This is a genomic window from Actinomycetospora sp. 2LY8.5 (genome assembly GCF_057180585.1).
This window is the reverse complement of record NZ_JBXUHE010000005.1, coordinates 113,252-226,277: the sequence shown is the minus strand read 5'-3', so window position 1 is coordinate 226,277 and position 113,026 is coordinate 113,252. Positions and strand designations below refer to the sequence as shown.

At 74.1% G+C, this 113,026-nt stretch carries 107 protein-coding genes, 5 tRNA genes, 1 other RNA gene, 3 pseudogenes and 1 riboswitch (2 of these 117 cut by a window edge); of the genes and pseudogenes, 55 read left to right on the top strand and 61 right to left on the bottom strand.

Translation table 11 applies throughout. The features are described 5' to 3' along the window. Positions 1-547: the 3' end of a 2-isopropylmalate synthase gene (gene leuA, locus AC2A1K_RS09545; RefSeq protein ID WP_483896075.1), read on the top strand. Its footprint begins 1,265 nt before the window's first position; 547 of the gene's 1,812 nt are visible here — the last part of the coding sequence; its start codon lies off the left edge, out of view; it ends in the stop codon at positions 545-547. 225 nt (positions 548-772) lie between these two features. On the opposite strand, the gene AC2A1K_RS09540 is transcribed toward leuA, so the two are convergent. Both AC2A1K_RS09540 and AC2A1K_RS09535 read right to left on the bottom strand, forming a co-directional pair. After that, positions 773-943: a DUF397 domain-containing protein gene (locus AC2A1K_RS09540; protein WP_483896074.1), complete on the bottom strand. Its 171-nt coding sequence runs from the start codon at positions 941-943 to the stop codon at positions 773-775. A gap of 82 nt (positions 944-1,025) precedes the next feature. After that, a complete protein-coding gene (locus tag AC2A1K_RS09535; protein WP_483896073.1) occupies positions 1,026-1,955 on the bottom strand; it encodes a helix-turn-helix domain-containing protein in 930 nt (309 codons plus the stop codon). Between the two features lie 207 nt (positions 1,956-2,162). Between AC2A1K_RS09535 and AC2A1K_RS09530 the strand changes: the two genes are divergently transcribed. Next, entirely contained in the window at positions 2,163-2,351 is a 189-nt protein-coding gene (locus AC2A1K_RS09530) for a hypothetical protein (RefSeq protein WP_483896072.1), read from the top strand. Between the two features lie 3 nt (positions 2,352-2,354). On the opposite strand, the gene recR is transcribed toward AC2A1K_RS09530, so the two are convergent. Together recR and AC2A1K_RS09520 are read right to left on the bottom strand one after the other, a co-directional pair. Further along, on the bottom strand, positions 2,355-2,978 hold the full coding sequence (gene recR / locus AC2A1K_RS09525; RefSeq protein WP_483896071.1) for a recombination mediator RecR: 624 nt from the start codon (positions 2,976-2,978) through the stop codon (positions 2,355-2,357). Positions 2,979-3,005: 27 nt separating this feature from the next. Next, positions 3,006-3,326 (bottom strand): YbaB/EbfC family nucleoid-associated protein, encoded by a 321-nt coding sequence (locus tag AC2A1K_RS09520; RefSeq protein ID WP_337704887.1) that lies wholly within the window; start codon positions 3,324-3,326, stop codon positions 3,006-3,008. A gap of 98 nt (positions 3,327-3,424) precedes the next feature. Between AC2A1K_RS09520 and AC2A1K_RS09515 the strand changes: the two genes are divergently transcribed. From AC2A1K_RS09515 to AC2A1K_RS09505, 3 genes are all read left to right on the top strand, one after another. Beyond that, the gene (locus tag AC2A1K_RS09515) at positions 3,425-5,275 is read left to right on the top strand and encodes a S9 family peptidase (RefSeq protein WP_483896070.1); all 1,851 of its coding nucleotides are present in this window, start codon (positions 3,425-3,427) and stop codon (positions 5,273-5,275) included. A 109-nt stretch (positions 5,276-5,384) separates the two neighbouring features. Continuing rightward, entirely contained in the window at positions 5,385-6,506 is a 1,122-nt protein-coding gene (locus AC2A1K_RS09510) for an MGDG synthase family glycosyltransferase (protein WP_483896069.1), read from the top strand. Between the two features lie 3 nt (positions 6,507-6,509). Further along, positions 6,510-7,352, top strand: coding sequence for a DMT family protein (locus tag AC2A1K_RS09505; protein ID WP_483896068.1), 843 nt, complete (start codon positions 6,510-6,512; stop codon positions 7,350-7,352). Positions 7,353-7,355: 3 nt separating this feature from the next. On the opposite strand, the gene AC2A1K_RS09500 is transcribed toward AC2A1K_RS09505, so the two are convergent. Continuing rightward, the gene (locus AC2A1K_RS09500; RefSeq protein WP_483896067.1) at positions 7,356-9,458 is read right to left on the bottom strand and encodes a DNA polymerase III subunit gamma and tau; all 2,103 of its coding nucleotides are present in this window, start codon (positions 9,456-9,458) and stop codon (positions 7,356-7,358) included. 51 nt (positions 9,459-9,509) lie between these two features. Further along, positions 9,510-9,604: signal recognition particle sRNA small type (ffs, locus tag AC2A1K_RS09495), an RNA gene on the bottom strand. A gap of 85 nt (positions 9,605-9,689) precedes the next feature. Between ffs and AC2A1K_RS09490 the strand changes: the two genes are divergently transcribed. Next, positions 9,690-9,774 (top strand) — tRNA-Ser (locus tag AC2A1K_RS09490). Positions 9,775-9,889: 115 nt separating this feature from the next. Here AC2A1K_RS09490 and AC2A1K_RS09485 read toward each other — a convergent pair. Continuing rightward, a complete protein-coding gene (locus AC2A1K_RS09485; protein WP_483896066.1) occupies positions 9,890-10,528 on the bottom strand; it encodes a LysE family translocator in 639 nt (212 codons plus the stop codon). Positions 10,529-10,930: 402 nt separating this feature from the next. On the opposite strand from AC2A1K_RS09485, the gene AC2A1K_RS09480 reads away from it, so the two are divergent. The 3 genes from AC2A1K_RS09480 to AC2A1K_RS09470 are packed head-to-tail and all read left to right on the top strand — an operon-like array spanning position 10,931 to position 13,926. Further along, positions 10,931-11,743, top strand: a complete 813-nt coding sequence (locus AC2A1K_RS09480) for an LmeA family phospholipid-binding protein (protein ID WP_483896065.1) — start codon at positions 10,931-10,933, stop codon at positions 11,741-11,743. Positions 11,744-11,769: 26 nt separating this feature from the next. Continuing rightward, positions 11,770-12,765, top strand: a complete 996-nt coding sequence (locus tag AC2A1K_RS09475; RefSeq protein WP_483896064.1) for a Gfo/Idh/MocA family protein — start codon at positions 11,770-11,772, stop codon at positions 12,763-12,765. 51 nt (positions 12,766-12,816) lie between these two features. Continuing rightward, positions 12,817-13,926 (top strand): ROK family transcriptional regulator, encoded by a 1,110-nt coding sequence (locus AC2A1K_RS09470; RefSeq protein WP_483896063.1) that lies wholly within the window; start codon positions 12,817-12,819, stop codon positions 13,924-13,926. 50 nt (positions 13,927-13,976) lie between these two features. Here AC2A1K_RS09470 and AC2A1K_RS09465 read toward each other — a convergent pair whose 3' ends face one another. Continuing rightward, complete coding sequence (locus AC2A1K_RS09465; protein WP_483896062.1) at positions 13,977-14,906, bottom strand: TIGR03619 family F420-dependent LLM class oxidoreductase; 930 nt, start codon at positions 14,904-14,906, stop codon at positions 13,977-13,979. Next, entirely contained in the window at positions 14,873-16,159 is a 1,287-nt protein-coding gene (locus tag AC2A1K_RS09460; RefSeq protein WP_483896061.1) for a Gfo/Idh/MocA family protein, read from the bottom strand. The genes AC2A1K_RS09465 and AC2A1K_RS09460 overlap by 34 nt, the downstream gene beginning before the upstream one ends. 265 nt (positions 16,160-16,424) lie before the next feature. Between AC2A1K_RS09460 and tatA the strand changes: the two genes are divergently transcribed. Genes tatA through tatB form a run of 3 tightly spaced genes read left to right on the top strand, consistent with a single transcriptional unit; the run spans position 16,425 to position 17,958 of the window. Next, the gene (gene tatA, locus AC2A1K_RS09455; protein ID WP_483896060.1) at positions 16,425-16,727 is read left to right on the top strand and encodes a Sec-independent protein translocase subunit TatA; all 303 of its coding nucleotides are present in this window, start codon (positions 16,425-16,427) and stop codon (positions 16,725-16,727) included. Positions 16,728-16,729: 2 nt separating this feature from the next. Continuing rightward, positions 16,730-17,617, top strand: coding sequence for a twin-arginine translocase subunit TatC (gene tatC / locus AC2A1K_RS09450; RefSeq protein WP_483896059.1), 888 nt, complete (start codon positions 16,730-16,732; stop codon positions 17,615-17,617). A 29-nt stretch (positions 17,618-17,646) separates the two neighbouring features. Then, a complete protein-coding gene (tatB, locus tag AC2A1K_RS09445) occupies positions 17,647-17,958 on the top strand; it encodes a Sec-independent protein translocase protein TatB (protein WP_483896058.1) in 312 nt (103 codons plus the stop codon). A gap of 15 nt (positions 17,959-17,973) precedes the next feature. Here tatB and AC2A1K_RS09440 read toward each other — a convergent pair whose 3' ends face one another. Next, entirely contained in the window at positions 17,974-18,753 is a 780-nt protein-coding gene (locus tag AC2A1K_RS09440; RefSeq protein ID WP_483896057.1) for a hypothetical protein, read from the bottom strand. A 221-nt stretch (positions 18,754-18,974) separates the two neighbouring features. On the opposite strand from AC2A1K_RS09440, the gene AC2A1K_RS09435 reads away from it, so the two are divergent. Next, a complete protein-coding gene (locus AC2A1K_RS09435) occupies positions 18,975-19,271 on the top strand; it encodes a hypothetical protein (RefSeq protein WP_483896056.1) in 297 nt (98 codons plus the stop codon). A gap of 63 nt (positions 19,272-19,334) precedes the next feature. Here AC2A1K_RS09435 and AC2A1K_RS09430 read toward each other — a convergent pair whose 3' ends face one another. From AC2A1K_RS09430 to AC2A1K_RS09415, 4 genes are all read right to left on the bottom strand, one after another. Further along, complete coding sequence (locus tag AC2A1K_RS09430) at positions 19,335-21,107, bottom strand: ATP-dependent DNA ligase (protein WP_483896055.1); 1,773 nt, start codon at positions 21,105-21,107, stop codon at positions 19,335-19,337. A 184-nt stretch (positions 21,108-21,291) separates the two neighbouring features. Next, the gene (locus tag AC2A1K_RS09425; protein ID WP_483896054.1) at positions 21,292-22,128 is read right to left on the bottom strand and encodes a hypothetical protein; all 837 of its coding nucleotides are present in this window, start codon (positions 22,126-22,128) and stop codon (positions 21,292-21,294) included. Beyond that, positions 22,125-22,757, bottom strand: a complete 633-nt coding sequence (locus AC2A1K_RS09420; RefSeq protein WP_483896053.1) for an RNA polymerase sigma factor — start codon at positions 22,755-22,757, stop codon at positions 22,125-22,127. Before AC2A1K_RS09420 ends, AC2A1K_RS09425 begins: the two co-directional genes overlap by 4 nt. A 95-nt stretch (positions 22,758-22,852) precedes the next feature. Then, complete coding sequence (locus AC2A1K_RS09415) at positions 22,853-23,095, bottom strand: hypothetical protein (protein WP_483896052.1); 243 nt, start codon at positions 23,093-23,095, stop codon at positions 22,853-22,855. A gap of 150 nt (positions 23,096-23,245) precedes the next feature. Here AC2A1K_RS09415 and AC2A1K_RS09410 point away from each other — a divergent pair, with 150 nt between their 5' ends. Further along, entirely contained in the window at positions 23,246-24,316 is a 1,071-nt protein-coding gene (locus AC2A1K_RS09410) for a LacI family DNA-binding transcriptional regulator (RefSeq protein WP_483896051.1), read from the top strand. A 106-nt stretch (positions 24,317-24,422) separates the two neighbouring features. Then, positions 24,423-25,601 carry a pre-mycofactocin synthase MftD gene (mftD, locus tag AC2A1K_RS09405; protein WP_483896050.1) on the top strand — a complete coding sequence of 393 codons (1,179 nt, stop codon included), beginning with the start codon at positions 24,423-24,425 and terminating at the stop codon, positions 25,599-25,601. Between the two features lie 84 nt (positions 25,602-25,685). On the opposite strand, the gene AC2A1K_RS09400 is transcribed toward mftD, so the two are convergent. The 3 genes from AC2A1K_RS09400 to AC2A1K_RS09390 all read right to left on the bottom strand — a co-directional run bounded on the left by AC2A1K_RS09400 (position 25,686) and on the right by AC2A1K_RS09390 (position 26,796). After that, positions 25,686-25,771, bottom strand: a tRNA-Ser gene (locus AC2A1K_RS09400). Positions 25,772-25,781: 10 nt separating this feature from the next. Next, positions 25,782-26,357, bottom strand: coding sequence for a nucleoside deaminase (locus AC2A1K_RS09395; protein ID WP_483896049.1), 576 nt, complete (start codon positions 26,355-26,357; stop codon positions 25,782-25,784). After that, complete coding sequence (locus tag AC2A1K_RS09390) at positions 26,257-26,796, bottom strand: tRNA adenosine deaminase-associated protein (protein WP_483896048.1); 540 nt, start codon at positions 26,794-26,796, stop codon at positions 26,257-26,259. The genes AC2A1K_RS09395 and AC2A1K_RS09390 overlap by 101 nt, the downstream gene beginning before the upstream one ends. Before the next feature lie 164 nt (positions 26,797-26,960). Between AC2A1K_RS09390 and AC2A1K_RS09385 the strand changes: the two genes are divergently transcribed. The 3 genes from AC2A1K_RS09385 to AC2A1K_RS09375 are packed head-to-tail and all read left to right on the top strand — an operon-like array spanning position 26,961 to position 29,527. After that, positions 26,961-28,214 carry a M20 metallopeptidase family protein gene (locus AC2A1K_RS09385; RefSeq protein ID WP_483896047.1) on the top strand — a complete coding sequence of 418 codons (1,254 nt, stop codon included), beginning with the start codon at positions 26,961-26,963 and terminating at the stop codon, positions 28,212-28,214. Positions 28,215-28,269: 55 nt separating this feature from the next. After that, positions 28,270-29,292 (top strand): prephenate dehydrogenase, encoded by a 1,023-nt coding sequence (locus AC2A1K_RS09380; protein ID WP_483896046.1) that lies wholly within the window; start codon positions 28,270-28,272, stop codon positions 29,290-29,292. Between the two features lie 25 nt (positions 29,293-29,317). After that, a complete protein-coding gene (locus AC2A1K_RS09375; RefSeq protein WP_483896165.1) occupies positions 29,318-29,527 on the top strand; it encodes a hypothetical protein in 210 nt (69 codons plus the stop codon). Positions 29,528-29,729: 202 nt separating this feature from the next. Here the strand turns inward: AC2A1K_RS09375 and AC2A1K_RS09370 are convergent, their stop codons facing one another. Then, positions 29,730-30,437, bottom strand: coding sequence for an ATP-dependent DNA ligase (locus AC2A1K_RS09370; protein WP_483896164.1), 708 nt, complete (start codon positions 30,435-30,437; stop codon positions 29,730-29,732). A 149-nt stretch (positions 30,438-30,586) separates the two neighbouring features. On the opposite strand from AC2A1K_RS09370, the gene ku reads away from it, so the two are divergent. Next, on the top strand, positions 30,587-31,654 hold the full coding sequence (ku, locus tag AC2A1K_RS09365) for a non-homologous end joining protein Ku (RefSeq protein WP_483896045.1): 1,068 nt from the start codon (positions 30,587-30,589) through the stop codon (positions 31,652-31,654). A 23-nt stretch (positions 31,655-31,677) separates the two neighbouring features. On the opposite strand, the gene AC2A1K_RS09360 is transcribed toward ku, so the two are convergent. Further along, positions 31,678-31,902 carry a copper ion binding protein gene (locus AC2A1K_RS09360; RefSeq protein ID WP_483896044.1) on the bottom strand — a complete coding sequence of 75 codons (225 nt, stop codon included), beginning with the start codon at positions 31,900-31,902 and terminating at the stop codon, positions 31,678-31,680. Between the two features lie 129 nt (positions 31,903-32,031). Between AC2A1K_RS09360 and AC2A1K_RS09355 the strand changes: the two are divergent. Both AC2A1K_RS09355 and AC2A1K_RS09350 read left to right on the top strand, forming a co-directional pair. Beyond that, positions 32,032-32,385 (top strand): annotated as a pseudogene (locus AC2A1K_RS09355) (DJ-1/PfpI family protein); the annotation flags it as partial. 95 nt (positions 32,386-32,480) lie between these two features. Continuing rightward, entirely contained in the window at positions 32,481-33,584 is a 1,104-nt protein-coding gene (locus AC2A1K_RS09350) for a YncE family protein (protein ID WP_483896043.1), read from the top strand. Here AC2A1K_RS09350 and AC2A1K_RS09345 read toward each other — a convergent pair whose 3' ends face one another. Further along, entirely contained in the window at positions 33,585-34,769 is a 1,185-nt protein-coding gene (locus tag AC2A1K_RS09345) for an LCP family protein (protein WP_483896042.1), read from the bottom strand. It abuts the gene before it with no gap. 366 nt (positions 34,770-35,135) lie between these two features. Beyond that, a complete protein-coding gene (locus AC2A1K_RS09340; protein ID WP_483896041.1) occupies positions 35,136-35,828 on the bottom strand; it encodes a TetR/AcrR family transcriptional regulator in 693 nt (230 codons plus the stop codon). 75 nt (positions 35,829-35,903) lie between these two features. Between AC2A1K_RS09340 and AC2A1K_RS09335 the strand changes: the two genes are divergently transcribed. The 5 genes from AC2A1K_RS09335 to AC2A1K_RS09315 all read left to right on the top strand — a co-directional run bounded on the left by AC2A1K_RS09335 (position 35,904) and on the right by AC2A1K_RS09315 (position 41,897). After that, positions 35,904-37,445: a flavin-containing monooxygenase gene (locus AC2A1K_RS09335; RefSeq protein WP_483896040.1), complete on the top strand. Its 1,542-nt coding sequence runs from the start codon at positions 35,904-35,906 to the stop codon at positions 37,443-37,445. 27 nt (positions 37,446-37,472) lie between these two features. Next, positions 37,473-38,369 (top strand): SDR family oxidoreductase, encoded by an 897-nt coding sequence (locus AC2A1K_RS09330; protein ID WP_483896039.1) that lies wholly within the window; start codon positions 37,473-37,475, stop codon positions 38,367-38,369. Between the two features lie 110 nt (positions 38,370-38,479). Further along, a complete protein-coding gene (locus tag AC2A1K_RS09325) occupies positions 38,480-39,709 on the top strand; it encodes a cytochrome P450 family protein (RefSeq protein ID WP_483896038.1) in 1,230 nt (409 codons plus the stop codon). A 21-nt stretch (positions 39,710-39,730) separates the two neighbouring features. After that, the gene (locus tag AC2A1K_RS09320) at positions 39,731-40,885 is read left to right on the top strand and encodes an Hsp70 family protein (protein ID WP_483896037.1); all 1,155 of its coding nucleotides are present in this window, start codon (positions 39,731-39,733) and stop codon (positions 40,883-40,885) included. Between the two features lie 154 nt (positions 40,886-41,039). Beyond that, entirely contained in the window at positions 41,040-41,897 is an 858-nt protein-coding gene (locus AC2A1K_RS09315) for an endonuclease/exonuclease/phosphatase family protein (protein ID WP_483896036.1), read from the top strand. Here the strand turns inward: AC2A1K_RS09315 and cobA are convergent. The 8 genes from cobA to AC2A1K_RS09275 form a co-directional block, all read right to left on the bottom strand. Further along, positions 41,890-43,101, bottom strand: a complete 1,212-nt coding sequence (gene cobA, locus AC2A1K_RS09310) for a uroporphyrinogen-III C-methyltransferase (protein ID WP_483896035.1) — start codon at positions 43,099-43,101, stop codon at positions 41,890-41,892. The genes AC2A1K_RS09315 and cobA overlap by 8 nt on opposite strands. Next, positions 43,098-44,867, bottom strand: coding sequence for a nicotinate-nucleotide--dimethylbenzimidazole phosphoribosyltransferase (cobT, locus tag AC2A1K_RS09305; RefSeq protein ID WP_483896034.1), 1,770 nt, complete (start codon positions 44,865-44,867; stop codon positions 43,098-43,100). Before cobT ends, cobA begins: the two co-directional genes overlap by 4 nt. After that, a complete protein-coding gene (gene cobC / locus AC2A1K_RS09300) occupies positions 44,864-45,886 on the bottom strand; it encodes an Rv2231c family histidinol phosphate aminotransferase CobC (RefSeq protein WP_483896033.1) in 1,023 nt (340 codons plus the stop codon). The genes cobT and cobC overlap by 4 nt, the downstream gene beginning before the upstream one ends. Then, positions 45,883-46,242, bottom strand: a complete 360-nt coding sequence (locus tag AC2A1K_RS09295) for a hypothetical protein (RefSeq protein ID WP_483896032.1) — start codon at positions 46,240-46,242, stop codon at positions 45,883-45,885. Before AC2A1K_RS09295 ends, cobC begins: the two co-directional genes overlap by 4 nt. A gap of 62 nt (positions 46,243-46,304) precedes the next feature. Next, positions 46,305-46,428: riboswitch (cobalamin riboswitch) on the bottom strand. A 137-nt stretch (positions 46,429-46,565) separates the two neighbouring features. Next, a complete protein-coding gene (locus AC2A1K_RS09290) occupies positions 46,566-47,192 on the bottom strand; it encodes a response regulator transcription factor (protein WP_483896031.1) in 627 nt (208 codons plus the stop codon). A gap of 11 nt (positions 47,193-47,203) precedes the next feature. Next, positions 47,204-48,151, bottom strand: a complete 948-nt coding sequence (locus AC2A1K_RS09285) for an asparaginase (RefSeq protein WP_483896030.1) — start codon at positions 48,149-48,151, stop codon at positions 47,204-47,206. Positions 48,152-48,186: 35 nt separating this feature from the next. Then, positions 48,187-48,756 (bottom strand): cyclodeaminase/cyclohydrolase family protein, encoded by a 570-nt coding sequence (locus tag AC2A1K_RS09280; RefSeq protein WP_483896029.1) that lies wholly within the window; start codon positions 48,754-48,756, stop codon positions 48,187-48,189. Positions 48,757-48,823: 67 nt separating this feature from the next. Continuing rightward, a complete protein-coding gene (locus AC2A1K_RS09275; RefSeq protein WP_483896028.1) occupies positions 48,824-50,521 on the bottom strand; it encodes a formate--tetrahydrofolate ligase in 1,698 nt (565 codons plus the stop codon). Positions 50,522-50,677: 156 nt separating this feature from the next. On the opposite strand from AC2A1K_RS09275, the gene AC2A1K_RS09270 reads away from it, so the two are divergent. Together AC2A1K_RS09270 and AC2A1K_RS09265 are read left to right on the top strand one after the other, a co-directional pair. Then, positions 50,678-51,463, top strand: coding sequence for a cutinase family protein (locus AC2A1K_RS09270; protein WP_483896027.1), 786 nt, complete (start codon positions 50,678-50,680; stop codon positions 51,461-51,463). Positions 51,464-51,516: 53 nt separating this feature from the next. Further along, positions 51,517-52,464 carry an AEC family transporter gene (locus tag AC2A1K_RS09265; RefSeq protein WP_483896026.1) on the top strand — a complete coding sequence of 316 codons (948 nt, stop codon included), beginning with the start codon at positions 51,517-51,519 and terminating at the stop codon, positions 52,462-52,464. Positions 52,465-52,469: 5 nt separating this feature from the next. On the opposite strand, the gene AC2A1K_RS09260 is transcribed toward AC2A1K_RS09265, so the two are convergent. After that, positions 52,470-52,703 (bottom strand): hypothetical protein, encoded by a 234-nt coding sequence (locus tag AC2A1K_RS09260; RefSeq protein WP_483896025.1) that lies wholly within the window; start codon positions 52,701-52,703, stop codon positions 52,470-52,472. Positions 52,704-52,789: 86 nt separating this feature from the next. Between AC2A1K_RS09260 and mobA the strand changes: the two genes are divergently transcribed. The 3 genes from mobA to AC2A1K_RS09245 are packed head-to-tail and all read left to right on the top strand — an operon-like array spanning position 52,790 to position 54,304. Then, positions 52,790-53,434, top strand: a complete 645-nt coding sequence (gene mobA, locus AC2A1K_RS09255) for a molybdenum cofactor guanylyltransferase (RefSeq protein ID WP_483896024.1) — start codon at positions 52,790-52,792, stop codon at positions 53,432-53,434. Between the two features lie 10 nt (positions 53,435-53,444). After that, positions 53,445-53,870, top strand: coding sequence for a PPOX class F420-dependent oxidoreductase (locus AC2A1K_RS09250; protein ID WP_483896023.1), 426 nt, complete (start codon positions 53,445-53,447; stop codon positions 53,868-53,870). Further along, positions 53,867-54,304 (top strand): cupin domain-containing protein, encoded by a 438-nt coding sequence (locus AC2A1K_RS09245; RefSeq protein ID WP_483896022.1) that lies wholly within the window; start codon positions 53,867-53,869, stop codon positions 54,302-54,304. The genes AC2A1K_RS09250 and AC2A1K_RS09245 overlap by 4 nt, the downstream gene beginning before the upstream one ends. Here AC2A1K_RS09245 and AC2A1K_RS09240 read toward each other — a convergent pair. Next, positions 54,301-56,883, bottom strand: a complete 2,583-nt coding sequence (locus AC2A1K_RS09240) for a transglycosylase domain-containing protein (RefSeq protein WP_483896021.1) — start codon at positions 56,881-56,883, stop codon at positions 54,301-54,303. The genes AC2A1K_RS09245 and AC2A1K_RS09240 overlap by 4 nt on opposite strands. A 7-nt stretch (positions 56,884-56,890) precedes the next feature. Between AC2A1K_RS09240 and AC2A1K_RS09235 the strand changes: the two genes are divergently transcribed. Together AC2A1K_RS09235 and AC2A1K_RS09230 are read left to right on the top strand one after the other, a co-directional pair. Beyond that, complete coding sequence (locus AC2A1K_RS09235) at positions 56,891-58,057, top strand: hypothetical protein (protein ID WP_483896020.1); 1,167 nt, start codon at positions 56,891-56,893, stop codon at positions 58,055-58,057. 509 nt (positions 58,058-58,566) lie between these two features. Then, positions 58,567-58,896: a hypothetical protein gene (locus AC2A1K_RS09230; protein ID WP_483896019.1), complete on the top strand. Its 330-nt coding sequence runs from the start codon at positions 58,567-58,569 to the stop codon at positions 58,894-58,896. Between the two features lie 7 nt (positions 58,897-58,903). On the opposite strand, the gene AC2A1K_RS09225 is transcribed toward AC2A1K_RS09230, so the two are convergent. From AC2A1K_RS09225 to AC2A1K_RS09205, 5 genes are all read right to left on the bottom strand, one after another. After that, the gene (locus AC2A1K_RS09225) at positions 58,904-59,662 is read right to left on the bottom strand and encodes an SDR family NAD(P)-dependent oxidoreductase (protein WP_483896018.1); all 759 of its coding nucleotides are present in this window, start codon (positions 59,660-59,662) and stop codon (positions 58,904-58,906) included. 11 nt (positions 59,663-59,673) lie between these two features. Next, complete coding sequence (locus AC2A1K_RS09220) at positions 59,674-60,684, bottom strand: acetamidase/formamidase family protein (protein ID WP_483896017.1); 1,011 nt, start codon at positions 60,682-60,684, stop codon at positions 59,674-59,676. Positions 60,685-60,704: 20 nt separating this feature from the next. Then, positions 60,705-61,094, bottom strand: coding sequence for a hypothetical protein (locus AC2A1K_RS09215; RefSeq protein ID WP_483896016.1), 390 nt, complete (start codon positions 61,092-61,094; stop codon positions 60,705-60,707). Positions 61,095-61,219: 125 nt separating this feature from the next. Further along, complete coding sequence (locus tag AC2A1K_RS09210) at positions 61,220-63,043, bottom strand: serine/threonine-protein kinase (RefSeq protein WP_483896015.1); 1,824 nt, start codon at positions 63,041-63,043, stop codon at positions 61,220-61,222. 70 nt (positions 63,044-63,113) lie between these two features. Continuing rightward, positions 63,114-63,764 carry a DUF1707 SHOCT-like domain-containing protein gene (locus AC2A1K_RS09205; RefSeq protein WP_483896014.1) on the bottom strand — a complete coding sequence of 217 codons (651 nt, stop codon included), beginning with the start codon at positions 63,762-63,764 and terminating at the stop codon, positions 63,114-63,116. A gap of 69 nt (positions 63,765-63,833) precedes the next feature. Here AC2A1K_RS09205 and AC2A1K_RS09200 point away from each other — a divergent pair, with 69 nt between their 5' ends. Continuing rightward, complete coding sequence (locus AC2A1K_RS09200; protein ID WP_483896013.1) at positions 63,834-64,769, top strand: DUF3048 domain-containing protein; 936 nt, start codon at positions 63,834-63,836, stop codon at positions 64,767-64,769. A gap of 29 nt (positions 64,770-64,798) precedes the next feature. Beyond that, a complete protein-coding gene (locus tag AC2A1K_RS09195; RefSeq protein WP_483896012.1) occupies positions 64,799-64,972 on the top strand; it encodes a CsbD family protein in 174 nt (57 codons plus the stop codon). A 57-nt stretch (positions 64,973-65,029) separates the two neighbouring features. On the opposite strand, the gene AC2A1K_RS09190 is transcribed toward AC2A1K_RS09195, so the two are convergent. After that, entirely contained in the window at positions 65,030-65,275 is a 246-nt protein-coding gene (locus tag AC2A1K_RS09190) for a hypothetical protein (RefSeq protein WP_483896011.1), read from the bottom strand. Between the two features lie 271 nt (positions 65,276-65,546). Between AC2A1K_RS09190 and AC2A1K_RS09185 the strand changes: the two genes are divergently transcribed. After that, a complete protein-coding gene (locus AC2A1K_RS09185; RefSeq protein WP_483896010.1) occupies positions 65,547-65,885 on the top strand; it encodes a hypothetical protein in 339 nt (112 codons plus the stop codon). 78 nt (positions 65,886-65,963) lie between these two features. Here AC2A1K_RS09185 and AC2A1K_RS09180 read toward each other — a convergent pair whose 3' ends face one another. From AC2A1K_RS09180 to AC2A1K_RS09160, 5 genes and pseudogenes are all read right to left on the bottom strand, one after another. After that, a complete protein-coding gene (locus tag AC2A1K_RS09180) occupies positions 65,964-66,524 on the bottom strand; it encodes a dihydrofolate reductase family protein (RefSeq protein ID WP_483896009.1) in 561 nt (186 codons plus the stop codon). Between the two features lie 39 nt (positions 66,525-66,563). Beyond that, positions 66,564-68,048 (bottom strand): DHA2 family efflux MFS transporter permease subunit, encoded by a 1,485-nt coding sequence (locus tag AC2A1K_RS09175; RefSeq protein ID WP_483896008.1) that lies wholly within the window; start codon positions 68,046-68,048, stop codon positions 66,564-66,566. A gap of 7 nt (positions 68,049-68,055) precedes the next feature. Next, positions 68,056-68,205 (bottom strand): annotated as a pseudogene (locus AC2A1K_RS09170) (hypothetical protein); the annotation flags it as partial. 380 nt (positions 68,206-68,585) lie between these two features. Continuing rightward, positions 68,586-69,290: a class I SAM-dependent DNA methyltransferase gene (locus AC2A1K_RS09165; RefSeq protein ID WP_483896007.1), complete on the bottom strand. Its 705-nt coding sequence runs from the start codon at positions 69,288-69,290 to the stop codon at positions 68,586-68,588. Between the two features lie 128 nt (positions 69,291-69,418). Further along, complete coding sequence (locus AC2A1K_RS09160) at positions 69,419-69,979, bottom strand: TetR/AcrR family transcriptional regulator (RefSeq protein WP_483896006.1); 561 nt, start codon at positions 69,977-69,979, stop codon at positions 69,419-69,421. A gap of 62 nt (positions 69,980-70,041) precedes the next feature. Between AC2A1K_RS09160 and AC2A1K_RS09155 the strand changes: the two genes are divergently transcribed. Next, positions 70,042-70,974, top strand: a complete 933-nt coding sequence (locus AC2A1K_RS09155) for a DMT family transporter (RefSeq protein ID WP_483896005.1) — start codon at positions 70,042-70,044, stop codon at positions 70,972-70,974. 81 nt (positions 70,975-71,055) lie between these two features. Here AC2A1K_RS09155 and AC2A1K_RS09150 read toward each other — a convergent pair whose 3' ends face one another. The 5 genes from AC2A1K_RS09150 to AC2A1K_RS09130 form a co-directional block, all read right to left on the bottom strand. Next, entirely contained in the window at positions 71,056-71,970 is a 915-nt protein-coding gene (locus AC2A1K_RS09150; RefSeq protein WP_483896004.1) for a dihydrodipicolinate synthase family protein, read from the bottom strand. A 181-nt stretch (positions 71,971-72,151) separates the two neighbouring features. Continuing rightward, positions 72,152-72,790, bottom strand: a complete 639-nt coding sequence (locus AC2A1K_RS09145) for an OmpA family protein (protein ID WP_483896003.1) — start codon at positions 72,788-72,790, stop codon at positions 72,152-72,154. Positions 72,791-72,888: 98 nt separating this feature from the next. Continuing rightward, positions 72,889-73,296: an STAS domain-containing protein gene (locus tag AC2A1K_RS09140; protein WP_483896002.1), complete on the bottom strand. Its 408-nt coding sequence runs from the start codon at positions 73,294-73,296 to the stop codon at positions 72,889-72,891. Further along, positions 73,293-73,520 (bottom strand): hypothetical protein, encoded by a 228-nt coding sequence (locus AC2A1K_RS09135; protein ID WP_483896001.1) that lies wholly within the window; start codon positions 73,518-73,520, stop codon positions 73,293-73,295. Before AC2A1K_RS09135 ends, AC2A1K_RS09140 begins: the two co-directional genes overlap by 4 nt. A 329-nt stretch (positions 73,521-73,849) precedes the next feature. Next, entirely contained in the window at positions 73,850-75,187 is a 1,338-nt protein-coding gene (locus AC2A1K_RS09130) for an MFS transporter (protein ID WP_483896163.1), read from the bottom strand. 162 nt (positions 75,188-75,349) lie between these two features. Between AC2A1K_RS09130 and AC2A1K_RS09125 the strand changes: the two genes are divergently transcribed. From AC2A1K_RS09125 to AC2A1K_RS09115, 3 genes are all read left to right on the top strand, one after another. Continuing rightward, positions 75,350-76,543 carry a PucR family transcriptional regulator gene (locus AC2A1K_RS09125; RefSeq protein ID WP_483896000.1) on the top strand — a complete coding sequence of 398 codons (1,194 nt, stop codon included), beginning with the start codon at positions 75,350-75,352 and terminating at the stop codon, positions 76,541-76,543. A gap of 1,934 nt (positions 76,544-78,477) precedes the next feature. Next, positions 78,478-79,203 (top strand): sulfite exporter TauE/SafE family protein, encoded by a 726-nt coding sequence (locus AC2A1K_RS09120; protein WP_483895999.1) that lies wholly within the window; start codon positions 78,478-78,480, stop codon positions 79,201-79,203. A gap of 251 nt (positions 79,204-79,454) precedes the next feature. Beyond that, positions 79,455-79,898, top strand: coding sequence for a hypothetical protein (locus AC2A1K_RS09115; protein ID WP_483895998.1), 444 nt, complete (start codon positions 79,455-79,457; stop codon positions 79,896-79,898). 33 nt (positions 79,899-79,931) lie between these two features. Here AC2A1K_RS09115 and AC2A1K_RS09110 read toward each other — a convergent pair. Then, positions 79,932-80,004, bottom strand: a tRNA-Arg gene (locus AC2A1K_RS09110). 43 nt (positions 80,005-80,047) lie between these two features. Further along, positions 80,048-80,137: transfer RNA gene (locus tag AC2A1K_RS09105), tRNA-Ser, on the bottom strand. Between the two features lie 159 nt (positions 80,138-80,296). Here AC2A1K_RS09105 and AC2A1K_RS09100 point away from each other — a divergent pair. After that, positions 80,297-81,325: a zinc-dependent alcohol dehydrogenase family protein gene (locus tag AC2A1K_RS09100; RefSeq protein ID WP_483895997.1), complete on the top strand. Its 1,029-nt coding sequence runs from the start codon at positions 80,297-80,299 to the stop codon at positions 81,323-81,325. Between the two features lie 81 nt (positions 81,326-81,406). Here the strand turns inward: AC2A1K_RS09100 and AC2A1K_RS09095 are convergent, their stop codons facing one another. Beyond that, entirely contained in the window at positions 81,407-83,158 is a 1,752-nt protein-coding gene (locus AC2A1K_RS09095; protein ID WP_483895996.1) for a phosphatidylglycerol lysyltransferase domain-containing protein, read from the bottom strand. 24 nt (positions 83,159-83,182) lie between these two features. Continuing rightward, positions 83,183-83,935: a dienelactone hydrolase family protein gene (locus AC2A1K_RS09090; protein WP_483895995.1), complete on the bottom strand. Its 753-nt coding sequence runs from the start codon at positions 83,933-83,935 to the stop codon at positions 83,183-83,185. A gap of 89 nt (positions 83,936-84,024) precedes the next feature. Here AC2A1K_RS09090 and hisC point away from each other — a divergent pair, with 89 nt between their 5' ends. Next, the gene (gene hisC, locus AC2A1K_RS09085) at positions 84,025-85,086 is read left to right on the top strand and encodes a histidinol-phosphate transaminase (protein ID WP_483895994.1); all 1,062 of its coding nucleotides are present in this window, start codon (positions 84,025-84,027) and stop codon (positions 85,084-85,086) included. A 65-nt stretch (positions 85,087-85,151) separates the two neighbouring features. Here the strand turns inward: hisC and AC2A1K_RS09080 are convergent. Together AC2A1K_RS09080 and AC2A1K_RS09075 are read right to left on the bottom strand one after the other, a co-directional pair. Then, positions 85,152-86,114: pseudogene (locus AC2A1K_RS09080) on the bottom strand (acyltransferase family protein); the annotation flags it as partial. 64 nt (positions 86,115-86,178) lie between these two features. Continuing rightward, entirely contained in the window at positions 86,179-86,901 is a 723-nt protein-coding gene (locus tag AC2A1K_RS09075) for a DUF1990 family protein (RefSeq protein WP_483895993.1), read from the bottom strand. A 65-nt stretch (positions 86,902-86,966) separates the two neighbouring features. On the opposite strand from AC2A1K_RS09075, the gene AC2A1K_RS09070 reads away from it, so the two are divergent. Both AC2A1K_RS09070 and AC2A1K_RS09065 read left to right on the top strand, forming a co-directional pair. Continuing rightward, positions 86,967-87,647, top strand: coding sequence for a DUF1990 family protein (locus tag AC2A1K_RS09070; protein ID WP_483895992.1), 681 nt, complete (start codon positions 86,967-86,969; stop codon positions 87,645-87,647). A 140-nt stretch (positions 87,648-87,787) separates the two neighbouring features. Next, entirely contained in the window at positions 87,788-88,006 is a 219-nt protein-coding gene (locus tag AC2A1K_RS09065) for a hypothetical protein (protein WP_483895991.1), read from the top strand. 530 nt (positions 88,007-88,536) lie between these two features. On the opposite strand, the gene AC2A1K_RS09060 is transcribed toward AC2A1K_RS09065, so the two are convergent. The 4 genes from AC2A1K_RS09060 to AC2A1K_RS09045 form a co-directional block, all read right to left on the bottom strand. Further along, positions 88,537-88,740: a hypothetical protein gene (locus AC2A1K_RS09060; RefSeq protein ID WP_483895990.1), complete on the bottom strand. Its 204-nt coding sequence runs from the start codon at positions 88,738-88,740 to the stop codon at positions 88,537-88,539. A gap of 1,102 nt (positions 88,741-89,842) precedes the next feature. Continuing rightward, positions 89,843-90,313: an ester cyclase gene (locus tag AC2A1K_RS09055; protein WP_483895989.1), complete on the bottom strand. Its 471-nt coding sequence runs from the start codon at positions 90,311-90,313 to the stop codon at positions 89,843-89,845. 299 nt (positions 90,314-90,612) lie between these two features. Beyond that, positions 90,613-90,697 (bottom strand) — tRNA-Ser (locus tag AC2A1K_RS09050). 21 nt (positions 90,698-90,718) lie between these two features. Continuing rightward, entirely contained in the window at positions 90,719-91,186 is a 468-nt protein-coding gene (locus AC2A1K_RS09045; RefSeq protein WP_483895988.1) for a MarR family winged helix-turn-helix transcriptional regulator, read from the bottom strand. Positions 91,187-91,265: 79 nt separating this feature from the next. Between AC2A1K_RS09045 and AC2A1K_RS09040 the strand changes: the two genes are divergently transcribed. Then, positions 91,266-92,276 carry an NAD(P)H-quinone oxidoreductase gene (locus AC2A1K_RS09040; protein ID WP_483895987.1) on the top strand — a complete coding sequence of 337 codons (1,011 nt, stop codon included), beginning with the start codon at positions 91,266-91,268 and terminating at the stop codon, positions 92,274-92,276. Between the two features lie 153 nt (positions 92,277-92,429). Here AC2A1K_RS09040 and AC2A1K_RS09035 read toward each other — a convergent pair whose 3' ends face one another. Continuing rightward, positions 92,430-93,647 carry a cysteine desulfurase-like protein gene (locus AC2A1K_RS09035; protein WP_483895986.1) on the bottom strand — a complete coding sequence of 406 codons (1,218 nt, stop codon included), beginning with the start codon at positions 93,645-93,647 and terminating at the stop codon, positions 92,430-92,432. A 118-nt stretch (positions 93,648-93,765) separates the two neighbouring features. Between AC2A1K_RS09035 and AC2A1K_RS09030 the strand changes: the two genes are divergently transcribed. From AC2A1K_RS09030 to AC2A1K_RS09010, 5 genes are all read left to right on the top strand, one after another. Continuing rightward, positions 93,766-94,320, top strand: coding sequence for a bacterial proteasome activator family protein (locus AC2A1K_RS09030; RefSeq protein WP_483895985.1), 555 nt, complete (start codon positions 93,766-93,768; stop codon positions 94,318-94,320). 70 nt (positions 94,321-94,390) lie between these two features. After that, complete coding sequence (gene wzm, locus AC2A1K_RS09025; RefSeq protein WP_483895984.1) at positions 94,391-95,329, top strand: galactan export ABC transporter permease subunit Wzm/RfbD; 939 nt, start codon at positions 94,391-94,393, stop codon at positions 95,327-95,329. A 22-nt stretch (positions 95,330-95,351) separates the two neighbouring features. Beyond that, on the top strand, positions 95,352-96,149 hold the full coding sequence (wzt, locus tag AC2A1K_RS09020; RefSeq protein ID WP_483895983.1) for a galactan export ABC transporter ATP-binding subunit Wzt/RfbE: 798 nt from the start codon (positions 95,352-95,354) through the stop codon (positions 96,147-96,149). After that, on the top strand, positions 96,146-97,048 hold the full coding sequence (gene glfT1, locus AC2A1K_RS09015; protein WP_483895982.1) for a galactofuranosyltransferase GlfT1: 903 nt from the start codon (positions 96,146-96,148) through the stop codon (positions 97,046-97,048). Before wzt ends, glfT1 begins: the two co-directional genes overlap by 4 nt. 85 nt (positions 97,049-97,133) lie before the next feature. Next, on the top strand, positions 97,134-100,703 hold the full coding sequence (locus AC2A1K_RS09010) for an arabinosyltransferase domain-containing protein (RefSeq protein ID WP_483895981.1): 3,570 nt from the start codon (positions 97,134-97,136) through the stop codon (positions 100,701-100,703). 64 nt (positions 100,704-100,767) lie between these two features. On the opposite strand, the gene AC2A1K_RS09005 is transcribed toward AC2A1K_RS09010, so the two are convergent. Together AC2A1K_RS09005 and AC2A1K_RS09000 are read right to left on the bottom strand one after the other, a co-directional pair. Further along, entirely contained in the window at positions 100,768-101,745 is a 978-nt protein-coding gene (locus AC2A1K_RS09005) for a glycosyltransferase family 4 protein (RefSeq protein ID WP_483895980.1), read from the bottom strand. Positions 101,746-101,799: 54 nt separating this feature from the next. After that, on the bottom strand, positions 101,800-102,228 hold the full coding sequence (locus AC2A1K_RS09000) for a GtrA family protein (protein ID WP_483895979.1): 429 nt from the start codon (positions 102,226-102,228) through the stop codon (positions 101,800-101,802). Positions 102,229-102,339: 111 nt separating this feature from the next. Between AC2A1K_RS09000 and AC2A1K_RS08995 the strand changes: the two genes are divergently transcribed. From AC2A1K_RS08995 to dprE2, 4 genes are read left to right on the top strand one after another with little or no spacing between them, the layout of a single operon-like run. After that, complete coding sequence (locus tag AC2A1K_RS08995) at positions 102,340-105,513, top strand: arabinosyltransferase domain-containing protein (RefSeq protein ID WP_483895978.1); 3,174 nt, start codon at positions 102,340-102,342, stop codon at positions 105,511-105,513. Next, complete coding sequence (locus AC2A1K_RS08990) at positions 105,497-108,529, top strand: arabinosyltransferase domain-containing protein (RefSeq protein WP_483895977.1); 3,033 nt, start codon at positions 105,497-105,499, stop codon at positions 108,527-108,529. The genes AC2A1K_RS08995 and AC2A1K_RS08990 overlap by 17 nt, the downstream gene beginning before the upstream one ends. An 11-nt stretch (positions 108,530-108,540) precedes the next feature. After that, positions 108,541-109,914: a decaprenylphosphoryl-beta-D-ribose oxidase gene (dprE1, locus tag AC2A1K_RS08985; RefSeq protein ID WP_483895976.1), complete on the top strand. Its 1,374-nt coding sequence runs from the start codon at positions 108,541-108,543 to the stop codon at positions 109,912-109,914. Between the two features lie 8 nt (positions 109,915-109,922). Beyond that, entirely contained in the window at positions 109,923-110,669 is a 747-nt protein-coding gene (gene dprE2, locus AC2A1K_RS08980) for a decaprenylphospho-beta-D-erythro-pentofuranosid-2-ulose 2-reductase (protein WP_483895975.1), read from the top strand. A 206-nt stretch (positions 110,670-110,875) separates the two neighbouring features. Here dprE2 and AC2A1K_RS08975 read toward each other — a convergent pair whose 3' ends face one another. Continuing rightward, a complete protein-coding gene (locus AC2A1K_RS08975; protein WP_483895974.1) occupies positions 110,876-112,369 on the bottom strand; it encodes an acyltransferase family protein in 1,494 nt (497 codons plus the stop codon). A gap of 342 nt (positions 112,370-112,711) precedes the next feature. Here AC2A1K_RS08975 and AC2A1K_RS08970 point away from each other — a divergent pair, with 342 nt between their 5' ends. After that, positions 112,712-113,026, top strand: the 5' portion of a protein-coding gene (locus AC2A1K_RS08970; protein ID WP_483895973.1) for a GNAT family N-acetyltransferase. Its footprint extends 240 nt past the window's final position; 315 of the gene's 555 nt are visible here — the first part of the coding sequence; the start codon lies at positions 112,712-112,714; the stop codon falls past the right edge of the window.

The window sequence follows — 113,026 nt, the reverse complement described above, 5'->3', positions numbered from 1 at the left end:
CACCTACGAGGCCGTCATCCGCGTGAACTCGCAGTCGGGCAAGGGCGGCGTCGCCTACCTGATGAAGACCGAGCACCAGCTCGACCTGCCGCGCCGCCTGCAGATCGAGTTCTCCCGGCGCGTCCAGGAGGTCACCGACTCCGAGGGCGGCGAGGTCTCCGCCAAGGAGATGTACGACATCTTCACCGAGGAGTACCTGCAGCGTCGGGTCCCGCTGGAGCTCGTCAGCTCGCGTGTGCAGACCCACGACGACGGCAAGGCCGAGCTGAGCGCGACGCTGAAGGTCGAGGGTGACCTGCACGAGGTCACCGGCGTCGGCAACGGCCCGATCGCCGCGTTCGTCGACGCGCTCGCCTCGGTGGGCTACGACGTGCGGGTCCTCGACTACGCGGAACACGCCATGTCCGCCGGCGACGACGCGCGCGCGGCCGCCTACGTCGAGGCCGCCGTGGGCGACGTCGAGGTCTGGGGCATCGGCATCGACGGCTCGATCCTCACGGCGTCCCTCAAGGCGGTCGTGTCGGCGGTCAACCGCGCGATGCGCTGAGCACGATCACGGTGACGATCCCGCTCCGACGTGAGTGGGATCGTCACCGGATTCGCGGTCAAGCCCGCGTCGGCGCGCTTCGAGATCCGGGTTCGTGGCGCGAATGTCTCGCTGAGCGGAGCGTTCGCTCCACGAATCCGGATCTTGCTGGTCCGGTGGCGGATCCCCTCTCGGGCGGGGGGACCCGCCACCGGGGCCACGACCTCCACGAGGTCGTGACCGGCTTCACCCGGGCAGGTCGAACTCGCCGGCCTTGACGCCGGCGACGAACGCCGCCCACTCCTCAGGGGTGAACCGAAGCGCCTCGGACGACTTCGTGTCCACGACGCGCACCTCGTTCTGGCCGACCGCTACGCCCACACAGTTGCCGTCAGAGCAGAAGCTGCTCACAGTCACGGTCGCATCACGGTGGGCTCGAGGCGCGGTCACGACGGCATCCAAGCGGATACGGTCGGCGTGCACGACCGGAGATCGCTCGTCAGGTATCGCTGATGCGCCGAAGCGCTCGTTCCATGAGGGGAACGGACTGGTCTTCCGGAAGCGATGCCTCGACGAGCGTGGCGAGCCGCCGGTCGTAGAGGGCGACCTCCTCTGGGTCGGCGAGGAACTCGCTCGCCGTGCCGGGGCGCTCGACGTAGATCAGCCCGTGCTCGATGACCGAGAACCGCAACCTCGCGAACGATTCCCGGCTGGCGGGCACCAGCCCGGCCGCGAACGGCAGCACGCGGACATCGACGTGATCAGCTTCGGCAACCTCGATGAGGTGCTCGACCTGGCGCGCGAGGACCTCGGAGTCGCCGACGACGCGATACAAGGTCGACTCATCGATGACGCACCGGAACGTCAGCCCGTGGTCGGCGGCGAGCGCATCCTGTCGCCGCATCCGGACCTCGGTCATCAGCTCGATCTGTGCCGGTGTGTGCGTCTGCCCCCACGCCGCTTCGAGGACACCCCGCGCGTAGTCCCGTGTCTGCAGGAGTCCGTGAACGATGTGCGCCTCGTACGCGTTGATCTCTTCGGCGTCCCACTCATACTCGACGTACAGCGCCGTGTCCGCGGGCAGGACGTCGCTGAACGTCTGCCACCACATCGGTGACTTCCCAGTGAGCGCCCAGGATTCGAGGCGTTCACGCAGTTCGACGTCTCGGACCCCGTAGATCTCGAGCATGTCGCGCACGTCGCGCCACCGGGGCACACCCTTGCCGTTCTCGAGACGGCTGATCTTCGATTGCGAGCACTCGAGCCTGCGGGCCACGTCCTCGAGCTTCAGACCTGCGCCTTCGCGGAGGCGTTTCAGCTCTCCTCCGAGGCGACGGCGGGTCACCACAGGGCCGGGTGACCAGGTCATCCGTCGCCTCCTGGATCGAGCGGACGTGCGCCGACTCCCCCGGCCGGTCTCGATGTGCACACGGTAGACCGTCGGCGGCATGTCGTCACGCAATCGTTGTGTGCAATTGCAGAACACACTTGTGCAGTGCAGTGACACACGGCACTCTCAGAGTACGGCCGCAACGCCGGGAGACGTGGACAGCACGACTCGACGGGAGGCAGACAACATGATCGCTACGAGGAGCGGGCGCCGCCGCGGAGTGTTCCGCGGGCACCGATGACCGCCATGACGATCATCATCACGGTGGTCGTCTTCTGGAGCCTGTTCGTGGTGGGTGTGCTCGTGGGCATCTCGGTGCACCGCGAGGCGACGCGACGTCGCAGTGCCCGCCTGCACCGCGCCGAGATGGCGCTCGACAGGGACGTGATCGTCGCCGGCCGCACACCAGCGCGCGGCCGGGACTTCCGCGTCTGACGACTACGAGAGGGCGCGGCGACCGGCGAGGGCGCGGCCGAGCGTGAGCTCGTCGGCGAACTCGAGGTCGCCGCCCATGGGCAGACCGGACGCCAGCTTGGTGACGGTCAGGCCCGGGAAGTCGCGCAGCAGTCGCACGAGGTAGGTGGCCGTGGCCTCGCCCTCGGTGTTGGGGTCCATGGCCAGGATGACCTCGGCGATCTCCGGCTCCCCACCTTGATCGCTGCCGGCGCCGCCGATGCGGGTGAGCAGCTCGCGGACCCGCAGCTGGTCCGGCCCGACGCCCGACAGAGGGTCGAGCGCCCCGCCCAGCACGTGGTAGCGACCGCGGAACTCACGGGTGCGCTCGACGGCCAAGACGTCCTTCGGCTCCTCGACGACGCACACGAGCGTCGCGTCACGCCGCGCGTCGCTGCAGATCCGGCAGCGGGGCTGCTCGGACACGTTGCCGCAGACGTCGCAGAAGACGACGCCGACCTTGACCTTCTGCAGGGCCTCCTGCAGGCGCGTGACGTCGGCCTCCTCGGTCGCCAGCAGGTGGAACGCGATCCGCTGCGCGCTCTTGGGACCGATGCCGGGCAGGCGGCCCAGCTCGTCGATGAGATCCTGGACCGGCCCCTCGAACACGGCTCTCCTTGGCTCCGCGTCCCGGCACTACTGCCCGGGCAGGCCCAGCCCGCCGCCCATGTCCCCGAGCCCGCCGGCGAGCGGGCCCATCTTCTCCGCCTGCAGGTCGGCCGCCGCCTGGGCCGCGTCGGCGAGCGCGCCGACCACGAGGTCCTGCAGGGTCTCGACGTCGTCCGGGTCGACGACCTTCGGGTCGATCTTCACGGAACGGATCTCGCCGGCCGCGGTCTGCGTGACGGTGACCAGGCCGTTGCCCGCCTGGCCGGTGACTTCGGCCTCGGCCAGCTCCGCCTGGGCGGACATCAGCTGCTCCTGCATCGCCTGCGCCTGCTGCAGCAGCGCGCCCATGTCCATGCCTTCAGGGTTCTGACCGGGTTGCACGTCACCAGCGTAACCGCGCCCGCCCGCTCGCCGTCGCACCCCGCGAGGAGGCAGGCTCCGCGGTGATGACCACCGCGAGCGACACCCTGCTGCACCGCCTCCTCGACGCGACCTCCTGGCGCGCCTTCGACGTCGACGCCGCGGGGCGCATCCTCGCCGGCCACGACGCGTCCGGCTCCGTCCAGCTCGTCGAGCTCCGCCCCGACGGGAGCCGGGTGCCGCTCACGGCCCTGCCCGGCGCCGTGCACGGGCGCTACCTCCCCGGTCGCCGGACCGTCGTCGTCTCCCACGACGCCGGCGGGAACGAGCGCGCCCAGCTCTCGCTGCTCGACCCTGACGCCGTGGACGAGCCCGTCGGCGAGGACGGGCTGACCCCCCTGGTCCGCGACCCCGACCACATCCACGGGCTCGTCGAGGTCCTCGAGGGCGGCCGCATCGCCTACGTCACCAACCGCCGCAACGGCGTCGACTTCGACCTCGTCGTCCGCGACGTCGACGCCGGCCCGGGAGACGACGCAGAGACCGTCCTCTACGACGGCGGCGGCATGGTCGGGAACGCCGCGATCGCCCCCGACCACACCCGGGCCCTCATGACCCGGCCCGGCCGCCCCGCGCTGAGCTCGCAGGTCCTGCTGCTGGCCGGCGACACCGTCACCGAGCTCACCGACGCCGACGAGCACGCCCGCCACCTCTGCCCCGAGTGGCTGCCCGGCGGCCCTGATGGTGCGGCAGCGGCGGTGATCACCACCGACGCCGGCCGCGACCACCTCGGCGTCGCGCGCCTCGACGTCGCCACGGGGGCGCTGACGTGGCTGGTCACCGACGACGCCCATGACGTCGCCGCGCGCCTGTCCCCCGACGGCCGCCGACTGCTCGTGGTCACCGACGACGACGGCGCCAGCCGACTCGCCGTGCACGACGCCGACGGCACCTTCGTGCGTGCGATCGCCCTGCCGCCCGAGCTGCGCAGCGGGGTCGCCGACTTCCTCACCGCCCCGCGCTGGTCCCCGGACTCCACCGGCCTCGCGGTCACCTGGACCGACCCCGCGTCGCCGGCCGACGTCCTCATCGTCGACGCCGAATGCGGACGCGCGGCCGTGGCGGCCTCGTCGCGCGAGCCCCTGGCTGCGTCCCTCCCTCCTGGCCTGGACCTCGTCGACCCGACCAGCCACGGCGTCCCCACGCCGGACGGCGAGACCGTGCCGTGCTTCGTCTACGCGCCGGCCACGCCGTCCGGGTCCAGCGTGACGATCGTGCACGGCGGTCCCGAGGGGCAGTCGGTGCGCTCGTTCTCGGCGATCGTGCAGGCGCTCGTCGGTGACGGGCACACCGTGCTCGTGCCGAACGTCCGCGGCTCGGTGGGCTACGGGAAGCGCTGGTACTCGCTCGACGACGTCGAACGCCGTCTCGACTCGGTGGCCGACCTCGCCGCCCTGCACGCCTACCTCCCCCAGCTCGGTCTCGACCCCGCGCGGGCGGCGCTGTGGGGCGGGTCGTACGGCGGCTACATGGTGCTCGCGGGCCTCGCGTTCCAGCCACAGCTCTGGGCCGCGGGCGTCGACATCGTCGGCATCTCCTCGCTCGTGACCTTCCTCGAGAACACCTCGGCCTACCGCCGCGCGCACCGCGAGCGGGAGTACGGCTCGCTCGAGCGCGACCGCGAGTTCCTCGAGCGCGCGTCGCCGCTGAACCGCATCGGCGACGTGCGCGCCCCGCTGTTCGTCATCCACGGCGCCAACGACCCGCGGGTACCGCTCTCCGAGGCCGAGCAGGTGGCCGCGGCGGTACGGAGCAACGGCGTGGAGGTCGAGATGGCGGTCTACGACGACGAGGGGCACGGGCTCGCGAAGCGGGTCAACCGGCTCGACGCCTACCCGCGCGCGGTGGCGTTCCTGGCACGGGTGCTCGCGGGCTGACCGCCACGTGATCCACCGCCGGTGCTCACCGCGCGTTCACCCTCCGCCCCGACGGCTCGGATGAGGTGACGGTGTCCGCGATGCCGAGCGATGCCGGAGCGCCCCCTCGATGCCGTCTGCCCACTCGAGATCCCGGGTCCTGGTCCTCAGCGCCGCCATCGGCCAGGGCCACGACGGCGCGGCCCGCGAGCTCGTGCGCCGGCTCGACCGCCGGGGCGTGGACGCCCACGTGCTCGACTGGACCGCCCTGCTCCCCCGCTGGGGCCGGCGGAGCCTGCGCGACCTCTACGCGCCGTCGGTGCACCACGCCCCGGCGCTGTTCGACCGGATCTTCACCGACCTCGAGTACCCGCGCCGGCCCGCGAGCGTCGTCACCGGGCACCTGATCCGGGTCACCGAGGCCCCCGTGCTCGCGGCCACCCGGGACGTCGACGCGGTCGTCGCGACCTACCCCCTCGCCGGCCGCACCCTGGGCGCGCTGCGCGCGGACGGGCGGCTCGGTGTGCCCGCGCTGACCTTCCTCACCGACCCCGCCGCGCACCGCCTCTGGTGCCATCCCGGCCTCGACGAGCACCTCACGGTCACCGACGCCACGGCCGTCGACGGCGCGCGCTACGGCGTCCCGCTGCGCAGCGTCGGGCCGCTGTGCGCGCCGCGCTTCTCGCGCCCGATGCCCGTCGCGACCCGCGGGCGGGTGCGCACGGAGCTGGGCGTGCCCGACGACGTGCCCATGGCCCTGCTCGTCTCGGGCTCGCTGGGGATGGGCGAGGTCGAGAAGGCGGTCGACGCGCTCGGGCGGCACCCGCGCGCGTGGTCGGTCGTCGCCTGCGGGCGCAACGCGAAGCTGCGCGCCCGGCTCGCCGGTCGCGCGCGGGTGGTGACGCTGGGCTGGCGCGACGACGTCCCCGAGCTCATGGCGGCCGCCGACGTGCTCGTGCACAACGCGGGCGGGCTGTCGTTCACCGAGGCGCTCGTCGCCGGGCTGCCGGCCGTGACCTACCGCCCGATCCCCGGGCACGGCCGCGCCAACGCCGCGGTCCTCGACGAGGCCGGGATCGCGCCGTGGCTGCGGGGTCCCGACGAGCTCGTCGCCGCGATCGACGGGTTCGGCGCACGACCCCCGCGCCGGCGTCCACCGCGGCCGTGGTGGACCGAGGAGCGCGACGCCTCCGCCGTCGTCGCCCGCCACGCGGGCGCGCTCGCCGAACCGGCGCTGTCCGCGGCCGGGTAGCCCGTGCTCGCCGAGGTGCTCGCCGTCGGCTCGGCCGCCGCGGCCGGCGCGGCGGTGGTCGCCCAGCAGCGGGCGACGCACGAGCTGGGCGGCACCGCGGACCGTCGGGTCCTGCGGCGGCCCTGGTGGCTCGCGGGGACCGGCGCCTCGGTCGTCGCGAGCGCGCTGCAGGCGGTGGCGCTGGCCGGGGGCGCGGTCGTCGTGGTGCAGGCGTTGCTCGCGACGGCGGTGGCCTGGACGACGGTCGGCGAGTCCCTGCTGGCGCGGCGACTGCCCGGGCGCGGCCCGCTGCTCGGTGTCGGGCTCGCGATGCTCGGCCCGGTCCTCGCGGTCGTGCTGCTCGGGCCCCTCGCCGCGGCGGAGGGCCCCGTCGACCCGACCGGTACCCCGGTCGTGCTGAGCCTGCTCGGCGTCGGGGCGGTCGTGGTCGCCGGGCTCGGGTGGGCGCGGCGACGGCCCGGTGCGCCCGGCGCGCTGGGCCTCGCGCTGGCCTGCGGGGCCGGCTACGGGCTCGCCGCCTGCCTGCTGGCCGTGCTGGCCCGCGCTCCCGGCGCCCTGCTGACCGACCCGCAGTACGCCCTGGCCGCGGTCCTGCTCCTGGTCGTCGGCCCCGCGGCGTTCGTGGCGAGCCAGCGGGCGCTCGCCCGGGCCCGGCGCGCCGGGCCGGTGGTCACGGTCATCCTGCTCGCCGACCCGCTGGTCGCCACGGTCATCGGCGCCACGTGGTTCGGGGAGCGGATCGCCCTCGACGCCCCGACGACCGCCGGGATCGTGCTGGCCGCGGGCCTCGCCGTCGTCGGCGTCCGCCTGCTCGACCCCGTGCCGGAACCGGTGCCGGCGCGCTGAGCCCTACCGCCCGTCGACCCGCCGGGCCCCGAGCTGCGAGGTCAGCAGCTCCATGGCCGCCTCCTCCGGGTCGACGCGCGGGCCCCCGGCGCCGCCGCCCGGGTCGGCGGCGGCCTCGTTGTACATGTCCTCCTCGGTGACCTCGCCGTCCTCGGGCGGCGGCTCCGGCGGCGGAGGGACGTCCGCGGGCCCGGGCGCCGGACGGCTCGGGCGCTGCGGCGGGCCTGGCTCGCGCGCCTGCTCCCGTGCCGGCGGTCTCTCCTGAGCCGGCGCCTCCTCGCGACGGGGGCGCTCGGGGCGCTTCGGTGGGTCGGGTCGCTGGCGGGCGGTCGGCTCCGGGCGACTCGGCGCGTCGCCCCCCGTGCCGTGGACGGCCTGCACCGTCCACTGCCCCGTGAGCACCGCGCCGAGCGCCGCGGCGACGTGGTCGGCGCGGTTGGGCTGGGAGAGCTGGCGCGCCAGCGGCGGCGTCGGCATCCCGAGCGTGACCGTGGTGCCCTCGACCGCCGTCACCGTCGCGTTCTGCAGCAGCGCGTGCGTGGGCTTGTTGCGCTCGCGGACCTGGTTCATCACCTCGGGCCACACCCGCCGCAGACCGGCGGCGTCCATGGCGCCCGCCGCGGGCGCCTCGGCCGGAGCCTCCGGCCGCGGCGGACGCGCCGGCGGCTCGGGCCGGCCCTGCTCCGGACGAGACTGCTCCGGGCGGGTCTGCTCCGGGCGGGCCTGCTCCGGACGGGACGGGGGACGCGGCACGTCACGCGGCGGCTCGTCGCGGCTCTCGACCGTGGCCGTCGGGCGTTCGGTGGGAGGCTCGACGGTGGCGTCGAGCCCGCCGGCCTTCGACGGCGCCTGCTCGGACGCCTTCTCACGCTGCGACGGACGGGTGAAGCGTGCCGGGTCGTCCGCCCCCTCGGCGCCCGCACCGGACGGAGCACCGGAGGCCCCCAGCGCCAGCCGCCGCTCGACGCCCTCGAGGCGCTGCACCATCGCCGCGTCCTCGGACGACGCCGCGGGCAGCAGCATGCGCGCGCACACCAACTCGAGCAGCAGCCGTGGCGCCGTCGCCCCGCGCATCTCGGTGAGCGCGGTGTGCACCAGCTCGGCGTACCGGGCCAGCGCCGCGGGACCGAGGCGCTGGGCCTGGTCGACCATGCGCTCCAGCTCGTCGGCGGGCACGTCGACCAGCCCGCGCTCGCCGGCGTCCGGGACCGCCTGCACGAGGATCAGGTCGCGCAGGCGCTGGAGCAGGTCGGACGCGAAGCGCCGCGGGTCGTGCCCGGCCTCGACGAGCCGGTCGACCGCACCGAACACCGCCGGGCCGTCCTGGGCGCCGAGCGCGTCGACGACGTCGTCGAGGATCGCCACGTCGGTGACGCCGAGCAGGCCGACGGCGTGCGCGTAGGTGACGCCGGCGTCGTCGGCGCCGGCGAGCAGCTGGTCGAGCACCGAGAGCGAGTCGCGCGCCGAGCCACCGCCCGCGCGGACGACCAATGGGTACACCGCCGGCTCGACCGTCACGCCCTCGTCGATGCAGATCCGCTCGAGCAGCCCGCGCAACGTGCTCGGCGGCAGCAGGCGGAAGGGGTAGTGGTGGGTGCGCGACCGGATGGTGGTGAGCACCTTCTCCGGCTCGGTGGTCGCGAAGATGAAGATGAGGTGCTCGGGCGGCTCTTCGACCACCTTGAGCAGCGCGTTGAACGCCGCCGTGGTGACCATGTGCGCCTCGTCGATGATGAAGACGCGGTAGCGGGAGGCGACCGGCGCGAAGTGGGCGCGGTCGCGCAGCTCACGGGCGTCGTCGACGCCGTTGTGGCTCGCGGCGTCCATCTCGGTGACGTCCAGCGATCCGGGTCCGTTGGGTGCGAGCGCCACGCACGAGTCGCACACACCGCACGGATCGGGCGTCGGGCCCTGCACACAGTTGAGCGAGCGGGCCAGGATGCGGGCGCTCGAGGTCTTGCCGCAGCCGCGTGGGCCGGAGAAGAGGTACGCGTGGTTGATACGGCCGGCCGCGAGCGCCGTGCGCAGCGGATCGGTGACGTGCTCCTGCCCGACGACCTCGGCGAACGTCGCCGGCCGGTACCTGCGGTAGAGCGCCAGAGCCACAGGGCGAGGCTACGCGGGCGGTCCGACGACGAGCGCCCGGTCCCGGAGAAGAGAAGGGGACCCCGCGCACCCGCCAGAGCCCGCTGACCCTTGCTGCCTTCCGGCCCTGGGGGAGTTCACAGGATGGACGCCGCGCGGGGTCCGTGCGCCAGTGTAACGAAGGGCCGCATCCCGCCGACCCGCCCCGCCCGTCGCCCGGAGCGCGCCGGGGGACCCGGTATCCTGTCGGGCGGAGGATTGGCCGAGCGGCCTAAGGCGCACGATTGGAAATCGTGTTGGGGTAACACCCTCACGGGTTCGAATCCCGTATCCTCCGCCGCTGTGACCAGCACGAGCGCCGGTCGGCCTGCGAGGGCCGGCCGGCATCGTCGTCTCCGGGGCTCCGTCAAGGTCTCAGTTGCCGGGTCCGAGGCCGTGTCGAGCGCGCGACGTCAGGGATGGCGTCCTGTTGCGGCGACTCCGATCCCAAGCCCGATCATCGTCAGCCCGCCGGCACCGCCCAGCCGACGAAGGCGCCTGGGTGAGGTGGCAAACCAGTCGCGCGCCGAGCCGGCACCGAGGGCCCAGACCGCGTCCATCACGGCTGCCAGCGTGCAGAACACGAGCCCGAAGACGGCGACCTGCAGGCCGACCGCTCCCCGAGCGGAGTCGGTGAACTGCGGAAGCACCGTCGCGAAGAAGACGATGGCCTTGGGGTTGGTCAGCCCAACGACCGCGCCCTCGACGAACGCCCGGCCGGGCGCAGGCGCGCCTCCAGACTTGGTCAGCGCCTCCGCGAGCTGGCCTCGGTGGCGGTAGGCCTGGAGACCCAGCCAGACGAGGTAGGCGGCGCCGGCGAACTTGAGGACGACGAGAGCAACCGCGATGCGTTCCACGAGCAGACCGACGCCGAGCGAGACACCGGCCAGTAGCACGAGCACTCCTACGTAGTTGCCTGCGGCGGAGACCAGCGCAGCGCGACGCCCCAGCGCGATCGCGCGGCCCAGGATGAACAGCATCCCCGGACCGGGAACCACCAAGAAGACAACCGTGCCGAGAACGAAGATCAGAACTGCCGTTGAGCTGGGCATCTACTCACAGTAGCCTCGCCCGCAGGGCGCCCAGCACGACGAATGCCGCACCGACCGAAGGACGAACAACAGTCATTCCTTGACCGTCGCGTTCTCCCGACAGCAAGTCTGTTTCGTCGTTCCGACGTGTCGCGGAGATTGTCGCGGAGATTACTGGTTCAGGGGTACTCGATGAGACCCGTCTCGATTGATGCTGGCGCTATCGCTGCCCCAGCCGAGGCTGTCTCAGGACAGCTAGGCACGAACGACCGATGACGGGCCGGCGTTCGTGCGTGGACCCCACGTCGGCTCCAGCGCCGCCTGGCTCTCGCCGTTCCGGGCGAGGACCGCGATCCGACGGTCGAGACGCGTCGCTGAGCCCCCGGCCCGGCCACGCTCCGACACGATGACACCGTGTCGTCCGTGCGCGGATGCCTCATCAGCCTGCTCGTCCTCGTCGCCGTGGTCGTGGGCGTCGACTTCGGGGCGCGCTGGATCGCGGAGGATCGCGTCGCCGTGGCGCTGCAGGACTCGCTCTCGCTGCCCGCCGAGCCGGCCGTCGACGTGCGCGGCTTCCCGTTCCTCACCCAGGCCCTGTCCGGGGAGTTCGACGACGTCGAGCTCTCGGCGCCGGGCATCCGCTACGGCGAGCTGCAGGACCTCACGCTGACCGCGCGCCTCTCCGGGGTGTCGGTGCCGCTCGAGAGCCTGGTGAACGGGCAGGTCCGCGAGATCCCCACCGAGCAGGTCGTCGCCGCGGCGCGGGTGAACCCCACCGACCTCGCCCGTCTGCTCGACGTCGGCGAGCTGACCATCGAGCCGCTCACCGCGGCCGACCTCGAGCGGCTGCGCGCCGAGGCCGACGCCGACGACTCCGGGGCCTCGGGCAGCAGCAGCGCCCTCGCCGACATCGACCCCGCGTCGGCGGTGCGCCTGACCTCGACGCGGACCGTGGCCGGCCAGCCGGTGCAGGTTTCCGTGATCGCGTCCTTCCGGCTCTCCGGCGGGCGCATCACGCTGCAGGCGCGCGACATCCGCGCCGAGAGCGGCGAGGATGCCGCCGGGCAGATCGCGGCCGGCGCGCTGCGCCGCCAGCTCGCGGGATTCTCGACGAGCGTCGACCCCGGTCAGCTGCCCTTCTCCATCACCGCGACCGACCTGCGCGCCGAGAACGGTGAGCTCGTCGTGTCCGGGACGGCGCGCGACGTGGACCTGCTGGCCCGCCCGGGGTCGTGACGGGGACCGCTGACACAGTGAGCCCCATGCACGACATCCGCTGGGGGATCGCCGGGCCCGGCCGCATCGCCGCGAAGGTCGCCGAGGACCTCGCCCTGGTCGAGGGCGCCACGCTCACGGCGGTCGGCTCGCGCTCGGCCGAGCGCGCCCGGGCCTTCGCGGAGAGGCACGGCGCCCCGAACGCCCACGGGTCCTACCGCGAGCTCGTCGACGACCCGGATGTGGACGTCGTCTACCTCGCCACGCCACATCCCCAGCACGCGGCGCTCGCGGTGGCCTGCCTCGAGGCCGGCAAGGGCGTGCTGGTCGAGAAGGCGTTCACCGCGACGCTCGCCGGCGCGTGGCGGGTCGTCGACACCGCGCGCACCCGCGGCGTGTTCGCGATGGAGGCGATGTGGACGCGCTTCCAGCCCGCCGTCGTGCGGATGCGCGAGCTCATCGCCGAGGGCGCGATCGGCGAGCCGCGCTCGGTGCAGGCCGACCTCGGCACCGTGCGCGACGTCGACCCCACCGACCGGCTCTTCGCCCCCGAGCTCGGGGGCGGCGCGCTGCTCGACCTCGGCGTCTACCCCGTGTCGTTCGCCCAGATGGTGCTGGGCGCGCCGGACCGCGTCACGGCGGTCGCGTCCCGCGAGACCACCGGCGTCGACGCGGACGGGGCGATGCTGCTGGCGTTCGAGGACGGCCGCTACGCGACGCTGCAGACGTCGTTCCACAGCCCGTCGCCGGGCCAGGCGCGGGTGTTCGGGACGACGGGCTGGATCGACGTGCTGCCCCGGTTCCACCACCCGAGCACGATCGTCCTGCACCACGACACCAACGACCCCGGCGAGCGCATCGAGCTGCCGGCCACCGGCGCGGGCTACTTCCACGAGCTCGTCGAGGTCACCGAGTGCCTGCGCGCGGGCCGCAGCGAGAGCGCCGTCATGCCCCTCGACGACACGCTCGCCGTGCAGGGCGTGCTCGCCGAGGCCGCGGATCAGCTCGGCCTCGTCTTCCGGGAGGACGACACCGCGGTGTGACCCTGCTTCCCGTCCGGCGCCCTACCCTGCACCGGAACGGCAGGAGGTGTCATGGCCGATCGGGAGCAGGACTCGTCCCGGGGCACGTCCCCGCACAGCGGCCTGCGGCGCGCCACCACCGAGCGCGCGATCCTCGACTGTCTCGCCGCCGAGGACGGGCCGTTGACCCGGGCCGAGCTGTCGCGCCGGACGGCCATCTCGCCGCCGGCGATCAGCGAGGCCGTGCGCCGCCTCGAGGCCGACGCGGTCCTCGTCGCCGTCGGCCCGCGCTCCGGCGTGCCGGGCGCCGTCGCGACCCTCTACGACCTGGCGCCCGGGGCCGGCGTCGTCGTCGCGGTCGAGATCAACCGCGGCGTCGTGCGTACCGCCGTCGGCGACCTCGCCGGTCGCGGCCTCGAGCGCGCCGACCACGACCCGCCCGACGACGGCCGCGTCGCCCCGCGCCTCCATGAGGTGCTCACCGCCCTCGGCGAGCGGTGGCGTGCCGACGGACGCCCGGTGCGCGCGGTGGCGGTGTCGATCGCGAACCCCGTCGACCCGGCCACCGGCCGGGTGGTCCAGCTGCACGAGTCCGCCTTCCCGGCGGGGGTGGTGGGCGTCGACGACGTGCACGGCGTCGACCCGGCGATGGTCGTGCTCGACAACGACGTGAACTTCGCGGCCCTCGCCGAGCGCGACCACGGCGCCGCGGTCGACACCGCGACGTTCGCGTACCTCTACGTCGGCGAGCGGCACAGCGTCGGGCTGGGGCTGGTGCTCGACGGCGTGCTGGTCCGCGGAGCACGAGGTCTCGCCGGCGAGATCGGCTACCTCCCGTTCGGCGAGGGCTCCGGGCGCCTGCGGTTCGGCGAGGCGGTCGCCGCGCAGTCCCTGGTCGCCGGGGGCTCGCTCGACGACGCGGCGCTCGCGCGCGCCGGGCGCACCCTGGGCGAGGCGGCGGTGGCGGTCTGCGCGATCATCGACCCCGCGCTGCTGGTCCTGGGCGGCCCCGTCGGCCTCACCCCCGGGCTGCGGCCGCACGTCGAGGCCACGGTCGCCGAGCTGGCGCCGCGCGAGGTACCCGTGGTCGCCGGCGCGCTCGGTGAGAGCGCCCCGCTCTGGGGCGCGCTGGCCGAGGCGCGGCGCCGGGCCTGGGAGAGCCTGGTCTCCGGCCGGGGCTGAGTGGCGCGGCACGCCGGTTCGGTCCCGCCTCCGGTGGTCACGCCGGCCGGTCAGGTCCAGACCCATTGCGCCGCGTCCTCGACGAGCGCGCGCTGCGCGGCGTGGTCGTCGATCCGGGCGGCCTCGGCGTCGCGGTGGGTGTCGAGCAGGACGTGGGTGGCGCCGAGGGCGCGGAGCTCCCCGAGATCGGCCCGGATCTGGTCGGGGCGGCCCTCGCCGGTGAGGCGGTCGCCGTCGGGGCGCCGCTCGGCGGTGGTGTGCAGCACGACCCGCGGGGCCAGCGCGGGCACGGGGCGCCCGGCGTCCGCGGCCGCGGACCGCAGGCGCGGCAGCCCGGTCGTCCGCAGCCAGCCGGCGGGCGTGCGCAGGGGGTGCCAGGCAGCGCCGAAGCGGACGGCGCGGTGCCGCGCCGCCGCGCCGTTGCCGCCGACCCACAGCGGCGGGTGAGGACGGCGCCGCGGGCGGGGCCGGGTGTCGACGTCGGTGAACGCGACGTGGCGCCCGGCGAAGCTCACGACGTCGTCGGACCACAGCGCGAGCAGCGCGCGAAGGTACTCGTCGGTGATCTCACCGCGGCGGCGCGGGTCGAGCCCGAGCGCGGCGAACTCGTCGTCCGCCCAGCCGACCCCGACGCCGACGAGCAGGCGGCCGTCGCTGAGCTGGTCGAGTCCGGCGAGGCTGCGCGCGGTCAGCAGTGGGTCGCGGTAGGGCACGACGAGCACGGTGGTGCCGAGCTCCACCCGGTGGGTGACGCCGGCGAGGTAGCCCAGCAGCGTCAGCGGCTCCCAGAACGGGCCGGGGTAGGCGGCGGTGACGTCGGGGGTGGCCGCGACGTGGTCGCCGACCATGAGGAAGTCGAACCCGGCGTCCTCGACGACCGCGGCCCAGGCCCGCAGCGAGTCCGCGGTCGCCGCCGGCCCGAAGTTGGGGACGGTGATGCCGACCTTCATCCGCACGCTCGCGCCGGGGCCGGCTCCCACGTCATGCGCTCGGTCTCGCCGGAGCGGCGCGCCCGTTCCGCCGCCCAGACGATGCGGTGGCTGGTCAGCGCTTCCTCGATCCCGGTCAGGTTGCCGGCGGGCTCGTCGCCGGCGACCGCCCGGAGAAAGGCCCGCACCAGCTCCTCGTCGCCCTCGTGGTGCGGCGCGCGCCCGTCGCCGGTGGTCACCGTCTCGACGGCCCGGTCCGGGTGCGCGCGGAAGTCGTGGAAACGCAGGACCCGCCCGTCGCTCTCGACCGCGCCGTGGGTGCCGAACACCCGGGTCTGGCGCGGGGCCGGCTCGGAGAACGCGGTGACGGTGTGGGTCGCGGTGATCCCGCTGTCGAACTCGAACGCGACGACCTGGTGGTCGACGACGTCGTTGTCGCACCAGTAGACGCAACGCCCGTAGGGCCCGTCGCGCAGCGCCTCGTCGAGGGCCTCCGGGGTCGGCACGTCGGTGACCGCTCCGAGCAGCTGGTGCTCCCAGTCGGGATCTCCGAGGCACGAGTGGTAGAGCCGCGGCGCGGAGTACGGGCAGGTCGGCTCGACGGCGCAGTCGAGGCACCGGGCCGCCGCGCCCTCGGGCCGGCGGTCGGACCGGAAGTGGCTCAGCCGCCCGAACGACGCGAGCCGCGCGGGGCGGTCGCCGATCAGGTGGGTGAGCAGGTCGATGTCGTGGCTGCACTTGGCGAGCAGCAGCGAGGACGCGAGGTCCTCCCGGCGCCACGACCCCCGGACGTAGGAGTGGGCGAAGTGCCACGCGCCGACCGGCTCCAGGTGCTGGACCGACACGAGGTCGCCGATCCGCCCGTCGCGGAGCCCGGCCACCAGCGCTCGGGTCGACGGCGCGTAGGGCAGCGGGTGGCAGATCGTGAACTGCACGCCCGCGCGCCGCACCGCCGCGGCGACGCGCCGGGCCTCGGGCTCGTCGGGGGCGATCGGCTTCTCGCAGATCAGGTGCAGCCCGCGCTCCGCGAACGCGACGGCCGGACCGGCGTGGTCGTGGTCCTGGGTCGCGATGACGACCACGTCGACGAGACCGGCGCCCCGCTCGGCGAGGTCGCTCCAGTGCGCGAACCGGGCGGCGGCGGGCACGCCGTGGGTGTCGGCCACCTGCTCGCGACGCAGCCGGACCGGCTCGGCGATCGCCGTCACGCGGCCGCCGGCCCGCTGCACGTTGCGGGCGTGCAGCCGGCCCCGGCCGCCCGCGCCGACGATGCCGACCCGCACCGGACCTGGCCCGAGGCTCACGCGCGCTCCTCCCTGCCGCCGCTCGCTCCGAACCGTCCATCCTGCCCCCATCGGGGAACACGCGGTGGCCGGTGATCGCGGCCACCCGCCCGCTCGTCCGTGCGACGGACACGACGTTCCATGATCTTGCGTCCGACCCGTTACGTTCTCGTGACCCACATCGTTGCTCCGTAAAGCTCCCCAGCTTCTACGGCGAACGGCCCACTGCGGCCGTGACGCCCGAAGGGCGCTCCCGCCACGTCGCCCGCCCCGAAGGGAACTCCTCATGACCGGTGCACTGAGCCCCTCCCACTGGCTGATCATCCTCGTCGTCCTGCTGCTCCTGTTCGGCGCGAAGCGTCTGCCCGACGCCGCCCGCGGCATCGGCCGGTCGCTGCGCATCTTCAAGGCCGAGACCTCGGCGCTCTCCGAGGACGAGAAGGCGAACGAGAAGGCGGACGAGAAGGCGAACGAGAAGGCGAAGACCGCCGAGGAGACCCCGGCCCCGGAGCCGGCCGCCCTCGGCACGGCCCGTCACGCCCACACCACGCCGATGCCGGCCCACACCTCGAACGGCTCGACGGTCTGAGCGTGTCCGCCCCCACCCGCCGCCTGCCGCGGTGGTGGCCCGGACGGCGGCGCCGGGACCCCGGGGAGACCCTGACGCTCCTCGACCACCTCCTCGAGCTGCGCCGCCGCCTGGCGTGGGCACTCGTCGCGGTCGCCGTGGGCACCGTGCTCGGGTTCGTCTGGTACGAGAACTCGGTCCTCGGCGTCCCGAGCCTCGGCTCGCTGCTCATCCAGCCCTACTGCTCCCTGCCCCCGACCGCCCGGGCGGGACTGAACGGCACGGACTGCCGCCTGCTGGCGACGGGCCCGTTCGACCAGTTCCTGCTGCGGGTCAAGGTCGCGGCGACCGCGGGCGTGGTGCTCTCCGCGCCGGGCTGGCTGTCCCAGCTGTGGGCGTTCGTCACGCCCGGGCTGCGCCGCGGCGAGAAGCGCGGGGCGGTGCTGTTCATCAGCACGGCCTCGGTGCTGTTCGCGGGCGGCGCGATCCTGGCCTACCTGGTCGTGGCCCAGGCGCTGAGCTTCCTGCTCATGATCGGCAACTCGGTGCAGACGACGGCCCTGCGCGGCGACGAGTACTACTCGCTCGTCCTCTCGCTCATGGTCGTCTTCGGCGTCGGCTTCCTGACCCCGCTGGTCGTGGTCATGCTCAACCGCGTCGGCGCCGTCTCGTACGCGAAGCTCGCGAGCTGGCGGCGCGGCATCATCTTCAGCGCCTTCCTGTTCGCCGGGATCGCGACGCCGGGTGGCGACCCGATCTCCATGGCGGTGCTCGGCGCGGCGCTCTGCGTGCTGCTCGAGATGGCCATCCAGGTCTGCCGCATCCACGACCGCCGCACGGCGCGGCGTGGCCCGGGCTGGGACGACCTCGACGACGACAGCCCCTCCCCGCCGCCCGAACCGGTCGGCTGACCCCCTCGACACCCAGGAGGTGAGGATCCGTGCTCGGACTGGGCATGGGTGAGCTCGTCCTGCTCGCCCTCGTCGGGTTCTTCGTCATCGGCCCCGAGCGGCTCCCCGGCGCGATCCGCTCGCTGGCCGGCGCCGTGACGCAGGCCAAGCAGTACGCCTCCTCGCTGCGCGAGCAGGTGGACTCCGCCGCCGACCTCGCCGAGGTCCGCCGGCAGCTCGACGAGCTGCGGGAGCCGCTGGCCGAGATCCGCTCGGCGGACCCGCGCCGCGCGGCGCGGGAGGCCTTCCGCGAGGTCCCGCCGCCGCCGGTGCGGCCGGCGCGGGTGCGCTCGCACCTCTGAGCTCTCCCACCGAGGTCACGGTCGGGGACGCCACAGCGCGCCCTCGATCGCCTCCGGGCTCTCGGCCGGGGCCGCGCGGAGGGAGCTCAGCTCGTCGAGGTGCTCGGCCATCGCCAGCGCCGAGAGCGCGGCGTCGAAGGCGTCCTCGGTGGCGACCACGTCGTCGCGCAGGGCCGCGGGAACGCGGGGGTCGTCCCGGACGGCCGCCCGACGTGCCGCTTCCGAGCGCTTCACCACCGGCCCCGTGTGCACGCGCGGGTAGACCTCGAGCAGCGTCGCGACCCCGGCGTCGTCGAAGGGCCAGACCGCGAGCCCCGCGGCGCGGAGGCGGGCGAGGTGGGGCATCCCGCGCAGCGAGCCGGTGCCCACCGCGCCCGCGCCGCCGATCTGGAACGTCGAACCGGGGGCGAGCCCGTCGGCGCGCGCGGCCTCCTCGGTGACCCGGAACCCCGGCCGCGCCGGGTCGGACGGCGGGCGAGGTGTCGCTCCGCGGCCCCAGAACGGTGGGCGACACTCGCGCAGCCAGCGCTCGCCCTCCCGGTCGACGAGGTCCCACAGCGCGGCGACGTCGGCGCACCCGTGCTCGCGGGCGAACCACGCCGGGAGCGCGAACGAGAAGTCGAGTCCGGCCACGAGGGGCCCCGCCTCGGCGCGCTCGCGCAGGAGCGCGGCGACCCCGTCGCGGTCGAGGCCGGCGCGGACCTCGAGCAGCCGGCCCGGCACCGCCGTCGCCACCCGGATGCGCCGGTGGGCCGCGCGCGCGTCGCCCGACCAGTCGACCGCGACGGCCTCCACTCGCTGCCTCCCTGACCTGCCGTTCGCCTCGCCTGAGAGACCGTTCAGCGCGACTGCCCACCGCTCGTCCCGTTCAATCGACCACCACGCTTTCCGGTGGCCCTTCGTCGCACCGATTGCCGGGCCGGGGACGGCGAGGTTGAGTCTTCGCGGGCCGTTCACCGCAGCTGCAGATGCGACGAACGGTCTCCTTCGTTCATCCTTACGCGAGGAGACCACTCATGTTCCGCCGCACTGCCTCGATCGTCGCCCTCACCGGTGCCGGATTGCTCGCCGCCGCACCGTTCGCGATCGCCGACCCCGTGATCGACGACGACGACGCCGTCGTCGACGACACCGACGTCGGCGTGCTCAACGATCTCACCGTCCTGCCCGTCCAGGCGTGCGGCACGGAGGTCGGCGTCCCGATCCTGTCGGACATCCTCTCGCCGGACGACGCGTCGGGGCCGGACGCGGCGTGCAGCGTGGTGGACGACGTGGACGACGTGGACGACGAGGCCGACGAGGCCGACGGCTGAGGCGTGTCCGGCCCGCGGGCGGACCGGGCGGCCCCGAGCCGTCCGGCCGGCCCGCGGTCGGTCTCAGCCCACCAGGACCCGGCTCGGCTCCGCCGCCGAGGCAGTGATCGCCGGGAGCCGCAGGCGCACCGCCGTGCCGACCCCGGGCCGGGTGTCGACGTGGACGTCGCACTGCGAGCCGAACGTGGCGTGCAGCCGGCGGGACACCTCGGCGATGCCTCCGTGGCGGCGGTCGACCTGGGAGGCGGAGCGCGTCGCCTCCGGGCCCATCCCCGCGCCGTCGTCGGACACCGTGATCACGCAGTCGGACCCGGAGCCGGCGGCGAAGACGCTGACCGACCCGCCGCCGGGCACCGGCTCGATGCCGTGGCGCACGGCGTTCTCCACCAGCGGCGCCACGACGAACGGCGGCACCAGCACGCCGCGCACCTCGGGCGCCACCGCGACCTCGGCGCGCAGCCGCTGCCCGAAGCGCGCCTGCTCGAGGGTGAGGTAGCGCTCGGCGTTGTGGAGCTCGTCGCCGACGGTGGTGAGCTCGCCGCCCGAGCGGAACGAGTAGCGCGTGAAGTCGGCGAACTCGGTGAGCAGCTCGCGCGCCCGGCCCGGGTCGGTGCGCACGTAGGACGCGATCGCCGTGAGCGTGTTGTGCACGAAGTGGGCCGAGAACCGCGAGCGCAGCGCCGACTCGACGTCCTCGGTGGAGGGCGCCGCGACGACGTCGGCGGGCGTGGCCGGGGTGCGGCGGCCGGCCGGGGCCGTGGCGCCCGGCGACTCGGCGATCTCCAGGTCGTCCAGCTCCAGGTCGGTGTCGACCACGGGCGCGGACAGCACCGGCGCCTCGACGGTGGCGGGATGCGCGGAGCGCAGGCCCTGCCAGACCGGGCGCTCGAGCAGGCCGGTGGCGGTCCAGCGGCGGTGCTCGACCTGGCCGACGAGGCGGGGCGCGAGCCAGTGCACGGAGCCGCTGTCGCCCTCCGGCAGCGGCGTGGCGAACGGGCTGACGGGGCGCCCGAGTGCGGTGAGGACCCCGTCGAGCTCGCGGCGCGCGGCCGCGGTGACGCCGGTGACGACCCGACCCGAGTAGCTCAGGCCCGCCTCGCCCGGCACGCCGACGAGCAGGGCGCCGACCGTGCCGGGGCGGCCGCGGGCGGGGACCCAGCCGCCGACGACGACGTCCTGCGTGCGACGCACGGCCGTCTCGATCCAGCTCCGCGAGCGCCGCCCGACCTGGTAGGTCGACTCCAGCCGTTTCGCCACCACGCCGTCGAGCCCGTAGCGCCGCGCCGTGTCGATCACGGCCTCGGCGGCGACGCCGGTGAAGAACGGCGGGATCACGACACGGCTCCCGGAGAGATCGAGTTCGGCGAGGAGCTCACGACGCTGGCGGTACGGCAGCCTGCGGGTCGACGCGCCGGCCACCTCCAGCACGTCGAAGACGTAGTACGACACGGGGACCTGGGTCTGGAGGATCTCCGAGGGGTGCGCGACACGGTGGCGACGGCGCAGCTTGCCCGCGCTCGGCCGCCCGACCCCGTCGAGCGCCACCACGACCCCGTCGAGGACCAGGCCCTCGGTGCTCGTCCACGGCGCGGACACCCCGAGCTCCGGGAAGTGGGACGTGACGTCGCGGCCCGCGTCGGTGACCAGTCGCAGCCCGTCGGCGTCCGTGCGGGCGAGGCAGCGCAGCCCGTCCCACACGAACTCGAACGCCCAGCCGGCGCCGCGCGGGATGTCGCCGGCACTCGCGAGCATGGGCCGCCCGGGCGAGGCCTCTCCGGCGGACGTGCCGACGGCGTCGCCCGCGAGCCCGGTGGCGAGGGTCGCCACGTCGGTCATCGGCGCCTCCTCCCGGGCACGTCGCACCGCACGCCGACTCCGGTGATCGCCGGCACGTTCCACGGTAGACGCGCGGTCCGACGCCGGCACCGAACTCGCGGACGCGGCGCGCGCGGACTGCGACCGGGGACCACCGAGCAGCGACGAACGGTGGAACGCCGGGTGGCGTGCGGGTGAGGGGCCGTCAGCCCGCCACCAGGCCGACCGCGACGACCGTCGACGGCCGCGCCGGCACCGGGCCGCTCGGCTCGATCGACACGGCCCAACCGCGCGGCCCGGGGTCGCCGGGAGTGGCTAGACCGGCCGGTGCGCCGAGCGGGCGTGTCATCCCGTCGTCCGGGTCCATGACCGCCACCGCCTCCGGGGCGTTCCCCGGCATCCCGGTCGCCCAGACCACGTAGTCGCGCGCGTTGCCCGTCGGTGGGAGGTCGAGCGCGACCAGGCGGACCGGCGCGGTCGCGTCCGCCGGGTCGACGAGGACCGCGGCCGGCGTGCCGGTCTCGGAGCGCAGGACCGTGGTCCGGGCGCCCGGATCGCGGTCGCGGGCGTCGTTCACCACCCGGTCGGCCTGGTCGGCCAGCGCCGTCCCCGGGTCGCCCGAGGGCGTCGACGCCGTGGGCAGCACGCCCTGGGCGACGATCAGCCCGACGCCGAGCACCACGGCGGCGACGAGACCGCCCGCGGCGGACAGGACGCGGCGCCGGCGGCGGGGTGCGGGAGCCGGCGGGTCCGCGGGAGCCGGCTCCGGGGACGGCGGCGCGGGCGTCGCGGGTGCGGGGGTCGCCGGTCCTGGCTGCGGTTCGGCTCGGGCCGCGTCGAGGATCCGCCGCCGCAGCCCCGCCGGCGGCTCGACGGGCGGCACCGCCCCGCCCAGCGAGGCCACGACGTCCAGGGCCTCGTCGCGGGCCCGCCGGCAGATCGCGCAGTGGGGCAGGTGGGCCTCGATCGCCCGGTTCTCGTCGGGCTCGAGGGCGGAGAAGGCGTGACCGACGGCGTCGTCACGCAGGTCGCACGTGGTCACGAGAAGTCCCCGAGGACATCGGCGGCGCCCAGCGCCGGCCCGAGCAGCACCCGCAGGCGCGCGACCCCGGCGAACATCCGGGACTTGACGGTGCCGATGGGCACGCCGGTCAGGCTCGCGACCTCGCGCTGCGAGTAGCCGCCGTAGTAGGCGAGGCCGAGGGCCGTGCGCTGCTCGGTCGGCAGCCGGCGCAGGGCCGCGCGCACCTGCTCGCCGATCACCGCGCCGAGGGCCTGGCGCGCCGCGGACGGCCCGGCCGCGGCCACGCCCTCCTCGGGCTCGCCGGTCGTCGGGTGGTGTCGGCGGCGGGTGGCCTCGCGGCGCACGGCGTCGACGGACTTGTGGTGCACGAGGGTCATCAGCCAGCTCGCGACCGTCCCGCGCCCGGGGTCGAAACGGCCCGGGTCGCGCCACAGGGCGAGGAAGACCTCCTGGACGACGTCCTCCGCGAGCCCCTCGTCGCCGCAGATCCGGCGCGCGAGCGAGTACGCGGGCCGGCCGTAGCGCTGGTAGAGCGCGTCGAGTGCGGCCTTCTCCCGGCCGCCGAGCCGGCGGACCAGTGCAGCGTCGGCGGCGGCCGCCCCGGGCTCGGCCGTCTCGACCACCTGCTCGACCAGCTGCTCGACCACCGGGCCACCTCCTCGTCGGCTTCCTGGGCACCGTTCGCCCAGGGGTCGCCGGCGGTTCGGCCGTTCGGAGTGATCGTGATCCCGCCGTGGCCTCGCTACGCGGCCAGGTCCCGCTGCAGATCGTCCCGTGCCTGCTCGAGGGCCCGGAGACGTCGCGCACGGGCCGGGACGTGCTCGTCGGCGAGCAGGTGCGCGATCTCGCCCTCCACCGCGGCGAGCCGCTCCCGCGCGGCCGCCCGGGCGACCACCCGTTCGGCCTCCCAGGCGATCTGCCGGGCCGCCGCGCCGACCCCCAGCAGCCGCTGTCCCTGCTCGAACCAGTTGCGTCGGAGTCCCATGCGGCTCCTCCTCACGTCGTCGCGACGCCTACTAAACCGGTTCAATCGAGCGATCCGCAAGGCACTGGGCGAAATCGATGGAGCAGGAATTGAACCGGTTCACACCTCGTCGTCTCCCGACCCCCGCGCGGGGTCGGGGAGAATCGACCCGTGGAGACCGACGGGCGCCGGGGCGGGCGGGTCACGCTCGCGACCGTCGCCGACGCGCTCGGCGTCTCCCGGGCGACGGTCTCCAACGCCTACAACCACCCGGAGCGGCTGAGCTCGGCGCTGCGCGACCGGGTCCTCGGCACCGCCCGCGAGCTCGGCTACGCCGGGCCCCATCCCCTGGCGGCGACGCTGTCGCGGGGCCGGGTCAACGCACTCGGCCTCGTCTACGACGACCCGATGTCGTTCGCCTTCAGCGACCCGGCCGCCGTGCTGTTCCTCCAGGGCGTCAGCGAGGTGTGCGAGCACGAGGACCTCGCGCTCGTGCTCATCAGTGGGGGGCCGGCGGGTGCGGTCGCGCGCGTCGCCCTCGTCGACGCCGTCATCTGCTACTGCGACGTGCCGATCGAGGGCAAGCTCGCGGCGATCGTGGACCGGGGGCTGCCGTTCGTCGTCGTCGACGGGCCGCGGCTGCCGGGCGCCGGGCACGTCGGCGTCGACGACCGCCGCGGGGCCGCGTCGGCCGCCCGCCACCTGCTCGACCTCGGGCACACTCGGCTGGGAGTGCTGGCGATGCCGCTGGTGGACGACGGCTTCGAGGGCGCCGTCGACCTCGACCGCCAGGACCGCGCCCGTTACCGCGCCTCCCGTGAGCGGCTCGTCGGCTACCGCGAGGCGGTCGAGGCCGCGGGGCACCGGTGGTCGGCCGTCCCGGTCGAGGAGCGCCTCCCCTACGGCCGCGACGCGGGCCGGCGCGCGGCGGCCGCCCTGCTCGCCCGGCGTCCCCGGCCCACCGCCCTGCTCGCGATGAGCGACGAGCTCGCCCTGGGCGCGCTGACCGCGGCGGCCGACGCGGGGCTCTCGGTGCCCGGCGACGTCTCGATCGTCGGGTTCGATGACATCCCGGCCGCCGGCGACGCGCACCCCGCCCTGACCACCGTGCGCCAGCCCCACCGCGAGAAGGGGCGCCGCGCCGCCGAGCTGCTCCTGCGGCCGTACGCCACCGCCGACGAGCACCGGCTGCCGGTCGAGCTGGTGGTGCGGGCGTCGAGCGCGCCCCCGCCATGGCGGTGACGGACCCCTCCGAACGGAGAGCCCCGGGACCGTCCGCGCAGATGCCGTGCGTGCGGTCTCCCGCGGATAGGCTGCGGGGAAGCACGTCACGCGCGGAAGGGTCTCCATGGCTGGTCAGTGGTTCGAGTCCGTCGCCGAGGCGCAGCGGCGCGCCAAGAAGAGCCTGCCGAAGTCGGTGTACGGCGCCTTGGTGGCCGGCAGCGAGGCGGGCGCGACGCTCGAGGACAACATCAACGCCTTCCGCGAGCTGCAGTTCCTGCCGCACGTGTGCGACCTGCCGTTCGAGAAGGACCTGTCCACCACGGTGATGGGGCAGGAGGTCTCGATGCCGGTGATCGTCTCCCCGACCGGGGTGCAGGCGGTCAACCCGGAGGGCGAGGTCGCGGTCGCGCGCGCCGCGAAGAACGCGGGGACGGCGATGGGCCTGTCGTCGTTCGCCAGCCGCTCGATCGAGGACGTCGTCGAGGCGAACGACAAGACGTTCTTCCAGATGTACTGGGTGGGCGACCGCGACACCCTCGCCGCCCGCGCCGAGCGCGCGAAGAAGGCCGGCGCCAAGGGTCTCATCGTCACCCTCGACTGGTCGTTCTCCCACGGCCGCGACTGGGGTAGCCCGTCCATCCCGGAGAAGATGGACTGGAAGACGATCCTCAAGTACATCCCCGAGGGCGCCCAGCGACCGAAGTGGGGCCTCGCGTTCCTGCGTTCCGGCAAGATCCCGGACCTGACGGTCCCGAACATCCCCACCCAGGGCGAGCAGCCGCCCACGTTCTTCGGCGCCTACGGCCAGTGGATGTTCACCCCGCCGCCCACCTGGGCCGACGTCGCCTGGCTGCGCGAGCAGTGGGGTTCGGACCTGCCGTTCTCGGTCAAGGGCATCACCCGCATCGACGACGCCAAGCGCGCCGTCGACGCCGGCGCCACCGCGATCCAGGTGTCCAACCACGGCGGCAACAACCTCGACTCCACCCCGGCACCGATCCGCGTGCTGCCCGGGATCGTCGACGCGGTCGGCCGCGACGTCGAGGTCATCCTCGACGGCGGGATCCGCCGCGGCAGCGATGTCGTCAAGGCCCTCGCGCTGGGCGCCAAGGCGGTCGCCATCGGCCGGGCCTACCTGTGGGGCCTCGCCGCGGCCGGCCAGCCGGGCGTCGAGAACGTGTTCGAGATCCTGCGCGGCGGCATCGGCTCCGGCCTCATGGGCCTGGGCAAGAAGTCGGTGCACGACCTCGTGCCCGAGGACCTGATCATCCCGCCGAACTTCACCCGCCAGGCCGTCGGCTGATCACGAGCGCCCGCGGACGAAGGGCCCCTCCCGAGCTTCGGGAGGGGCCTTCGCGGTCTTTCGGGGAGTGGAGACCCCACTGAGCGGTAGCGGTGGGATTCGAACCCACGGTGGGCAGAACCCACACGCGCTTTCGAGGCGCGCTCCTTTGGCCGCTCGGACACGCTACCGCCGACCAGGCTACGTGACGCTCCCCCGACGATCTCCACCGGGCCAGAAGTCGAGCATCAGCGCAGCGCACTCGGCCTCGCGCACGCCGCCGACGGCCTCGGGGCGGTGGTTGAGCCTGCGGTCGCGCACGACGTCCCAGAGGGAGCCGACGGCGCCGGTGCGCGGCTCCCAGGCGCCGAAGACGATCCGGTCGACGCGCGCGAGCACGGCCGCGCCGGCGCACATGGTGCACGGCTCGAGGGTGACGACGAGCGTGCAGCCGCCGAGCCGCCAACCCCTATCGGCGTGCTCCTCCTTCTGGTGCTTCGCGGCCTCGCGGAGGGCCAGGATCTCGGCGTGCGCGGTGGGGTCGCCGGTGGCCTCGCGGGCGTTGGCGGCGGCGGCGAGCTCGCGGCCGTCGGCGTCGACGACGAGCGCGCCGACCGGGACGTCGTCACCCGAGGTCCGGGCGATCTCCAGCGCCCGGCCGACCCACCGGTCGAGATCAGGGAGCAGCGGTCTCCACGACCTTCGCGAGCTCGTCGGCGAACCCGCAGCGGCGGGCGATCGCGGTGAGCTGCTCGTCCGGGTAGAGATCGATCTCATCGACCAGGACCGCCAGCTCGTCCGCGGGCACGCCGAGGTCGGCGAGCATGCCGAGATCGCCCTCGGGCCACGGATCGTCGTCGGCCTCGTCCTCGTCGGGGACCTCGAGGCGCAGCAGGTCGAGCACGTCGGCGGCGACGTCGTAGTCGAGCGCGGCGACGGCGTCCGAGAGCAGCAGCGCCACCCCGCCGGGCGTCGGGCGCACCAGGACGAAGAACTCGTCGTCGACGTCGAGGAGCCCCAGCACCGCACCCGTGGAGCGCAGGGCCCGCAGGGCGCTGATGGCCGAGTCGAGATCGGCCAGGCTGTCTCGGTCCATGGCGACCGCGCGCCAGCGTCCTTCCTCACGCGTCACGGCCACCGCCCACCCGTCGAGGGGTGCGACGGTGCCCGCGCCGCCGCGTGTCGCGGTGGAGCCTCCGGGGCTCTGGCCTGCCATACCTCTACGGTAGGGGCGGGTGTGTCCAGGTGGAAGTCCGACGAGGTCACGGGCGCCGGGCGGTCGTCGCCGCACTGCCTCCGGGCGTCCGCGGGGACCTCGCCGGGACGAACGAACGGGATCGCGCGCCGCGACCACACGACAGGGGTGCCAGGATCGGACGGGTGAGTGCTCCGGAGCGGCGAGCGGGTGGTCGTCGCGCGGCACACCGGGCTCCCGAACGGGCGCTGCTGGCCGAGGCACGGGGCCTGCAGCCGCGCACGCTCGCGCTGCGCCGCGTCCTGCACCGCCACCCCGAGGTGGGGCTGGCGCTCCCGATCACCCAGGCGGCGGTGCTGTCGGCGCTGCGGGAGCTCCCGCTCGAGATCGACACCGGCCGCGACTGCAGCTCGGTCACCGCCGTGCTGCGGGGGGCGCAGCCGGGGCCGACGGTGCTCGTGCGCGCCGACATGGACGCGCTGCCGATGGAGGAGAACTCCGGGCTGCCGTTCGCCTCCGAGGTCGACGGCACGATGCACGCGTGCGGACACGACCTGCACACCGCGATGCTCGCCTCGGCCGCCCGCCTGCTCAGCGGCCGGCGCGAACGCCTCGCCGGCACCGCGGTGTTCATGTTCCAGCCCGGCGAGGAGAACGCCCACGGCGCGCGCACGATGATCGACGAGGGCCTGCTGTCCGCCGACGGCCCGGGCGGCGTCCCGGAGTCGGCGATGGCCCTGCACGTCACCTCGCGCCTGGCCGCCGGCACGCTGCAGACCCGCCCGCACTCGATCATGGCGTCGTCCGACGACCTGCACGTGCGCGTGACCGGGCGCGGGGGCCACGCCTCCGCCCCGCACGACGCGCTCGACCCCGTCCCGGCCGCGGCGGCGATGGTCGGCGCGCTGCACACGATGATCACGCGCAGGATCAGCGCGTTCGACCCCGCCGTGCTCACCGTCTCCCACATCAGCGCGGGCACGACCACCAACGTCATCCCCGAGACCGCCCTGCTCGAGGGCACGGTGCGCACCCTGTCCGAGGAGACGCGCACCCGGGTGCTCGAGGAGATCGGGCAGGTCTGCGCGGGCGTCGCGGCGGCCCACGGGTGCTCGTGCGAGGTGGACATCGAGGCGGGCTATCCGGTCACCGTCAACGACCCGGACGTCGCCGACCGCGTCGCCGACGTCGGGCGCTCGGTGCTGGGCTCGCGCTTCGTCGAGCCGATGCCCGACCCGATCATGGGCTCGGAGGACTTCTCCTACGTGCTCGGGCGCGTGCCCGGCGCGCTCGCGTTCCTCGGCGCCTGCCCGTCCGACGTCGACCCCGCCGACGCGCCGCCCAACCACTCCAACCGGGTGGTGTTCGACGAGGACTCGATGGTCGCCGGGGTCGCCCTGTACTCGGGGTACGTCCTGGACGCCCTGCGGCGCAGCTGAGACCCCGTTCGGGCGTATGGCCCTCACTCTCGCGGGTCGCCCTATCGTCAGCGACGTGGAATCCGCAGGTGCCACCCTCGCCGCCGCTCAGCAGCGCCCGGTGTGCGTCATCGGGCTCGGTCTCATCGGCGGCTCGCTGCTGCGCGCGGCCACGGACGCCGGGCGTCACGCCTGGGGCGCGTCCGCCTCGACGACCACCGCCGAGAAGGCCGCCGCCGACGGCTACGACATCGCAGGCTCGGTGGACGAGGCTCTCGCCCGGGCCGCCGCGCAGGACGCCCTCGTCGTGCTGGCCGTGCCGCTGACCGCCCTCGACGACGTGCTCACCGCCGTGGCCCGCGAGGCTCCGAACTGCCGGCTCACCGACGTCACCAGCGTCAAGGTGCCCGTTGCCGAGGCGGTGTCCCGCCTGGCGCCGGCCACCCGGTTCGTCGGCGGCCACCCGATGACCGGCACGGAGTTCTCCGGCTGGGACGCGGGCTCGCTGCAGCTCTTCCACGAGAAGGTCTGGGTCGTCGCCACCGAGGACGACGCCGACCTCGAGGTGTGGGTCGACGTCGCCGCGCTCGCGCTCGCGTGCGGCGCGGTCGTCGTCCCGGCGGCCGCCGACGAGCACGACCTCGCCGCCGCCCGCATCTCCCACCTGCCGCACCTGTTCGCCGCCGTGCTCGCCACGGTGGGCGCGGAGGGGGGCGAGCTCGCCCTCGCGCTGGCCGCGGGCTCGTTCACCGACGGCACCCGGGTCGCCGGCACCCGTCCCGAGCTGACCGCCGCGATGACCGAGGGCAACCGGTCGGCCCTCCTGTCGGCGCTGGACGACGCCCTGGGCCGGCTGGGCGCCGCCCGCGGCTCCCTCGCCTCGACCGGCGGCCTGCTGGCGACCCTGCGCGTGGGCCACGACGGACGGGCCGCCCTCGACGAGGCGCGCGCCGCCCGCCGCGAGGTCCGGATCGAGCTCGAGGGCACTCCCGGCGAGTTCCTCGAGGGGATGCGCGAGCTCGGCCGCACCGGAGGGCGCGTGATCGGCTGGACGGCCGAGGCCCTGGACGCCGCGGACGAGGCGCTCAGCTCGCCCTGACCGGCAGCTCCACGCCGACCCGCTCCTGCGCGGTACGCCAGAGGCGACGCTGCGCGCCGCCGCGGTCTCGGCCCTCTGCACCGGGGCGATGTGGACGGCCACGCACCTGGCGCCCGCGATGATCTGCGCCTACGAGGAGAACCCCGACCTCGCGGTCCTGCGCCTGGACTTCCCGACCGCCGTGTCCGAGCTGCTCGCCGTGCTGCTCAGCGGGCTGGTGGCACGGGAGGCCTGACCCTCTTCTCCGGAACCGGCCCGCAGTGTCGGTGGGTCGTGGCATACTCGAACACATGTTCGAAGGATTCGGGACGAAGGCGCCCCGGCCGCCCCTGACCCCGTCCAACAGGCCCCGATTGACGATCAACGACCTCAGATGTCTGAGACGACCGGCCCTCGAGCGCCCGCGGCACCGCGACACCGCGACACCGCGACACCGCTCAGAAGAGCGTGTCGTGCTGGGGCGTCCGCTCGCGCCGGGCGTGGCGGGGCCGCCGAGACGCGGGCGGGGTCGCGGAGCCCGCCGGTGGGGCCTGAGGGTTCCGGGTCGACGCGTGCGCCGGGAGGAGGGCGGGGCTGGTGGCGAGGGTCGGGTCGACGCGGATCCAGTCGCCGCCCGAGTCGCCGGGTCGGTACGGCGTCCCCCGGCGCTTCGCGATCACCCCGGACAGGTGCTGGGCGATGACCCCGGAGAGCAGGGCCGGGCCGTCGTCGTAGGCGGGGGAGATCTGGATGCGGGTGGATTGCGAGAGATCCAGCCGCGAGAGCACGGCCCGCCGCTCCTCGAGGGGCCGCGGGTCGAGCGGGACCCCGTACAGCCGCACGACGTCGTAGACCATGAACACCGCCGGGCGCTCGCGGGCGATCGCGCGGGCGCGGCCGGCGTCGGCGATCCGGAGGCGCTCGCCGAGAGCGTCGCCCGAGGGGCTGCCGCCGTCGAGCATCACGGCCTCCCCGTCGAGCAGACCGTCGGCCACGGCGTCGACCAGGCCGGCGAACTCGGGGAATCGGGCGGTGACGTCCTCGCCGTCCGCGGTGCGCAGGGTCAGCTCGCCCTGGTCGACGTCGGCGAGCAGCCGGACGCCCGCCCAGTCGACCTCGTAGCTCCAGGCACCCTCGACCGGCAGGTCACCGGGCACGGGGAGCATCGGACGCACCCGGTCATCGTGCCTCCGCCGCCCGACAATCACGGGGACCGGGGTCGGCGCGTCATTGACTGGGACGAATGGTGCCGGTGGGGCATGCTGGTGCCGACGCGCGGTGACCGTCCACGCACCGTGTCCACCGAGAGGGGCCGATGATGCGCGCGATCTGGAACGGCGCGGTGTCGTTCGGGCTCGTGAACGTGCCGGTGCGGCTGTACGCCGCCACCACGAATCACGACATCCGTTTCCACCAGGTGCACGAGCGCGACGGCGGGCGCATCCGCCAGAAGCGCACGTGCTCGGTCTGCGGCGAGGAGGTGCAGTACTCCGAGATCGCCAAGGGCTACGAGACCGACGACGGCCAGCTGATCATGCTGGACGACGACGACCTCGCGACGCTGCCGGTCGCCACCGGGCACGAGATCGACGTGGTCCAGTTCGTGCCGTCGGACCAGATCGACGCCCTGCTGCTGGACAAGAGCTACTACCTCGAGCCGGAGAGCAAGGCGGTCAAGCCCTACGCGCTGCTGCGCGAGGCGCTGCGCGAGACCGACCGGATGGCCGTGGTGAAAGTGGCGCTCCGGCAGCGCGAGACGCTGGCGCTGCTGCGGGTCCGCGACACCGCGATCGTGCTGCAGACGATGCTGTGGCCCGACGAGGTCCGCGAGCCCGAGTTCGAGACGCTCAACACCGAGGTCGACCTGCGTCCGCAGGAGATGCAGATGGCGTCCTCGCTGGTCGAGAGCCTCGCGGGCGACTTCGAGTCCGACCAGTTCGAGGACGACTACCGCCAGGCCGTCGCCGACCTCATCGAGTACAAGCGCGAGCACGGCGGTGGGCGCCCGACCCCCGAGGCCGCCCCCGCCGACGAGGGCGACGACATGACCGACCTGCTCACCGCCCTGCGGCGCAGCGTCGAGGCGGCCGGCGGCAAGGCGCCGGCCGAGGAGCCCGCCACGGCGTCGAGCACGGCGGCGGCCTCGAGCTCTTCCTCGGACACCGAGGCCGCGCCCGCCACCGAGGAGAAGCCGAAGCGCTCGCGCTCGCGGACGAAGAAGTCGGAGAAGGCGACCGAGGAGAAGGCCGAGGCGGCCACCGAGGACGCCCCGAAGAAGTCGTCCACGTCGCGGTCGAAGAGCTCGTCGTCGAAGAAGAAGTCCGACGACGACGAGACCACCACGGCCTCGACCGCCAAGGGGCGGCGCAGCAGGAGCGCCTGAGCCGCCCCGGCGGTCCCGCGGGCTCAGCCGGCCAGTGCCTCCTGGTCGGGTACGTCGTAGCCCTGGTCCTCGATCACGTCGACGAGGGCGCGCACGGTGACGGCCTCGTCGTGCTCGACGTGCACGCTGCGGGAGTCGACATCGACCTCCACGGCCTGCACACCGTCGAGCGGCCCGACCGCGCCCTCGATCGCGGACTTGCAGTGCCCGCAGTGGATCTCGGGGACGGACAGGGTGGTGCTGGCCATGGCGCGGCCTCCGTTTCGTCGCGGCGGGGTCGGGGGAGCCCCCGGCGTCAACCGACACCGTCCTCCTGCGAGGACGCGTGCATACCCCCCGAGGGTACCGATGACGCGAGGGAGCACTGCGCGATCAGGCTCGTGCTGCCGGGCGGCGTCGCCAACGCCGACCTGCTGCGCACGATCCCGGACGTCGTCCAGGTGGTCGGGCAGTTCTTCGCGAACCGCAAGCCGGTCGCGGCGATCTGCCACGCCCCGTGGACGCTCATCGAGGTCGACGTCGTCCGCGGACGCCGCCTGACGTCGTTCCCGAGCATCGCCACCGACCTGCGCAACGCCGGTGCGGACTGGGTCGACGACGAGGTCGTGATCGACCGGGGCCTGGTCACGAGCCGCAACCCCGACGACCTGCCGGCGTTCTGCCGGACGCTGGTCGAGGAGTTCGCGAACGCGCCGACCCCGGCCCACGCGCTCTCCGGCGACCAGGCCTGAGTCCGCCCGGATCCACCACGCCGACCGGCCCGGTGCCCTGGGCCGGTCGGCGTCATCGAGCGGGCTCGGTGGGAGCAGCGTCATACTCCCGCCTCATGCGTCGACGCACCGCTCGCGCCGCGGCCGCTCTCGGCCTGATCGCGGGCCTGGCGCTGGCCGGCTGCAGCAACGAGCCCGCCGCACCCGCGTCGGCCCCCGCCGCACCCCCGACGACGACGGGGCTCCTCCCGCCCGGCGTCCCCACCGAGGGCATGCGCCCGCCCACGGACCGGCTGCCCCTGGCCGCCGAGCCGCAGGGCGCCCCGGAGCCGGCCACGACCCCGCCCGGGCGCCAGGTCCAGGTCGGCTCCGCCCCCGAGGGCGTGGTGGTCGATCCGGTGACGCGGACGGTCGCGGTCGCCAAGCGCAATCCCGCCGAGCTCGTCCTCCTCGACACCGACACCGGGGCGATCCGCGGTCGCACCCCGCTGCCGGGCTTCGTCCGCCATCTCCAGCTCGCCGCCCCCGGAGGCGCCGTCCTGGTGCCCGTCGAGAGCGCCAACGCGGTGGTGCGGGTCGCGCTCCCCGGAGGGCGGGCCGACCCGCCGCTCGTCGTCGGCACCGTGCCCCACGACGTCACCCAGGCCCCGAACGGCACGGTGATCGCCGCCGACGAGCTCGGCGGGACCGTGTCGGCCGTGCGCGGCGACCGGGTCGTCAAGGTGTTCACCGACGGCGTGCAGCCCGCCGGCGTCGCCCCGGTCGGCGACATCGTCGGCATGATCGACGTCCGGAAGAACACGCTGACCACGTACGACGTCGCCGGGCTGCGCATCGTCGGCGAGGCCCCGGCGGGCGCGGGCCCGACCCACCTCGTCGCCGACCGCCACGGCCGTATGATCGCCACCGACACCCGCGGCGACGCCGTGATCGTCTTCGAGCCGGCGTCCGGGCCGAACGGCGGCCCCCGCGAGGTCGCCCGCGTCGCCCAGCCCGGCGGGCCCTACGGCATCACCTACGACCCGGTCCGCGACCGACTCTGGGTCGCGTCGTCGGGCACCAACGAGGTCGTCGGCTACGACATGGCCGCGCCGCGGCCGCGTGAGGTCGACCGCGTGGCGACCATCCAGAACCCGTACACGGTGGGCGTCGACCCGCGGACCGGCCGTCTGTACGTCGCCGGCGTCTCCACCGGCGCGCTCCAGATCCTCGACCCCTGATCAGCCGCCGCTGATCAGGTCCCGGGGGATCTCCTCGTCCTCGCGGATGGCGTCGAAGAACTCGCCCGACTTCTGCCGGTTCCAGACGACGCCGCCGGAGACGCTCGAGGACAGATCGATCGGCACGGTCGTCGTGACCCCGCTGCCGCCCGAGAGCGAGCGCATCGCGAAGCCGAGGCTCGCGAGGTTCCAGACGTGGGTGCTGTCGTCGACCGTCAGCGTGGCGATCGCTGAGTTCGCGAACGGCACGATGCGGAACGGGTTGAGCAGTACCGCCGGGCTGGACGCCTCGGAGATCAGCGCCGACAGGAACGTGCGCTGGTTCTGGATGCGCTGGAGGTCGGCGTTGGGGAACGCGCGGGTCCGGACGAAGCCCAGCGCGTTCGGGCCGTCCAGGTCCTGGCAGCCCGCGGGCAGGTCGATGCCGGCCTTGGGGTCGTCGATCGGCTCGTCCAGGCACATGTTGACACCGCCGATGGCGTCGACCATGCCGGCGAAGCCCTCGAAGCCGATCTCCGCGTAGTGGTCGATCTCGATGTCGGCGTTCTGCTCGATGGTCTGCACCAGCAGCTTCGGGCCGCCGATCCCGTACGCGGAGTTGAGACGCCCGCGCCCGTGGCCCGGGATGGCCAGGATCGAGTCGCGCGGCAGGCTCGTCAGCGACGTCTGGCCGCCGAAACCGCCGACGTGCACGAGCATCATCGTGTCGGTGCGGCTGCCGTCGACCTCGCCCGTGGAGAGCTGCTGGGCGGCCTCGTCGTCGAGGCCGGCACGGCTGTCCGAGCCGATGATCAGCCAGTTCGTGCCGGAGCTCGCGGAGCCCTCGTACTCGGGCAGGGCGTCGATCCGCGTCATCTGCGTGTCGAGGTAGATCCCGAAGCTGACGAGCAGCAGGGCCAGCACCGCGAGCACGGCGCCGATGCGCTTCGGCCAGCTCCAGCGGGCGAACGGGCCGCCACGACCGCCACGGCCGCCGCCCCCGGTGCGCGACCAGGCCGGGCGCTCGGGGATGCGGTCACGCCAGGAGGGGCGTTGCCGCTCCCGGGCCGCGCGGGCGACATCGGGGTCGAAGCCGACCTGCGGGTCGCGGTTCCAGTCCGGCTCGCCGACGCGGGTGGGCTGCTGGCGCGGGCCGCCGTTCGGCGGTGCGGCACCACCACCGCCACGACCACCACGGCCCGGCATCTGGAACCCGCCGGGACGCGGGGGTGGCCCCTGGGGAGGCGGCCCGGGGGGTGGGCCCGCGGGACGACCGGGCGGGGGTCCCGGCGGCGGACCGCCAGGACCCGCGGGGGGTCGCCCCCGGCCGGGGGGTCCGCCGGGTCGGTTCATCGCCGTCTCACCTCGCGCCTCGCGTCGACGGGGCGTCGGTGGACGCCCGGCCGGCTCTCGGATACCGACCGCGGGGCCGTCGTGGTCGATGAGGATACGCAGGCCACAGGGCCGCCGAGCGCCCCCCGCTCGCCCGGGCGCCCAGGGGCGGTTCCGACCGCGCGGCCGGAGGGCGTCACACGTCCGGCCGAACGTCATCCCGCGGTCGGGGCGGCGCGCTCAGGGCTCCGGCCGCGCGGTGCGGTCGATGACCGCAAGGATCAGCTCGGTGACGGTCGGGGTGAGCTCGCGGAGCCGGTCGCCGCGCCCGTCCTCGACGGCGTCGAGCACCAGCTCGTTGATGCCGCCGACGAGCGCGAGGGCGGTGGGGTGCGGCAGCCCCTGCACACCGGCGAGCTCGGGCACGCCGGCCGGCCCCGTCTCGCCCGAGGCCCAGCGGGCGGCGCCGAGGGCGATGAGGGCGGAGAGCTGCTCGGCGAAGCGGTTGAGCACCTCGCGCCGCACCCGCCAGCCCCGCGGCCCGAGCCCGTTGATCTCGGTGAGCAGCGTGCGGGTCAGCGCCGGCTGCTCCGCGAGCGCCGCGAGGTAGGCCGACGTGCCCGCCGTCACCTCGTCCGCGAGGGACGGCGTCGCCGCACCCGGCGCGGCCTCGACCACCGGGGCGACGGCCTCGGCGATCCGGGCGAGCGGCTGCTCGGCGGCGGTCACGTAGGCGGCGAGGAAGCAGTCCTCGCGGTCGGAGAAGTGCTGGTAGAAGGTCCGCTTGGAGACACGCGCGGCCGCGACGACGTCGGCCACGGTGACCGCCGCGTACCCCCGCTCGGCGACCAGCGTGATCATCGCCTGGACGAGGCGGTCGCGATGCGTGGAGCCCGCGGCACCCACGGATCCGGTGGCGGTGGGAACGGACACTGGACAACGGTACCACCGCGTACCACACTGACCTCCGATTCGGTACGCTCGCGTACCAAACGAGGAGGGTTCTGAATGAGCACGCCGACCCGGACCAGCGACACGGCCACCGGCCAGCAGACCCCGCCGGCGCCCGGCGGGGGGCACATCCCGCACCTCGCCGTCGCGATCGTCGGCAACGGCTTCTCCGGTCTCGGCACGGCGATCCGGCTGCGCCAGGCGGGCGAGGACAACTTCCTGATCTTCGAGCGGCACGACGACGTCGGCGGCACCTGGCGCGACAACTCGTACCCGGGGTGCGCCTGCGACGTGCCGAGCCACCTCTACTCGTTCTCGTTCGCCCCCAACCCGGACTGGAGCCGCTCCTTCTCGGGCCAGCCGGAGATCCATGCCTACCTGCAGCGCGTCTCGGCCGCGTACGACATCGACCGCTTCACCCGCAACCGCCACGAGGTCCTCGACGCGACCTGGGACGACGGCGCGCAGCACTGGACGGTCACGACGAGCCGAGGCGTCTGGACCGCCGACGCGCTCGTCCTCGGCTCCGGCGCGCTCTCCGACCCGTCGTTCCCCGACGTCCCGGGCCTGGACTCCTTCGGCGGCCCGGTCTTCCACTCCGCGACCTGGCGCCACGACCTCGACCTCGCCGGCCGGAAGGTCGCCGTCATCGGCACCGGGGCGTCGGCGATCCAGTTCGTACCGGAGATCGCGCCGGTCGTCGGTGATCTCAAGGTCTTCCAGCGCACCCCGCCGTGGATCATGCCGCGGCAGGACCGGGCGATCACCGGGGTCGAGAAGCTGCTCTTCCGCTGGTTCCCGCCGGCCCAGCGCCTGGTCCGCGAGGCGATCTACTGGGCGCGGGAGACGTTCGTGTTCGGGTTCCGGAGCCCGCAGCGCATGGGCAAGGTCGCGAAGATCGCCGAGGCGCACATGCGCCACCAGGTGGCCGACCCGGAGCTGCGCGAGAAGATCACGCCGAACTACGCGATGGGCTGCAAGCGCATCCTGCTGTCCAACGACTACCTGCCCGCGCTCGACCGCGACAACGTCGAGGTGGTCACCGAGAAGATCGTCGAGATCCGGCCGCACGCCGTCGTCACCGCCGACGGCACCGAGCACGAGGTCGACACGATCATCGCCGGCACCGGCTTCGCGATCGGCGACCTGCCGATCAGCCACCGCATCCACGGCCGCGACGGACGCACCCTCGCCGACCACTGGGCCGGCTCGCCGTACGCCCACAACGGCACGATGATCGCGGGCTTCCCCAACGCGTTCACGCTGCTCGGGCCGAACACCGGACTGGGGCACAACTCGGTCGTGTTCATGATCGAGTCTCAGATCAACCTCGTGCTCGACACCCTCCGCCACATGCGCGGGCACGGCGTCGGCGCCGTGGAGCCGACCCCGGCGGCCCAGGACGCGTTCGTCGCCGAGATGCAGCAGAAGACGGAGGGCACCGTCTGGGTCGATGGCGGGTGCTCGAGCTGGTACCTCGACGAGCACGGCCGGAACTCCGCACTCTGGCCCACCTTCACGATGCCGTTCCGCCGCCGGCTGCGGCGCTTCCGGCCCGAGGAGTACGTCCTCACGCCCGTGGCCGCCACGCGCCGCTGACACCGACAGAATCGAGGAGACGACACCATGGCCACCGACCTCACCGGCAGCCTGAAGGACAAGGTCCTGTTCATCACCGGCGCCGCGCGCGGGATCGGCGAGGAGACCGCGCGCCGCGCCGCCGCCCGCGGCGCCCACGTGGCCGCGGTCGGGATGGAGCCCGAGCGCCTGGAGAAGCTGGTCGCCGAGCTCGGACCCGGCCACACCTGGGCGGAGTGCGACGTCACCGACCAGTCCTCGCTCGAGGCGGCGGTCGCAACGACGGTGCGCTCGCTCGGCGGGATCGACGTCGTGGTCGCCAACGCCGGCATCGCCAACCACGGCACCGTCGCCGAGAGCCCCGCCGACGTGATCGCCCGCGTCATGGAGGTCAACCTCATCGGCGTCTCCCGGACGGTGTCGGCCACCGTCGCCGAGGTCGAGAAGCGGCAGGGCTACCTGCTGCTCGTGTCCTCGCTCGCCGCGTTCACCGCGCTGCCGGGCATGGCCGCGTACTGCGGCGCCAAGGCGGGCGTCGAGAACTACGGCAACGCGCTGCGTTTCGAGCTCGCCCACCGCGGCGTCGGCGTCGGCACCGCGCACATGGGGTGGATCGACACCGACCTGGTCCGCGACGTCAAGGCGGACTCGTCGACGTTCGAGGACACGCTGAAGAAGCTCCCCTACCCGCTGGGCGCGCTGACCTCCGTCGGCGACTGCGCCGACGCGTTCCTCGAGGGGATCACCAGGCGCAAGCGCCGGATCTTCGTGCCGAAGGCGGTCGCGCTGGTCGCCGCGGCCCGCCCGATCACGTTCTCGTGGCTCGGCGACCTGCCCGTCCTCGCGCAGGCCAAGCAGATGGTGCCCCGCCTGGAGGAGCAGTTCCGGAAGACCGGACGCACCTTCGGGGCGACGAGTGCGGGGATGGGTGAACCGCGTTCCTGACGGCGGGAGACGGAGCCGGCGGCTCGACCATCGACACGGCGGGCGAACGCGGCCGCGCGTACGTTCGTCACTGAACCACCACTCAGTGAACCCGGAAGGGGCCCTGCTCCGTGACCGATGTCGCCCCCGCACCGCTCTTCACCGACGACTACTGGCACGAGCCGTTCACCGCGCTGGGCGAGCTGCGCGAGCGGGGTCCGGTGCACGAGGTCGATCTGCCCGAGGGCGGGCGGACGTGGCTGGTGACCCGGTACGCGGACGCCCGCGCGGTCATGTCGGACCCGCGCTTCGTCAAGGACTTCCGCAACACGCTGCCCGAGGACCAGCGCGCCTCGATCCCCGGCATCCCGTCGCCCGGCGGCGAGATGATGCTGCTCAACGACCCGCCGGTGCACACCCGCCTGCGCAAGCTGGTGGTCAAGGCGTTCACGGTGCGCCGGGTCGCGGCGCTGCGGCCGGGGATCGAGACGATCGCGTCGTCGCTGCTGACCGGCCTGCCCGGTGACGAGCCGGTCGACCTCGTCGCGGCGTACGCGGTCCCGTTGCCGACGGCCGTGATCTGCGAGCTGCTCGGTGTGCCGGTGGAGGACCAGGACGCGTTCGGCGAGTGGTCGCGAATCCTCATCGACGACACCGGCGAGGCCGCGAGCCAGCAGGCCAACGCCAGCCTCGCCGCGTACCTGGTCGAACTCGTCGAGCGCAAGCGTGCCGAGCCCGACGACGCGCTGATCTCGGCGCTCATCGAGGTCTCGGAGGAAGGTGAGCAGCTCTCGACCAACGAGATCATCGCGATGGCGATGCTGCTGCTCATCGCCGGCCACGAGACGACGGCGACGCTGATCACGTCCGCCGTCGAGCGGATGCTGCGCGACCCCGCGCTGCGCGACCGGCTCGCCGCCGCCGGCTCCGAGGAGCTGCGCGCGGCCATCGAGGAGTTCCTGCGCTGGGGCTCCCCGATCGCCCAGGCGCCGCTGCGCTTCGCCGCCGAGGACGTCGACTTCGACGGGGTCGTGGTGCCCCGCGGCGCGATGGTGATGGTGTCGCTGGCGGCCGCCAACCACGACCCGGCGCGCTTCGAGGATCCCGACACCTACGAGCGGGGCCGCGACACCACCGGGCACCTCGCCTTCGGACACGGCCTGCACTTCTGCCTCGGCGCGTCGCTGGCCCGCCTCGAGGCCGAGGTGGCGCTGCGCACCCTGCTCGACCGCTTCCCCGGGTTCACCGCGGGCGCCGACCTGCCCGTCGCGCGCCGGCGCAGCGTGCTGGTGAACGCGTGGGCCCGGCTTCCGGTGATGCTCGGCGCGGAACGGGAGCGGGGGACCGCGCCGTCGGCGTGACGCTGTGACACCCTGCGGCGGGTGACCGGCATGACCGCCTCCGACGCCCGATGGACCCTGGCGGTCGACCACGGGACCACGACGACGGTGGGCGCGTGGGCCGACGTCGACCCGCGCGACGGGTGGGTGCGCGTGGGACCGGTCGGCATCGACGGCTTCCCGGCGATGCCCTCGGCAGTGCTCTCGCGCCCCGACGGAACGGTCCTCGCCGGGCGTCCCGCGATCGAGGCCGGTGCGCTCGACCCCGCGGCAGCGCTGCTGCGCACGCGCCCCCACCTGGCGGCGAGCACCGGCGGCCCGCCCGAGCTGCTGACCCAGTACCCGCGCCCGACCACGGCGGTCGACGTCGCGACGGCACTCGTCGCGAAGGTGGTGCGCGCCGAGGCCGCCCGCCGCGCCACGCTGCCCTCGATGGTCGTGCTGCTGCACCCCGCGTCGTGGTCGTCGGCGGCGTGCGAGACCCTGCGGTCGGCGGGGCGGGCGGCGCTCGCGGCGATCCCCTACACCTCGCCCGACCAGCTCCAGCTGCTCGACTCCCCCCGAGCCGCGGCCCACCGGCTCGGCGGGCAGGGGCGGCTGCTCGTCGTCGACATCGGCGGCGCCGCGACCGAGCTGGCGGTCGTCGACCGCGGCGGCGACGGCACCGGCTCGATCGCCGGCATGCGGTCGGTCGACGTCGGCGCCGAGGTGCTCGACGACGCGCTGGCCCAGCTCGTGCTCGACCGCGCGCCCCAGCCCTTCAGCGCCCGCGTCCGCTTCGGCGGGGACCTCGAGGCCTACCGGGCCTGGTTCGGACTGCGCACGAGCGTGCGCGACGGCAAGGAGGCGCTCGCGGCCAGCGGCTCGCTCGCCGTGGGCCTGCCCCCGCTGCCGCCCGACAGCCCGGTCCCCGGGGTCGTCCAGCTCACCCACGCCGACCTCGGCGCGATGCTCGCCCCCGGGCTGGAGGAGATCGCCCAGGGCATCAGCGCCCTCGTGGACCCGCTGTCGGGGCCGCGGCCGGCGATGCTGGTGCGCGGGGGCCTCGCCGAGATGCCGCGCGTGCGGGAGTGGCTCGCCGAGCGCACCGGGTTCGGCCTGGCGCACGGCGGAGACCCGGGCGCGGTCTCGGCCTTCGGTCCCGCGTCCGGGGCGGCGGCCTGGGCGGCGGAGCGTCTGGGGTTGGGACGGCGCTGAGAACGGGAGACGCAGCGGAGCGGAGATCGACGCCCGACCGGACCGTCGTCGAGAACGTCGAGACCCGCGCGCACGGCACCGGCATGACGACCACGGGCGTGCGGCGCCGCCCGGCCGCAGGCTCGGGTGTCCCGTACCCCCGCGAGGTGTGGTGGTGCCGCTCGTGTCAGCAGGCGCCGGCCGGGGCATCCGCTCGGTGATCATGCGACTGGGCACCTTCAACCTCCTGCACGGGCGCTCCCCCGCCGACGGCGTGGTCTGCCCCGACCGCCTCCGCGACGCCGTGGCCGGCCTCGACGCCGACGTGCTCGCGCTCCAGGAGGTCGACCACACCCAGCCGCGCTCCGGGCTCGTCGACCAGACGGCCCTGGTCGCCGACGCCGTCGGCGCGTGCGACGCCCTCTTCGTCCCCGCGCTCGTCGGCACCCCGGGCGAGCGGTGGCGCGCGGCGGGGCCGGACGAGCCCCCGAACGGGGAACCGACCTACGGCATCGGCCTCGTCAGCAGGCACCCCGTCGAGCACTGGGTGCGCCTCCCCCTCGGGGCCTCCCGGGCCACGCTGCCGCTGCTGGTCGACGCGCGGCGCCCGGCGCTGGTGCGCGACGAGCCGCGCGTCGCGCTCGCGGCCGTGCTCGCCGCGGGCGCTCCGGTGAGGACGGTCGTCGCGACCCACCTCGCGTTCACCCCGGGCGTCAACGTCGCGCAGCTCGCGCGGCTGGCGCGGGCGGTGGAGCACCTGCCGGGCCCGGTCGTGATCCTCGGCGACCTCAACCTGCCGGGGCCGGTGCCCGGGGCGGTCCTGCGGTGCTCGGCCTTCGGCGCGGCAGCTCCGCTGCGCTCCGTGCCGCAGCGCTGGCGTTCGATGGCGAGGGCAGCGACCTTCCCCACCGAACAGCCACGCGTCCAGTTCGACCACGTGCTCGCCGGAACCGGTGCGCCGGCGGTGCGTGCGGCGCAGGCGGTGCCGACGGCGGTGTCGGACCACCGGGCGCTGGTGGTGGACCTCACGTGAGATCGGCCACCGACCCGATCACGATGACCGCGGGCGGGCGCACCCCGGCCTCGGCGATCGCGTGCGGGAGCTTCGCCAGCGTCGCGCGCGTCGTGACCTCCCCGGGCAGGCCACCCTCCTGGACCGCCAGGGTCGGCGTCTGCGGATCGCGGCCTGCGGCGACGAGCGCCTCGGTGATCGCGCCGATGTTCTCGACGGCCATGAGCAGCACGATCGTGCCGCGCAGGCGCCCGAGCGCGTCCCAGTCCACGAGCGACTGGCCGTGCCCGGGCGGGAGGTGCCCGGAGACCACCGTGAACTCGTGGGTCACGCCGCGGTGGGTCACGGGGACGCCGGCCAGCGCCGGGACCGCGATGGCGCTGGTGATGCCCGGGACGACCTCGACCTCGACGCCGGCCGCGGCGCAGGCCTGGATCTCCTCGAGGCCGCGGCCGAAGACGAACGGGTCGCCGCCCTTGAGCCGCACCACCCGCCGGCCGGCGAGCGCCTCCGAGACGAGGACCTCGTTGATCGTGTCCTGGCTCATGTAGCGCCCGCGGGGGAGCTTCGAGGCGTCGATGATCGTGACGTCCGGCGGCAGCTCGTCGAGCAGCGGCTGCGGGGCGAGCCGGTCGGTGACGACGACGTCGGCCTGCGCCAGCGCCTGCCGTCCGCGCACGGTGATCAGTCCGGGGTCACCCGGGCCGCCGCCGACGAGCGTGACGCCGGGGCGCACCGCACGGTGGCGGCGGTCGACCAGGGTCCCGCTGCGCAGCGCCTCGACGGCGCTGTCACGCACACCGGTGGCCCGGCGCGGGTCCCCGCCGCCGTGCACGGCGACGGTGATGTCGTCGTAGCGCCCGACCGCCGGGGTGACCGCGGTGCCGGCGTCGGCGTCGTCGGCGCGCACGCAGAACACGCGCCGGCGCTCGGCCTCCGCGGCGACGGCGGCGTTGACCTCGGCGTCGTCGGTGGCCGCGACCGCGTACCAGGCCTCGGCGAGGTCGCCGTCGGCGTACGCGCGGGCGTGCCAGGTGATCTCGTGGGAGTCGGCGAGGGCCGAGAGCGCCGTGGTCAGCGTGGGGCTGACGACGACCGTGTCCGCACCGACCTCGTGCAGGCCGGCCACGCGGCGCTGGGCCACGGACCCGCCGCCGACCACCACGACCCGCCGCCCGCGCAGGTGCAGGCCGACCGGGTACACGCGGGCGGTGGCCTCGCTCACGGTGCCTCTCCTTCCCTGTCCTTCTCGGTGACCCCCGCCGCGTCGAACGTCGCGACGTCGGCCAGCGCGCGGGCCGCGGCGACGATCACCGGCACCGCCAGCAGGGCCCCGGTACCCTCGCCGACCCGCAGCCCCAGGTCCAGCGTGGGCGCCAGGCCCAGGTGCTCGAGTGCCAGGGTATGGGCCGGTTCGACCGAACGGTGCCCCGCGAGCCAGGCGTGTGACGCGGTCGGAGCCATCGCGGCCGCCGCGAGGGCCGCCGCGCCGGACACGACGCCGTCGAGCACCACGGGCGTGCGCAGCGCCGCCGCGCCCAGCAGGAAACCCGCGAGCCCGGCGTGCTCCAGCCCGCCGACCGCGGCGAGCACCCCGAGCGGGTCGGCGTGTTCCGAGCGAAGGGTCCCTTCGCTCGAATCCAGTCCGTGGAGGGCGAGCGCCTCGTCGACGACGGCGACCTTGCGGGCGTGCGTGGCGTCGTCGATACCGGTGCCGCGGCCGGTGACCTGCTCGGCCGTGGCCCCCGTGAAGGCGGCGACGAGCGCGGCCGAGGGTGTGGTGTTGGCGATCCCCATGTCGCCGGTGACCAGCAACCGGTTGCCGGCGGTGACGAGGTCGCGGGCGGCCTCGATGCCGGCACGCAGCCCGGCGCGGGCCTCGTCGCGGGTCATCGCGGGCTCGACGGTCATGTCACGCGTGCCGGCGCGGACCTTGCGCGGGAGCAGGCCGGGCGCGGACCCGAGCTCGGCGGCCACCCCGACGTCGACGACCTGGACCTCCGCGCCCACCGTGGCGGCGAACGCGTTGACCGCGGCACCGCCGGCCAGGAAGTTGGCGACCATCTGCGCGGTCACCTCCTGCGGCCACGGCGTCACGCCGCGGGCGTGCACGCCGTGGTCGCCCGCGAAGATCGCGACCACCGCGGGCTCGGGCAGCGGAGGCGGGCAGGAGTCGGCGAGGCCCGACAGCCGGACGCCGATCTCGGCGACGCCGCCGAGCGCGCCCGGCGGCACGGTCATATGGGCCAGGTGCTCGCGTGCGGCGGCCTCGCCCCCGGTGGGGTCGAGGTGGGCCAGTGCCGCGAGCGTCTCGTCCAGCGGATCCATGCGGTGGTGTCCCCAGGTGTCCTCGTGCACGGCCCACGCCAGCGGTCGGCGGTGGGCCCATCCGGCGGTGGCGAGCTCGGGCTCGTCGGCGAACGCCTCGACGTGCCCGACGCACAGGTAGGCGACGACGTCGAGGTGCTGCGGCATCCCGACGCGTCGCCCCAGCAGCTCGGCGAGCTCCCGCTCGCGGAAGAAGCTCACCCAGCCGACGCCGAGGTCCTCGGCGCGGGCGGCGAGCCACAGGTTCTGGACGGCGCCGGCCACCGAGTGCGCGGCCATCCGCGGCTGCGTGTGACGGCCCAGGACATGCCGCCCGCCGCGCGTCGGGTCGCAGGTGACGACGACACCGAGCGGCGCCTCGCGGATCGCCTCGACCCGCAGCCCGGCGAACCTGCGGGCCCTCGCCGTCGGGAGGCTCGCCGCGAACGCCCGCCGCTGCTGGTCGGCCAGCGTGGCCAGCTCGTGCCGCAGCTCCGGCGAGCGCAGGACCAGGAAGTCCCAGGGCTGCGAGAACCCGACGCTCGGGGCGGCGTGGGCGGCCTCGAGGACGCGCCGGAGGCGGTCGTCGTCGACGGGGGTGTCGACGAAGCCGGTGCGCACGTCGCGGCGGGCACGCAGGACGCGGTGGAGGGCGTCGCGGTCGCCGGGTTCCAGAGCGCTCACGGGAGGATCTCCGTCAGCGCGGTCACCAGCCGGTCCGTGGTGGCGCGGTCCCGCACCGCGATCCGGACGTGCCCGGTGTCGAGGCCGGGGAAGGTGTCGCCGCGCCGGACGGCCAGGCCACGGTCGCGGAGCTTCTCCCGGACGTCGGACCTGGTGCGCACGAGCACGAAACTCGCGGCGGGGGTGCCGCGGACCTCGAGGCCGTCGACGGTGTGGAGCGCCGCGACGAGGTGATCGCGGTCGGCGGCGAGCGCGCGAGCGGCCTCGTCCGCCTCGGCGCGAGCGGCGGGGCTGCTACAGACCTCGAGGGCGACCAGCGCCGGCGTCGACACCGACCACGGCGGCGCGGCGGCGCGCAGTCCCGCGGCGAGCCCGGCGGAGGCGAGCGCGTAACCGACGCGCAGCCCGGCGAGACCCCAGGTCTTGGTCAGGCTGCGGAGCACCACCAGCCCGGCGAGATCGCGGCGTCCGGCCAGCGAGTCGGGCTCGCCGGGGGCGGTGTCGATGAACGCCTCGTCGACGACGAGCGTGCGCCCGGGGCGGACGAGGCGCGCGAGGACGTCGGCGGGGTGGCGCACCGAGGTGGGGTTGGTGGGGTTGCCGACGACCACGAGATCGGCGCTCTCCGGGACCGTGGCGGGGTCGAGGACGAAGTCCCCGTCGAGCACGACGCGATCGACCACGTGCCCGGCCGCGCGCAGCGCGGCCTCGGGCTCGGTGAACTGGGGGTGCACGACGACGGCGTGCCGGGGTCGCAGGGCCCGCGCGAGCAGCACGAACGCCTCGGCACCGCCCGCGGTCGGGACCACCTCGTCGCCCGGGCGGCCGTGGCGCTCGGCCAGCGCCGCGACCGCCCGGCGCGGGTCCGGGTAGGCGGCGACGTCGTCGAGGCTCGCGGCCAGACGCTCGCGCAGCCAGCGGGGCGGTGTGCCCGTGCGGACGTTGACGGCGAGGTCGACGAGGCCGGGGCCGACCTCCGCGTCGCCGTGGTGGTGGAGATCGTGGTGGGTCGCCGTCACCGTCGCGCGCGGGCAGCCCGGAGCAGGACCGTCTCGGCCTCGGGCACGGACGCGGCGAGCACGGAGGTCACCGCGGACGGGACGGCGCCCTCCTGCCAGCCGGCGCCACGCACGCGGTCGAGGAGCTCGCGGGCGAGGGCGTCGACGCGCTCGGCGGCCTCGTCGCGGTCGCGGACCGGACCCTCGCCCAAGAGGTCGAGGGGCAGCTGGCCGGCGCCGGCGAGCACCCGGCGCAGGTCGGCGAGCAGCCGGTCCTCGCGGCGGACACGGAGCGCAGCGGAGCGGGACCAGGGCGACCGCGCGGTGCGCGTCACCACCGGGTGCGGGCGTGCGTGCGGGGTCGCGGGAGCGTGCATGTCGTCGCCGGCCTTCCTCGGGTGCCTCGCCCGATGTCCGAATGCCCTGCCTCGACGGCCGGAGTCTCCTGGCTCCCGGATCGCTACTCGCCCCGGCCTTCCCGCCGGCGTGTCCGGCAGTGGCGTGCGTGGGGTCCGCTCCCCGGTGACAGTGGCGGGACCGCGCCGGATTCGCACCGGCTTCCTCCGCGTCCGTCGACCGCGGCAAGTTCACCCCGCGGACAGGCTCGCGTCAACGCACCCGAGCGCTTCGAGCGCGTGGCGTTGCGGACACTCAATGACAGCGACGCCACGTCGCTGACACCCGGGCTCCGCCGTTCGGGTCAGCGCAGGAGGCCCTGGCGGAAGCCGCGGGCGACGGCGTCGGCGCGGTCGCCCGCTCCGAGCTTGCGGAACAGGCGCCGGGCGTGGGTCTTCACCGTGTCCTCGGCCAGCACGAGCTCCGCGGCGATCTCGGCGTTCGACAGGCCCTCGGTCATGCCGAGCAGGACGTCCATCTCGCGCTCGGAGAGATCGGACGTGCCCGCGCGGGCGCCGGGGAGCGCCGACGGGTCGGCGAGGTCGCCCGCGCGCAGGAAGCCGCGGGCCCCGAGACGCAGGGCGTAGGTGGCGCGCTCGTCCTCGGCGATCCCGCCCGGGTCGGGCGCGGGACGGTCACCGAGGGGATCCATGGCCCCGGCGGGGGGTTCCCCCACGACGAGCACCGGGGTCTCGGGGGTGTGGCGGCGCACCTGGCGGACCGCCTCCATCCACGCGCTGCCCTCGTCGGCACCGATGAGGACCACGTCGGGGGCCGCCCCGTCGGTGCCCTCCTCGCCGGTCCGGGTGAGGCGCACGACCAGGTCGGGGACGTTGTCGACGCACGGGAGGTCGTCGAACACCGACGAGAGATGGCCGACGAGGCGCTCCCTCGCGGGCGTGGCTCCGGCGAACACCAGGCACGATCCCATTCACGCCCTCCTCACCCCGATGAGTGCGCACACAATCGCACACGGTGAACGCCAATCGGGTGACCCCCTCCTCGGACGTGTGGCGCGGCGAGCTCGCGCAGCTCGGCGGGGGGAGCGATCCCGCGACGTTCCAGGATCTCGAGCAGGACCGGGCCGACCGCCCGGGCGCCGCCGTCCACGGTCGTGAGCGCCAGCGCCGCGCCGTCGGGGAGCACCGCGAGCAGGACCCCCTCCGCGCCGACCTTCGACAGCGCGCCGGGCAGCAGGGTCATCACTGCCGTGTCGAGACGGTCGGTGCCGCCGACCATCCCCGGGTGGGCGCGCATGGCGGCGGCGACCGGGTGGTCGGTGAGCCTCTGCCCGAGGCGCGCCACTGCCACCAGGTCCATGGCGAACGCGGGCGCGCCGCACCCGTCGACGGTGACGCCGTGGACGGGGCCCGCGAGACGCTCGAGGGTCGCGCGCACGTGACGCTGGAGCGGGTGGTCCGGGTCGAGGTAGCGCGCCTCCGGCCACTCCTGCGCCCGGCAGGCCGCGAGCATCGCCGCGTGCTTGCCCGAGCAGTTCATCGCGAGGCGGTCGGGCTCGCGGGTGCCCCAGGCGCGGTCGGCGGCGAGGCCGAGAGGGCGCCCGGGCGGGCAGCCCAACGCGTCCGCGCCGAGCCCGAGGCGGGCGAGCATCCCGGCGGCGACGGCGAGGTGCTCGGGCTCGCCGGAGTGCGAGCCGGCGGCGAGGGCGAGCTCACGGTCGTCGAGGTCGGCACCGAGCTCGAGGCACGCGGCGGCCTGGGCGGGCTTGAGCGCCGAGCGCGCGAGCATCGGGGCGTCCACGGGGCCCGCGCGCAGACCGATGCTCCCGTCCGGCTCGAGGACGACGAGCGACACCCGGTGTTCGGACTCGACCATGTCGCCACGGGTGACCTCGACGACCCACGGGAGAGGCAGAAACGGGGGGAGCATGCCGATCGGGGAGCTCGAGCCCTCGGGTTGCGCGCTCACACCAGACGCTCGGCCAGCGTGCGCGCGTGCCCGGCCCGTTCCTCGACGTGTTCGACGCGCGGGTCGGCGAGCTCACCCCCCTCGATCATCTGGCCGTCGGCGATGTTGGTGCCCACCAGCATCGCCGCGGACTCGGCGGCCGCGGCGGCGAGGAAGGCCGCGGTCACCGCGTCGCCGGTGAGCGCGTCCGGGCCCTCCTCGGCGAGCAGGGCGGCGAGCTCGGCGACGCGCACGGCGAGGGTGACGACGTCCGCGGGCACCTGGACGATCGCCTCCGCCGCGGCCGGCCCGCCTCCGGGCTTGTGCCGCGCCTCGAGGAACCCGGCGTAGGCCTCGACGTCGTCGTCGGCGAGGCGCAGGGCCTTCGTGCGCAGGCCGTCGAGCTCCTCGGCCAGGTCCTGTGTGACGGCCCCGCGGTCGGCGGCGGCCTTGGCGACCTTGGTGGCGAGGCCCGCGGCGAGCGACACCGTCACCGCGGCCGTCGACCCCGCGGCGGGCCCGGGCCCCCGGCCCGCCAGGACCTCCCCGAACCGCGCGAGCCCCAGCTGCCCCAGCGGCCGGCTCACAACCGGCTCCCTCGTGAGCACTTTCCGGGCCTATGGGCCCGGAAAGTGCTCACGTACCGCTGGGACGTCAGAAGAGCCCCACGATCGTGCCGTCGGGCTTCACGTCGATGTGGTGGGCGGCCGGGTTCTTGCCCAGGCCCGGCATCGTCCGCATGTCGCCGCAGATCGGGTAGATGAACCCGGCGCCGACCGACGCGCGGACCTCGCGGACCGGCATGCGCCAGCCCGTCGGGGCGCCGAGCAGCTTCGGGTCCGACGAGATCGACAGGTGGGTCTTCGCGATGCACACCGGGAGATTCCCGAAGCCGTTGCGCTCGTAGAGGTCGATCGAGGTGTTCGCCGCCGGCGCGTAGTCGACGCCGTCGGCGCCGTAGACCTTGGTCGCGACCGTCTCGATCTTCTCGCGCAGCGGGGCGTCGTCGGGGTAGAGCAGCTGGAAGCGGCTCTCCTCGTTCGCGGCCTCCGCGACGGCCTCGGCGAGCTCCGCCGCGCCGCGCCCGCCGTCGGCGAAGTGCGTCGACACCGCGGCCCGCGCGCCCAGCGACTCGGCGATCTCGCGGATGGCCTGGTGCTCGGAGGGATGGTCGGTCGGGAACGCGTTGATGCAGACCACCGGCGAGACGCCGTGCAGGCGCATGTTCTCGATCTGCTTGCGCAGGTTGGCGCCGCCGGCGTGCACCTCCTCGGGGTTCTCCTCGAGCAGCGCGGGCGGCAGGTCCTTGCCGGCGACGATCTTGTGGTTGCCGGAGTGGGCCTTGAGCGCCCGGACGGTGGCGACGACGACCGCGGCGTCCGGCGTCATCCCCGAGGCGCGGCACTTGATGTTGAAGAAGCGCTCGGCGCCCATGTCGGCGCCGAAGCCGGCCTCGGTGACGAGGAAGTCGCCGCCGTGGATGCCGATGCGGTCGGCGACGATCGACGAGTTGCCGTGCGCGATGTTGCCGAACGGGCCGGCGTGCACGAGCACCGGCGTGTTCTCCAGCGTCTGCATGAGGTTCGGCTTGAGTGCGTCGCGCATGAGCGCGGCCATCGAGCCGGCGCCGTGGATGTCCTCGGCGGTGACGGCGTCGCCGTCGGAGGTGTAGCCGACGACGATCCGGCCGAGGCGCTGGCGCAGCTCGCCGAGGTCGTTGGACAGCGCGAGCACGGCCATCACCTCGGACGCCGAGGTGATGTCGAAGCCGGATTCGCGCGGCACGCCGTCCATGCGCCCGCCGAGGCCGGTGACGACGTTGCGCAGCGCGCGCTCGTTGACGTCGAGCACCCGGCGCCAGGTGACGCGGTACGGGTCGAGGCCCGCCTGGTTGCCCTGGTAGAGGTGGTTGTCGAGCACCGCGGAGAGCATGTTGTGGGCGCTCGTGACCGCGTGGAAGTCGCCGGTGAGGTGGAGGTTGAACTTCTCCATCGGCACGACCTGCGAGTAGCCGCCGCCTGCCGCGCCGCCCTTGATGCCGAACGTCGGGCCCATGCTCGGCTGGCGGATCGCGACGACGCCGCGCTTGCCGATGTGCGAGAAGGCCTGGCCGAGCCCCACCGTCGTGGTCGTCTTGCCCTCGCCCAGCGGGGTCGGGGTGATCGCGGTGACGACGACGTACTTGGCCCGCGGGCGGTCCTTCATCGCCTCGATCGCGTCGAGCTCGATCTTGGCGACGTCGGTGCCGTGCCGCTCCAGGAACTCGGGCGGCAGGTCCATCTGCGCTGCCACGTCGTCCATGGGCTTCAGCGCCGCCGCCTGGGCGATGTCGAGGTCCGACGGGATGCTCACGCGAGTTCTCCTGATCTCGGGCCCTGCCACCCCGGTGCCGGCAGCGCCGCCGGGGGACTCCTGACGGGGCACGCTCGCAGAACCGGGCCGTTCTGTCAGCCCGAGGTGTCACGGTTCGTGGTGGTCCGGGAGGCGGATCTCCGCCACGATGACCGTGTGGCGGGCGGGGTGGTGCGGCGGGCTCTGCTCGTCGTCGTGTTCCTGCTCGGCGCCGGTCTCGCCACGGCACCCGCGGCGACGGCCGCGCCGGCCTGCCCGCCGGTCGTCCTCTTCGCGGTGCCGGGCACGGGCGAGACCTCCGAGGCCGCGGACCCCGCCGCGTCGATCGGGCTGCTCGCGGGTCTCACCGACCCGCTGGCCGACCGCTGGGGCGACGACCTGGCGGTGCGCTACGTCCCCTACCCCGCGACGGTGGACCGTCCCTTCTACTTCACCAGCGAGGGCCGCGGCGCCGAGCGCCTCGCCCGGGACGCGGGTGACGCCGCCGCCCGCTGCCCGGACACCACGATCCTGCTGCTCGGCTACAGCCAGGGCGGCGACGTGGTCTCCGACGTCGTGCACCGCGCCGCCAACGGCACCGTCGACCTGCCCCCCGAGCGGATCCGCGGCGCGATCATGCTCGGCAGCCCCCGGCGCGACCCGCGGGCGCCGAACCTCCTCGACACCCCGGGCCACGGCGTGCTCGGGCCCCGCCCGACCCGCGAGCTCGCGGACTACGACGGACGGGTCTACGAGGTGTGCGCACCCGGCGACCCGATCTGCGCCACCGAGAACCTCGACGTCACCGTCTTCCGCGAGGGCTGGTCGTCCGGGGCGCACCGCAGCTACCCCGACGTGCCCGTCGGACCGGCCGGCACACCGCTGTTCACGGTGCTGGAGCGGGCCGTCGACACCGTCGTGGCACGGGCCACGATGCCCCGCGCTGCGGCCGCGAGCGGCTGAGCACGCTCGTACGCTCGCCCCGGTGAGGCAGCCGGGAGGGTGGACGACGCATCGTGGGTGAGCTGCTCAGCCGCATCCTCCCCGTCTTCGCCGTGATCGCCGCCGGGGCCGTGGCGGGGCGCTTCGAGCGCTTCGGCGAGCGCACCGCGACGGTGCTCAACGACCTCGTCTACTGGATCGCCCTGCCCGCCCTGATCTTCATCTCGGTGGCCGGGGCGGACCTGTCCGCCGGCGTGCCGGGCTCGGCGCTGCTCGCCTCGGCGGCCGTGGTGGTCGTCGCCTACGCCCTCGGCTGGGCCGCGGCCCGACTCGTGCGGCGGCCGCGGCGCGAGGCGCACGCCGTCGGCCTCGTCGCGGGCTGGGGCAACGTCGGCTACCTCGGCATCCCGCTGACGGTCGCCGTGCTCGGCCCCGCGACGGCGTTCGCGGCGTCGCTGACCTCGACGCTGCACACCGCGCTCGCGATCTCGGTGTTCCTCGTCGCCGTGACGCTCGACGGCCGCGGCCGCGGGGAGGACGGGGCGGTCGCCCTGCCCGCGTTGCTCGCCCGCCGGGTGCTGGGCAATCCGGTGGTCCTCGGCATCGTCGCCGGTGGGGCCGTCGCGCTGCTCGGCGTGCGCCTGCCGGCGCCGGTGGTGACGACGATCGCGATGCTCGGCGACCTCGCGGCACCCGGCGGCCTCTTCGCGCTCGGCATCCTGCTGCGCGGCGCCGTCGGGTCGCTACGGGAGTCGCGGGCTCAGTGGGTGCCCATCGGCGCCGCGGTCGCGATCAAGCTGCTCGTCATGCCGGCGCTCGCGCTCGGGGCCGTGGTGCTGTTCGACGTCCCCGCGCCGTGGGGTGCGGTGCTGGTGATGATGGCGGCGCTGCCCGACGCCGCGACGGTGTTCGTGCTCACCGCGCAGTACCGGGCCTGGTACCGCGAGAGCACCGCGGTGGTGGTGATCACCACGGTGCTCTCGCTGGTGACGTTGCCGCTGATCGTGCTGGTGCTCCCGTGAGCGGCTCAGGTGTCGCCGCGGAAGGCGCGGCGGCGCTGCTCGTGCGTGCGGGCCCGCCCCATGCGAGCGACCCGCGCACGCTCGTCGTCGGTGGCCCCACCGTCCGCGACCCTGCGCTCGGCCGCGGCCATCGCGCGGTCGACCGCCGCCTCGTCGGCGTCGGCCGGCGTCGGCGCCACCCAGCCGCGGTGCGCGTCCTCCGGCTCGTTCGAGCGGCGCTCGTCGACACTGCCGTTCATCGTGCACACCTCCGGTCGCACGTCGTCGTGTCCCCGATCGGGTCCCCCGGGACCACGGGTCGCAACCGGTCACGTGGATCACCCTCGTGAGCGGCGTCGCCGGGATCGTGCTGGCCGGGGGGCGCTCCCGGCGGATGGGCACGGACAAGGCCGAGCTGCGGCTCGATGGGGCGTCGTTGCTCGCGCACGTCCTCGACGCGCTCGCCGACGCCGTCGACGGCCCGCTGGTGGTCGTCACCGCGGCCGACACGCCCCGGGAGCTGCCCGCCGCCCCCTGGCGGTCGCGGGCCGCGGTGGTGCAGGACCCCGTGGCCGGCCGCGGGCCGCTGCAGGGCCTGGCGACCGGCCTGGCGGCGGTGTCCGAGGCGACGACCGCCTTCGTCGCCGCCGTCGACCTGCCCCGCCTGCACCCCGAGCTCGTGCGGGCCGTCCTCGTCCACCGTGTCGCGCCGGTGGAGGTCGCGCTGCCGGTGCTCGACGGGCACCGCCAGCACCTGCTCGCCGCCTACGCCACCGACCTCGCCGCCCGCGCGGACGACCTGCTCGACCAGGGCGAGCGCAGCCTCGGCGCCCTGATCGCCGCCAGCCGCGTGCGCGAGCTCGACGCGGCCACGCTGCTCGCCGACCCCCGCCTCGCCGCCCGCGACCCGGAGCTGGTCGGTGCCCGGGGCGTCAACACGCCCGAGGAGTGGGACCGCGCGCGTCGGGAGGGGCCCGCGCGACCGACCTAGGCTCGGGCCCATGGCCGACCTCAGCGATCCCGACGTCCTCGCTTTCCTCTCCCACGGCACCCGCACCGGCAAGATCGGCTGGACCGCGCAGGACGGTCGCCCGCTGGTGGCGCCGATCTGGTTCCTCGTCGAGGACGGCGCGATCGTGTTCAACACCGGCGCCGACAGCGCCAAGGGGCGCGCGTTCGCCCGCGACCCGCGCGCCGTGCTCTGCGTCGACCTCGAGGAGCCGCCCTACGCGTTCGTGCAGGTCCAGGGGTCGGTGACGCTCTCGGAGGACCCCGCCGAGCTCGAGCGCACCGCCACCGAGCTCGGCGCGCGCTACATGGGCGCGGACCGCGCCGAGGAGTTCGGCGCCCGCAACGGCGTCCCGGGCGAGCTCGTCGTGCGCCTGCACCCGGCCAAGGTGATCGCGGCGTTGGACATGATCGCATGACGCCCCCGCTCGCCCGCGTGCTCGACCTCGCGCCCCACCCCGAAGGCGGCTGGTTCCGCCGCACGTGGACCGCGGGACCGACGCTGCACCCCGCCGGCTACCCGGGGCCGCGGGCGAGCGCCACCGCCATCCTCTACGTGCTGGCGCCCGGCGAGGAGTCGCGCTGGCACCGGGTCCGCTCCGACGAGCTGTGGTGCTGGCACCGGGGCCCGGCGCTGTCGCTGTGGCTCGGCGGCGACGGCGAGGCACCCGACGACGGCGTGGCGCAGGAGATCGTCCTCGGCGACCGCCTCGAGGAGGGGCACGCCGCCCAGGGCCTCGTGCCCGGCGGGGTGTGGCAGCGCGCCGCTCCCGCCCCGGACGCGACCGCCGAGGTGCTCGTGACCTGCGTCGTCAGCCCGGGCTTCGACGACGCCGACTTCTCGCTCGCCTAATTCTCCGGGTCGGCGCCGGCCGGGTCGTCCCCGGCGGCACCCTCTCCCTCGGGAGCCGCCGCGGCGGCGGCGGGGTCGCCGGCGGGCGGGTCGGCCCCGCCCGGCGGCGCGTCCTCGCCCTCCTGGGTGGGGGGCTCCTCCGCCGGCGGCGTGGTGGTCGTGGGCGCGGCCGACGACCGGGGCGCCGAGGTGCTCGACGGCGTCGGCGACGAGGACTCGGACCCGGCCGTGTCGCCCGGGTCGGTGCCGGCGACGGGGGTGAACGCGCCGAAGGTCTGCTTCGGGGTGTCCTCGAGCGCGTCGTCCATGAAGGCCTTCCAGATCTCGCTGGGCAGCCCGTGCCCGTACACCGGGCGTCCGTCCGAGGTCTTGATCGGTGAGTTGTCGTCGGTGCCGACCCACACGACCGTGGACGCCGACGGGGTGTAGCCGGCGAACCAGGCGTCGTTGTTCTGGCTCTCCACGTGCGACTGCACGGTGCCGGTCTTCCCGGCCGACTGTCGCCCGCCCTGCAGCGAGACCCCGTCGTACTCGGGGACGTCGCGCATCGCCTCGGTGACGTTGCGGGCCACCCGCGGGTCGATGCGCTGCTCGCCCTCGGTGGTCGCGTCGTCGTAGAGGACCTCGCCGCTGGCCGTCGTGACGCGCTGCACGAGGTGCGGACGGTGGTAGACGCCCTCGTTGGAGAACGTCGCGTACGCCGACGCGAGGTCGACGGCGCTCGTCTCCTGATTGCCGAGCGAGATGCCGCTGTTCGGGTCGTTCATCGGCTGCGAGACGCCGGCCTGCCGGGCCGCGGCGGCCACGGCCTGGGGGCCGACGCGGTTGCCCAGCGCGGTGAACACGACGTTGTTCGACAGCGTCATGGCGCGCTTGAGGCTGCAGTTGTCGCAGTCGGCGCCGTCGACGTTGCGGACGGTCTGCCCGGGGATCGCGCGACCGTCGAACTCGGTCGAGATACCGATCGGCGGGTCCTGCTGGAGCGCCGCGAGCAGGACGAACGGCTTGAACGTCGAGCCCGCCTGCTTCTCGACCCGGGCGTAGTCCAGACCCGAGCCGTTGGCGCCGCCGTAGTAGGCGAGGATCGCGCCGGTGCGCGGGTCGATCGACACGGTCGCGCTGCGCAGGTTGTCCGGCTGGCCCTGCATCTTGCGCCTGCTCGCCTCGACGGCCTCGCGCTGGGACTCCGGGTTGATCGTCGTCTGGATCTGCAGCCCCTGGGTGACCAGCGCGTCCTGGTCGATCCCGAGGCTGCGCAGCTCGTCGCGGACGGCGCTGTAGATGTGGCCGCGGTCGTCGTCGGGCACGCCCCCGGTGACGCGCCGCGGGGGCACGGTCGCCGGGAACTGGGCGGCCGCGCGCTCCGGGGCGGACAGCCAGTTCTGGGCGACCATCCCGTCCATGACGTAGTTCCAGCGACGCACCGCGTCGTCGGGGTTCTGCGCGGGGTCCCACTTCGACGGCGCCTGGATGACGCCGGCGAGCAGGGCGCCGTCCGCCGGCGTCAGCGTCTCCACCGGTCGGTTGAAGTAGGCCTGGGAGGCCGCCTGGATCCCGTAGGCGCCGCGGCCGAAGTAGATGCTGTTCAGGTAGTCGGCGAGGATCTCGTCCTTCGAGCGCTCCTGTGAGATCTTCAAGGAGATGATGAGCTCCTTGTACTTGCGCATCAGCGAGTACTCGTCGCCCACCATCGCGTTCTTGACGTACTGCTGCGTGATCGTCGAACCGCCGCCGGACCCGCCGGTCAGGTTCTTCCACACGGCGCGGCCGAAGCCGACGACGTCGAAACCGCTGTTGGAGTAGAAGGAACGGTCCTCCGCGGACAGCACCGCGAACCGCACGGCCGGCGGGACCTGCTCGAGGCCGACCTTCTGCCGGTTGCCCTGCTCGCCCGGGGCGATCCGCGCGAGCACCGTGCCGTCGGAGAACGACACCGTGTTGAGCTGGCTCTCCACCGCGTCGTCGGCGTTGGGCACCGGGATGAACAGGAAGCCGACGACCATCGCGAGCACCGGCGCGGCGACCATCGCGCCGACGGCCGCGTAGGCGGTGCGGCGCAGACGGCGCCAGCGCAGCGTCGCGGGCGCGAGCTTCTCGGGGTGCGGGCCGTCGAGGTAGAGCACGACCCGCGAGCGCACGCGGCGGCCGAACGCCACCAGCCGCTCGCCGCCGGGCAGCCCGACGACGCGCGCCGCGACGATGCTGAGGACGGCCGCGATCGCGGTGGCGATCCGCCCGCGCGGCACACGGGGGGTGTCGGTGTCCCTGCTCTCCCTGGCGTCCTCGGCGCCCTTGGTGCGGCCCGGTGAGCGGTACGCGGTCGTGCGCGTGCTCGTCGTGCGGGGCTTGCCCGTACGGGAGCGGGTCGTCGTGCGAGGAGCGGCGCGGCGCGTGGCGGTGCGGGCGGCACCGGTCCGGGTGTCCCGGGTCGTGTCCCGGGGCTCGTCCTCGCGGTCCTCGTCGACCTCGTCCAGCTCGTCGGCCGGGTCGTCGGCCGGGTTCTTCTCGCCGTCGCGGCGGTCCGTCGGCAGCGGCCCGGAGCCCGGGCCGCGGGGCGACGGCGCGTCGACGACCGGCATCGCGGCGGTGCCGGTCGGGCTCGAGCGACGGGAGGGCGTCCCGTCGGAGCCCGACTGCCGGGTCTTCGGGTCGTCCGGGTCCGGCGCGTCCGCCCCGGACGAGCGGCGCGGCGCGGCAGGCACGGCGGGCGCGGCCGCCGCGGACGTGACGGCCGCTCCGGTCGTGGCCGGGCGGCCGGGCGCGTTCGGGATGCCCTGCGGCGGGCGACCGGGTGGCGGGGCGGCGGGCCGGGCGGGCGCGCCGGCGGACGCGGGACCGGCCGGGGCCGCAGGGCCGGCGCCGCGCGGGCCGGGCGGAACCGGGGCGGCGGGCGCGCCCCGGCCGGCGGCCGGCCTCCCCGGGGCGGGGGCGGAGGGCGCTCCTCCGCGCGAGCCTGCCGGGCCTGCGGGCGGCGACGGCCGGTCGGTGGGTGCCGCGGGCGGGGGCGTCGGCCGGGCAGACGGCGTGTTCGACGGCGTGCTCGACGGCGTGCTCGACGGCGTGCTCGACGGCGGGGGTGTCGGGCGCGCGGCGGGGGCCGACGGAGGGCGGGGCCCGGAGGGCCGGGCAGGCGCACCCGGGGCGCCGGGCGCAGCGGGCCCAGCGGGCCCGGCCGGAGGCGGGGAGCCGGCGGGCGCGGCTGGAGGCGGGGAGCCGGCGGGCGCGGCCCGAGGAGGCGGCGGCCCGCCGGGAGGCGCGGCGAGCCCGGTCGGAGCCGAGCCGGTCGGGGCCGAGCCGTTCGGGGCCGAGCCGTTCGGGGCCGGGGTCGGCGCCGCCGGGCCGGCCGGGGCGCCGTTCGGGCGAGCGGCGGGCGGCGCGGGGCGACCACCGGGGCGGGCCGGGGCCGCCGGTGCCGCCGGCGGGCTCGCGGCGCCGGCGGGAGGCCCGGCCGGACGGGCGGGCTCGGGTCCCGAGGGCGGCGCCGGCCGCGCGGGCTCGGAGCGGGCGGGCTTCATGTCCGGGCGGTCGTTGCGCCGGGTTTCGGGGCGCGCGGCGACGGCGGTGCCCGTGGCGACCCCCGAGGAGCCCGAGGCGCCCCCCGAGGAGCCCGAGGCGCCCCCCGAGGAGCCCGTGGAGCCCGCATTCGTGCTCGTCGCGGAGCGGAAGGACCCGGTGGAGAACGCGGACGGGAAGCCGACCGGCGGCGAGGCCGGCGCGGGCGCCGAGGTGATGCGCGCGCTCACGTCGCCGTAGTCGCTGTCGAGGTGCCGCCGGTCGGACCGGTCGCGATCCTCGCCGGCGTGTGCCCCCCGGGCCGGGGCGCGGGTGCCCCGGTCGCCCTCGTCGGCGGGGTCGACGTCGACAGCGCGACGCCGTCCCGACGAGCGAGCATGCGTGCCCGCCACCGAGCAACCACCTCCCCGTGTCGCTCGCAGTCACAGCCTGTGGTCACGACCCCGCCGGAGCGTCGACGGCGATCGTCGGGCCCGACGGAGACCTTCGGACCCGCACGAAGGCAACGCGTCGGTGACGCCCAGGTCGCGCTCCGGACGGGGTCCCGTCCATGACCGGCGCGCCCGATGCGGTGAGTGGTGGCGCGATGTCACTCTGTCGTGATCCCGGTCCCGCTGGTCCCGGACCGATGCGCTCAGTGGTGAAGACGATCACCGAGCGCGAGCGACCGGGCCCGCGAGGGCGCTAACGACACCGCGGTCCCGACCGATGACCAGGGCGAGGATGCCCGGCGAGAGGACACACGAGCCATGGACGGCCATCAGGACCCGCGGGTTCCGGCGCCCCGCGACGGTGAGCGGGCGGACGTCCGTGCCGGCGGGGACCCGTGGAGCCCGACGGTCCCGTTCCCGCGCGTCGCGCCGGCCGTCGAGCGGCTGCCCGTGCCCGCCCCCTCGACCGCGCTCGTCCCCGTGCCCCGGCGCTCCACGGCCCTCGTCACGGCCGCCGTCGTACCCGCCACGGAGCAGCCCGGCTTCCTCCGCACCTGCGCGCGGGCCGTCGCCCGGATCGTGCACCTCACCGTCGACGGCGTCCGATCGCTCGTCGCCCTGCTCGCCGCCGCCCCGGCGTCCCGCTGACACGGCGCTACAGCTGCACCCCGCGCGTCAGCGCCCCGTCGACCAGCAGGTTCGTCCCGCTGATGAACGTCGCCGCCGGGCTCGCGAGGAAGACCACGGCCCGCGCGATCTCCTCCGGCTTCGCCATGCGCCCGGTCGGGTTGAGGCCGAGCGCGTGGGCGTACAGCTCGGGGTTGTTCTCCTCGATCGACTCCCACACCCCGCCCGCGAAGTAGACGTTGCCCGGGGACACGGTGTTGGCGCGCACCCGTCCCGCGAGCTGGTGGGCCAGGCCCTGGGTGTAGTGGACGATCGCGCCCTTGAACGTCCCGTACGGGCCCGCCGCGAAGTCGATCTCCCGGCCGGACACGCTCGAGATCGTCACGATCGCGCCGGCGTCGCCGGCCTCGAGCGACGGCAGCGCCGCCTCGACGAGGCGCACGGTGCCGAGCATGTCGGTGGTGAAGCTCGCCGCCCAGTTCTCCTCGGACGACGGGATCGCGAGCGCCGAGACGTTGGCGACGACCGCGTCGATGCCGCCGTGCGCCGACGCGCTCGCCCGCACCCAGGTCGCCAGCGCGTCCCCGTCGGCGATGTCCACCGCCGTGCCGTGGACGTCGTGGCCGGCGTCGCGCAGCTCCTTCTCGGCCTCGCGGACACCGTCGGCGGACCGCGCACAGAAGGCGACCGTCGCGCCCTCGGCGGCCAGTCCCTCGACGATCGCGCGTCCGATGCCGCGGCTGCCGCCGGTGACGAGGGCGGTCCGGCCGGTGAGCTGGAGGTCCATGGCGACTCCTGTCAGGTCAAGGACGTGGCGCGGGCACGCAGATCCGCGTGCAGCCCGTCGAGGGGCCGCAGTCCGGGCACCAGCGTCTTGGACACCTTCGTCACCGCGCTGTAGTTGGTGTCGACGACGTTGGCCAGCGGGGCCAGCGAGGTCTGGGTGAGCAGCTGGTAGGCGTCGAGCCGGTCGAGGCCGAGCAGCTCGGCGAGCCAGGTGATCATCTCGACCTGGCCGATCCGCCACGCGTCCTCGAGCGGCCGTGACGAGCCGACGACGAGGATCTCGCCGTCGTTCTCGAGCCGGGGCCACAGCGGCGCCGTCGCCTGCGAGGCCTTGACCAGGTCGACGATCAGCGTCACGTCCATGGCGCCCTCGACGGCAGTGCCGCAGGACTCGCCCTCACCCTGGCGGTAGTGCCCGTCGCCCACCGAGAAGATCGCGCCGGGCGTGTTGACCGGCAGGTAGCAGGTGGCGCCGGCCCGCATCTCCGGGGTGTCCATGTTGCCGCCGAAGGCGTCCGGCGTGAGCGACGAGCGCACCTCCCCCAGCGCCGGCGCGACCCCGACCGTGCCCAGCATCGGTGCGAGCGGCAGGTCGATCGAGAGATCGGCGCGCTGGGCGACGAAGGTGACGGTCTGCCGGGCGCGGTCGACCTCGTAGATCCAGGTCCGCTCCGCCAGCGGGTCGTTGAGCAGGGCCGTGCGGTCGGTGCCGGTGAGGCCGCCGAAGAACGGCACGAGCGTCGAGGCGCCCCAGTCCCGCGCCGGGGTGAGGTCGACGAGGTGCAGGACGAGCGTGTCGCCGGGCTCGGCGCCGCGGACCGCGAACGGACCGGTCTGGGGGTTGAGGAAGCCCATCCGCAGGTTCGCGCTCGCGTGGTCGGAGGTCGAGCGGATGGTGCCGCCGAACGCGTCGTCGCACCACAGCCGCAGCACGGTGCCCGGCTCGACCTCACGGACCGGGGCGACGCCGCCGAACGTGTAGGCGTACTGCGACGGTTCGGGGTGGAACTCGACGACGTCCATGAACCTCCCGGCCCGCGACCCTAGTAGCGGTCGGTGCCCGTCAGGGCGTGCTCGAGCTGGTCGGCGATGCGGGTGACCAGCCGGAACGGGCCGTCGAACTCGGCGAAGGAGAGGTCCTCGAGCGGGGTGGCGTGGCGGAACACCGCGACACCGCCCACCGCGGCCGCACCGCCGACCACGGCGTCCTCGGCGAGCTCGAGCAGCCGGCGCGCGTCGATCTCGTCCAGACGACCGATCGGCGACTCGATCTGCAGCCAGTCGTGCCCGTCGACGACGCCCTTGTGGTGCACGTACACCAGCTGGGTGCGGTCCTCCGACGTGGGCAGCCGGAACGTCAGGCTCTGCTGGTCCTGCGCCATCACCTCGTACCGGACCCGGACCCACAGCACGAGGTCGTCCCACGACGCCACCGACCACTCACCGTCCTCACGAGGGCTCGACGTCCCGTTGTCGGGGCGCCCCGGACGGCGCGCCGCCGGGCGGAGCGACCGAACCGTAGCAGCGCGCTTGTGGCGCCCCGGTTCGCCGCGCTCGATCATCGGACACCCCCGCCGACCAGGCGGTCCCAGCCGGTCGGGCCGGCGACCGCGGTGGCGCCGCTGCGGTCGAGCAGGCGCAGGAGGGCGGCGCCGTCGCGGGGGCGGTCGCCGACCTCCTGGGCGGTCGCGCGGCGCAGCACCGGCACCAGGCGGGGCGAGAGCCGGTGGACGGCGGCGAAGGCCTCGGGGCCGGGACCGTCGAGGATCCGGCGGGCGATGTCCAGGATGTTGTCCCCGTCGAAGAGATGGTCGCCGCGCGCGGCGAAGACGACACAGCAGGCCCAGGCCCAGACGTCCGTGGCCGGGCCGGCGCGGTTGCCGGTGACCTGCTCGGGCGCCATGTAACCGGGTGTGCCGACCATGTTCCCGGCCGGGGTGTGGTGGGTCTGCCCGACGACGCGGGCGATGCCGAAGTCGACGACCTTGGGCCCGGCCGAGGTCAGCAGCACGTTGCCCGGCTTGAGGTCCCGGTGGGTGATCCCGTCGGCGTGCAGGGCCGCGAGCGCCCGGGCCAGCGCGATCGCGGTGCGCGTGAGCATCTCGCCGTCGGTGACCGCGCCCGAGGCGGCCACGAAGGCGTGCAGCGACGGGCCGTCGAGGCGCTCCATGACGATGTAGGGCATCGAGCCGTCGAAGCCGACGCTGTAGACGCGCGCGGTGTAGTCGCCGGTGACCTTCTGCAGCGTCTGGCCCTCACGCAGGAAGCGGGTGCGGGCGTCGACGTCGTCGAGCAGGTGCGGGGCGAGCACCTTGATGGCGACCACGCCGTGGGTGCCGGCGCGGTGCCCCAGGTAGACGGTGCCCATGCCGCCGGAGCCGAGGCGGCCGGTGAGTGTGTACTCGCCGACCGAGCGCGGGTCGTGCGGGGTGAGCGGCTGCTCGGGCGCGGCCATGTCGACCAGGCGCGTCGACGGGCCGACCGCCGGGGGCGGGGGCGGCGCCGGGCGCGAGGGCACCGAGCGCCCGACGCGGGGCGCCGGGGCCGCGGGGACCGAGGGCGAGGCCGCCGGCGCCGCGAGCGCCGGCTGGTCGTCCTTCTGGTCGTCCTTCTGGTCGTCCTTGTTGCGGCGGGCACGCAGCAGGCGGCGCTCCTTGACCGCGGGCAGGCGCGCGGCGCGCAGCGCCTCGGGCACCACCGGCGCCTCGCGGCACGCGCGCGGTCGCTGGATGCGGGTGACGACGCCGTGCGCGAGCAGGAAGAGCGCCGCGCCCAGCCCGACGCCCGGCACGGCCAGCGAACCGCCCGCGAGCACGAGCGCGAGGGCCAGGACCAGGCCGAGCATCACGGTCGCCCTGCCCCGGCTCGTCGGCCACGGACGCGTCACCGGCATCGCCCGGCGCCGCTCGAGGTCCAGACCCCCGACGTAGAGGCCGGCGGCCGCGAGGCACAGCACCGCGAGCACCACGAGACCGACGACGGTGATCGTGGGGCCGGACGCCGTCGGCGCCGGCAGCCCGACGTCCTCCAACCGCGCGACGATCCCGCGGATCGCGAGCCGGCGGCCCGCGCCGAGCTCGTCGGCGACCAGCGAGACGGTGAGTGCCCCGACCGCCGCCGTGACCACGACGGTGAGCACCGTCAGCCCGAGCGCGCGGGGCACGGGCAGGTCGGCGGCGCGGTGGAGGTGACGACGGGCGCGGCGGCGCTCGGCACCGGTCAGGCGGGCGACGCGGTCGGTGACGACGCGGTCGACGAGCATCGCGGTGCGTCGCTGGCGGGCGGCACAACGGTGCAGCGGAGCCATCGCGAGGGCCGTCAGGACGCCCGCGACCACCACGACGAGGACGGGCATGCCCGGGCCCAGCTCCGCCAGCCCCACCAGTCCGCCTCCCTCCACCGCAGCCGGATCCCGACACCGGCGCCTTCCGCGACCGTACCGGGGTCCCCGATCAGTCCCGGTTGCCTCGTCCCGGCGCGCCGTCACCCTCACGCGTCACGGTGGTTTTCCTGCGCCCCGGGCGCCACCGCGGTTTGCGGGGGTGACGCAAGACGACGTCGCCCAGGCTGTGCCGGCCGCGCACCACCACGTGCGGGACGCCGCGCTCGCGCCGGTGCCGGATGTCGTCGCGGACCTTCCCGGCCGAGATCCGGAGGTCGTCGACATCGGCGGTGGCGTGATCGGGCAGCAGGAGCAGCGGCGAGCACATCCCCGTCGCGAGCTCCACGGCGACCACCGGCGTCGTGAACTCGGCCCCGCTGAAGTCGAGCGTCACCCCGCCGACCCAGCTGTGGACCCGGACGAGAGGCGGCACCCGCCAGTACCCCCGGCGGCTGATCGCGCCGCCGACGCCGGCCTGCAGGTCGAGGACGTCGACCGACCGGGAGGCGTGCAGGTCCGCGCCGGGCAGGTCGTCGAGCAGGCCCTCGAGGTCGCGCCGAACGCGCGCCGCGAGCGCCGCCGCGGAACGGTCGCTGTACTCGCCGGGCGTGATCTGCCCGGCCACCATCGCGCGCGCGAGGAACTGCTGGACCTGCTCGCGCTCCACGTCCGAGACACGCAGCGCCGCGGGATCACCGGGCTCCGGGCTCGCGGACGTCACACCCGTGATGATAGGGCGCCGCGGGCAGAGGTCCGTGGGCCGTGAGAGCTCGGAACGGGGTGGTGGTGGGTGCCGCGAGGCCTGCTCGTCGTGCTCGCCGCGGCCGCCCTGGTCGTCGGTTGCGCCGGACCCGGGGCGCGCGCCTCGCCGCTGACCGGCACGCCCGCGCCCGCCGGCGCCCCCGTGCTGGCCGTGAAGGTCGACAACTCCCCCGCCGGGCGGCCCTGGACCGGCGTCGAGGACGCGGACGTCGTCTACGTCGAGCCCGTCGAAGGCGGCACGACCCGGCTGCTCGCCGTCTTCTCCTCGCGCCTGCCGCCGTCGGTCGGTCCGGTGCGCAGCGCCCGCGAGTCCGACGTGACCGTGCTCGGCGCCTACGGACGCCCCGGGCTCGCGTTCTCCGGCTCGGCGCCGGAGCTGGCCGGCACCCTCGCCGGCGCGTCGCTCGTGCCGCTGACCCCGGAGACCGCCGGCCCCGCGTTCCACCGCGACGGGGTCCGCCGTGCCCCGGTCAACCTGTACGCGGACCCGGCGGCACTGATCTCGGCCGCCGGCGGGGGCGTCTCCCCGCCGCGCGACATCGGCTTCCGGTTCGGCGCGACGCCGTCGGGCGGCGAGGTGGTGCGGCACCGCGACGTCACCTTCGGGTCCGCGGAGCTCGGGCTGACCTGGGACGCGGTGCGCGGCCGGTGGCTCGTCGAGCCCGGCGGGGGCGACCCGGCGGTGCCCGCCACCGGCGGCGAGCCGATCGGCGCGGCCACCGTCCTGATCCAACGGGTGACGACGCGCCCGTCGGTGATCCGGGACGCCGCGGGCGCCGTCTCGCCCTATGCCGTGACCACCGGCGAGGGCGCGGCCGAGGTCCTGCGCGACGGCCGCGTGTTCCCCGCCCGCTGGACACGCCCGACGCCGACCGACCCGACCGCGGTGCTCGGGCCGGACCGCCTGCCGGTGGCGTTCGCGCCCGGACCGGTCTGGGTGCTGCTCGTCCCGACGGACGGTTGAACCGCGGTCCCGATCGGGTAGCCGTGGGCATGGCAGCCGACGACAAGATCGACAACAAGACCGACAAGCTCAAGGGCAAGGTCAAGGAGGCCGCCGGCACGGCGCAGGGCGACGAGGAGCTGCGCCAGGAGGGCAAGACCGACCAGACCAAGGGCGACATCAAGCAGGCCGGCGAGAAGATCAAGGACGCCTTCAAGTCCTGACGAGCATCACCGCACAGGGGCGGCCCCGGGACCTTCGAGGTTCCCGGGGCCGCGCGCCTAGTACCCCCGGGACTCCCGGCGCCCGGCGAAGGCGTAGACGGGCGTGCCGTCCGCGTCGCGCCGGTCGAGCCGGTGCACCGCGAAGACGTTGACACCGGGGATGGAGCCTCCGGAGATCTCGCTGACCTGCTGGCGAGGCCCGGCCTCGACCAGCACCAGGTATTCCTCGGGCAGCGTGGCGCCCTCGACGATCGCCAGCTCGTGGTCGCCCCGACAGGGGCCGTCGGCGAGCCGGATGCGCACCGGGCTCTCCCCTCGTCTCGTCGGCCGGGGCCAGGATCATGGTGGCACGCCGCGCTCGGATGAGCGGATCGTCCGGGCCCGCTCTTTGCAGCTGTACATGCACATGCAAAGATGATCGCCGCCGGTCATGCCCCCCGTGATCGGCACCGGACCCGGTCGGTGTCCCCCCGCCGGCCGGGTCCTCCCCTCTCCGCACCGCCCCGACGGGGATTGGGTCGGTGCCGCAGCGGACACACTGTCGTCAGGGTTCCGATCGACGATGAGAGCGGACGTGCACAAGGACGAGGCGGCGGCGAGGCTCGCGCGGCAGGCGTCGGACGCGCTCGCCGACATGCTCGAGCACAGCCGCGCCCACCCGACGGGTCCCGACCGGTTCGACTGGTCCAGCGACGCCCTCGACGAGCTCGCCCGCGCCGTCGTCACCATCGGCGAGATCGTCGAACGCTGCACCGCCCGCTCGCCGGCCGCGGACGACGACCCCGAGGACATCGTCGAGGCCACCCGCGAGCTCGCCACGGTGATCGTGCGCCGCCGCAACTCCCTGCTCGCCGAGAACGCCTCGACGCGCCTGCACCGCACCCGCCTCGTCCCGGTCCGCCGCGCCGGGTGAGCTGGGACGCCCCTGCGCCCCGAAGCCGATCTCGTCGCCGTAGAGCCACCGCTGCTCGCGAGCTGCCGGCCGTGAGCGTCAGTGGACGATGTCGTACTGCAGCGCGACCATCCCGTTGCCGTAGCGGCGCTCGACGTCCAGGCGGATGTCGAGGCGCAGGCCGGGTGGCAGGATCGACAGCCCGCCGCCGATCACCACCGGGCACAGGATGAGGTGCAACCGGTCGACGACGCCGACGCGCATCGCGTGACCCGCGAGCGTCGGACCGTCCACGTAGAGGTCGGCCTCGGTCCCGCGCTTGATCTCCTCGACGTCCGCGGCCTCGAAACGGCGCTCGAGACGGGTGCGTCGGGTGTCCACCCCGGTGAGCGTGGACGAGTAGACGACCTTGTCCGCCGCCTGCCAGACCTTCGCGAACTCCGCCGACTCGGGCGACTGCGCGGCGGCCTCGGGGTCGTTCTCCCAGCCGACCATCAGCTCGTAGATCCGGCGGCCGTAGAGGTAGGTGCCGACCGTCCGCGACTCGGCGTTGATGTCGGCCAGTACCTCCTCGTCCGGCACCGCCCAGCTGAAGTCGCCGTCGGCGTCGGCCGTGTATCCGTCGAGCGAGCCGATGGCCGAGAAGATCAGACGTCCCACGAGCCGCCTCCGTCGTCCGCAAGTGATTGCATTTAAGGATCAGCCGGCGGAAGTGTCGCGGACGTCCGAGCACGCGTCAACGCGGGAGGTCGCCGGTGCCTGGCAGGACTGGTGGAGCGCGGGCAGCGGGTGCGGCTCGACGAGCGCGCCGCGGCGCACCGTGAAGAAGGCGACGACACCCCCGAGGACGCACAGGCCGGCCGCGACGAGCATCGCGCGGGCGAAGCCGGGCCCGAGGGGCTCGGTCCCGCCGGCGTCGAGACCGACGACGAGCGGGAGGACGGCGACGGCGAGCAGGCTCGCCACGCGCGAGATGGCGTTGTTGGCCCCGGAGGCGGCGCCGACGTGCTCCTCGCCCACCGACGCGAGGACGGTGGACGTGAGGGGCGCCACGGTCAGGGCCATCCCCAGGCCGAAGACCACCATGGCCGGCAGGACCGCGGTGACGTAGCCGGCGCCGGGCACGACCCGGACCAGCAGCGCGAGCCCAGCCCCGGCGACGAGGGGACCGATCGTCATCGGCCACCGGGGCCCGATCCGCTGCGCCAGCGCGCCCATCCGGCTCGAGAGCAGCAACATGATCACGGTGAACGGGAGGAACGCGAGGCCCGCGGCCAGCGCGGAGTAGTCCAGCGACTCCTGGAGCTGCAGCGCGAGCAGGAACAACGCCCCGCCGAGCCCGGTGTAGACCGCCAACGTCACCAGGTTCGTGCCGGTGAACTGCGCCGAGCGGAACAGCGACAGCGGGATCAGCGGCGCCGACGCCCGGAGCTCGATCACCGGGAACGCCCCGAGGCCGAGCACGCCGATCACGAGGGCACCGACGGTGAGCGCGCCCCAGCCGTGCACCGGCGCCTCGATGAGGCCGTAGACGACCCCGCCGAGCCCGATCGTCGCCGCGGCGGCGCCGGCGACGTCGAGCCGCCCGCTCGCCGTGGTGTCCCGGGTCTCGGGGACGTGGCGCGCGGTGACGACGAACGCCGCGGCGGCCAACGGCACGTTGATGAGGAAGATCCAGCGCCACGACGCCGCGTCCACCAGCCAGCCGCCGAGGAAGGGGCCGATCGCGGCGGCGACACCGCTCAGGCCGGCCCAGGTGCCGATCGCCCGGCCGCGGTCGTCGGCGCGGATCACCGAGTCGATCAGCGCGAGGCTGCCGGGGATCAGCAGCGCGCCCCCGACGCCCTGGGCCAGGCGGGCGAGGATCAGCGCGGTCCCGGTCGGCGCGATTCCGCAGGCCAGCGACGCGACCGTGAAGACGACCAGGCCCACGAGGAACACCCGGCGCCGGCCGTAGCGATCGCCGAGCGCGCCGCCCAGGAGCAGCAGCGCGCTGAGCGTGAGCAGGTAGCCGTCGAGGACCCACTGCAGGACGGAGAACCCGCCGCCCAGGTCGTGGCCGATCGCGGGCAGCGCCACGTTGACCACGGACCCGTCGAGGAACGCCACGCCGGACCCGAGCGCGGCGGCGACGATCAGCCACCGTCCGGTCGACGACGAGATCGGGACCGCCGGATCGCTCACCGCTCTCCTAGCCGAAGGTGAGGACGTAGGCCTCGACGCCGGGGACGAGGAAGACGATCTCGAGGACCCGGTCCGCGACCGCGCCGCGCACGCGGATCAGCTGGTGGAGCCGCGGCTCGTCCAGCACACCGCGCCCGTCGGCGTCGACATCGAGGCCGGCGGCGTCGCCAGCGGGGGGCGCCGTCGAGCAGGACGTGGAACGGGACCGACGGCCCGCGCGGCGCCATCGCCAGGTGGACGTCGCGGGCGTGGAAGCACACGACGAGGCGGCCCTCGTCGCCGTCGAGCACGCTCGCGCGCCGCTCGACGTCGCCCGCCCGCGCCACGTTGGCGGTCTCGCCCTCGAACGGGAACTCGGGGGGGTGGACGCCGATCACCACGACGCCCTCGACGGGCCGCTCCGTGATCCCCGAGTGGCTCACGTGATCACCCCCGGCGATCGGGACCGCGGTCACTTCTGCGGAACGCCGAAGAGTACGCCCGAGGTTCACTGCGGGGGAATCGTCGAGCACGGACGAGACCGGGCCCGGGATCCGGTCAGCCCGGCATCGCCCAGACCGAGACGTGTGAGGTGCTCGTGTCGGTGAACGGGGAGCGGTCCCACCATGCCCAGCGCTCCTGCAGCTGCATTCCGGCCAGCCGACCCATCAGGTCCAGCTCGGCCGGCCAGGCGTAGCGGAACGGCACCGAGCGGCGCTCACCTCTGCCGTCCGGGCCGAGAGTCACGTGGTGCGACCACATCCGTTGGGTCGATCGGTCGTACTCGTCGTAGCCGACGCCGCGCGAGTCGTGCCGGAACACGCTGAACCTCTCGTCGGGCGGCACCCGCTGCACCCCGGGCACCTCGGTCTCGATGACGAACCGCCCTCCGGGACGCAGATGGCGCGCGGCGTTGGCGAACGTGGCGACCTGGGCGTCCTGGGTCACGACGTTGCCGATCGTGTTGAACACCAGGTAGACGAGATCGAACGCGCCCGGGACCCGGGTCGAGGTGTAGTCACCGACGACAACCGGCAGGTCTTCGCACTTGGCGCGCAGTCGCGCGAGCATCGCCTCGGACAGATCGATGCCGTGCACCTCGACGCCCTGGTCACGCAACGGCAGCGCGACCCGGCCGGTGCCGATCGCGAACTCGAGGGCGAGGTCCCCGGGGGAAGCGAGACCGGCGAGGAAGCCCGACTCCAGGGCCAGGTGCCCGGAGGTGAACCGCACGTCGTCGTCGCTGTCGTAGTCATCGGCCACGGCCGGACCGAACCAATCGGGTCGCTGCACGCCCTCATGCGATCACGCCGCGGCCGCCGGGCACGACTGGTCCTGAGACTCCTGGCGTGCCCCGGGGAAAGCACCACCGGTGACGGACACTCCCGCCGTCACACGTCTCGGCGAGGGGTGAGGAGCGCCGCGGCCGCGTCGCGGCCGGTGCGTGCCGCGTGCGGGTCGGCGCCGGCAGAGTAGAGCACGATCACGCCCTCGTGCAGGGTCAGGACCTGGGCTGCCAGCTGGGCGGGATGGTCGTGGCCGGCGGCGACGGCGAGCCGCTCGAGGTGCTCGCGCAGCCAGGCCTTGTGCTCGCGGGCGATGGCGTGTGCGGGGTGCTCGGGGTCGGCGATCTCGCCGTAGGCGTTGACGAACGCGCAGCCGCGGGGGCCGTCATCGCGCATCCACGCCTCGAGGGCGTCGAAGACGCCGAGGAGCGGTTCGGCGTCGGGGTGGGTGTCGGGCCAGTCGGTGAGCCACTGGCGGTACTGCTGGTCGCGGCGGTCGAGGTAGGCCGCGATCAGGTTGTCCTTGGACCCGAACCGGTCGTAGATCGTCTTCTTGGTGATCTGGGCGGCTTCGGCGAGGGTGTCGACCCCGACCGCGTGGATGCCGCGCTCGTAGAACAGCTGTGAGGCCACGTCGAGCACCCGGGCCGCCGCGGGCGTCAGCACCGGGGTAAACCGACCTATATGGTTACTGCTAGCCATACAGGTCAGTATACTCGGGGGCTGCCGTGGTCGGAGAAGTCCACGCCGGAAGCGCTTCGGCGATCGGCCGGCTCACGCCCACCGTCCTGTCGGCGGGCTTCGTCGTGATGTGGAGCTCCGGGTTCATCGGCGGCCGCCTGGGCACGGCCACCGCCAGCACCCCGACACTGATGGTCTGGCGCTTCGTGCTCGTCGCCGCGGCCCTCGGCGTCCTCACTGCTGTGCTCCACCACCTTCGGCGCCCCGCCCGTCGGTTCACGCGCGGCGAGCTCGCCGCGCAGGCCGTCATCGGGCTGCTCGGGCAGGGCACCTACATCTGGACCACTGTCGGTGCCATCGAGCTCGGCGTCGGCGCCGGCACCACCGCGCTCGTCGCGGCACTGCAACCCATCACCGCCGGCGCCCTGGCCGGCCCGCTGCTCGGCGAACACATTCGCCGCCGGCAGTGGGCCGGTCTCGGCCTCGGCCTGATCGGCGTCGGCGTCGTCGTCGGTGCCGACCTCCTCGCCCCCGGCTCTGCCCCGTGGTGGGCCTACGTGCTCCCGTTCCTCGGCATGGCCGCCCTCGTGGCCGCCACCCTCCTCGAACGACGCACCGCCGCGGGCACGACACCCCTGCTGCCCGCCCTCACCATCCAGACCATGGCCAGCGCGATCCTGTTCGTCCTCGTCGCCCTGGTCGCCGGAGAGCTGGCCCCACCGACCGATCACCTCGCGGCATTCAGCCTGGCCGTCGGCTGGTTCATCGCTTTCTCCACCCTCGGCGCCTACGGCTTCTACTGGCTGACCCTGCGCCGCACCAGCGTCACCCGCCTGAGCAGCCTCATCTACCTCACCCCTCCCACCACCACGCTCTGGGCCTGGCTCATGTTCGGCGACCCGGTCACCAGCCAGGCGATCGTCGGCCTGGCCGTCTGTGCCCTCGCGGTCGCCCTCGTCCACTCGCACCCGCCGACGTGAGCCGCCCTCGGTGTCCCGGAGACCGTGGGTCGGGGCAGGTTCCAGGTGGCGGGGCACCGTGGAAGCGCCCCCGCGGGCTGCCTACACGGAGAGCCTCGACAGGGCTCGGGCCCGGGCGGCGAGCGCCGCCTCGGTCGAGGCCGGGGAGGCGTCGGCGAGAGGCATCCGCACGTGCGGTGTCGAGATCCGGCGATCGGCGTGCAGGACGGCCTTGAGCACCGCGGGGCTGGGCTCGGCGAACAGCGTCTGGATCAGCGGTAACAGTGCCTCGGCATGGGCGCGCCCCTCGACGACCAGCCCGTCGAGCCCCGCCTCGACCATCGCCACGAACCGGTCGGTGCACAGATGCGCCGAGGCCGTGATCGCGCCCGTGGCGCCCATCAGCGTCAGAGGAAACAGGAACGGGTCGTCACCGGCGAGGACCGCGAGCTGCTCGGAGCGGGTCCCGGCCAGCACCGCCAGGGTGTCGGAATCGATCGCGCCGACAGCCTGTTTGACCCCGGCGACGTTCTCGGTCGCGGCCAGCTCGCACAGGGCCTCCGCCCCCAGCCCGCGGCCTGTGCGGTAGGGGATGTTGTAGAGCACCACCGGCACCGGCGAACACGCCGCCACGGTCTGGAAGTGCGCGACGATCGCGGTCTCGGAGGGCCGCACGTAGTAGGGCACCACCGCCAGCGACCCCGATGCAGCCGGCACGTCGGACAGGGCCGCGTGCCGGATCAGGGTGGTGCGGGTGTCGTTCGTGCCGGCGCCGACGAGCAACTCGGCGTCCCGGTCGGTACAGACGCCACCGACCGCCTGGACCACCGCTGCGCGCTCGGCCTCCTCCAGTGACGTCGACTCGCCGGTCGTGGCGAGCGCCACCAACCCGGCTGCGCCGGCGTCGAGGTAGTCCGAAGCCAGCGTCTGCAGGGTGTCGAGGTCAACCCGATCCCGCTCGTCGAACGGGGTGATCAGCGGGACGTACACCCCGCGCAGCGTCAGCGGCCTCGCCATCACCGCACCGTAGGCCCTCGCTCGTGAGCGTCGGCGGGCGAGGGCGAGGCTGACGATCGTCGTGAGCGCCATCGCGGCTGCGCCGACCAGCGCCGCGGTCGTGTGAGCGTCATCGCCGGAAAGAGGCGGCCAGGACCCAGACCGCCGATGGCGCTGCCCCACATCACCAGCCGGACGAGACTCAGGTGAGCGTCACGTCGACCCGGCGCGCGGTGGTCGTGGTGCCGTCAGGCGCCCGTCCAGCACCGACTGCCTGAATCCGGTCCGTGGTGACGCCCTTCGCTGTCAGCGCCTCCGCGACGGTCTGGGCTCGCTGCTGAGACAAGCTCTGCGCCGTGCTCGGGCCTCCCCCGGAGGCCGGGGCCGTGTAGCCCGTGATCTTGACACCGGCTCCGCCTGCAGGCGCCAACAGTTCTCCCACCATGTCGACCGTCGACCGTCCGGAGGAAGTCAGAGTCGCAGTGTCCGCCTCGAACGTGATCGGGGCCGCCGCCAGCAGCTGGTCCAGCTGCCCCTGGAGGGCCGCGCGGTCCACCCCCGCAGCCTGGCCGCCGGCGCCCTGGCCATTCGTGTTCCCACCGGGGGGCGTCTCGGGGGCCGGCGCACCGGGCTGGCCGGCAGCACCGGGCTGGCCCTGGCCGGGAACACCCGGAACCGTGGGCAGGTTCGACGGCGCTCCCTGCGGTAGTGCGGTCGGCAGCCCGGAGGGCACCGGCGGTACTTGCGGACCGTCCGAGCACGCCCCCACGACACCGAGTGAAAGGACTCCCGCGACGGCCGACAATGCGAGCCGCGGCATCGTGCTGTTGTTCTTCACCATGTCCTCCCCTGATCACGAACGAACATCGTCGAACGGCCGATACCTCTCACCGGGAACTGTCATGAACCTCCGTTCCGCTCGTGGCCAACACCGCGGGGTCAGCCCAGATAGCGGGGTTGGACGTCGGCGAGCACCGCGTCGACGATGTCTGAATAGACGTCGAACTGGTCATCGAACCCGGCCGCGGTGAGGGCTCGTCGCACCACTCCGGAGCGAGCGAGGACCAGTCGAGGCGCCCCACCGTCGTCGTCACGATGCTGTGCGAGGTGCGTCAGTGCCCGCCCGTTGATGAACGTGGTTTCTCGCAGGTCGACCACCAGCGTCGTCGCAGGCTCGCGGCACCCGAAATGCCGGCGGCAACGATCGGTGCCGCGCAGGTCGGTGAGGGTGGACAGGAGCCGGTGGAACTGTTCGTCGTTGGCTCGGTCGATCTCACCGGTCACCGAGAGGACCAGCACCGGGCGCGGCGGACCGAACAGCGCGCGGGCGCCGAACGTCGCGCTCACAACACCTGACGCGCGTGCACCGGGCAGCGCGGATCGACGAACGCCGTCTCGCCCGAAACGTTGGCGCGGAACGCCGCGTTCGCGAGCACCGAGCAGGTGCAGCCCCGAGAAAGTGCCGTGCGCCCTCCGGGGGCGAGCGTAGGGTCGGGCACTTCCGCTGGATCGGAGCCTGCCACCTCACCGGGCGGAGCGCCGTCCTCGTGCGTATCGTGCGGATTGGTCATCGAGCCTCTCAGCTTTCTCGTCGCGGCGTCGGGAAGGGCCACAGCACGACGACGCGCTCGGCGTTCGTGGCGATTGCGGTGAATGCCTGCTCCGAACGCAGCATGGTCGGCCGACGGGTGCCGTGTCAGGGGCGGGCACCACCGCGTTCTCGGCGTCACGGTGTTCCGGGGAACACCGCACGGGGTGGGGCCCGATGTCGGTTCCTGACTCTCCCGGGAGCTCTCCTCCCGCGTCACGAGCGAGGGAGTCGGTGAGTGCCTCGGTGATGGTCACGCCGGTCTCCCCCCTTCGGCCGGGTCGGTCTCGGCGCGCTTCGCCGGCCACGCGATCACTCGGGCTCGGACGTCACACGCATCTTGCTGAGGGCGACGATGCACAGGACCGCCACGACGGACAGGACGATGAGCAGGATCGACAGGGACACGTTCGAGCCGGTCCATGCGAGGAGCAGTTCCGCGACGAGCGGGGTCGCGGCACCACCGACCACGGCGCCGAGCTGATAGCCCAGGGACGCACCGCTGTATCGGATCTCAGGCTCGAACAGCTCGCCGAAGAAGGCCGCCATGGGCCCGTACATCATCGCCAGCAAGATCAGTCCGACGGCCACCGCGGCGGTCATCCCGATGAAGGACCTGGTGTCGATGAGCCAGAACGCGGGGAACGCCCAGACCGCGGTCAGAGCCGCGCCGGCGATGTACACCGAGGAGCGGCCGATGCGGTCGGAGAGCGCTGCCCACAGCGGCAGGGCAGGCAACAGCAGGAGAGTGGCCACCGTGATGGGCAGCAGCACCGCGTCGATCGTGAGCCCGAGGGTCTTCTGACCGTACGCGGGCAGGAACACCAGATAGAGGTAGAAGACCGTGTTCACCACGATGAACGCGCCACCCGCGAGCAGAACCCGACCCCAGTGCCGTCGCAGCACCTCCAGGATCGGGGACTTGGTCACCGCCGGGCCCGCGGCGACCTTCTCCGCCGCCGCATTCTGCACGTGATGGAAGGCGCGCGTCTCCTCCAGCTTGTTCTTGGTGTAGACCACCACACCGACGAACAGAACGCTCACGATGAACGGGATTCGCCAGCCGTACGACGCGAACGCCGCCTTCCCGAGAACCAGGTACAGAAGGAAGTACCCCGAGAGGCCGAGGAGCACCCCGAGCGGTACACCCATCTGCGCGAAGGACCCGTAGAAGCCACGCTTGTGTGCCGGGGCCGACTCGGTCGCCATGAGTGCCGCGCCGCCCCACTGGCCACCGACCGCGAGGCCTTGGGCGAACCGGAGAATCGTCAGGAGGAGAGGCGCGACGATGCCGATCGTGGCGTACGTCGGAAGCACGCCGATCAGGAAGCTCGCCACCGCCATCAGGCCGAGCGCCGCGACGAACGCCTTCTTCCGACCGACCTTGTCGCCGAAGTGGCCCCACACGATGCCGCCGAGCGGACGCGCCAGGAAACCGACGCCGAAGACGCCGAACGACGCCAGGAGCGCCGCTGTCGGGTCATCTCCGGGGAAGAAGAGGCTGGGGAACACCAGCGCGGCGGCGGTACCGAACAGGAAGAAGTCGAACCACTCCACGCTCGCACCGACCAGGCTGACCGTGGCGACCTTGCGGACGTCACGTTCATCGGCCGCTACCGACACGGCTCTACTCCGCACTTCCATGGCCATCTCCTTCACGCAGGCCGCACGCCGACGGCCTGTGGCTCGATGTGTGCGCGTTCACAGCGTGGCCGCCGGCAGGGGCCGGATCAGCGGCGCGCGCGACCGCTTTTCCGGCGTCCCGGTGTTCCCGGGAACACCGCCGCGACGACCGCCGCCTACGCTGTCGCCGTGACCGATCACACGACGACCGAGCTCGACGCGATGGCCCGAGAGGTCGTCCGCAGGGCTGCCGAGGTCGTGCCGGAGGTGGCTGATCGCGTCGTGGAGAAGATGGTCACCGAGATTCCGTCCTACGCCGCGGGCGTCGCGGGAGAGAAGGGTGCGGTTCGTGAGCGTGTCTTGATCAACCTGTACGCGGCCATCGACACCCTCGGCACCCGTCGACACGACCCCACGATGGCTGCGAAGACCGGCCGCCTGCGTGCCCAGCAGGAGGCGCATCTCGCCGACGTCCTGGGCGCCTACCGCCTCGCGTTCGGCGAGCTGTGGAACGAGTTCGTGAGGGCCTCACGCAACCCGCCGGCCGTGCCCGCGGAGGCCCTGGTCGATCTGTCTTCGCGGATGTTCTTGCTCCACAACATGGAGTCCGAGGCACTCGTGCACGCCTTCCGCGACGAGGCCCACCACATCCTGCTCACCCGCGAACGAGAGCGCGCTGCCCTCATCGACGTGCTGCTCTCCGACGACGCCGGCCCCGGGACCCTGCTCGACGTGGCCCAGTCGCTGCGGCTGCCCCTCGACGGGGCGTTCCTCGTGGTCGCCGGCGACAGCGAGCTCGGCCGGGACCCGATGCCCCGCATCTCCTCCGCCCTGGCCGCGGTCGACGTCAAGTCCGTCTGGCGGCTGCAACGCGACGTCACCGTCGGCGTTCTGTGCCTCCCGGACGCCACTCACAACGACACCGCGGTAGAGCTGCTCGCGAAGCAGGCGTCCGCCCCGGTCGGAGTCAGCCCGGTCGTCGGGCGGCTCTCCCGCGCCTCGTGGGGGCTCGGCCTCGCCCGACTCGCGGTCCGCCGGGCCGGGGGAAAGCCCGTCGTGCGACAGTTCCCGAGCGACCCGCTGAACATCCTGGTCGCGGCGTCTCCGGAGTCCTCCTTGGAGACAGCACAAGTGGTGCTCGGCAGCATCCTCGATCTCCACGAGGATCAACGAGACCTGCTGCTGGAGACCCTTGACGCCTGGATCGAGGCAGGGGGCTCGGCCGACAGCACAGCCGACGCGCTCTATTGCCATCCCAACACGGTCCGCAAACGCCTCAAGCGCATCGAGCAAGCCACCGGCCGGATCCTGTCCCGCCCGGGAGACGTCGCGGAACTGGTCGCCGCAGGTCGGGCGTGGATCGAACTCAGTCCCCGCTCGTAGCCCGTTCTCGGCCGGAATCCCACGGTACAGGCCGCAACAAGGCTCCATCGTTCGCGGACGTGTCTCGCCGCTCTTCTCGTGCCGGTCGTCGGAACTGCGACGTCGCGGGCGCGGTGGGTCGATTCGGCTTGTCGACAACAAAGCCATCACCAAGCTCGCCGAGTAGGGCCCGCGGGTCGGCGTTCTGCCGCGGAAGACGTGCGGGAGACCTCAGCTCGTCGGGGTCCCACTCGGTGAGTGCAGCTCGCCGGCGCCTCGCCGCTGCCCGGCGTTCTCCTGGTCACGGTCGGCGGGGTGCCGGTGGCACCGCGCGTCGGGTCGGCCCCGGACTTCGTCCCGGGGGGATGGGGCGAAGCCCGGGGCAGGCTCGAACATCCTGTCAGTCCGGACGGTCGTGCCGATACCGGACAGCCGGTGACGAGCGGGGGTGCTCGTGGGCCGTGCGCTGGTCGGAGGAAACGGTGGGTGGGCTCGGGAGGGACGAGGGCGGGCAGGGCGGGGTGGTGGGCTGCCGGCGCCGTGTGCCCGGCCGGGTGCGCGGCGCCGGTGGCGTGGCGGGCTGACCGGCGCGCGTCGGCGCGGGACGCCGTAGCCCACGCGGACTGCGGCTCGTGCGGTGGCGCGAGACCTGCGGCAGTCAGCCCGCACCTGGTTCAGCCCGACCGGGGAGGTGTCGGGTGCGCTCGCCGGGCCCAGCCGGCCAGTGCGCTCCGTTCGGGGTGAGGTCGGCTCGGCCCACCAGCCCTCGGTGCGGGGCCCAGCCCGATCACGGCGGTGAGCGCAGCGCGGTCGTGACCGTAGAGCCGGCCCGGCTGCTGGTGGGCGGGGACGATGCCGGGCACGCCGACGCGGTCGCGCCGGAGCCAGACATCGGTGACGCCGAGCCGTTGGCATCGGCGTGGCGGCGCAGCCACTCGTCGTCGGTGATCCACGCCGACTGCAGCGAGGGCGCGACGACCGCGCCCCACCGTCGACACCTCCATCGCACTGTCCGTCCTGATCTCTGCCGGTCACGGCCCGTGGCCCGGCGGTCGTGGACGTGGCCGGCACCGTGCGCGGAAGCCGCCGACGCCGGGCGGTCAGCGATCCGTGGGGCTCTGGTGCCACACCATGACGGCAGGCCTGCCGACGGCAACCGACGGGCCAACATCGGCCCTCAGCGAGCGCACCTCCAGCCTGACGCGGCGGAACGATCGAGTGATGCTGTGAAGCCGATCGATCACCACGCTGCCCGTGAGGATGATCCGTTCGCCGCTGACCGGATCGATGCCGGCGGAGACGCGCTCCTGCCGGCGGCCCCGGAGGCGCCTGGCACTCCCGCGCAGGGGGACGCAGCGGCCTCGGTCACGGCGGCGACGTAGCGACGCTCGTGGAACGAGCCGTGGATCAGCGATCATGAACAGCGGGGCCGCAGCGTTGCTGCGACCCCGCTGAGCTGCCTCGACCGGCGCGCGCCCGAAGGAATTCGAACCCCTAACCCTTCTGATCCGTCGTAGTGCCAGGGGCGCATCCCGCGGCCGGATCAGTCTCGCGGAGGCAGGCCATGCGCCTGGTGAGTCTCGGCCTGGTTCTCGCCGTCCGTCGCTGTTGATGCAGCGATGGATGCACAGGAAGTCCCAGCCGCGCGGGAACCCGCTCTCGACCGTGTCTGACCGCTCCTAATCGCACGCCGATCGCACGGCGGCTGTCTCTGATCCTTGACAACTTCACAGCACCCCCGCGCGATGCGGCGGGGCGAGCTGCTCCGCTTGAGGTACGCCCAGGACGGCAGCGGCTCCTGAGTGCGACGAGAGATGGCGGGCGTGGCCCTCGCGCGTCAACGCCTAGGCTTTGGTCATACGGCGGTGGGGCTCGCCGAGAACTGCGCCCGCCGGGCGCCAACGGTCCCTGAACGCAAGATCGAGTAGTCGACTGCGCTCGGGAGGAGATCGTCGGTGGACGTCTGGGAGTTCGGGTTCGCGGGGCTGGCGGCGTTCGCACTCGCGGTGCTGTCGGCCGTGGCCGGTTTCGGCGGCGGCGTGGTGCTGCTCCCGGTGTTCGCCGCGGTGCTCGGGTTACGAGTCGCCGTTCCGGTCCTGACCTTGACGCAGCTCGCCTCGAACGGGTCACGCGTGTGGCTCAACCGCCGAAGCCTCGACTGGATGCTGATCGGCTGGTTCTGCCTGGGAGCGGTGCCGTTGGCTGTCCTCGGCGCGATTGTCTTCGCCGGTGCTCCACTCACCGCCCTGACTCGCGTACTCGGAGTGTTCTTGCTGGTCATGGTCGTGTGGCGGCGCTGGCGCCCGAGCCCGGCGCCGCTGGCGGACCGAGGATTCGTTGCTGTCGGTGCGGCTTCAGGGTTGGGCTCGGCCCTCCTCGGCACTGTCGGTCCCCTGACCGCGCCGTTCTTCCTCGCCAAGGGCCTGCGTCGTGCCAGCTACATCGGCACCGAAGCGGCCTGCGCTCTCGCTATGCACCTCACCAAGACCGCCGCCTACGGCGCGATCGCCCTTCTCGACGGTCGGGTCTTCCTGCTCGGCCTCGTCCTGGCGCTACCAACGATCGTTGGCACCTGGGTCGGAAAGAAGATCGTCGACCACGTCAGCGACCGAGTGTTCGTGCTGTGGGTAGAGGTCGGACTGGTGGTCGCGGCGGTGATCTTCTTGACCGGCCTGGCCTGAATTGCCTGCGATCCGCGCCTTGACCGGCGAGTAGGTCAACCCAGCACCGCCGCTGTAAGCCGGAGCGCGTCCAGGGGTCGAGAGCGACCAGGACGAACGGGCTGACCCTGGCGCTGACCTGGGTGTTGACCCTCTGGTGGTTCTGGTCGTCTCCGGGCCCGTCGATAGCCACTGTGCCCCAGACGTGCCCCAGGACGCGATCTCGGCGCACCTTCCGAGGGGCGAAAACCGCTCGCCCCGGCCTCGTACGCGTGCACGATCCCGGACAGCCGGATCGGGTGGCTACAGCCGGCGGCATCGGCCACGTGGCCCACGCCATCACCGAGACCCGGTTCACCACCACCGCGGTGGCCGGCTACCTCGCCAAGTACGCCACCAAGGCCACCGAACTCGCCGGGCACACCTCACATCGCGTGGCCCACGGCGCCGAGCGCGCGAGGGCCGACGAGCGGTGGGTGGACTCCGGACTGATCTTCACGACGGCCCACGGGACGCCGGTCGAACCACGGACGGTCAACCGCACGTCCCGAACGCTGAGCGACTCCGCCGGCCTCCGTCCGGTGCGGGTCCACGACCTACGACATGGCGCGGTCTCGCTGCTGCTGGCGCTCGGCGTACCGCCTCGCCACGGTGATGTGATGTACGAACTGATGCAGTGGTGGCCTCAGACGCAAAGACAGCGGGGGCACCGCTGACGCGATACCCCCGCTGAGCTGCCTCGACCGGCGCGCGCCCGAAGGGATTCGAACCCCTAACCTTCTGATCCGTAGTCAGATGCTCTATCCGTTGAGCTACGGGCGCAGTATCTCGTTGTGAAGCCTCGGACCTGCCCGGACCGCGGCCGCGGAGGCTCCGGGATTTGAACCCGGGAGGGAGCCGAACTCCCAACCGCATTAGCAGTGCGGCGCCATAGACCAGACTAGGCGAAGCCTCCCGAGGTCCCCCTGGGGCCTCCGTCGGGAAACAGTACACAACGCCGGCGAGCCGGGTCCCGGCCACCCCCGCCTCCCCGTGACGTGTGCACGTCGACGCATAGGCGCCCCGGGGCGACGGGTAGTCCACAACCGAACCCGCCACGAGGAGGACACCCGCCGTGAAGGCGACCCTGATCTATGGAGCCGGCGACATCCGCGTCGAGGACGTGCCGGACCCGACGCTGCAGACCTCCACCGACGCGGTCGTGCGCATCACCCACGCGTGCATCTGCGGCAGCGACCTCTGGCCCTACAAGAGCCGCGAGCAGACCGAGCAGGGCGACCGCATCGGCCACGAGTTCATCGGCGTGGTCGAGGAGACCGGCTCGGACGTCGACCGCGTCCAGAAGGGCGACCTCGTCGTCGCCCCGTTCTTCTACGCCGACGGCACCTGCGAGTACTGCCGGGCCGGCCTCACCAGCGCCTGCCCGAACGGCAACGCCTGGGGCGCGGAGACCGACGGCGGGCAGGGCGAGGCCGCCCGCGTGCCGTTCGCGGACGCGGTGCTGATGAAGCTCACGGTGCCGCCCGACTCGGCGCTCATGCCGAGCCTGCTGACGCTGTCCGACGTGTTCGGCACCGGTCACCACGCTGCGGTGTCGGCGCAGGTCGGGCCGGGCAAGGACGTCGCGGTGATCGGTGACGGCGCCGTCGGGCTGCTCGCCGTCCTGGCCGCCAAGCGTCTCGGCGCCGAGCGGATCGTGCTCATGGGCCGGCACAAGGACCGCACCGACCTCGGCCGCGAGTTCGGCGCCACCGACGTCGTGTCCGAGCGCGGCGAGGAGGGCGAGCAGAAGGTCCGGGATCTGCTCGGTGACGGCGTGCACTCCGCGATCGAGGCCGTGGGCTACGAGCAGTCGTTGACCTCGGCGATCAACCTCACCAAGCCCGGCGGCCACGTCGGCATCGTCGGCGTGCCGCAGAGCGGCGAGCTGCCGAACCTGGCGCAGAAGTTCTTCAAGAACGTCACCGTCGCCGGCGGGATCGCGCCGACCCAGGCGAACATGTACGAGCTGCTGCCCGACGTGCTCGACGGCCAGATCGAGCCGGGCAAGGTGTTCGACCGCGAGATCCCGCTCGCCGAGACCCCTGAGGGCTACCGCGCGATGAACGACCGCGACGCCCTCAAGGTGCTCGTGCGGCCCTGAGCCCTCGGTCCGTCGTGACACGAACGTCGCTCTCGTTGCTTCCGAAGCAGCGAGAGCGACGTTCGTTCCTCATGGGCGCGCCTAGGTTCGGCGCAGGAACCGCAACAAGGCCGGGGGGCGGCCGCCGTACCCCTCCGCCTCGAAGGCGGCGACGGCGATGCGGGGCAGGTCGCGCACGGCGTCGAAGACGAGGTATCGCGGCACCCAGGCCGGTCCGAACCGCGCGTTGAATCGATAGAGCGTCTCGATCTGCCACCACCGCGACGCCGTGCGCAGCAGGCGCGCCCAGAGCCGCGCCACCGGTCCCGCGCCGATCTTCTCGCCGCGTTCCAGCGCCGAACGGAACACCGCGAAGTTCAGCGACACCCGGTCGACGCCGAGGCCGCGGCAGGCGCCGAGGAGATCCGCGATGAGCAGCTCGTTGAGCCCGTTGTCGGGCACCGCGGGGTCGCGGATCATGAGGTCCAGCGACAGCCCGTCCGCACCCCACGGCACGAACTGCAGCAGGCCGCGCACCTGCGCCTCGGCCGTGGCGACGACCAGCACGCCCTCGGGGTCCGACTCGCCGTCCGCGACCCGCGACAACGCCATCGAGAACCCACGCTCGGCCGGCCCGCCTCGCCAGCGCGCCACCAGCTCCCGCAACGACGCCAGCTCCTCGGCGGGCACGTCGCGCATGCGCCGCACGGCGGTCGCGTAGCCCGCCCGCTGGACCCGCGAGACGGCCTGGCGCACGGTGCGCATGGAGCGGCCCTGCAGCGAGAAGGTGGCGACGTCGACGACCGCCTCGTCACCCAGCTCCAGCGCGTCCAGCCCGCCCTCGCGCAGCCACACCCGCGCGCCGGACTCCGAGCAGCCGAGCACCGCGGGCACCCATCCGTAGCGGCGGCACTCGCCGAGGAACTCGGTGATCGCCCCGGGCCAGGCCTCGAGGTCGCCGAGCGGGTCGCCCGACGCCAGCGCCACCCCGGCCACGACCCGGTAGGCCACCGCGGCCTTGCCCGACGGCGAGAACACCACCGACTTGTCCCGGCGCAGCGCGAAGTACCCGAGGGAGTCGGCGCGGCCGTGGCGGGTGAGCAGCTCGCGGATCCGGGCGCCCTCGTCGTCGGTCAACGTCGGGCGGGGCTCCGCGGAGCGCAGCAGGAAGTAGCCGCCGAGCACGAGCGCGGCGACGCCGAAGGACAGGCCGAGGACGGCCGTGAGGTCGTCGAACCACCCGACCCGGAACTGCACGGGTCCGCTCACACCGACCAGCGAGAGGAGCGCCTGGACGAGCTTGTCCTCCACGCTCGGACTCCCCGCCAGCAGCGACGGGCGGACGAGCAGCAGCAGGAAGACGGTGACGAGGCCGCCGAGCAGCATCTGGATCACGACGCGCACGGCGGCCAGGCGTCCGACGGGATCGGGGAGGGCGGTGAACTCGTGGCGCGTCAGCAGCAGGCCGACGAGCAGCACCGCGACCACGATCGTCGGCACCAGGGCGTGGCGCCCGACGACGTGCGAGACGATCAGCAGCACGCACGCCACGACGGCGAGCTGCCACGCCCGCCGTTTTCGCCGCCGCAGACCGGTGGCCAGCATCATCAGCCCGACGCCGAGGGTCGCGACGACGACCGCGCCGACCAGCGTGGCCTCGGGCGGCAACCCGAACCACGTCGCCGGCTGCAGCCGCCGGCGCAGCAGGGGCGTGAGGAGCGAGAGGACGGTCAGCAGGCCGGCGACCCGCGCCGCCCACGTCAGCACCCGGGCGACCCGGCGGCCCCGGAACCGGACGAAGCGACCCTCGACGGCGGCCGTCGTGGGGCGATCCGTCCGGACCCCCGCGGTCATGTCTCCTCCGGCTGCGTCCGCGCGTCAGCGCAGATGAGTATCCAACCAGTTGAGTACCCTGCTCCGCGCCTCCATCCGCGTCGCCTCGTCGGAGTTCCCCTCGTCCAGGGGATCCGGCTGGTCGGCGGCGCGCTCGTCGGCGTCGAAGCGGTGCTCGCGCGAGGGGTAGACGACGACGTCGACGACCCGGCCCGAGGCGTGGGCGGCCTCGCGGAGACGGTCGACCTCGGCGGGGTCGACGGGGTCGCCGCGCTCGCCGTAGAGCCCGAGCCAGGGGCAGGTCAGCTCGCCGACGACGTCGACCAGCGCCGGCAGACCCGCCGACAGCGACTTCGAGACGCCCGCCGCCGACACCGTCACGACGGCGCCCAGGGAGCGCTGCGCCGCGACGACGAGGGCGGCGGTGGCGCCGAGGTCGAAGCCGACGACGCCCATACGGTCGGACCTGATGCCGCGGTCGGCGAGCATCCCGAACGCGGCGTCGGAGTCCGCGAGCACCGACTCACCGGAGATCTTCGCGACGGCCCGGTCGACGGCCTCCGCGTCGCCGGTCTGCTCGTCGATGCCGGGGTCGTCACGGTGGTAGAGGTGGGGGGCGACCGCGAGCCATCCCTCGCCCGCGAGGGCCTGGACGATCGCCTGGGTGCGGGACGTGACCCCCCGCGACTCGTGCAGGACCACCACGCCACCGCGCACCGCTCCGTCCGGCTCGGCGATCGTCACCCGCAGCTGGGTCTCGTCGACCAGAGGGATGGTCTCGGTGTGGGTCCCCGTCATGTGTTCAGCCTTCCACGTCGGGACGCCGACGCGCCCGGCGCCCGGGCTGTCACGGCCGTCGGGACGAGGCACGATACCGGGCGTTTACCGTGGTGGCCGTGCCCGTGCGCCTCCGTGACGACCTCGCCGCCCTCCCCACCTACGTCGCCGGCCGCACCGTGCCGGGGGCCGTGAAGCTCGCGAGCAACGAGATGCCGCTGCCGCCCCTGCCCGCGGTGCTCTCCGCGATCCACCGCGCCGTCGAGGCGGGCAACCGTTACCCCGACATCGCCGTGACGACGCTCACGGCGCGTCTGGCCGAGCACCACGGCGTCGACCCGTCGCGCATCGCCGTCGGCACCGGATCGGTGGCCCTGTGCGGGCAGCTCGTGCAGTCGGTCTGCGCGCCCGGCGACGAGGTCGTCTTCGCCTGGCGGTCGTTCGAGGCCTACCCGATCGTCGCGCTCGCGGGGCACGCGCGGGCCGTGCGGGTGCCGCTGACCGCGGGCCACGTCCACGACCTCGGCGCGATGGCCGACGCGATCACCGAGCGGACGCGCCTGGTGTTCGTCTGCAACCCGAACAACCCGACCGGCACCGCCGTCGACGAGGCCACGCTGCGCGCCTTCCTCGACCGCGTCCCGGACGACGTCCTCGTCGTGCTCGACGAGGCCTACCGCGAGTTCGTCTCCGACCCTGCCGTGCCCGACGGGCTCGCGCTCGCCGAGGAGTACGACAACATCTGCGTGCTCCGGACCTTCTCGAAGGCCCACCGCCTCGCCGGGCTGCGCGTGGGCTACGCCGTCGGGCCGGCCGAGCTCGCGGCCGCGCTGCGCGGTGTGGCGGTGCCGTTCGGGGTGTCGTCGGCCGCGCAGGCCGGGGCGCTCACCGCGCTCGACCACCTCGACGAGCTGCTCGCCGACTGCGCCGGCGCGGTCTCCGAGGTCGCCCGGATGACCTCCGAGCTGCGCGCGACGGGGTACGAGGTACCGCCGTCGCAGACCAACTTCGTGTGGCTGCCCCTGGGCGAGCGCTCGCTGGAGTTCGCCGAGCACGCGCTGGAGAACAAGGTCGTCGTGCGCGCGTTCGCCGGCGACGGCGTCCGGGTCAGCGCCGGCACGCCCGAGGAGGTCGACCTCTTCCTGGCGGCGGCGGGATCGTTCAGCCGCTGATCCTGGGAGGGCCGCCGCACCAGCCACCGGTGCGCCGGACGCTCGACCAGCGTCGTCAGCACCCACCCCAGCAGCACCGCCACGGCCACGACCGCGACCAGCCGCGGCCAGCCGTCGATCCCGAAACGGTGCAGCAGGCCCCAGGCGACGAAGTAGCCGATCTGCTGGTTCATCAGGTAGATGCCGTAGGAGATGCCGGCCAGCCACGTGATCACCCGCGGCAGCCGGCCGATCCGCAGCACACTCCAGTCGCGGCCGGCCGCCGCGGCGGCGATCCCCAGCACGGCGACCGCCAGGACGAGCACCGAGGGTAGGTCCGGGGTGTGCAGGTTCTCGGCGGCCAGGCCCGCGAGCACCAGCGCGACGAGGTGGGCGACGTGGATGCGCCCGCGGGACCACAGCCACACCGCGAGCCCGATCCCGAACATCTGCCAGCGGAACATGACGAGGCCGTGGAACGCCTTGCTCAGCACGCCGTCGGCCTCGCCCAGCAGCAGGATCAGGGCCGGGGTGACGATGATCCCCCAGGCGAGCGCGGGCAGCGCCGCGCTCCGCCGCCAGAACCCCTGGCCCAGCCACGCGGCGGCCACGGCGGCCAGGGTGAACATCGCCAGCTGGGCCGGCAGCGTCCAGTAGGAGTGGTCGATGTAGGTGACGCCCGAGTCCCAGCCCTGCACCAGCAGGAGGTTGCCGATGAGGTCGACGCCGCTGGGTTGCCAGTAGCCGTACTGCGACGCGAAGAGCGTCAGCAGGTACGTCACGAGGACGGCGACCGCGTACGCGGGTAGCAGCCGGGCGAGGCGGTCGACCCACCAGCGGCCCGGCGGGCGGGTCGCGAGCGTGCGGCACACGAAGTACGCCGAGAGCACCATCAGCGTGTTGGCACCGGCCTGGATCGGCCACACGAACGGCATCCGGGGCATCCACGGCATGACGCCGATGACGGAGTACGTGGCGTGCTGGAGGACCACGCTGGCGACCGCGACGACGCGGACGACGTCCCAGCTCAGCTGCCGTGTTCCGGTCACAGCGCGCGGACGCTAGGTACCCATCCTGTGAGGACGCTGTGACGAGGCCACGGCGGGCCTGAACTCACCGGCCGTCCAGCTCACGCGCCGGTACCCGACGGGTGACCTCCCGCACGTGCCCCTCCCGGCGGCCCTCCACCAGGCTCACGGCCCCGAGGCAGAACTGCACCCAGAGGCCCGCCTGGACCTCCCGTCCGACGCCCAGGCGCCCGTAGAGGAGCTCGGCCGCGCGGTCCCCCGCACGGGACCACACCTCGATCGTGAAGTCGACGACCCCCTCCCCCGCGTCGGCGGTGCGGAACTCGATCTCGCCGGCCTCCAGGTGGCCGTCGAGCGTGCCGAAGCGGAACGACGTCTCGGTGCGGGCCAGCACGCGCACCGGCCCGTCCCACGGCGCCGGCATGTAGACGCGGTACTCGTCGCCGACCAGCATCCGCCCGGGCTCGCCGCGCTCGCGCGCGAACGTCACGACGTGCGGCGGGGCGCCACGGTCGAGGTCGCGGGACAGGATTCCGACGAGGTCGGCGGCGTCGCGCCGCGCGGCGACGGCCCGGACCGTGAAGCGCCGGTGGAACAGCGGACCGTGACCCTGCGCGATCGTCTTGGTGCGCTCGTCGACCAGCGCCGACGGCCAGGGGGCGGGGAGGTCGGTGCCGTCGCCGTCCTCGTGTCGGCGGTCGAGGACCCGCAGGCTCCGCAGGTGCCGCCCCGCCATGATCAGCGCGCCCCAACCGCGGCGGAGGCGTCCGAGCGGCGGGCGACGGGTGACGGGTGGACGTGGCGACATGGTGAAGCGGGTAGCCGCCCGGCGATGACAGCATGCCCATCGTCCCGTCGATCGAGAGGCACCGCGTGAGGTTCACGGCCCACCCCGACCCGGAGGGCTTTCTGCGCGACATGGCCGCGTACGGGATCAACTACGACCCCGCGCAGACCGAGGGACGCGGCTGGCACCACGACCGCGTGCGCCACCTGCTCGGCGACGAGGAGCCGGGCGAGCCCCTGCCCGACGGCCCGTTCGAGCAGGCCTCCCGGATGGTGCACGACTACGAGTTCGCCGACCCGTCGATCATGCGCGCCTACTTCCACGGCGACGCCCCGCTCGTCGGGCGGGACATGCTGCTCGAGGGCCGCTTCCTGGTGCTCCGCTTCCCGATGGGCGTGCGGGTGGACGCCGAGGTGGACGAGGTCCGCGAGCGCGCCGACCGCACCCGCGAGCGCTCCTGGGGCTGGAGCTACCGCACCCTCGAGCACCACCTGGAGCGCGGGCGGCTGCTCTACGAGGTGGTGAAGAACCTCGACACGGGCCGCGTCGAGTTCGTCATCACCGGCGTCTCCAGCCGCGCCCGCATCCCGAACCCGATCGTCGCGATGGGCTTCGGGGTGTTCGGCCGCTGGACCCAGACCCGCTTCTACCGCGCCGCGGGCAAGCGCCTGGCCCGCCTCGTGGCCGAGGTGACCGCCGGCCAGCGGAAGCGCCCGGAGCCGCGACGGATCGGTCCCGGCGACATCGTGGTGGCGCCCACGGGCTGACCGCACTGCCCCGCTGATCCACCGGCTGGGGGAGAGACGGCTCGCCCTCGCGTCGGGTGGAGCGGACCGCCACGGTGTCGCGACCGGTGTCGTGACCCCGGGCAGCGGGCACTCCCCTCCATCCCGGCACGGAGGCGCGCATGTCCCCAGACGACGGTGACGAGGCCCAGCTCGGCGAGGCGGTCGACGACGCCATGAAGAAGGAGGTGTGGCGCACGCTCGCGCCGCAGTTCCAGCACCTCGCCTTCGAGAGTCGCCGCGTCCAGCCCCCGCGCGACCGCACCGAGATCGACGACATCCTCGACAGCATCCGGGAGCAGAACACCGACCCGGACGACGAGGACGGGCGCCCGGAGTAGGGCCCGGCCTCAGGCCGCCTCGGCGAGCCCGCGCAGCAGCCGGGCGTTCCCGCCACCGCTGTCCGTATTCCTGACTGCTCCGCACGCGCCTTTCATCGGCCGCGTGGAGCACGATTCACACCGGCACTTCCGGCTGTTCGGCGTGGAGCGGGCGATCGGGCTCGACGGATGGGACGTCCGTCGCACCGGTGCGGTACGCCGCATTGGCGAGCACCGAACACCGGCAGCCCAACCGCACCGCATTCTGCGATCCCGGGGGTGGGTCGCCCCGGCCTCGCAGTCCGCCACTCGGATCTCCACGGACGACCGGATACCTGCAGGATCGAGGTGAGAGGTGAGGGGCGCGCACCGACGGGCGCACGCCCCTCCCAGCCCCGACAGCCGACTGTTCTGTCAATCAGACCGAACAGGGCCAGTGCGATGCTCCACCCGACGATTCGGCGAGGTCAACGGACCGCTCCTGAATCCGACGACGAATGCGCAGCGCACGGACGAGTAGCGATCCCCTTGTTCGCGGGACGCACGTCGCGTCAGCGCTTCGCGTCCTCGCCCCGCATCTCCCCGAGGATATCGTCGACGACGACCGCGACCGGCTGGTCGAGCACACACGCCTCGTCCATGACCAGGCAGTACGCATCGTGGGCGCTGACGCCGTGGCGGGCCATGAGAAGGCCCGCGGCCTCGTCGATGCGGTGAGGTTCCGCCGTCGACCTGCTCGAGGAATCTCCGGTCACGGTGTGTTCCCCTCCAGGTCGGTCACGGCACCGGCCATGTCGTCAGGTCGTCGGACGGACCGGCCCGAGAACTCCGGCCCGCGGTCGCGCTCCCGTGCGGCGAAGTCCGTGACCACCGCGACGCCGGCGGCCGGCGCCGGTGCGCGAACGGCCTGCGCCGGTGCCCGGTCGAGCTCGTACTGCCGGGCATGGAGGGTCCCGACGACGCGATCGTGCAGATCGGCGTGGGGTGACGCAGGTGCGCGAGAGTGTCGGCGGTCATGGCGTGACCGTCTCCGTCCGCCGGGAGTGGTGGAGTGCGGCGTTACGGGCGCGCGCGTCCGGGGCAGAAGCGAGGCGACATGCGCTGCGTTCTGCCCCTCGCCGTGGCCCGGCGATCGAGGACGCACATGAAGAGACGATCTGTCGAGGCGCCGATCCCGATTCTCCGTGCGCCCCACCGAGGAAGGATGTGGACCGCTGGCGAACGTTCTGTCCGTACAGCGATGGCTTACTGTGCTCCGCCCACGGCACTCCGGTCAAGCGTTCGGGGACGCTGCCGCCGTTGCCCCCGTCGACGCGCGCAGGCGCCCCGCGACCCCGCGCGAGACGCGCGCGTCGCACCGGCCTGCGCGGTGACCACCTCGATCGTCGTCTCGACGGCGAGCTCGTACGGCCGGTCCGTCTCGATCACCGCCCGCGTGGCGGTCATCACCGGTCGCCGACACCGTCCGGTCGTTCCCCGCACGCGGACGCGCCGGGTTCTGCTTCCAGGCGGCGCGGGCTCTGCGACCCGTTGCCTCCGCCGCCGGCAGCCGACCATCCGTGATCCGCGGGACGGCACCCGCGCTGTCACCCGTCGCAGGGCTCAGCCCAGCCTGTGCGCCGTCGCCCGCGGCTGGTCGGGACACTCCCCTCCCGGCGACGGCTGTCCATCGAACCCCTGTGCGAGGACTTGGTTCAAGGCCCTTCTTGAGCATCTGGCGATCTTGTCCGCCGCATGGCTCTCGAACGGCGAGAACGCACGTCCTCGGCGTTCTGCGGCACCGAGGTTCCGTGGTGGTTCCGCAGCCCGTACGGCTCGGCCGCGGCGAATGCCGGTTATCGGCTGCGACTCGGACACTCAGGCCTTCGCTTCTCGCTGCGCCTGGCGTCGGGCCAGAACCATCTTGACCATGTAGCCGGGCGTCGGCGGGAGCCAGCCGAGCTGGCGGCTCATCGCGAGATCGTCGCGGTTCGCCCAGTGCTCGGCGATCTTGCCGCCTTCCATGCGGAACCAGTGTGTCTGTGGGGTCGAGAAGGACCGACCACGCGACGGGAAGACCGCGCGGACCGCACCCTCCGGCCCGTACGCCGTCGCGGTTCCGGTCTGCCGCCCACTCATCGTGGTGTAGAGGACGACCAGGGCGCCGTCCTGCACCGCATCGTGGACTTCCCACCGCATGTCGGAGAAGGCGCCCCTGAGCCGCTCTGCGGAGCGGTGCAGCCCCTCGGGGCCGCGGAGGGGCGGGTGCTCGTCTGCTTCACGGTCGAGCGCGTCCGCGGTGTAGACCTCGGCGAAGTCTTCGACCGTGCCCGTGGCCATCAGCTCCATGGACCGGATGCACGTGGCCTTGTCGCCTGTCGGCTCTGCGCTCGTGGTACTCATCTGAGGCTCCCGCGTCGGTACGAGAACTCCAGAGTGCCCCAGCCTCGGTTGCGGGAGAAGAGTCCCGGAAAGCATTCGGCGATGGCCAAGCGCTACCGGCACGTCACCGAGCCCATCCGGCGAGACATAGCCAGCCGGGTCGGTGGCCTGCTCTGGGAGTCCGAGTGAGACCAGAACTGAGACCACAGGGCCTGCCCCGAGGCGACCACCTCGACGGCGACCGAGATAACACCTGGTCACAGGAGCGGAAGCGGGGGGATTCGAACCCCCGGTCCCTCGCGGGACGTCCGCTTTCAAGGCGGATGCAATCGGCCGCTCTGCCACGCTTCCGCGCGTCAGGGTAAGCGTCGGTCAGGAGTCGGCGCGCAGCTTGGTCGCGACGCGCTCGAACACGTCGCCGATCACCTTGCGCTCGTGCTCGTCGAGCAGGTCGACGAAGTGGGCGCGCACGCCCTCGAGGTGGTCGGGTGCCGCGCGCTGAAGCACGGCGAAGCCGTGCTCGGTGAGGACCGCGAAGACTCCCCGCCCGTCGGAGGGGCAGAGCTCGCGGCGCACGAGGTCGTCGGCCTCGAGGCGGGACACCTGGTGGGAGAGCCGCGACTTCGACGCGACGACCTCCTCGGCGAGCAGGCTCATCCGCATCCGGTGGTCGGTCTGCTCGGAGAGGCGCACGAGGATCTCGTAGTCGGCCAGCGAGAGCCCGTGGGTGTCGGACAGCTCGCGGTTGAGCCGGCCCGCGAGGAGGGCCTGACCCACGATGTAGCTCCGCCACGCGTGCCACTCGACGGGGTCGAGCCAGCGCGGCTCCTGCTCGGCCATCACCCCACGATAGTGCCGCAGGACGTACTCGCGGTACGAAACGCGCGGGGACCGGCGTCCGCCGATAGCGTGCGGCGCCGTGTACGCCATCAGTATCCGCGAGTCCGGCGGCCCCGAGGTCCTCGAGTGGGTCGAGCACCCCGACCCGGAGCCCGGCTCCGGCGAGGTCCTCGTCGACGTCGTCGCGACGGCGGTCAACCGCGCCGACGTGATGCAGCGTCAGGGCATGTACCCGCCGCCGCCCGGGGCGTCGGAGGTCCCCGGCCTGGAGTGCTCGGGGCGGATCACGGCGCTCGGCGCGGGCGTCTCCGGGTGGTCGGTCGGCGACGAGGTGTGCGCGCTGCTGGCCGGCGGTGGCTACGCCGAGAAGGTCGTCGTCCCGGCACCGCAGCTCCTTCCGGTGCCGAAGGGCGTCTCGCTGGTGGACGCGGGCGGCCTGCCCGAGGTCGCCTGCACGGTCTGGTCGAACCTCGCGATGACCGGGCACCTCGGCGCGGGCGAGACGGTGCTCGTGCACGGCGGGTCCGGGGGGATCGGCACCCATGCGATCCAGGTCGGCAAGGCCATGGGCGCGCGCGTGCTCGCGACCGCGGGCTCCTCCGAGCGCCTGCAGACCTGCCTCGACCTCGGCGCCGACGTCGCCATCGACTACCACGACGACCTGCCCGCCGAGGTCGCGAGCGCGACCGACGACCGCGGCGTCGACGTCATCCTCGACAACATGGGCGGCTCGACGCTCAAGGCGAACCTCGCCTCGCTCGCCACCGGCGGCCGGCTCGTGATCATCGGACTGATGGGCGGACCGAAGACCGAGATCAACCTGGCCACACTGCTCACCCGGCGCCTGAGCGTCGGCGCCACGAACCTGCGCGGGCGCCCGGTCGAGGGTCCCGACGGCAAGGGCGCGATCGTCGCCGCGGTGCGCGAGGACCTGTGGCCGCTCGTCGAGCAGGGCGCGGTCCGGCCCGTGGTGGACCGGTACGTCCCGGTCGCCCAGGCGTCGCGCGCGCACGCGGCGCTCGACGAGGGCGGCGTCGTCGGGAAGCTCGTGCTCGTCGTGCGTGACCAGGACGGGGTGCTGGGCGGCTGACCACCCCTGCGCGGGGAGAACGCCGGCCACGGCGTGTCGCGCATCGAGGATTTGGCGATCCTGGCGTCAGACGCCAGCGATGCCGCATCGCTGGTACAGGCTGGTACAGGCTGGTACAGGCTGGTACAGGCTGGTCAGGGGCACGGCGCGGCCTCAGAGGCGGGCGAGGGCGCTCACGAGGGTGTCGATCTCGTTGCGCGTCGTGTAGTACGCGAGACCCACGCGCACGACGCCGCCGACCTCGGCGCCGCCGAGGACTTCCAGCGCGCCGCTGTCGCCGGTGTCGGTGACGACGCAGACGCCGTGCTCGGCGACGCGTTCGGCCACCTCGCGGGCGGTGCGCCCGGCGACGGTGAAGGCGACGACGGGGATCCGGCGCGGAGGCTCGCCGATGACCATGACGCCGGGCAGGAAGCGCAGCTCCGCGACGAGGTACGCGGTGAGCTCGTCCTGGTGGCTGCGGACCGAGCTCATCGAGGTGAGCACGCGGTCGCGGCGGGGGCCGTCGGCGTTGTCGTCGAGGTCGGCGAGGTAGTCGATCGACGCGACGAGGCCGGCGAGCAGGGCGTACGGGGCGTCGCCGATCTCGAGGCGCTCGGGCCCCTTCGCCGACACGTCGAGCGACGCCGCGGGCAGGCGGTCGAGCAGCTCGGGGTTCCGGAACACCAGCGCCCCGACCGGCGGCCCGCCCCAGGCGCTCGCGGAGAGCACCATGATGTCGGCGCCCATGGTGTCGAGGTCCAGCGGCAGGAACGGCGCGGCGGCGGTGGCGTCGACGACCATCAGCGGCTCGACGCCGGCGCCGTACTGCGGCAGCGCGTGCACCTTGCGGGCGATGGCGGCGACCTCGGTACGCGTGCCGATCGCCGGGCACGCGGCGGTGACGGTGACGACGCGCGTGCGGTCGCCGAGCAGGTCGTCGAACTGCCAGCTCGGCAGCTCGCAGGTCTCGACGTCGATCTCGGCGGTGCGCAGCCGCCCGCCGGAGCGCTGGGCCGCGCGGTGCCAGGGGGCGACGTTCGCGGAGTCGTCGAGGCGGGAGACGACGACCTCGTCACCGAGGGCCCATCCGGCGCTCAGGGAGTCGGCGAGACGCTCGAGCAGCGGGGCCGGGCCGGGACCGAGTACGACGCCCTTGGGGTCGGCGCCCACGAGGTCGGCGACCGCGCGCCGCGCGGCCTCGATGATGGCCCCGCCGCGCTGCGAGGCCGGGAACACCCCACCGGGGCGGGAGACCGGCGCGCGCAGCGCCGAGGAGACGGCGGTGGCGACCTGTTCGGGCACCTGCATGCCCGTCGGGCCGTCGAGGTGCGCCCACCCGTCACCCAGGGCGGGCACCAGGCCGCGGACCCTAGCGACGTCGAACGCCATGCCGGCGAGGGTACGGAGCGACATACCGGGCAGCGACGGCGGTCAGCTCAGCCGACGGCAGCAGGCGGTGGGCGGGCGCCGGACGGGCGCCCGGTACCGCCGGGTGGAGGATGGACGTATGAGCGAGACCCCCAGCCCCGGTGACCAGGTCATGATCGTCGGACCCGACGGGCAACCGGTCGGCACCGTCCGGGTCCCCGGCGACGGTCAGGACCCCGCCGAGGCCCCCGCCACCACCGGTGAGGAGAGCACCGACGACTCGGGCACGGGCGTCGAGGAGCCGGCGAAGGTCATGCGCATCGGCATGATGATCAAGCAGCTTCTCGAGGAGGTCCGCGGCACCGACCTGGACGACGCGAGCCGCGGCCGGCTGCGCGCGATCCACGCCTCGTCGCTGCGCGAGCTCGAGTCGGCGCTCTCGCCCGACCTGCGCGAGGAGCTCGAGCGGCTCGTCGAGCCGTTCGCCGCCGACGAGCCCCCGTCGACGGGCGAGCTGCGGATCGCCCAGGCGCAGCTCGTCGGCTGGCTCGAGGGCCTGTTCCACGGCATCCAGACCGCGCTGGTCGCCCAGCAGATGGCCGCGAAGGTGCAGCTCGAGCAGATGCGCCGGGGCCTGCCGGCCGGCTCCGGCGGGTCCGGCGGCGGCCACGACACGACCGGCCAATACCTGTGAGCGGCGCGGCGCCGGGGACCGCGAGCCGGTCCGCGAGGAGCGACCCCCCGCGCAGGTAGGCTCACCCGTCGTGGCCGTCCCAGCACTCGCGCGCCAGGACGCCGACGATCCGGCGCCCGTGGAGAACGCGCCGTCCCCGCGCAGCTGGGGCCGCGCGTTCGGGGACATCCGGGCCGGGATCGCCCAGCGCGAGCTGTGGGGCCACCTCGGCTGGCAGGACATCAAGCAGCGCTACCGCCGCTCGGTGATCGGGCCGCTCTGGATCACGATCAGCATGGCCGTCACCGCGGCGGCGCTCGGCGGCCTGTACTCCCAGCTGTTCGGTCAGCCCATCGGCACGTTCATGCCGTACGTGACCGTCGGCTTCATGATCTGGTACTTCATCAGCGCCTGTGTGCTGGAGGGCACCGAGACCTTCATCTCGAACGAGGGCCTCATCCGCTTCCTGCCGGCGCCGCTGATGATCTACGTCTTCCGCACGGTGTGGCGGCAGATCCTGTTCTTCGCCCACAACGTCGTCGTCTACCTCATCGTGCTGGCGGTCTTCTTCCAGCAGCTCGACGAGCCGTACACGATGGTCCGGAACAACCCGCACGCGATCACCCATCCCGGCCTGAGCTGGTGGGCGCTGATGGCGATCCCGGCCTTCGTGCTGATCGTCGTCAACGGCCTGTGGGTGACGCTGCTGTTCGGCATCATCTCGGCGCGCTTCCGGGACATCCCGCCGGTGGTCGGCAGCTTCATGCAGCTGTTCTTCACGATGACGCCGATCATCTGGACCACCGACCTGCTGGCCGGCCCGGACGACGGCAGCCCCCGGGCGATCATCGCGATCCTCGCGAAGCTGAACCCCTTCTACCACTTCATCGAGATCTTCCGGGCCCCGCTCGTGGGCCAGGTCCAGAGCTGGACGCACTGGGCGGTCGCCGGCGGGATCACCGTGGTCGGCTGGACGCTCGCACTGATCGCCCTGCGCAATTACCGCTCCCGCGTCGCGTACTGGGTGTGAGCGCAGCCATGGAGAAGATCTGATGGTCAGCATCGAGGTCCGCGGGGCCTGCGTCGAGTTCCCGATCTTCGACGCCAAGAACCGGTCGCTGAAGAAGTCGGTCCTCGGACGCGCCGGCGGGCGGATCAGCGAGCAGAAGGTCCCCGTGGTGGAGGCCCTGCGCGACGTCGACCTCTCGTTGAGCGAGGGCGCCCGCGTGGGGCTCGTCGGGCACAACGGGGCCGGCAAGTCGACGCTGCTGCGCCTGCTCGCCGGCATCTACGAGCCGACGCGCGGACGGGCGAGCATCCGGGGGCGGGTGGCCCCCGTCTTCGACCTCGCCGTCGGTATGGACCCCGAGATCTCCGGCTACGAGAACATCATCATCCGCGGCCTGTTCCTCGGCATGAACCGGCGCGAGATGGAGCGCCGGGTCGACGAGATCGCCGAGTTCACCGAGCTCGGCGACTACCTCAACATGCCGCTGCGCACGTACTCCACCGGCATGCGCGTGCGCCTCGCGCTCGGCGTCGTCACCTCGATCGACCCCGAGATCCTCATCCTCGACGAGGGCATCGGCGCGGTCGACGCGGCGTTCCTCGAGAAGGCCCGCGACCGCCTGCGCGACCTCGTCGGGCGCTCCGGGATGCTCGTGTTCGCGTCGCACTCCGACGAGTTCCTCGTCGAGCTGTGCGACACGGCGATCTGGATGGACGGCGGCGAGATCCGCGAGCAGGGACCGCTGCGCGACGTGGTCAGCCACTACAAGGGCCGCGACGTGTTCGAGAACCTCAGCCAGGAGACGCTCGAGCGCCTCGGGCAGGCGAACGCCGCGGGATGAGCGACACCGAGACCGTCACCGCGGTCGTCGTCACCCGGCATCGGGCGGACCTCCTGGTCGACGGGCTCGGGGTGATCGCCGCGCAGACCCGCAGGCCGGACCACCTCGTCGTCGTCGACAACGGTCCCGACGACGACACCCGGGCGGTCGTCGAGAACTGCGGGCTGCCCGTCACCTACCTGCCGTCGCACCACAATCTGGGCGGCGCCGGCGGCTACGCGCTCGGCATGCTGACCGCACTGGCCCGCGGCACGGACTGGCTCTGGCTGGCCGACGACGACGGGCGCCCGGCCGACGAGCACGTGCTGGCGACCCTGCTCGACGTCGCGCGGCGGCGGGGGCTCGCCGAGGTCTCGCCGGTGATCGCCGACATCGCCGACCCCGACCGGCTGGCGTTCCCGCTGCGCCAGGGCGTGCGCTGGATGCGGCGCCGCAGCGAGCTCGCGGCCTACGGTGACGACGAGGTCATGCCCGGCATCGCGCACCTGTTCAACGGCGCGCTGTTCCGCGCCGACACCCTCGACGTCGTCGGCGTCCCGGACCTGCGGCTGTTCGTGCGCGGCGACGAGGTCGAGGTGCACCGCAGGCTCGCCCGCTCCGGGCTGCCCTACGGCATCTGCCTGACCACCGCGTACCTGCACCCGGACGGGTCGGCGGAGTTCAAGCCGATGCTCGGCGGGCGCCTGCACGCCCAGGACCCCGGGGACGCCGCCAAGCGCTACTACACCTACCGCAACCGCGGGTACCTGCTCGCCCAGCCGGGCCTGCGGAAGTTCGGGGCGATCGAGCACCTGCGCTTCGCCTGGTACTTCCTCGTCTCCCGCCGCGACCCGGCGGCGTTGCGCGAGTGGCTCGCACTGGTACGGCTCGGCCGTCGGGAACGTTTCCTGCGCCGCTAGGGGCCGTCTCCTCGTCGCCGGGGGACGACCGTGGCGGATCCCCACCTCACGGAGCCCTCCGGCCCGCCGACTAGCCTCTCCCGGCGTGCTGACCTCGGAACAGTCCGTCAGCCCGGACCGCCCGGGCGCGGGGGTGTCCGAGACCCCGGACGGGGGACGCCCGTCCCGTGGGCCCCGGTGGCTCCGCCTGCTCGCGGTCGGTCTCGGGCTGCTCGGGACCGGGCTCGCCCTGCTGTTCCCGTTCCTGCCGGTCGTGCAGGACACCTCGACGATCACGTGGCCCAGCGCCACCACCGGCACCCGTCCGGTGGACGCCCCGTTGGTGGCCTACCGGCCCGAGACCATGAGCGTCACCGTGCCGTGCCGGGCGATCCAGGACCTCGACGCGCGCACGAGTCCGGCGGCGACCGTCCTGTCGACGTACCCGCCGCTGTCCGAGCCGGGCGCGCAGGTCGGCATGCGCCTGACCGTCGAGAACGGCCAGCTCGTCCTCAACGACCGCGGCCAGCAGATGGCGAACGCGACGGTGCCGCCCGGCGACTGCACGGTGCGGATCGTGTCGGACGCCGGCTCGACCCTCGTCGACCTCGGCATCGGCCAGGAGATCCGGCTGCCGTTCGACGCCCGCCCGCAGGTCGTCGGCATCTACTCCGACCTCGACGACGCCCAGGACGACGTCGCGGGCGTATCGGTGTCGATCACGCCGGACACGCGGTTCGAGACCTCGCCGACGACGCTCAAGGTGCTCGCCGGCGTCCTCGCGGTGCTCGCGGTCGCGGGCGGGGTCTGGGCGCTGCACGCCCTCGACGTGCGCGCCGGGCGCCGCGCCCCGCGCCTGGCGCCGAAACGCTGGTGGTGGCCCACCGGCCGGGACCTGGTGGTCACCGCCGTCCTGGGGGTCTGGGCCCTCATCGGCAGCCAGACCTCCGACGACGGCTACATCCTGGGCATCGCGCGCGCCCGGGAGTCGGCGGGCTACATCGGCAACTACTACCGGTGGTTCAACGTCCCCGAGGCGCCCTTCGGCTGGTTCTACGAGCTCTACGCCCAGTGGATACGCATCGACGACTCGGTGCTCTGGTTACGAGTGCCCTCGCTGGCGATGGGGATCGTGTCCTGGATCCTCATCAGCCGCGAGATGCTGCCGCGCCTCGGGCAACAGGTGCGCCGGTCGAAGGCGGCGGCGTGGGCCGCGGCGATGGTGTTCCTCGCGTTCTGGCTGCCCTACAACAACGGCCTGCGCCCCGAGCCCGTCGTGGTCATCTCGGCGCTCCTCGCGTTCTGCGCGGTGGAGCGCGGCGTCGCGACCCGGCGGCTCGCCCCGGTCGCGCTCGGCCTGCTCACCGCGGCGTTCGCCGTCGCCGCGACGCCGACCGGGTTGATCGCCGTCGCCCCGTTCCTCGCCGCGGCGCGCCCGCTGTGGCGCCTGGTCGTCGAGCGGGTGCGGTTCAGCGGCTGGCTCGCCGTGCTCGCCCCCGTCACGGCGGCCGGGCTGCTCGTACTCGTCGCGATCTACGCCGACCAGACCTGGTCCGCGGTGTGGGAGGCGACCCGCCTGCGCACGTTGCTCGGCCCGAACTGGAGCTGGTTCCAGGAGGTCGTGCGTTACCAGTCGCTGTTCGGCACGGCGGCCGACGGCTCGATGGCCCGCCGCTTCCCGGTGCTGCTGCTGATCCTCGGGATCGTCGTGTGCATCGTGGTGCTGCTGCGCCGCGACAAGATCGCCGGCGCCGCACTCGGTCCGTCCCAGCGGCTCATCGGCTCGTCGGTGATCGCGTTCATGGTGCTCGCGCTGACCCCGACGAAGTGGACCCACCACTTCGGCGCGTTCGCGGCGCTCGGCGCCGGCATGGCCGCGCTGACGGCGCTCGCGACCTCGGCCGATGTCCTGCGCTCGCGGCGCAACCGCCTGCTGTTCCTGGCCGCGCTGTTCGCCACCTTCGCGCTCGCGGCCACCGGCCCGAACACCTGGTGGTACACGAACAACTGGGGCGTGCCGTTCAACGGCGGCCCGCCGGACTGGAACGGGTGGCCGTTCGAGCCCTTCCTCGCCGAGCCGCTGCCGATCTACTCGCTGTGCCTGGGCGTCTCGGTGATCCTGCTGATCGTCGCGGGGATCGTGCACGTCCGCGGCGCGCCGCCCGGGCAGGAGCCCCCCGGGCCGATCTCGGAGCAGCCGTCGGCCGCCTCCGCCGCGGTGGGCGCCGCGCTCGCCCGCCCGCGCGAGGCGATCGGCAGGCTCCGGCAGGCCTGGGGTGGCTCGACCGTGGAGCGCCGGGCCCGGGCCCTGCGCGTCGGCTCGGCGCCGATCGCCCTGGTCTGTGCCGGGCTGCTGGCGTTCCAGATGATCTCGATGACCGACGGCATCGAGGCCCAGGAGGGCAGCTTCTCGCTCGGCGGCGACGTCCTCGAGCACCCCTTCGGCGGCTCCTGCGGGCTCGCCGACGCCGTGCGCGTCGAGGGCTCCACGCTGGCCGGGGTGCTGCCCGCCGCGCCCGCCCCGACCGGGCTGGCGGCCTCGGCGCCCGGCGTGCTGCCCACCGTCGCGCCGCCGACCCCGACGACGACCCCCGGTTCGGGCACCACCGACGGCGCCTCGGGCTCCTCGAGCAGCGGCGCGAGCGGCAGCACCGACGGCGGCGGCACGACCACCACGACGCCGCCGACCACGTCCACCACGCCGGGGAGCGGGTCGTCGACCAGCCAGACGCCCGCCCCGCTGCCCGCGAACACCATCCCGGCGTCCGCCCCGGACGCCCAGCTCGTCGAACCGCAGCCGTTCAACAACGGCTTCTCCCGCGCCGGGGCCAGCCCGCCGGTGGGCGGCGGCACCGGGGTGTCGGGCTTCGAGTACTCGCTGCGCAACGGCCTCGCCGACCAGGCGCTCGGCTCCTACGACGCCAACGGCACGGGCACCGGCGTCCTGCGCACCGACTGGTACTCGCTCAACGACGACCTGCGCAGCGGCACGACGCCGCTGGTCCTCACCGTCGCCGGGCGCCTCAACGGCGGGAACTTCCTCACCCTCCAGTACGCCGACCGTCTCCCCGACGGCCGCGTGCGGGTCCTCGGCCAGCAGCCCGTCGACGACGGCCGCTTCGGCGAACCGGGCTGGCGGGAGATCCGCATGAACCTCGCGGGCGGGCTCGGCGCCCAGGCCGACGAGGTGCGCCTCATCGCCCAGGACCGTGCGCTCGGCCCCGACGGCTGGCTCGCGATCGCGCCGATGCGCGGCCCGCAGCTCGTGCCGCTGACCGAGATCCTCGGCCCGGAGAACCCGGGCTACCTCGAGTGGCCCGTGCAGTTCGCGAGTCCGTGCCTGCGGCCGTTCGAGGTGCGCGACGGCATCGCCGAGGTCGCGCGCTACCGGCTCATCGCCGACGCGAGCCAGCTGCGTCCCGGTGGCGTCAACTGGTCGTCGGCCAACGCCGGCGGGCCGCTGGGGTGGATCGAGATCCTGGAGCGCCGGACCGAACTGCCGACCTATCTCCAGGGCCAGCCCTGGCGCGACTGGGGCATCATCGAGCGCCTCGACCCGTACGTCCCGGACGCCGCCGCGCCGACCGTGACCCACGGCCAGCGCACGGTGTGGGGGACGTTCACCCCCGGCCCCATCGGCGATCCACCGCCCGGCACACCGTCGCCGTCGCGCTAGCGGGCACGCCTGTTGCAGCGAACGCGCTGTTCGCTGCCTCTAGGCGCGCGAAGTCCCCGTTCGCTCAGCGGGCGAGGGCGCACGTCGCGCGCCACCAGGCCACGACGTCGCTCTTCGTGTGCCCGCGACGGCCCGGGGCGGGCGTCGCCGTGCTCTCCATCGCGCGGCGCAGGCCGTCAGCGAGGCTCTGCGCGTCGCCGGGGGTCGTGAGCTCGACGAGCGGGTGGTCGCGCAGGTCGTCGGCGAGGCCGGTCTCGGTCGTCGTCACCACCCGACAACCGTGCGTCAGGCCCTCGACCAGCGGCAGCCCGATCTGCTCGCGCCACCCGGGTCGCCGCACCGACGGCATGGCGACGACCGCGCTCGAGCGCAGCAACTCGTGCACCGTCGCCCGGGGTGGAGCCACCGTCACCGAGACGCCCGGCGGCAGCGGCTCGTGCTCGGCGGCTCCGCTCGGGTCGGCCACCACGAGTCGCCATCCGCGCGGCGCCGCGCCGGCCAGCTCCCAGGCGCGCATCAGGACACCGAAGCCCTTGCGCTCGCTCGGCGTGCCCAGGAACAGCACGGTGGGCTCGCGGGGCGTCGTGCTCTCGGGGCACACGGTGCAGTCGTCGAGCCGCGGGGTCAGGACCGTGTGCCGCGTGCGGCGCAGCGACCGGCCGAACGCCCGCCGGTAGTTCTCGTAGGCGCCGGTCGTCCCGAACACCACCGTGTCCAGCGCCAGGAGCGAGACGCCGAGTGCCAGGCGGGCGGGGCGGCGCAGGCGGTCGCGGGCGTCGAGGTTCTCGATGGCGTACGTCGCGACCGCCACCCGCCGGCGGCGCACCACGCGCATGGCCTTCGCCACCGCGATGTAGCGCAGGGCCCGCACCCACTCGCCGACCCAGAGCGGCTCGGCGACCTCGAGGATCTCCAGGTCGGGGTCGCGCAGCGCCCGGAGCAGCCGTCCCCAGCTGAACGGCGCCACGCCCGGTGCCGCGAGCAGGGCGTCGTCGGCGTCATCGCGACGGGAGGTGTGGAGCAGCGCCTGCCCCGGCGGCATCGTCTCGACGACCGAGCTCCGGAGGTCCGGGACGATCCGCAGGGTGTGCAGGGGTCAGTCGCGGAAGATCACGGTGCGCATGACGACGAAGTTGATCGTCGTCGCGCAGGCCTGGGCGAGGAACCAGGACAGGAACCCGGCGAGGACACCCGGGTTGACCGACGGCGCGTCCATGAGGTGCAGCACGAGCGCGGCGACGCCGACGTTGACCGCGAACGTCGAGCCGTAGAGCACGACGAAGCCCAGGAACTTCCCGGCGCCCCCGGACGAGGACGCGAACGTGAAGCGGCGGTTGAGCAGATAGGCCGTCGTGGTGCCGAGGATGAACGACACCGCCTTGGCCAGCGGGGCCCAGACACCGAGCGCGAGCAGGGCGGCGTAGACGCCGAGATCGACGCCCGCGGCAACGGCACCGATCGCGACGAAACGGACGATCTGGTCCTTGAGGCCCAGGCGTGCGGGACGCTCGTCCGTCTCGGTCATGGGTCGAGGGTACGAGGGGCACGAAGCGCGGCGGAGCCGCCCCCACCGGGACGAGCCGACCCGGCGACCTCCTCGGGATGTCGCGCAGGGGCGTCGATATCGTCGCCACCCATGGCCGTGGTGGCAGCGCAGGAGGGCCGGGCCGACCCGGCTCCCGGCCCGGCCCACGACGAGTCGGCCGACCCGCCCCGGCGTGGTGGTTCGCGCGCCGCGGGCTGGTGGCTCGCGGCGCTCGGAGCGATCACGGTGCTGCTGGGCCTGGCGATCCCGCTGGCCCCGGTGGTCGCCGACGATCCCGTCGTCACCTGGCCGAAGGCCGGGCAGCCCGCGACGTCGACGAGCCTGCCGCTGACGCCGTACCGCCCGTTGTCGCTGACCGCCGACGTCCCGTGCGCGGCGCTGCGTCCGGGCGGCGACGCCCTGCGCACCCAGCCGGAGTCGGCCGGCGCGCCCGGCCGGGGCCTGACCGTGGCCACCGGCGGCGGGCGGGTCGTCGTCACCAGCTCGGGCGACACCCTGGTCTCCGAGGTCCTCCCCCTCGGCGACTGCACCTACCGGGTCGTCGCCGACCAGCAGGGCACCCGGGTCGAGCGCGACGGCCCTGAGGGCCGACAGGTGCTTGCGGAACGACCCGGGGCGCTGGTGCCGCAGGTCGCCGAGCTCGCCACGGACGCCCCGGGCACCCCGGGCCTGGCCGCGACCGTGCACACCGACGACCGCTACTCCTCGGTGCCGAGCGGGCTGAAGACGACGCTGCTCGTGCTCCACGCCCTCGCGCTCGTCGCGACGATCTGGATGGCGACGCGACGATGGCGCGGGCGCGGTGCCGGCCTGGAGCGGCCACGGCTCCATCCGGCGGACGCCGTCGTCGGCCTCGTCTCGGCGGCCTGGGTGGTGCTCGGGCCGCTGCAGAACGACGATTCGTGGTACCTGCTGATGGCCCGCAACGCGGGGCCGACGGGCTACATCGGCAACCAGATCTACATGTTCAACACGACGGAGAACCCGTTCGTGTTCTCGCAGTACCTCTTCGCCCTGTGGGGCCAGCTCGGCACGGCGATCGGGCTGCCGGGGTGGGGTCTGCTCTGGATGCGCCTGCTCCCGCTGCTGCTCGGGCTGCTGACGTGGGTGCTGCTCCGGGTGCTGCTGGCGACGATCCTCGGCCGCGGGGGACGCCTGCCCGGGGTCGCGTGGGCGCTGCTGGTCGCCCATCTCGCCTGGTGGCTGCCGTACGGGATGGCGCTGCGCCCCGAGATCGTCATCGTCCCGATCTCCGCAGCGGTGCTCGTGCTCGCGGAGGTCGCCCGGCGCCGCGAGGCGGTCGGCCCACTGGTGCCGGCGACGGCTCTGGCGGCGCTCGCGGTCACCGTGTCGCCCTCGGGCCTGGTCGCGGCCGCGCCGGTGGTGGTCGCGCTGCCGTGGCTGTGGCGCTGGCTCGCGTCCCGCGGGTGGCGCTCGCGGCTCGGCGCGGCGGGGGCGGTGATCGCCGCCGGCACCATCGCTCTCCCGATCGGCTTCGGCGACGCCACCCTCGGCGACGTCATCGAGGCCACCGACGTCCACAGCTGGTACTACCTGACGTTCCCCTGGTACGAGGAGTGGGCCCACTACCGGACCCTCATCGAGACCGGGACATGGGGACGCCGCCTGCCGGTGCTGCTCACCGTGGTGCTGCTCGTCGTCGTGTCGATCGGCAGCGGCCGGGGCGGGCGCGGTCCCGCCGCCGGGCGGGTGCGCGACGCGACGCTCGGCGCCGCCGTCACCGTCGCCGTCGCCCTCGGCCTGCTCGCGCTGGGGCCGACCAAGTGGGTCAACCACTTCGGGGCCATCGAGGCGCCGGCGACCGTGCTGCTGGCCCTGACCCTGCTGCGCTCGCCGCTGCCCCGCAGCGCCGGGGCGCTGGCGACCGGCGCGTCCGTCGTCCTCATCAGCGGCGCGACCGTGCTCGGGTTCGCCGGGCCCAACACCTGGAAGCCCTACAGCGACCGCGGGCAGCCGTTCGGGGACCACCTCGACACCGACATCTCGATGCTCGACCTCGAGAACTTCGCGCCGCACTGGGGCGAGTTCTACCTGCGCGACGTGTGGTGGTGGCTGATCCTCGCCGCGGTCGCCGGGCTGTGGCTGGCCTGGCGGCGACGCCGCAAGGCCCGCACGTTCGGCGTGACCCCGGAACGCGCCGTGCTCGTCGTCGCCACCGGTGCGCTGGTCGGGCTCATGGTCGGGGTCATGCTCGTCGCGCCGCTCAACCAGGGCGCCGGGTGGACGATCGCCGGCAGCCAGATGCAGGCCCTCACGGGGCGCGGCTGCGGGCTGGGCGAGGCCGCGACGGTGATGGCGCGGACCGGGTCGGACGTCGGGTCGCCCACCACACCGGAGACCCGCACCGGGGACTTCGCGCTCGCCGCCGACGACCCGTCCCCGGTGCCCGCGCCCGGCTCCGGGGCGATGTGGCACGACGAAGTCGAGCTGCCGCCGGGTGCCGACCCGACCAGCTCGCCGGGAGGCGTCACCGGTCTCGGGTCGCTGACCACCGGCTGGTACCCGCTGCCGGCCGTCGACCCGGCGGCCCAGGGCTCGCCGTCCCACGTGATCGTCCCGGTCGCCGGGAACGAGCCGGACCGCCAGCGGATCGTCGTGCAGTTCGCCTCGGGCGATCCGCGCGCGCCGCTCGAGGCGGAGTCCGTCGCCGTCACCCCGGCGCCCGGCTTCACCGCGCGGCAGTGGCAGGAGATCCCCGTGCCGCTGCCGGGCAGCAGGCCCACGGCGGTGCGGCTGGTCGTGGAGGACCGGGTCGCCGGCCCCGACAGCTCGCTCGCCGTCGCGGCGCCGCACCTGGCCCGGATGCAGCCCGTCATGAACCTCGCGACCGCCGAGGACCGGCCGTCCGAGCAGGTGGCGGGCGGGGCCTTCGCCGACCAGCTCTCGGCCGTCCTCTGGCCGTGCATCGACCAGGTCGCCGTCAAGCACGGCATCGCGCCGACCCCGACCCTGCGCCTCGTCGCCGCCGAGAACACCCCGGAGTTCATCCTGACGAATTCGACCTACGAGTCCTGGGGCGGCACGATGGTCCAGTCGGAGCGCACGTGGGCCACGGTCCGCCCGTTCTCGGCCCTGCCGGACGGCGGCGTGCCCGTTCTGCCGTGGGGCAACGTCGACCGGATCGTCTACGACCACCCCACCGACGGCTACGACCTGCGCGTCGACCAGGTGACGCGGGGCGGACTCGAGCGGTTCGCGACGCTCGCGTCGGAGGCCTACTCCGGACGTGAGTATCTCGGCTGAGCCGGGGGCGCGGGCTGCTCCTCCGCGCCCCAGCCTGCTGCTGGCCTCGGCGGTCCTGACGCTGCTGTGCGCGATCGCCTTCCCGCTGGCCCCGGTCGTCCAGCCGGTGGTGACGTTCACGTGGCCCCAGGGAGCACCGGCCGCCTCGCTGCCGCTCATGCCCTACCAACCGGTGCGCCTCGACGCCTCGGTGAGCTGCGCGGCGCTGGCCGCGACGCCGCCCGGCGCGGCCACGCTGGCCACCACCCCGCCCGGCACGCCGCCGGCCCCGGTCGGCGGGCTGGCGGTCCGCCCCGGGCCCGACGGCGTCGTCGTGAGCAGCAACGGCACGACGCTCGCCGTGGTCGCGCCGCCGCCGGGGCCGTGCGCGCTGACGGTGGCGTCGGACCCTCGTGGCACGTCGGTGGCTCTCGACGGGCAGGTCGTGGCGCTGCGGGAGGGGGACGTGCGGCCGGTGGTCGCCGCCCTGATCGCCGGCACGCCGGGCACCGAGGGGCTGTCGCTGTCGCTGCAGACCGACACGCGGTTCCAGACGACGCCGTCGGTGGTCAAGGACCTGCTCGGGATCGGGGTCCTGCTGGGGCTCGCGGGGATGGTGGTCGCGGTGTGGCGGCGGGACGGACGCCGCTGCGGCGGTTGTCGTCGTCCTCGCCCGCGGCCCGTCGACGGGGTGGTGGCCCTCGGCCTCGCGGGGTGGGCGGTGGTCGGCCCGGCGACGGTGGACGACGGCTACATCGCCGGCATCCTGCGCCATCGCGGCGAGAGCGGGTTCACCGGCAACGTCTACCGCTGGCTCAACGCCCCCGAGGCGCCGTTCAGCTGGTTCTACGAGGTGACGCGGGCGTGGGCGTCGCTCGCACCGGGGCCCACGGCCTCGGTGCTGTGGCTCCGGGTGCCCGCCACCGTGCTGGGCCTGCTGCTCTGGGTGCTCCTGCGCCGCCACGCCCTGCCCCGCCTCGGCCCGGCGCTGCGCCGGCCGGCGGCGACGTGGGTGGCGGCCGCCGCGTTCTTCGCGTGGTGGGCCCCGTTCGGCCTCTCGCTGCGCCCGGAACCGTGGCTCGCGCTCGGCGTGCTCGCGGTGTGGGTGTGCACGGAGCGGGCCGTCGCCACGCGCGCGCTGCTGCCCCTGCTCGCGGCGGCGGTGCTCGCGGGATTCACCGTGGCGCTGACGCCGGGCGCGCTGCTGGGGCTGGCGCCGCTGCTCGTGGCGCTGCCGGCACTGTCGGTCTCCGAGGTCCGTGAGGGCTGGACGCGCGTGCTGGTCGTCGTGGCCGGGCTCGCGGTCGCGGTGCTGCCGATGGCCGCCGACCAGTCGTTCGCCGGGCTGCTCGAGGCGACGCGTGTGCGCCAGCTCATCGGCGGCGGGCAGCCGTGGTGGGAGGAGCTCGAGCGCTACACCCACCTCGTCACGCCGGGAGACGTGCAGGGCGGGATCGGGGCGCGGCTCGCGGTCCTGCTCACGCTGCTCGCGCTCGCCGCGGTGGCCTGGTCGCTGCTCGTGGCCCGGGTGCGCGCCGGCGTCGCCGTCGGGCCGGCGCGGCGCCTGCTGGTCGTCGCCGCCCTGGCTCCGGTGCTGCTGATCGTCAGTCCCACGAAGTGGACGCTGCACTTCGGCGAGCTCATGGGCGTCGGGACCGTCCTGCTGACGGTGTTCGTGCTGCTGTGGTCGCCGCGGGTGGTGGCGCTGTGGGCCCGGCTGCGCGGGACGGCGCTCGTGGTCGTGCTCGGATCGTTCGGGCTGGTCACGACCCTGGTGCTCATCGGCTACAACCAGTGGGCCTACGCCGCGGCGTGGGGCGTGTTCTGGAACGACATCCCGCCGCAGGTCGCGCGGACCCCTCTCGGCGACATCGTCTGGCCGGTGACGATCGCGGGCACGCTCGTGCTGGCCGTGCTCGTGGCGGTGCGGGGTCGGCTGCCGGTGCGGGTGGCCCGTGCCCTGGCGCCGGGGGCGCTGGCGATCGTCCTGGTCGTCGCGGTCGTCGCCCTGCAGGGCGGCTCGTTCCTCAAGGTCACCGCCGACCGTCTCGGGACCTACAGCTACGGCTCGGACTCCCTGGCCGCCCTGCGCGGCGACCCGTGCGGGATGACGTCGGACCTCGCCGTCGAGACCGATCCGCGCGCGGGTCTCCTGGGTGTCAGCGACGTGGCGTCGCAGACGTCGGGTGTCCGTCACGGCACGTCGCTGCCATCCGGGCCCCGCTTCACGCCCACCCGCCCGGCGGTGCCGCTGACCGTCGGCGGCATCGACCTGCCCGGGTGGGCCGCTCCGGCGGGTGTCGCCGACGGGCCGGCCCAGCTGCGCTCGGACTGGTTCGCGCTGCCCCCCGAGGCGCAGCGCCGCGAGGCACCGGTCGTCGTGGCGGCGAGCGGCAGCCTCGAGCGTGGCTCCGTCGCGCTCGAGTTCGCGGGGTCGGACGGCACGACCGTCACCGAGACCCCCGCCGGCTCGATGGCCGGCACCGCGCCGCGCGACCTGCGGGCGCTCGCGCCGGAGGGGTCGACCCTCGTCCGTGTGCTGGCGACGAGCGCAGCGCGCGAGGCCGACGAGGCCCGGGTCGCCTCGCCGGCCGGCGCGTCACCGGACCTGCCGCTCGCGATCAGCGTCCCGCGCGTCCCGCGGACGGTCCCGTTCCACGACGTCGTCCCGCCCGGCAGCACGGCGCTCGTCGACTGGCCGGTCGCGTTCGCGTTCGGCTGCCTGCGCCCGCCGCCGCTCACGAGCGGCACCGCGGGCGTCCCGCCGTGGCGCGTCACGCCGCCCGGGCTCTCCGACGCGGGCGAGATCGCGGTCTCGCCGACCACCGGCGGGCCGTTCCTCACCCCGCGGCTGCTCGTCGAGGAGATTCGCCTGCCGGTGTACCTCGACGGCGACCCGACCCGCGACGCCGTGGGCCTCGCCCGGTGGGTGCCGCGCCTTCCGCTGGCGACCCTGTCGCCGCAGGTCGGGGAGCAGACGGTCGCCGGCTGGAGCAGGACGGGACGCGCGGGCGTCCCCGTTCTGGACACCCCCTAGACTCGCTCGGGATGTCGCGCACCCAGAAGACGCTCGCCGGGTGGGCCCGCACCGCCCCGTCGCGGGCCACCGTGCTCACCGGCGACGAGGTCGTCTCCACCGACCGGCTCGCCGAGGCGATCGCCGGGGCGGGTGAGCGCGGCGTCGTCGCCCGCGGGCTCGGCCGCTCCTACGGCGACCCGGCCCAGAACGCCGGTGGACTTGTCCTCGACATGACGGCTCGCGACCGGATCCACAGCCTCGACGCCGAGGCGGGGCTGGCCGACGTCGACGCGGGGGTCTCGCTCGACCACCTTCTACGTACCTCGACGCAGCTCGGACTGTGGGTGCCGGTGCTGCCGGGCACACGTCAGGTCACGATCGGCGGCGCCATCGCCAACGACATCCACGGCAAGAACCACCACACGGCGGGCAGCTTCGGCGACCATGTCGTGTCGATGGACCTGATGCTGGCGTCCGGCGAGGTCCGTCGCCTCGAGCCCGAGGGCCCGGAGTCCGAGCTGTTCTGGGCCACCGTCGGCGGCGTCGGGCTGACCGGAGTCATCCTGCGTGCCACGATTCGCATGAAGCGCATCGAGACCACGTACTTCGTCGTCGACACCGACCGCACCGAGAACCTCGACGAGACCATCGAGTTGTTCAAGAACGGGTCCGACGACAGCTACGACTACTCGATGGCGTGGTTCGACTCGATCTCGACCGATGCCCGGCTCGGGCGCGCGGTGTTCTCTCGGGGATCGCTCGCCCGCCGGGACGAGCTGCCCGCCAAGCTGCGGAAGGACCCGTTGCGGTTCGATGCCCCACAGCTGCTGACCTTCCCCGACGTGTTCCCGAACGGGTTGGCCAACAAGTTGACGTTCGGCGCGTTGGGCGAGATCTGGTATCGGAAGGCCCCCCGCAGCGCTCGCGGCCAGATTCAGAACATCACGGCCTTCTACCACATTCTCGACATGTTCGGGGACTGGAACCGAGCGTACGGCAGCAATGGTTTCCTCCAGTATCAGTTCATCGTTCCGTTCGACGCCGAGAACGAGTTCAAGTCGATCGTGCGCGAGATCGCCGAGTCCGGCCACGTGTCGTTCCTCAACGTGATGAAGCGTTTCGGCGAGGGCAACCGCGCGCCGCTGTCCTTCCCCATGCCGGGTTGGAACATCTGCGTCGACTTCCCGATCGTCGACGGGCTCGGGGCGTTCTGCCGGTCCCTCGACGAGCGCGTGCTGGCCATGGGCGGGCGCCTCTACACCGCCAAGGACTCGCGCACCGACCCCGACACCTTCGCCGCCATGTATCCGCGGCTGGACGAGTGGCGCAAGGTCCGCGACGCCGCCGACCCCGACGGGGTGTTCGCGTCCGACATGTCGCGCCGTCTCCGGCTCACCCGCTGAGGAGTTCCATGATCGACGCCGTCGGCCACCCGTCGTCCCTGCTGCTGCTGGGCGGCACCTCGGAGATCGGTCTCGCGACCGCCGAGAAGTACCTCGAGGGCGGCCCGGTGCGGGTCGTGCTCGCCGGGCGCCAGTCGCCGCGTCTCGCCGACGCCGCCGCGCGCCTCACCCGTGCCGGTGCGACGGTCGAGTTCGACGCGCGCGACGCCGCCGTGCACACCGAGGCCGTCCGCAAGGCGTTCGCCGGCGGGGACATCGACGTCGCGCTCGTCGCGTTCGGCGTGCTCGGCGACCAGGAGAAGGCCTGGCAGGACGTCGACGCCGCCGTCGAGCTCGCCGAGGTCAACTACGTCGCCGCCGTCTCGGTGGGCGTCGCCCTGTCCGCCGAGTTCCGCCGCCAGGGCCACGGGCACCTGGTCGCCCTCTCGTCGGTCGCCGCCGAGCGGGCGCGCCGGTCGAACTTCGTCTACGGCTCGACGAAGGCCGGGCTCGACGCGTTCTACACCGGCCTGACCGAGGCGCTGCGCGGCGAGGGCATCGGCGTCACCGTCGTGCGGCCCGGCTTCGTGCACACGAAGATGACCGAGGGCATGGACGCCGCCCCGCTGTCGACGACGCCCGAGGCGGTCGCCGACGTGATCGTGTCGTCGGTGAGCTCCGGCAAGGAGCAGGCCTGGGCGCCGGCGCAGATGCGGCTGGTCATGTCGGTCCTGCGCCACATCCCGCGCCCGATCTTCCGGCGCTTGCCGGTCTGAGGCGCCCGGTCTCTCCGACCGGGCACCTTCGGTCGGAGACCGGCGAGGGACGCCCTCGGCCGGAACGCGGGTCCCGCGAGCAGCACGTTCGGCAGGTCGCCGGGCAGCCCGATCATGAGCGACGCGCCGGCGCGCATCTCGTCGTGGGACGAACGAACGGCGCCTTCGCTGCGTCGTGGCAGCGAAGGCGCCGTTCGTTCCTCGGCTCAGGCGGCGACCGGGGCCGGCCGGGCGGCGTGGCTACCCCCACGCCGCCCGACCCCCCGACGACCGGAGGGCGGGGTGACCTCCGGACGGCGGGTCTCGGCGGCGTCGCGGCGCGCGCTGCCCCGGCGCCGCGACGGGTCCCGGTCCTTCATCCACGCCTGCCCCGGCTCCTCCACGTAGCGGTACGCGAGGTGCGCGAGCACCAGCGACGCCACGACGAGGTGCGGCACGAGCAGCGCGGCCGCCGCCGTGTCCGGGGCGAGGGCGGGGATGCGGGTCATGGCGACGAGCGCCATCTCGATGAGCGGGAAGTGCACGAGGTAGAGCGCGTAGGAGACGCGACCGCCGTGGCGCAGACGCGGGGTCCCGAGGGCGCGGGCCGCCGGGCCGTCGGTGAGCGCCAGCGCGCCGAGCACGACGGGCAGCAGCGGCGCAGCGAGGTAGATGCGGGCGTCGGCCCCGAACGCGGCGGTCGGGGGCGCGGTGGCGGCCCAGTAGACGACGAGCAGCACCTCGCCGATCGCGAGCAGCAGCAGCCGGTGTGCCCAGCGCGACACCGTTCGGGTGCGGGGCACGCGGCGCACGACCAGCCACGTCAGCACCCCGGCGGTGAAGCCGGCGGCGAGCCGCACCGCCCAGAAGCCCTCCCACGCGCCGTGGAGGGCGCCGTGCACGGCGAACGCGACCGTCGGGGTCGCGGCGAGTACGGCGAGAGCGGCGAGCACCGCCCGCGGCTTGCCGCGTAGCAGCCAGGCGCCGCCGGCGAGCAGCGGGAAGGCCAGGTACGCGGCCCATTCGGCGCTGATCGACCACGCCGGCAGGACGAACGAGACCCCGTCGATGCCCTCGGAGGTCCACATCTGCGTCATGGTCAGCTGGCGCAGCCAGCTCAGGGGGTCCAGGCCGGGCTGGGTGCCCTGCCACGTGATCACACCGTCGCTCCCCAGGACGGCGCGCGCGGCGCACCACAGCCCGGCCAGGACCACGACGACCGCGTAGAGCGGCCACACCCGGGCCAGTCGCGCCCAGACGAACCCCAACGCCTGGCGCGGGCCCGGCGCCCCTCGCCAGCGGTCCAGGTAGGACCGGGCGAGCAGGAAACCGGAGAGGGCGAAGAAGAGGTCGACACCGAGCGGCCCGGCGGCCACGAGCGGCGCGACCGGAGCGAACCACTCCGCGTAGCCGGTGACGGGCAGGTAGCTGACGTGGTGCAGCAGCACCCACACCGCCGCCACGGCCCGCAGGCCGGTCAGGGCCGGAATCTCGACGGTCGCGGGACGGGACGGCGTCCGCGCGGCCGTCGGGAACCCGGCCGGCGTGGCCGGCTGCTCGACGGTCCGCGCCGCCTCCTCGACGGTCCTGATCGGCGCCGCCGGGTGAGGCGCGGCGGTGCCGCGCGGGACGGGGATCGGCCGGATGCCCGGCACGCTCGTCCGGATGCGGTCGCCGCGGTCGTCCGGCTCGCCGTGGTCCTGCCCCACCACCGTCCGCACCGCGCCTCCCCGACGTCGCCGACAGATTGGCGGATGCCAACCCTCGATCCCGACAACGGCGCCGAGTGGCGGTGTGTTGATACTCCGATCGGTGGACTGGGGAGGCGGGCCGTTCGATCCGGGAGTGACGACTCGGCGAGCGATCGCTCTCCGTCACCATTGCACGAACGGAGCAGTCACCGGCGAGTGGTGGTGGCACCGGGTCGAGGGTCGGCGACAGGAGGAGCCCCACCGAACACTCGATGATCTCGTGAAGCCGACGTGATGCCAGCACCTGCCCGGTCGGAGAGGATCGCCGTACCGAGTGTTTGCCCGTTGCCACTTCTGTGCAACAGTGCCGACATGACCTTGGCCGTCGCGCCACCCGTCGTCCGCGCCGCGCAGCGCGCGGACCTCCCGGCCGTCGCACTGCACATGCGCGCGATGCTCGAGCGCGAGCTCGGCGGTTACGACCCGCGGCTACACGCCGACGTCGACGACCTCGCCGGCACCTACCTCGGTGTGGCGGGCACGCGGCTGTTCGTCTGCCGCGTCGAGGGCTCCGACGGCCCTGCGCTCGCCGGCACCGCGTCGGTGCGGGCGGGCGGGCCCAAGCCGCAGTTCGTGCCCTCGTGGCTCGCCCAGCGCTACGCCGGGCGGCGCGTCGGGCAGATCTGC

Bases quoted from the DNA above. Each gene is read 5' to 3' on its own strand.
- AC2A1K_RS09530 (WP_483896072.1), top strand. From the start codon at position 2,163: ATGACGATCATCATCACGGTGGTCGTCTTCTGGAGCCTGTTCGTGGTG.
- AC2A1K_RS09520 (WP_337704887.1), bottom strand. From the start codon at position 3,326: ATGGGCGCGCTGCTGCAGCAGGCGCAGGCGATGCAGGAGCAGCTGATG.
- AC2A1K_RS09515 (WP_483896070.1), top strand. From the start codon at position 3,425: ATGACCACCGCGAGCGACACCCTGCTGCACCGCCTCCTCGACGCGACC.
- AC2A1K_RS09510 (WP_483896069.1), top strand. From the start codon at position 5,385: ATGCCGTCTGCCCACTCGAGATCCCGGGTCCTGGTCCTCAGCGCCGCC.
- AC2A1K_RS09485 (WP_483896066.1), bottom strand. From the start codon at position 10,528: ATGCCCAGCTCAACGGCAGTTCTGATCTTCGTTCTCGGCACGGTTGTC.
- AC2A1K_RS09475 (WP_483896064.1), top strand. From the start codon at position 11,770: ATGCACGACATCCGCTGGGGGATCGCCGGGCCCGGCCGCATCGCCGCG.
- AC2A1K_RS09470 (WP_483896063.1), top strand. From the start codon at position 12,817: ATGGCCGATCGGGAGCAGGACTCGTCCCGGGGCACGTCCCCGCACAGC.
- tatA (WP_483896060.1), top strand. From the start codon at position 16,425: ATGACCGGTGCACTGAGCCCCTCCCACTGGCTGATCATCCTCGTCGTC.
- AC2A1K_RS09435 (WP_483896056.1), top strand. From the start codon at position 18,975: ATGTTCCGCCGCACTGCCTCGATCGTCGCCCTCACCGGTGCCGGATTG.
- AC2A1K_RS09430 (WP_483896055.1), bottom strand. From the start codon at position 21,107: ATGACCGACGTGGCGACCCTCGCCACCGGGCTCGCGGGCGACGCCGTC.
- AC2A1K_RS09415 (WP_483896052.1), bottom strand. From the start codon at position 23,095: ATGGGACTCCGACGCAACTGGTTCGAGCAGGGACAGCGGCTGCTGGGG.
- mftD (WP_483896050.1), top strand. From the start codon at position 24,423: ATGGCTGGTCAGTGGTTCGAGTCCGTCGCCGAGGCGCAGCGGCGCGCC.
- AC2A1K_RS09395 (WP_483896049.1), bottom strand. From the start codon at position 26,357: ATGAGATCGATCTCTACCCGGACGAGCAGCTCACCGCGATCGCCCGCC.
- AC2A1K_RS09390 (WP_483896048.1), bottom strand. From the start codon at position 26,796: ATGGCAGGCCAGAGCCCCGGAGGCTCCACCGCGACACGCGGCGGCGCG.
- AC2A1K_RS09370 (WP_483896164.1), bottom strand. From the start codon at position 30,437: ATGCTCCCCGTGCCCGGTGACCTGCCGGTCGAGGGTGCCTGGAGCTAC.
- ku (WP_483896045.1), top strand. From the start codon at position 30,587: ATGATGCGCGCGATCTGGAACGGCGCGGTGTCGTTCGGGCTCGTGAAC.
- AC2A1K_RS09360 (WP_483896044.1), bottom strand. From the start codon at position 31,902: ATGGCCAGCACCACCCTGTCCGTCCCCGAGATCCACTGCGGGCACTGC.
- AC2A1K_RS09350 (WP_483896043.1), top strand. From the start codon at position 32,481: ATGCGTCGACGCACCGCTCGCGCCGCGGCCGCTCTCGGCCTGATCGCG.
- AC2A1K_RS09345 (WP_483896042.1), bottom strand. From the start codon at position 34,769: ATGCCGGGCCGTGGTGGTCGTGGCGGTGGTGGTGCCGCACCGCCGAAC.
- AC2A1K_RS09335 (WP_483896040.1), top strand. From the start codon at position 35,904: ATGAGCACGCCGACCCGGACCAGCGACACGGCCACCGGCCAGCAGACC.
- AC2A1K_RS09330 (WP_483896039.1), top strand. From the start codon at position 37,473: ATGGCCACCGACCTCACCGGCAGCCTGAAGGACAAGGTCCTGTTCATC.
- AC2A1K_RS09295 (WP_483896032.1), bottom strand. From the start codon at position 46,242: ATGCACGCTCCCGCGACCCCGCACGCACGCCCGCACCCGGTGGTGACG.
- AC2A1K_RS09290 (WP_483896031.1), bottom strand. From the start codon at position 47,192: ATGGGATCGTGCCTGGTGTTCGCCGGAGCCACGCCCGCGAGGGAGCGC.
- AC2A1K_RS09285 (WP_483896030.1), bottom strand. From the start codon at position 48,151: ATGCTCCCCCCGTTTCTGCCTCTCCCGTGGGTCGTCGAGGTCACCCGT.
- AC2A1K_RS09260 (WP_483896025.1), bottom strand. From the start codon at position 52,703: ATGAACGGCAGTGTCGACGAGCGCCGCTCGAACGAGCCGGAGGACGCG.
- AC2A1K_RS09250 (WP_483896023.1), top strand. From the start codon at position 53,445: ATGGCCGACCTCAGCGATCCCGACGTCCTCGCTTTCCTCTCCCACGGC.
- AC2A1K_RS09245 (WP_483896022.1), top strand. From the start codon at position 53,867: ATGACGCCCCCGCTCGCCCGCGTGCTCGACCTCGCGCCCCACCCCGAA.
- AC2A1K_RS09240 (WP_483896021.1), bottom strand. From the start codon at position 56,883: ATGCCGGTCGTCGACGCGCCGTCGCCCCGCGGCCCGGGCTCCGGGCCG.
- AC2A1K_RS09230 (WP_483896019.1), top strand. From the start codon at position 58,567: ATGGACGGCCATCAGGACCCGCGGGTTCCGGCGCCCCGCGACGGTGAG.
- AC2A1K_RS09225 (WP_483896018.1), bottom strand. From the start codon at position 59,662: ATGGACCTCCAGCTCACCGGCCGGACCGCCCTCGTCACCGGCGGCAGC.
- AC2A1K_RS09220 (WP_483896017.1), bottom strand. From the start codon at position 60,684: ATGGACGTCGTCGAGTTCCACCCCGAACCGTCGCAGTACGCCTACACG.
- AC2A1K_RS09195 (WP_483896012.1), top strand. From the start codon at position 64,799: ATGGCAGCCGACGACAAGATCGACAACAAGACCGACAAGCTCAAGGGC.
- AC2A1K_RS09150 (WP_483896004.1), bottom strand. From the start codon at position 71,970: ATGGCGAGGCCGCTGACGCTGCGCGGGGTGTACGTCCCGCTGATCACC.
- AC2A1K_RS09145 (WP_483896003.1), bottom strand. From the start codon at position 72,790: ATGGTGAAGAACAACAGCACGATGCCGCGGCTCGCATTGTCGGCCGTC.
- AC2A1K_RS09135 (WP_483896001.1), bottom strand. From the start codon at position 73,520: ATGACCAATCCGCACGATACGCACGAGGACGGCGCTCCGCCCGGTGAG.
- AC2A1K_RS09130 (WP_483896163.1), bottom strand. From the start codon at position 75,187: ATGGCCATGGAAGTGCGGAGTAGAGCCGTGTCGGTAGCGGCCGATGAA.
- AC2A1K_RS09095 (WP_483895996.1), bottom strand. From the start codon at position 83,158: ATGACCGCGGGGGTCCGGACGGATCGCCCCACGACGGCCGCCGTCGAG.
- AC2A1K_RS09090 (WP_483895995.1), bottom strand. From the start codon at position 83,935: ATGACGGGGACCCACACCGAGACCATCCCTCTGGTCGACGAGACCCAG.
- AC2A1K_RS09075 (WP_483895993.1), bottom strand. From the start codon at position 86,901: ATGTCGCCACGTCCACCCGTCACCCGTCGCCCGCCGCTCGGACGCCTC.
- AC2A1K_RS09065 (WP_483895991.1), top strand. From the start codon at position 87,788: ATGTCCCCAGACGACGGTGACGAGGCCCAGCTCGGCGAGGCGGTCGAC.
- AC2A1K_RS09055 (WP_483895989.1), bottom strand. From the start codon at position 90,313: ATGGAGCTGATGGCCACGGGCACGGTCGAAGACTTCGCCGAGGTCTAC.
- AC2A1K_RS09045 (WP_483895988.1), bottom strand. From the start codon at position 91,186: ATGGCCGAGCAGGAGCCGCGCTGGCTCGACCCCGTCGAGTGGCACGCG.
- AC2A1K_RS09035 (WP_483895986.1), bottom strand. From the start codon at position 93,647: ATGGCGTTCGACGTCGCTAGGGTCCGCGGCCTGGTGCCCGCCCTGGGT.
- AC2A1K_RS09030 (WP_483895985.1), top strand. From the start codon at position 93,766: ATGAGCGAGACCCCCAGCCCCGGTGACCAGGTCATGATCGTCGGACCC.
- wzt (WP_483895983.1), top strand. From the start codon at position 95,352: ATGGTCAGCATCGAGGTCCGCGGGGCCTGCGTCGAGTTCCCGATCTTC.
- glfT1 (WP_483895982.1), top strand. From the start codon at position 96,146: ATGAGCGACACCGAGACCGTCACCGCGGTCGTCGTCACCCGGCATCGG.
- AC2A1K_RS09005 (WP_483895980.1), bottom strand. From the start codon at position 101,745: ATGCCGCCGGGGCAGGCGCTGCTCCACACCTCCCGTCGCGATGACGCC.
- AC2A1K_RS09000 (WP_483895979.1), bottom strand. From the start codon at position 102,228: ATGACCGAGACGGACGAGCGTCCCGCACGCCTGGGCCTCAAGGACCAG.
- AC2A1K_RS08995 (WP_483895978.1), top strand. From the start codon at position 102,340: ATGGCCGTGGTGGCAGCGCAGGAGGGCCGGGCCGACCCGGCTCCCGGC.
- dprE1 (WP_483895976.1), top strand. From the start codon at position 108,541: ATGTCGCGCACCCAGAAGACGCTCGCCGGGTGGGCCCGCACCGCCCCG.
- dprE2 (WP_483895975.1), top strand. From the start codon at position 109,923: ATGATCGACGCCGTCGGCCACCCGTCGTCCCTGCTGCTGCTGGGCGGC.